This window comes from Geodermatophilus sp. DSM 45219 (assembly GCF_900104025.1).
GTDB lineage: Bacteria > Actinomycetota > Actinomycetes > Mycobacteriales > Geodermatophilaceae > Geodermatophilus.
Genome location: NZ_FNIQ01000001.1, coordinates 790824 through 904864, shown reverse-complemented (window position 1 = coordinate 904864; position 114041 = coordinate 790824). Strand labels below are relative to the sequence as shown.

Annotated in this window: 109 protein-coding genes, 1 tRNA gene and 1 pseudogene (2 of these 111 cut by a window edge); 76 read left to right on the top strand and 35 right to left on the bottom strand. The window is 75.0% G+C overall.

Features of this window, described 5'->3' with window-relative positions; all coding sequences use genetic code 11:
* Positions 1–262: the 3' portion of an aldo/keto reductase gene (locus BLR12_RS04400; RefSeq protein ID WP_091373864.1), read on the top strand. Its footprint begins 662 nt before the window's first position; only the last 262 of its 924 coding nucleotides appear in the window; its start codon lies off the left edge, out of view; it ends in the stop codon at positions 260–262.
* On the top strand, positions 259–1077 hold the full coding sequence (locus BLR12_RS04395; protein ID WP_255363302.1) for an erythromycin esterase family protein: 819 nt from the start codon (positions 259–261) through the stop codon (positions 1075–1077). The genes BLR12_RS04400 and BLR12_RS04395 overlap by 4 nt, the downstream gene beginning before the upstream one ends.
* 47 nt (positions 1078–1124) lie before the next feature.
* On the opposite strand, the gene BLR12_RS04390 is transcribed toward BLR12_RS04395, so the two are convergent.
* The gene (locus BLR12_RS04390; RefSeq protein ID WP_091373858.1) at positions 1125–1298 is read right to left on the bottom strand and encodes a DUF1059 domain-containing protein; all 174 of its coding nucleotides are present in this window, start codon (positions 1296–1298) and stop codon (positions 1125–1127) included.
* Between the two features lie 54 nt (positions 1299–1352).
* The gene (locus tag BLR12_RS04385) at positions 1353–2447 is read right to left on the bottom strand and encodes an EAL domain-containing protein (RefSeq protein ID WP_091373856.1); all 1095 of its coding nucleotides are present in this window, start codon (positions 2445–2447) and stop codon (positions 1353–1355) included.
* Positions 2448–2632: 185 nt separating this feature from the next.
* Here BLR12_RS04385 and BLR12_RS04380 point away from each other — a divergent pair, with 185 nt between their 5' ends.
* The 3 genes from BLR12_RS04380 (at position 2633) to BLR12_RS25005 (ending at position 7023) form a co-directional block, all read left to right on the top strand.
* Positions 2633–5353 (top strand): SpoIIE family protein phosphatase, encoded by a 2721-nt coding sequence (locus BLR12_RS04380; RefSeq protein ID WP_091373854.1) that lies wholly within the window; start codon positions 2633–2635, stop codon positions 5351–5353.
* 144 nt (positions 5354–5497) lie between these two features.
* The gene (locus BLR12_RS04375; protein ID WP_255363277.1) at positions 5498–6754 is read left to right on the top strand and encodes an amidase; all 1257 of its coding nucleotides are present in this window, start codon (positions 5498–5500) and stop codon (positions 6752–6754) included.
* Positions 6706–7023, top strand: a complete 318-nt coding sequence (locus tag BLR12_RS25005) for an amidase family protein (RefSeq protein WP_255363276.1) — start codon at positions 6706–6708, stop codon at positions 7021–7023. Before BLR12_RS04375 ends, BLR12_RS25005 begins: the two co-directional genes overlap by 49 nt.
* A 142-nt stretch (positions 7024–7165) precedes the next feature.
* Here BLR12_RS25005 and BLR12_RS04370 read toward each other — a convergent pair whose 3' ends face one another.
* Positions 7166–9190 carry an acyl-CoA dehydrogenase family protein gene (locus BLR12_RS04370; protein WP_091374391.1) on the bottom strand — a complete coding sequence of 675 codons (2025 nt, stop codon included), beginning with the start codon at positions 9188–9190 and terminating at the stop codon, positions 7166–7168.
* Positions 9191–9272: 82 nt separating this feature from the next.
* Positions 9273–10001, bottom strand: coding sequence for a TetR family transcriptional regulator (locus BLR12_RS04365; RefSeq protein ID WP_091373851.1), 729 nt, complete (start codon positions 9999–10001; stop codon positions 9273–9275).
* Positions 10002–10095: 94 nt separating this feature from the next.
* Between BLR12_RS04365 and BLR12_RS04360 the strand changes: the two genes are divergently transcribed.
* From BLR12_RS04360 to BLR12_RS04290, 15 genes are all read left to right on the top strand, one after another.
* Positions 10096–11379, top strand: a complete 1284-nt coding sequence (locus BLR12_RS04360) for an acetyl-CoA C-acetyltransferase (RefSeq protein ID WP_091374388.1) — start codon at positions 10096–10098, stop codon at positions 11377–11379.
* 51 nt (positions 11380–11430) lie between these two features.
* Positions 11431–12771 carry a 3-oxoacyl-ACP reductase gene (locus BLR12_RS04355; protein ID WP_091373848.1) on the top strand — a complete coding sequence of 447 codons (1341 nt, stop codon included), beginning with the start codon at positions 11431–11433 and terminating at the stop codon, positions 12769–12771.
* Entirely contained in the window at positions 12771–13625 is an 855-nt protein-coding gene (locus BLR12_RS04350; RefSeq protein ID WP_091374385.1) for a MaoC family dehydratase, read from the top strand. The genes BLR12_RS04355 and BLR12_RS04350 overlap by 1 nt, the downstream gene beginning before the upstream one ends.
* A 102-nt stretch (positions 13626–13727) precedes the next feature.
* Positions 13728–15476: a glycoside hydrolase family 2 protein gene (locus tag BLR12_RS04345; RefSeq protein ID WP_091373846.1), complete on the top strand. Its 1749-nt coding sequence runs from the start codon at positions 13728–13730 to the stop codon at positions 15474–15476.
* Positions 15477–15603: 127 nt separating this feature from the next.
* Positions 15604–17139 carry an ABC transporter substrate-binding protein gene (locus BLR12_RS04340; RefSeq protein WP_091373843.1) on the top strand — a complete coding sequence of 512 codons (1536 nt, stop codon included), beginning with the start codon at positions 15604–15606 and terminating at the stop codon, positions 17137–17139.
* Positions 17136–18077: an ABC transporter permease gene (locus BLR12_RS04335; RefSeq protein ID WP_091374384.1), complete on the top strand. Its 942-nt coding sequence runs from the start codon at positions 17136–17138 to the stop codon at positions 18075–18077. The genes BLR12_RS04340 and BLR12_RS04335 overlap by 4 nt, the downstream gene beginning before the upstream one ends.
* Before the next feature lie 22 nt (positions 18078–18099).
* Entirely contained in the window at positions 18100–19041 is a 942-nt protein-coding gene (locus BLR12_RS04330; protein ID WP_091373841.1) for an ABC transporter permease, read from the top strand.
* Positions 19038–20051, top strand: coding sequence for an ABC transporter ATP-binding protein (locus BLR12_RS04325; RefSeq protein ID WP_091373838.1), 1014 nt, complete (start codon positions 19038–19040; stop codon positions 20049–20051). Before BLR12_RS04330 ends, BLR12_RS04325 begins: the two co-directional genes overlap by 4 nt.
* On the top strand, positions 20044–21084 hold the full coding sequence (locus BLR12_RS04320) for an ABC transporter ATP-binding protein (RefSeq protein ID WP_091373835.1): 1041 nt from the start codon (positions 20044–20046) through the stop codon (positions 21082–21084). Before BLR12_RS04325 ends, BLR12_RS04320 begins: the two co-directional genes overlap by 8 nt.
* Positions 21085–21184: 100 nt before the next feature.
* Positions 21185–21598 (top strand): TIGR03668 family PPOX class F420-dependent oxidoreductase, encoded by a 414-nt coding sequence (locus BLR12_RS04315; RefSeq protein WP_091373833.1) that lies wholly within the window; start codon positions 21185–21187, stop codon positions 21596–21598.
* A gap of 12 nt (positions 21599–21610) precedes the next feature.
* Positions 21611–22483 carry an LLM class flavin-dependent oxidoreductase gene (locus BLR12_RS04310; protein WP_091373830.1) on the top strand — a complete coding sequence of 291 codons (873 nt, stop codon included), beginning with the start codon at positions 21611–21613 and terminating at the stop codon, positions 22481–22483.
* 46 nt (positions 22484–22529) lie between these two features.
* Entirely contained in the window at positions 22530–23237 is a 708-nt protein-coding gene (locus tag BLR12_RS04305) for a class I SAM-dependent methyltransferase (protein WP_091373826.1), read from the top strand.
* 283 nt (positions 23238–23520) lie between these two features.
* Positions 23521–24156 carry a hypothetical protein gene (locus BLR12_RS04300; protein WP_091373823.1) on the top strand — a complete coding sequence of 212 codons (636 nt, stop codon included), beginning with the start codon at positions 23521–23523 and terminating at the stop codon, positions 24154–24156.
* Positions 24157–24328: 172 nt separating this feature from the next.
* Positions 24329–24568, top strand: a complete 240-nt coding sequence (locus BLR12_RS04295; RefSeq protein WP_091373818.1) for a hypothetical protein — start codon at positions 24329–24331, stop codon at positions 24566–24568.
* 41 nt (positions 24569–24609) lie between these two features.
* A tRNA-Ser gene (locus BLR12_RS04290) sits at positions 24610–24696 on the top strand.
* Between the two features lie 20 nt (positions 24697–24716).
* Here the strand turns inward: BLR12_RS04290 and BLR12_RS04285 are convergent.
* Together BLR12_RS04285 and BLR12_RS04280 are read right to left on the bottom strand one after the other, a co-directional pair.
* Complete coding sequence (locus BLR12_RS04285; protein ID WP_143018696.1) at positions 24717–24995, bottom strand: hypothetical protein; 279 nt, start codon at positions 24993–24995, stop codon at positions 24717–24719.
* A gap of 99 nt (positions 24996–25094) precedes the next feature.
* On the bottom strand, positions 25095–26495 hold the full coding sequence (locus tag BLR12_RS04280; protein WP_176832338.1) for an FAD-binding oxidoreductase: 1401 nt from the start codon (positions 26493–26495) through the stop codon (positions 25095–25097).
* Between the two features lie 51 nt (positions 26496–26546).
* On the opposite strand from BLR12_RS04280, the gene macS reads away from it, so the two are divergent.
* Together macS and BLR12_RS04270 are read left to right on the top strand one after the other, a co-directional pair.
* Positions 26547–27845: a MacS family sensor histidine kinase gene (macS, locus tag BLR12_RS04275; protein ID WP_369803432.1), complete on the top strand. Its 1299-nt coding sequence runs from the start codon at positions 26547–26549 to the stop codon at positions 27843–27845.
* Entirely contained in the window at positions 27791–28492 is a 702-nt protein-coding gene (locus BLR12_RS04270) for a response regulator (protein WP_369803431.1), read from the top strand. Before macS ends, BLR12_RS04270 begins: the two co-directional genes overlap by 55 nt.
* Positions 28493–28523: 31 nt before the next feature.
* On the opposite strand, the gene BLR12_RS04265 is transcribed toward BLR12_RS04270, so the two are convergent.
* From BLR12_RS04265 to BLR12_RS04255, 4 genes are all read right to left on the bottom strand, one after another.
* On the bottom strand, positions 28524–29804 hold the full coding sequence (locus BLR12_RS04265) for an Nramp family divalent metal transporter (protein WP_091373805.1): 1281 nt from the start codon (positions 29802–29804) through the stop codon (positions 28524–28526).
* Positions 29805–29882: 78 nt separating this feature from the next.
* Complete coding sequence (locus BLR12_RS04260) at positions 29883–30107, bottom strand: STAS domain-containing protein (protein ID WP_091373801.1); 225 nt, start codon at positions 30105–30107, stop codon at positions 29883–29885.
* Between the two features lie 11 nt (positions 30108–30118).
* The gene (locus BLR12_RS24285; RefSeq protein WP_176832336.1) at positions 30119–30283 is read right to left on the bottom strand and encodes a hypothetical protein; all 165 of its coding nucleotides are present in this window, start codon (positions 30281–30283) and stop codon (positions 30119–30121) included.
* A 30-nt stretch (positions 30284–30313) separates the two neighbouring features.
* A complete protein-coding gene (locus tag BLR12_RS04255; RefSeq protein ID WP_091373798.1) occupies positions 30314–30637 on the bottom strand; it encodes an STAS domain-containing protein in 324 nt (107 codons plus the stop codon).
* Between the two features lie 135 nt (positions 30638–30772).
* Here BLR12_RS04255 and BLR12_RS04250 point away from each other — a divergent pair, with 135 nt between their 5' ends.
* From BLR12_RS04250 to BLR12_RS04240, 3 genes are read left to right on the top strand one after another with little or no spacing between them, the layout of a single operon-like run.
* Positions 30773–31486 carry a response regulator transcription factor gene (locus BLR12_RS04250; RefSeq protein ID WP_091374380.1) on the top strand — a complete coding sequence of 238 codons (714 nt, stop codon included), beginning with the start codon at positions 30773–30775 and terminating at the stop codon, positions 31484–31486.
* Complete coding sequence (locus BLR12_RS04245; RefSeq protein WP_091373794.1) at positions 31483–32853, top strand: sensor histidine kinase; 1371 nt, start codon at positions 31483–31485, stop codon at positions 32851–32853. The genes BLR12_RS04250 and BLR12_RS04245 overlap by 4 nt, the downstream gene beginning before the upstream one ends.
* Positions 32850–33449 (top strand): GerMN domain-containing protein, encoded by a 600-nt coding sequence (locus BLR12_RS04240; RefSeq protein WP_176832335.1) that lies wholly within the window; start codon positions 32850–32852, stop codon positions 33447–33449. Before BLR12_RS04245 ends, BLR12_RS04240 begins: the two co-directional genes overlap by 4 nt.
* 37 nt (positions 33450–33486) lie before the next feature.
* Here BLR12_RS04240 and BLR12_RS04235 read toward each other — a convergent pair whose 3' ends face one another.
* Entirely contained in the window at positions 33487–34248 is a 762-nt protein-coding gene (locus BLR12_RS04235) for an enoyl-CoA hydratase/isomerase family protein (protein ID WP_091373788.1), read from the bottom strand.
* Positions 34249–34309: 61 nt separating this feature from the next.
* Between BLR12_RS04235 and BLR12_RS04230 the strand changes: the two genes are divergently transcribed.
* From BLR12_RS04230 to BLR12_RS04195, 9 genes are all read left to right on the top strand, one after another.
* Positions 34310–36382 carry an acetate--CoA ligase family protein gene (locus BLR12_RS04230; RefSeq protein ID WP_176832334.1) on the top strand — a complete coding sequence of 691 codons (2073 nt, stop codon included), beginning with the start codon at positions 34310–34312 and terminating at the stop codon, positions 36380–36382.
* Positions 36379–37779 carry an MmgE/PrpD family protein gene (locus BLR12_RS04225; RefSeq protein WP_091373782.1) on the top strand — a complete coding sequence of 467 codons (1401 nt, stop codon included), beginning with the start codon at positions 36379–36381 and terminating at the stop codon, positions 37777–37779. The genes BLR12_RS04230 and BLR12_RS04225 overlap by 4 nt, the downstream gene beginning before the upstream one ends.
* The gene (locus tag BLR12_RS24280) at positions 37776–38753 is read left to right on the top strand and encodes an NAD(P)-dependent oxidoreductase (protein WP_176832333.1); all 978 of its coding nucleotides are present in this window, start codon (positions 37776–37778) and stop codon (positions 38751–38753) included. Before BLR12_RS04225 ends, BLR12_RS24280 begins: the two co-directional genes overlap by 4 nt.
* A gap of 25 nt (positions 38754–38778) precedes the next feature.
* A complete protein-coding gene (locus BLR12_RS04215) occupies positions 38779–39690 on the top strand; it encodes a DUF6282 family protein (protein ID WP_091373778.1) in 912 nt (303 codons plus the stop codon).
* On the top strand, positions 39687–40466 hold the full coding sequence (locus BLR12_RS04210) for an enoyl-CoA hydratase/isomerase family protein (protein WP_091373775.1): 780 nt from the start codon (positions 39687–39689) through the stop codon (positions 40464–40466). The genes BLR12_RS04215 and BLR12_RS04210 overlap by 4 nt, the downstream gene beginning before the upstream one ends.
* Entirely contained in the window at positions 40463–40681 is a 219-nt protein-coding gene (locus tag BLR12_RS23900) for a hypothetical protein (protein WP_143018693.1), read from the top strand. The genes BLR12_RS04210 and BLR12_RS23900 overlap by 4 nt, the downstream gene beginning before the upstream one ends.
* 88 nt (positions 40682–40769) lie before the next feature.
* Positions 40770–41198 (top strand): universal stress protein, encoded by a 429-nt coding sequence (locus BLR12_RS04205; protein ID WP_091373771.1) that lies wholly within the window; start codon positions 40770–40772, stop codon positions 41196–41198.
* A gap of 128 nt (positions 41199–41326) precedes the next feature.
* Complete coding sequence (locus BLR12_RS04200) at positions 41327–42091, top strand: SDR family NAD(P)-dependent oxidoreductase (protein ID WP_176832332.1); 765 nt, start codon at positions 41327–41329, stop codon at positions 42089–42091.
* Positions 42092–42175: 84 nt separating this feature from the next.
* A complete protein-coding gene (locus BLR12_RS04195; protein ID WP_218120533.1) occupies positions 42176–43378 on the top strand; it encodes an MFS transporter in 1203 nt (400 codons plus the stop codon).
* Between the two features lie 12 nt (positions 43379–43390).
* Here BLR12_RS04195 and BLR12_RS04190 read toward each other — a convergent pair whose 3' ends face one another.
* Positions 43391–43630 carry a hypothetical protein gene (locus tag BLR12_RS04190; protein ID WP_091373764.1) on the bottom strand — a complete coding sequence of 80 codons (240 nt, stop codon included), beginning with the start codon at positions 43628–43630 and terminating at the stop codon, positions 43391–43393.
* Between the two features lie 32 nt (positions 43631–43662).
* On the bottom strand, positions 43663–44334 hold the full coding sequence (locus BLR12_RS04185; RefSeq protein WP_091373761.1) for a GntR family transcriptional regulator: 672 nt from the start codon (positions 44332–44334) through the stop codon (positions 43663–43665).
* A 449-nt stretch (positions 44335–44783) separates the two neighbouring features.
* Here BLR12_RS04185 and BLR12_RS04180 point away from each other — a divergent pair, with 449 nt between their 5' ends.
* The 7 genes from BLR12_RS04180 to BLR12_RS04150 all read left to right on the top strand — a co-directional run bounded on the left by BLR12_RS04180 (position 44784) and on the right by BLR12_RS04150 (position 52285).
* The gene (locus BLR12_RS04180; RefSeq protein WP_091373758.1) at positions 44784–45068 is read left to right on the top strand and encodes a UGSC family (seleno)protein; all 285 of its coding nucleotides are present in this window, start codon (positions 44784–44786) and stop codon (positions 45066–45068) included.
* A gap of 66 nt (positions 45069–45134) precedes the next feature.
* Entirely contained in the window at positions 45135–46397 is a 1263-nt protein-coding gene (locus tag BLR12_RS04175; RefSeq protein ID WP_255363274.1) for a UGSC family (seleno)protein, read from the top strand.
* A gap of 70 nt (positions 46398–46467) precedes the next feature.
* Positions 46468–47472 (top strand): Bug family tripartite tricarboxylate transporter substrate binding protein, encoded by a 1005-nt coding sequence (locus BLR12_RS04170; protein ID WP_176832331.1) that lies wholly within the window; start codon positions 46468–46470, stop codon positions 47470–47472.
* A 75-nt stretch (positions 47473–47547) separates the two neighbouring features.
* A complete protein-coding gene (locus BLR12_RS04165; RefSeq protein ID WP_091373754.1) occupies positions 47548–48090 on the top strand; it encodes a tripartite tricarboxylate transporter TctB family protein in 543 nt (180 codons plus the stop codon).
* A complete protein-coding gene (locus tag BLR12_RS04160) occupies positions 48087–49616 on the top strand; it encodes a tripartite tricarboxylate transporter permease (protein WP_091373752.1) in 1530 nt (509 codons plus the stop codon). The genes BLR12_RS04165 and BLR12_RS04160 overlap by 4 nt, the downstream gene beginning before the upstream one ends.
* Positions 49617–49689: 73 nt before the next feature.
* Positions 49690–50835 carry an acyl-CoA dehydrogenase family protein gene (locus tag BLR12_RS04155; protein ID WP_091373749.1) on the top strand — a complete coding sequence of 382 codons (1146 nt, stop codon included), beginning with the start codon at positions 49690–49692 and terminating at the stop codon, positions 50833–50835.
* A 103-nt stretch (positions 50836–50938) separates the two neighbouring features.
* Positions 50939–52285, top strand: a complete 1347-nt coding sequence (locus tag BLR12_RS04150) for a class-II fumarase/aspartase family protein (RefSeq protein ID WP_091373746.1) — start codon at positions 50939–50941, stop codon at positions 52283–52285.
* 20 nt (positions 52286–52305) lie between these two features.
* Here the strand turns inward: BLR12_RS04150 and BLR12_RS04145 are convergent, their stop codons facing one another.
* Positions 52306–52818, bottom strand: a complete 513-nt coding sequence (locus tag BLR12_RS04145; protein WP_091373742.1) for a carboxymuconolactone decarboxylase family protein — start codon at positions 52816–52818, stop codon at positions 52306–52308.
* 38 nt (positions 52819–52856) lie between these two features.
* On the opposite strand from BLR12_RS04145, the gene BLR12_RS04140 reads away from it, so the two are divergent.
* From BLR12_RS04140 to BLR12_RS04100, 9 genes are all read left to right on the top strand, one after another.
* On the top strand, positions 52857–54116 hold the full coding sequence (locus BLR12_RS04140) for a CaiB/BaiF CoA transferase family protein (RefSeq protein WP_218120532.1): 1260 nt from the start codon (positions 52857–52859) through the stop codon (positions 54114–54116).
* Positions 54113–54898, top strand: a complete 786-nt coding sequence (locus tag BLR12_RS04135; RefSeq protein WP_091373736.1) for an enoyl-CoA hydratase/isomerase family protein — start codon at positions 54113–54115, stop codon at positions 54896–54898. Before BLR12_RS04140 ends, BLR12_RS04135 begins: the two co-directional genes overlap by 4 nt.
* A gap of 5 nt (positions 54899–54903) precedes the next feature.
* Positions 54904–55641, top strand: coding sequence for an SDR family NAD(P)-dependent oxidoreductase (locus BLR12_RS04130; protein ID WP_091373734.1), 738 nt, complete (start codon positions 54904–54906; stop codon positions 55639–55641).
* 35 nt (positions 55642–55676) lie between these two features.
* Positions 55677–56690 carry an LLM class flavin-dependent oxidoreductase gene (locus tag BLR12_RS04125; protein ID WP_091373731.1) on the top strand — a complete coding sequence of 338 codons (1014 nt, stop codon included), beginning with the start codon at positions 55677–55679 and terminating at the stop codon, positions 56688–56690.
* Positions 56687–57646, top strand: coding sequence for an acyl-CoA thioesterase domain-containing protein (locus BLR12_RS04120; RefSeq protein WP_091373728.1), 960 nt, complete (start codon positions 56687–56689; stop codon positions 57644–57646). The genes BLR12_RS04125 and BLR12_RS04120 overlap by 4 nt, the downstream gene beginning before the upstream one ends.
* A 5-nt stretch (positions 57647–57651) precedes the next feature.
* Positions 57652–58848 carry a CaiB/BaiF CoA transferase family protein gene (locus BLR12_RS04115; RefSeq protein WP_091373726.1) on the top strand — a complete coding sequence of 399 codons (1197 nt, stop codon included), beginning with the start codon at positions 57652–57654 and terminating at the stop codon, positions 58846–58848.
* A 104-nt stretch (positions 58849–58952) separates the two neighbouring features.
* Positions 58953–59831, top strand: a complete 879-nt coding sequence (locus tag BLR12_RS04110; protein WP_091373723.1) for a citryl-CoA lyase — start codon at positions 58953–58955, stop codon at positions 59829–59831.
* A complete protein-coding gene (locus tag BLR12_RS04105; RefSeq protein ID WP_091373720.1) occupies positions 59828–60913 on the top strand; it encodes an isocitrate/isopropylmalate dehydrogenase family protein in 1086 nt (361 codons plus the stop codon). The genes BLR12_RS04110 and BLR12_RS04105 overlap by 4 nt, the downstream gene beginning before the upstream one ends.
* Positions 60910–62121, top strand: coding sequence for a CaiB/BaiF CoA transferase family protein (locus tag BLR12_RS04100; RefSeq protein WP_091373718.1), 1212 nt, complete (start codon positions 60910–60912; stop codon positions 62119–62121). Before BLR12_RS04105 ends, BLR12_RS04100 begins: the two co-directional genes overlap by 4 nt.
* A gap of 16 nt (positions 62122–62137) precedes the next feature.
* Here BLR12_RS04100 and BLR12_RS04095 read toward each other — a convergent pair whose 3' ends face one another.
* Positions 62138–63193, bottom strand: coding sequence for an AbrB family transcriptional regulator (locus BLR12_RS04095; RefSeq protein ID WP_091373715.1), 1056 nt, complete (start codon positions 63191–63193; stop codon positions 62138–62140).
* Between the two features lie 56 nt (positions 63194–63249).
* Between BLR12_RS04095 and BLR12_RS04090 the strand changes: the two genes are divergently transcribed.
* Positions 63250–64068: an SDR family NAD(P)-dependent oxidoreductase gene (locus tag BLR12_RS04090; RefSeq protein WP_091374368.1), complete on the top strand. Its 819-nt coding sequence runs from the start codon at positions 63250–63252 to the stop codon at positions 64066–64068.
* Between the two features lies 1 nt (position 64069).
* Here the strand turns inward: BLR12_RS04090 and BLR12_RS04085 are convergent, their stop codons facing one another.
* The 3 genes from BLR12_RS04085 to BLR12_RS04075 form a co-directional block, all read right to left on the bottom strand.
* A complete protein-coding gene (locus BLR12_RS04085; RefSeq protein ID WP_091373712.1) occupies positions 64070–65041 on the bottom strand; it encodes a D-2-hydroxyacid dehydrogenase family protein in 972 nt (323 codons plus the stop codon).
* 116 nt (positions 65042–65157) lie between these two features.
* Positions 65158–66276, bottom strand: coding sequence for an NAD(P)/FAD-dependent oxidoreductase (locus tag BLR12_RS04080; protein WP_091373710.1), 1119 nt, complete (start codon positions 66274–66276; stop codon positions 65158–65160).
* 72 nt (positions 66277–66348) lie between these two features.
* Positions 66349–66918, bottom strand: coding sequence for an LOG family protein (locus tag BLR12_RS04075; RefSeq protein WP_091373707.1), 570 nt, complete (start codon positions 66916–66918; stop codon positions 66349–66351).
* Positions 66919–66973: 55 nt separating this feature from the next.
* Here BLR12_RS04075 and BLR12_RS04070 point away from each other — a divergent pair, with 55 nt between their 5' ends.
* Entirely contained in the window at positions 66974–67441 is a 468-nt protein-coding gene (locus tag BLR12_RS04070) for an NUDIX domain-containing protein (protein ID WP_091373704.1), read from the top strand.
* Position 67442: 1 nt separating this feature from the next.
* Here the strand turns inward: BLR12_RS04070 and BLR12_RS04065 are convergent, their stop codons facing one another.
* Positions 67443–68249 carry an endonuclease/exonuclease/phosphatase family protein gene (locus tag BLR12_RS04065; protein WP_255363273.1) on the bottom strand — a complete coding sequence of 269 codons (807 nt, stop codon included), beginning with the start codon at positions 68247–68249 and terminating at the stop codon, positions 67443–67445.
* 73 nt (positions 68250–68322) lie between these two features.
* On the opposite strand from BLR12_RS04065, the gene BLR12_RS24275 reads away from it, so the two are divergent.
* From BLR12_RS24275 to BLR12_RS04050, 4 genes are all read left to right on the top strand, one after another.
* Complete coding sequence (locus BLR12_RS24275) at positions 68323–69210, top strand: hypothetical protein (RefSeq protein WP_176832329.1); 888 nt, start codon at positions 68323–68325, stop codon at positions 69208–69210.
* A gap of 29 nt (positions 69211–69239) precedes the next feature.
* On the top strand, positions 69240–70130 hold the full coding sequence (locus BLR12_RS04060) for a 1,4-dihydroxy-2-naphthoyl-CoA synthase (protein ID WP_091373702.1): 891 nt from the start codon (positions 69240–69242) through the stop codon (positions 70128–70130).
* A 199-nt stretch (positions 70131–70329) separates the two neighbouring features.
* A complete protein-coding gene (locus tag BLR12_RS04055) occupies positions 70330–70662 on the top strand; it encodes a hypothetical protein (protein ID WP_091373699.1) in 333 nt (110 codons plus the stop codon).
* A gap of 144 nt (positions 70663–70806) precedes the next feature.
* Positions 70807–71400, top strand: coding sequence for a TetR-like C-terminal domain-containing protein (locus BLR12_RS04050; protein ID WP_091373696.1), 594 nt, complete (start codon positions 70807–70809; stop codon positions 71398–71400).
* 3 nt (positions 71401–71403) lie between these two features.
* Here BLR12_RS04050 and BLR12_RS04045 read toward each other — a convergent pair whose 3' ends face one another.
* The gene (locus BLR12_RS04045; RefSeq protein WP_091373693.1) at positions 71404–72093 is read right to left on the bottom strand and encodes a TetR/AcrR family transcriptional regulator; all 690 of its coding nucleotides are present in this window, start codon (positions 72091–72093) and stop codon (positions 71404–71406) included.
* 275 nt (positions 72094–72368) lie between these two features.
* Between BLR12_RS04045 and BLR12_RS04040 the strand changes: the two genes are divergently transcribed.
* Positions 72369–73343, top strand: a complete 975-nt coding sequence (locus tag BLR12_RS04040) for a Gfo/Idh/MocA family protein (protein ID WP_091373690.1) — start codon at positions 72369–72371, stop codon at positions 73341–73343.
* Between the two features lie 7 nt (positions 73344–73350).
* Here the strand turns inward: BLR12_RS04040 and BLR12_RS04035 are convergent, their stop codons facing one another.
* From BLR12_RS04035 to BLR12_RS04010, 6 genes are all read right to left on the bottom strand, one after another.
* Positions 73351–74547 (bottom strand): glycosyltransferase, encoded by a 1197-nt coding sequence (locus BLR12_RS04035; RefSeq protein WP_091373687.1) that lies wholly within the window; start codon positions 74545–74547, stop codon positions 73351–73353.
* Positions 74544–75506: a glucosyl-3-phosphoglycerate synthase gene (locus BLR12_RS04030; protein ID WP_091373685.1), complete on the bottom strand. Its 963-nt coding sequence runs from the start codon at positions 75504–75506 to the stop codon at positions 74544–74546. The genes BLR12_RS04035 and BLR12_RS04030 overlap by 4 nt, the downstream gene beginning before the upstream one ends.
* A 283-nt stretch (positions 75507–75789) precedes the next feature.
* Positions 75790–76764 carry a glucosyl-3-phosphoglycerate synthase gene (locus BLR12_RS04025; protein WP_091373682.1) on the bottom strand — a complete coding sequence of 325 codons (975 nt, stop codon included), beginning with the start codon at positions 76762–76764 and terminating at the stop codon, positions 75790–75792.
* An 85-nt stretch (positions 76765–76849) separates the two neighbouring features.
* On the bottom strand, positions 76850–78997 hold the full coding sequence (locus tag BLR12_RS04020) for a phage holin family protein (protein WP_091373679.1): 2148 nt from the start codon (positions 78995–78997) through the stop codon (positions 76850–76852).
* The gene (locus tag BLR12_RS04015) at positions 78994–79629 is read right to left on the bottom strand and encodes a DedA family protein (protein ID WP_091373676.1); all 636 of its coding nucleotides are present in this window, start codon (positions 79627–79629) and stop codon (positions 78994–78996) included. The genes BLR12_RS04020 and BLR12_RS04015 overlap by 4 nt, the downstream gene beginning before the upstream one ends.
* Positions 79626–80426 carry an MBL fold metallo-hydrolase gene (locus tag BLR12_RS04010; protein ID WP_091373673.1) on the bottom strand — a complete coding sequence of 267 codons (801 nt, stop codon included), beginning with the start codon at positions 80424–80426 and terminating at the stop codon, positions 79626–79628. The genes BLR12_RS04015 and BLR12_RS04010 overlap by 4 nt, the downstream gene beginning before the upstream one ends.
* A 300-nt stretch (positions 80427–80726) precedes the next feature.
* Between BLR12_RS04010 and BLR12_RS04005 the strand changes: the two genes are divergently transcribed.
* The 5 genes and pseudogenes from BLR12_RS04005 (at position 80727) to BLR12_RS03980 (ending at position 87513) form a co-directional block, all read left to right on the top strand.
* Positions 80727–81596 carry a hypothetical protein gene (locus BLR12_RS04005; protein ID WP_091374363.1) on the top strand — a complete coding sequence of 290 codons (870 nt, stop codon included), beginning with the start codon at positions 80727–80729 and terminating at the stop codon, positions 81594–81596.
* A gap of 228 nt (positions 81597–81824) precedes the next feature.
* Positions 81825–85115 (top strand): annotated as a pseudogene (gene fdh / locus BLR12_RS03995) (formate dehydrogenase).
* A 25-nt stretch (positions 85116–85140) separates the two neighbouring features.
* Positions 85141–86211, top strand: coding sequence for a 4Fe-4S dicluster domain-containing protein (locus BLR12_RS03990; RefSeq protein WP_091373666.1), 1071 nt, complete (start codon positions 85141–85143; stop codon positions 86209–86211).
* On the top strand, positions 86208–87269 hold the full coding sequence (gene nrfD / locus BLR12_RS03985) for an NrfD/PsrC family molybdoenzyme membrane anchor subunit (RefSeq protein WP_091373665.1): 1062 nt from the start codon (positions 86208–86210) through the stop codon (positions 87267–87269). The genes BLR12_RS03990 and nrfD overlap by 4 nt, the downstream gene beginning before the upstream one ends.
* 46 nt (positions 87270–87315) lie before the next feature.
* Positions 87316–87513 (top strand): hypothetical protein, encoded by a 198-nt coding sequence (locus BLR12_RS03980; protein WP_091373662.1) that lies wholly within the window; start codon positions 87316–87318, stop codon positions 87511–87513.
* 38 nt (positions 87514–87551) lie between these two features.
* Here BLR12_RS03980 and BLR12_RS03975 read toward each other — a convergent pair whose 3' ends face one another.
* Positions 87552–88064, bottom strand: coding sequence for a nucleotidyl cyclase domain-containing protein (locus BLR12_RS03975; protein WP_143018692.1), 513 nt, complete (start codon positions 88062–88064; stop codon positions 87552–87554).
* Positions 88065–88285: 221 nt separating this feature from the next.
* Here BLR12_RS03975 and BLR12_RS03970 point away from each other — a divergent pair, with 221 nt between their 5' ends.
* Positions 88286–89323, top strand: coding sequence for an NAD-dependent epimerase/dehydratase family protein (locus BLR12_RS03970; protein WP_091373655.1), 1038 nt, complete (start codon positions 88286–88288; stop codon positions 89321–89323).
* Positions 89324–89329: 6 nt separating this feature from the next.
* Here the strand turns inward: BLR12_RS03970 and BLR12_RS03965 are convergent, their stop codons facing one another.
* Positions 89330–89548 (bottom strand): hypothetical protein, encoded by a 219-nt coding sequence (locus tag BLR12_RS03965; RefSeq protein WP_143018691.1) that lies wholly within the window; start codon positions 89546–89548, stop codon positions 89330–89332.
* Between the two features lie 196 nt (positions 89549–89744).
* Between BLR12_RS03965 and BLR12_RS03960 the strand changes: the two genes are divergently transcribed.
* Complete coding sequence (locus BLR12_RS03960; protein ID WP_091373648.1) at positions 89745–90485, top strand: PP2C family protein-serine/threonine phosphatase; 741 nt, start codon at positions 89745–89747, stop codon at positions 90483–90485.
* The gene (locus BLR12_RS03955) at positions 90482–91585 is read left to right on the top strand and encodes a glycosyltransferase family 4 protein (protein ID WP_255363272.1); all 1104 of its coding nucleotides are present in this window, start codon (positions 90482–90484) and stop codon (positions 91583–91585) included. The genes BLR12_RS03960 and BLR12_RS03955 overlap by 4 nt, the downstream gene beginning before the upstream one ends.
* Here BLR12_RS03955 and BLR12_RS03950 read toward each other — a convergent pair.
* A complete protein-coding gene (locus BLR12_RS03950; protein WP_255363271.1) occupies positions 91572–92696 on the bottom strand; it encodes a glycosyltransferase in 1125 nt (374 codons plus the stop codon). The genes BLR12_RS03955 and BLR12_RS03950 overlap by 14 nt on opposite strands.
* Before the next feature lie 112 nt (positions 92697–92808).
* On the opposite strand from BLR12_RS03950, the gene BLR12_RS03945 reads away from it, so the two are divergent.
* Positions 92809–93714: a glycosyltransferase family 2 protein gene (locus BLR12_RS03945; RefSeq protein WP_091373645.1), complete on the top strand. Its 906-nt coding sequence runs from the start codon at positions 92809–92811 to the stop codon at positions 93712–93714.
* 15 nt (positions 93715–93729) lie between these two features.
* On the opposite strand, the gene BLR12_RS03940 is transcribed toward BLR12_RS03945, so the two are convergent.
* The gene (locus BLR12_RS03940) at positions 93730–94740 is read right to left on the bottom strand and encodes a glycosyltransferase family 2 protein (protein ID WP_091373641.1); all 1011 of its coding nucleotides are present in this window, start codon (positions 94738–94740) and stop codon (positions 93730–93732) included.
* Positions 94737–96113 (bottom strand): oligosaccharide flippase family protein, encoded by a 1377-nt coding sequence (locus tag BLR12_RS03935; protein WP_091373638.1) that lies wholly within the window; start codon positions 96111–96113, stop codon positions 94737–94739. Before BLR12_RS03935 ends, BLR12_RS03940 begins: the two co-directional genes overlap by 4 nt.
* Before the next feature lie 300 nt (positions 96114–96413).
* On the opposite strand from BLR12_RS03935, the gene BLR12_RS03930 reads away from it, so the two are divergent.
* The 8 genes from BLR12_RS03930 to BLR12_RS03895 all read left to right on the top strand — a co-directional run bounded on the left by BLR12_RS03930 (position 96414) and on the right by BLR12_RS03895 (position 105784).
* A complete protein-coding gene (locus BLR12_RS03930) occupies positions 96414–97787 on the top strand; it encodes an FAD-dependent oxidoreductase (protein WP_091373635.1) in 1374 nt (457 codons plus the stop codon).
* Between the two features lie 84 nt (positions 97788–97871).
* Positions 97872–98942 (top strand): glycosyltransferase, encoded by a 1071-nt coding sequence (locus BLR12_RS03925; protein ID WP_255363270.1) that lies wholly within the window; start codon positions 97872–97874, stop codon positions 98940–98942.
* A gap of 59 nt (positions 98943–99001) precedes the next feature.
* Positions 99002–99736, top strand: coding sequence for an HAD family hydrolase (locus tag BLR12_RS03920; protein WP_091373632.1), 735 nt, complete (start codon positions 99002–99004; stop codon positions 99734–99736).
* A complete protein-coding gene (locus tag BLR12_RS03915; RefSeq protein ID WP_091373630.1) occupies positions 99733–100965 on the top strand; it encodes a hypothetical protein in 1233 nt (410 codons plus the stop codon). Before BLR12_RS03920 ends, BLR12_RS03915 begins: the two co-directional genes overlap by 4 nt.
* Before the next feature lie 136 nt (positions 100966–101101).
* On the top strand, positions 101102–102166 hold the full coding sequence (locus tag BLR12_RS03910) for a glycosyltransferase family 4 protein (protein WP_255363301.1): 1065 nt from the start codon (positions 101102–101104) through the stop codon (positions 102164–102166).
* Complete coding sequence (locus BLR12_RS03905) at positions 102163–103347, top strand: glycosyltransferase (protein WP_091373625.1); 1185 nt, start codon at positions 102163–102165, stop codon at positions 103345–103347. Before BLR12_RS03910 ends, BLR12_RS03905 begins: the two co-directional genes overlap by 4 nt.
* Complete coding sequence (locus tag BLR12_RS03900) at positions 103344–104705, top strand: hypothetical protein (protein ID WP_091373622.1); 1362 nt, start codon at positions 103344–103346, stop codon at positions 104703–104705. The genes BLR12_RS03905 and BLR12_RS03900 overlap by 4 nt, the downstream gene beginning before the upstream one ends.
* Positions 104702–105784, top strand: coding sequence for a glycosyltransferase (locus BLR12_RS03895; protein ID WP_091373619.1), 1083 nt, complete (start codon positions 104702–104704; stop codon positions 105782–105784). The genes BLR12_RS03900 and BLR12_RS03895 overlap by 4 nt, the downstream gene beginning before the upstream one ends.
* Here the strand turns inward: BLR12_RS03895 and BLR12_RS03890 are convergent.
* Together BLR12_RS03890 and BLR12_RS03885 are read right to left on the bottom strand one after the other, a co-directional pair.
* Positions 105775–107919 carry a DUF7402 domain-containing protein gene (locus BLR12_RS03890; RefSeq protein ID WP_091373616.1) on the bottom strand — a complete coding sequence of 715 codons (2145 nt, stop codon included), beginning with the start codon at positions 107917–107919 and terminating at the stop codon, positions 105775–105777. The two genes, BLR12_RS03895 and BLR12_RS03890, sit on opposite strands and share 10 nt — an antisense overlap.
* Positions 107920–107962: 43 nt before the next feature.
* On the bottom strand, positions 107963–109312 hold the full coding sequence (locus tag BLR12_RS03885) for a tyrosine-protein kinase domain-containing protein (RefSeq protein WP_091373612.1): 1350 nt from the start codon (positions 109310–109312) through the stop codon (positions 107963–107965).
* A 416-nt stretch (positions 109313–109728) separates the two neighbouring features.
* On the opposite strand from BLR12_RS03885, the gene BLR12_RS03880 reads away from it, so the two are divergent.
* Positions 109729–111228: a sugar transferase gene (locus BLR12_RS03880; protein ID WP_255363269.1), complete on the top strand. Its 1500-nt coding sequence runs from the start codon at positions 109729–109731 to the stop codon at positions 111226–111228.
* 9 nt (positions 111229–111237) lie between these two features.
* Here BLR12_RS03880 and BLR12_RS03875 read toward each other — a convergent pair whose 3' ends face one another.
* Both BLR12_RS03875 and BLR12_RS24270 read right to left on the bottom strand, forming a co-directional pair.
* Positions 111238–112278 carry an LCP family protein gene (locus BLR12_RS03875; RefSeq protein WP_091373606.1) on the bottom strand — a complete coding sequence of 347 codons (1041 nt, stop codon included), beginning with the start codon at positions 112276–112278 and terminating at the stop codon, positions 111238–111240.
* A gap of 86 nt (positions 112279–112364) precedes the next feature.
* On the bottom strand, positions 112365–112529 hold the full coding sequence (locus BLR12_RS24270) for a hypothetical protein (RefSeq protein WP_176832327.1): 165 nt from the start codon (positions 112527–112529) through the stop codon (positions 112365–112367).
* Positions 112530–112978: 449 nt separating this feature from the next.
* Here BLR12_RS24270 and BLR12_RS03870 point away from each other — a divergent pair, with 449 nt between their 5' ends.
* Positions 112979–114041, top strand: partial view of a UDP-glucose dehydrogenase family protein gene (locus tag BLR12_RS03870; protein ID WP_091374353.1) — the 5' portion only. The gene runs 257 nt beyond the window's last position; the window shows 1063 of its 1320 coding nt (coding positions 1–1063); the start codon lies at positions 112979–112981; the stop codon falls past the right edge of the window.

Genomic DNA, 114041 nt, shown 5'->3' with positions numbered 1-114041 from the left:
GGTCGACTCGCCGCGGGCCGAGGGCGCCTCGGCGTACGTGGGCGAGCGCGGGGACCGGGTGCTGACCGCGCTCCGGCGGGTCGCCGACGCCCACGGCGTGACGGTCGCCGCGGTGGCGCTGCGCTGGCTGGCCGACCGGCCGACCGTCGTCTCGCCCATCGCCAGCGGTCGCTCGGTGGAGCAGCTGGCCGACCTGCTGCCGATGCAGGACCTCGTGCTCACCGACGAGCAGACCCAGGCACTGGACGCCGCCTCCTCCTGAGCCGCGCCTCGACGTCGTGCCGTGCCCGGGACGACGGTCGAGGGCCGACGGGAACGCCGGCCTGCGCCGCGGAGACGCTCGACCGACTGCTCGGCGCCGACGACCGGTGGACCGACCCCGCCGCGATGACGGACCCGTCCCGGTCCATCGGGCAGACGCCCGAGGCTCGGGAGCTGCGGCTGCTCGCCGACGACCTGGTGGCGCTGCCCGACGCGCAGACGCCACAGCTGGTCGCGGCGTCCTCACCGGACGACTGGGACCGGGCGCTCCTGTACGCGCGCACCGCCACCGGCCTGCTGCGCTACCACTCCTGGATGGCCGACACGTCACCGAGCCGCACGGCGCGGCTGCTCGGTGTGCGGGATTCCATGATGGCCGCCGACCTGCTCGCCACGGCGGAGCGCGGCCCGGCGCTGGTGCACGCCCACAACGCGCGCCTGCAGCGGGCCGAGAGCTCGATGCGGACGGGCGACCTGCCCGTGGAGTGGTGGAGCGCCGGTGCGATCGTCAGCGCCGAGCTGGGGGAGGGGTACGCCTTCCTGGCCACGGCCCTCGGCGCGATCCGCCACCGGGGGGTGCACACCCCGCCTCCGGACACCATAGAGGGACTGCTGTACGCGCTCCCGGAGGACCGGTACGTCGTCGACGTCCGCCGGCTGGCCAGTGCCCTCGCCGACGTGACGCCCGCTGCCCGGGTGTCCCCCTGGTTCGGTCACGCCCCGCTCGATCCGGCCCACGTGGCCAGCACCGACGGGATCGTGTTCGTCAGGGACGTCGGGCGGAGCCGGGTCCCCCCGGCGCCCAGCAGCGGCTGACCGGGCGCCACCCACGTCGAGACACGGCCCGGCGGCCGCGTCCTCCCTCACACGTCGTGGATGTGCGGGCGGACCCGCGGGTCGGAGTCCGTACCGGGCTCGGCCGCGCCGTGCGCCTCGACGGCGTGCCGGCGGGTCTGCACCAGGATGCCGTCGTCGTCCGCGGCGCCGAACGTGGCGCCGCAGCCGGGGATGATGTCGCCGCAGGCGAAGCTCTTCACGGTGGTCTCCAGGGATCGGGGTGGTCAGCCGGCGGGCTGTCGCCGGGGCACGGGTCAGCGGCCGGCGGCCGCGTTGGCGAGGTCCTCGACCCGCAGCAGGCCGACGACGGCCCCGGTCGGGTCGGTGCACACCACCGGGTCGAACCGGTGCGCCGGGGAACGGAGGAGTGCCCGCTGCAGCACGTCGGTGACGTCGTCGGTGGCCTGCACGCGCAGCGAGACCGGCGCGGTGTAGGGCTCCGCCGTCCGCGGGCAGGACAGCCACAGGCCGACCGGCTCACCCTGGTCGGCCACCAGCACCGCCGGCGGGACGCCGGGCAGCGGCTCGCCGAAGTCGCTCTGGCGCACCGGACGCACCAGGGCGGCGACCGTCCCGGTCAGCTCCGCCCGGGCGACGTGCGTGCGGACCAGGGCGGTGACCTCCGGCGTCAGGGCCGCGAAGCCGGGCGCCGGCCGGCCGAGCAGCCAGCCCTGCGCCAGCGGCACCCCCAGCCGGGTCAGCGCGGCCAGCTCCGCGGCGGTCTCGACGCCCTCGGCCAGCAGCCAGGCGTCGATCCGCCCGGCGAACTCGCCCACCATCTCGGTCAGCGCGGCGCGGACCGGGTCGCTGTCGACGTCGGTCACCAGGGCCCGGTCGAGCTTGACGACCTGCGGGCGGACGACGGCCATCTGCTGCAGGCCCGAGTAGCCCGAGCCGGCGTCGTCGAGCGCGACCAGGGCGCCGCGGGCGCGCAGCGCGTCGGTCTGCCGGCGCAGCGTGTCGAGGTCGTCGACCGGCGCGTGCTCGGTGAGCTCGACGGCGACGCGGTGCAGGTCGGGGCGGGTGGCGAGGGCGTCCTGCAGCGGGGCGCTGCCCAGCAGGTGCGGGCTGACGTTGACCGCGAGGAACGTGTCGTCGGGCAGCAGCGGGACGGCGGCCAGCGCCTTGGTGACCGCCAGCGCCTCGAGCTCGGCGGCCAGCCCGCAGTCGGCGGCCGCGGCGAACCAGACGTCGGGGCCGGCCGTCCCCGGGAAGCGGGACAGCGCCTCGTAGCCGACGATCCGGGCCGCCGCGAGGTCGACGATCGGCTGGAAGACCAGCGTCAGGTCGTCGGGGTCGGCGAGCAGCGGACGGCAGTCGGGGAGGCTGCGCGCCCGGGTCGCCGACATGGACTGCTCATCGGCCCGGGAGCGGCCGGGCTGGAGCGGATCCGGTTCCGGCTCCCCCCAAGGGGTCAGCAGCAGGGGTGACACGAGCGAGGGACGATCCCGTTCCGGGGCGGGGCGGCGTGTCAGGATGAGCAGTCGACGCGGCTGGCGCATCCGCCGCCCACGGTGGACGAGGGAGTGCGGGCATGGTGTCGGCACCCCCGTCCCCGCAGCCCGGCGTGCTGACCGACCCGGGGCGCGTCGCCGCTGCCCGGCGGCTGCTCGCCGAGGCGTCCCCGGGCGTGCACGACCGGCTCGCCCGGCTCGCCGCGCGGCTGACCTCGGCCTCCGTGGCGCTGGTGTGCCTCGTCACCGACGTCGAGGTGCCCGTCGGGTCCTGTGGTCTGCCGGCGACGCTGGTCAGCGGCCCGCTGCCCCTGGACGGCTCCCCGTGCGCGGTGACCGTCGAGCTCGGTGTTCCCGTCGCCGTGGGGGACGCGGCGCGCGACGAGCGGCTGGCCGCCCTGCCCGCGGCCGTCGACGGGTCCCTCGCCGCCTACCTCGGCGTCCCCCTGCGCGCACGGTCCGGCCAGGTGGTCGGGGTGCTCGCGGTGTTCGACGGCCCCCGGCCCGGCTGGTCGGCCGACCAGGTCGCCTCGCTGGAGCAACTGGCCGCATCGGTCGTCGCCGAGCTCGAGCTGTCCGCGGCCCGGTCGGCCGCGGACGCCTCGCTGATGCGCCTGGAGCTGGCGCTGGAGGCCAGTGCCGTGGGGACCTGGGAGGTCGACCTGCGGCGGGACACCATCGACTGGGACGAGCGCTGCGCGGCGATCTTCGGGTACGACTCCACCGTCCGGATGGGCCTGGACCGGTTGTTCGGCGGGCACGTGCACCCGGAGGACCGGGCGCGGGCACAGCAGGAGATGCAGGCCGCCGTCGACGCCCTGGCCCGGTACACCATCGAGCTGCGGGTCCTCCGCACCGACGGCGCGGTGCGCTGGACGGTCAGCCGCGGCCGGGTGCTGGCCGGCCCGGACGGCCGGCCCGAGCGGATCGTGGGCACGGTCGTGGACGTCACCGAGGCCCACGAGCAGGCCGACCGCGAGCTGGATGCCGTCCGACGCGCCGCCGCCATCGCCGAGGTGGCCGCCGAGCTGGCCGGCGCCACGCGGATCACCCAGCTGGCCGAGATCGCGCTGCGCGCCGCCGCCGTGCTGGGCGCGGAGTCGATCGGGCTGGCGGTGTTCGACCCGCGCGACGACCAGCTGTACCTGCACCTGACCCGCCGCATCGTCGACACCGTGGCGAGCGCCGCCGACGTCCAGCTGCCGGCCGGCGGTGTCGAGACGCCGCTGGACGACGAGCTGCCCACCCAGTGGGTCGCCCGGCACGGGGAACCGCTGCTGTTCGCCGATGCGGCCGAGGCCGAGGCCCGCTTCCCGCGGATGACCGAGGTCAACGCCGTGCTCGGCACGAGGGCGCTCGCCGTGCTGCCGCTGCGCGTGGAGGGCCGGCTGCTCGGCGCCTTCGTCGTCGTGTGGACGACCGAGCACGCTTTCACCGGCCCCGACGTCGAGCTGCTCGAGGGGCTCACCGCGCAGATCGCGCTCACCGCCTCGCGGCTGCGTGCCGACGTCGTGCGGGCCGACGCGGTGGCCGCGATGACCGAGGCGACCGCCCGGCTGCAGCTGCTCGCCGACGCCGGCCGGGTGCTGTCCGGCAGCCTGGAGGTCACCCGGCAGGTCGAGCAGCTCGTCGACCTCGTCGTCCCCACGCTGGCCGACTGGTGCTGGCTGGTCGTCACCGACGAGCAGGGCCGGCTGCACGACCTCGCCTCCGCGCACCGCGACCCCGCGCTGCGCGCCCAGCTGGAGCTGTACGTGCACTCGATGGTCACGGTGATGACCGACGAGGCCGCCGCGCCGGTCGTGACGCGCACCGGCCGGCCGCTGGTGCTGCCCCGGATCGACACCGCGCGCATCGAGCGCGCCATCCCGGAGCCGGCGACCCGCGAGCTGCTGGGCCGCCTGGGGCTGGACTCCGGGGTGGTCGTCCCGCTGACCGCCCGTGGGCAGTCCCTCGGCGCGCTCGGCCTGTTCAACGGCGCCGACCGCGGGCCGCACACCCCCGCCGAGGTCGAGACCGCGGTCGAGGTGGGCCGCCGCGCCGGCCTCGCCCTGCACCACGCCCGGCTCTACGGCCAGCAGCGGGCGCTGGCCGACGCGCTGCAGCACAGCATGCTCACCGACCCGCCGGAGCCCGAGGACTGCCAGATCGTCGTCCGCTACGTCCCCGCCGCGGCCGGCGCGGAGATCGGCGGCGACTGGTACGACGCGTTCCTCGAGCCCGGCGGCGCGACCGTGCTCGCCATCGGCGACGTCGTCGGCCACGACACCACGGCCGCCGCGGCGATGGGCCAGCTGCGCGGCCTGCTGCGCGGGATCAGCTTCTCCGGCGGCGCGCCGCCCGCCCAGGTGCTTAGCCAGCTCGACCTCGCCGTCCGCGGGCTGGGGCTGGACACCATGGCCACCGCGCTGGTCGCCCGGCTCGAGCGGGAGGACGACGGCCGGACGCTGCTGCGCTGGTCGAGTGCGGGGCACCCCGCGCCGGTGCTGCTGCGGCCCGACGGGCAGGTGCAGGTGCTCGACGGCGACCTGCCCGACCTGCTGCTCGGGGTCGACCCGACGGTGAGCCGGAGCGACCGGGTCGCCGTCCTGCCGGCCGGCAGCACGGTCCTGCTGTACACCGACGGGCTGGTCGAGCGGCGCGACCGCGACCTGGACGCCGGCACCGCGGCGCTGGTCGCGGTGCTCGCCGAGTCCGTCGCGCTGCCGCTGGCCGACCTGTGCGACCGGGTCCTCGAGCGGCTGTTCCTGCCCGACGCGGAGGACGACGTCGCGCTGCTGGCCGTGCGGCTGCGCGGCTGAGGCCGCCGAGGTCCGGTCGCGGCGGGGCATCGTCCTCGCGTCGTCCGCCGTCCGTGATCGGCAGGGAGGCGGTCCGAGTCGGTGACAGGACGGCCGTGAGGTTGTTGGCTGGCCTTCCCAGCCCGCCGTCCCCCGGAGGTCCCCGTGCCCGTACGCCCGCCCGACGAGAACGAGGTGGCCACGCTGGCGGCCGGCTACGGCATGAAGCCGACCGCGGACGAGGTGGCCGCCTACACGCCGATCGTCGCGGCCTTCCTCAGCTCCTACGACGCGGTCGAGGAGCTCTACGCCGGGCTCGCCCCGCAGGCGCCGGCGGACCGGCCGAGCAGCCGCCCGGCCGAGGCCGACAACCCGCTCGGCGCCTGGTACGTCACCACGGACATCCGCGGTGCCGCGGACGGGCCGCTGGCCGGGCGGACCGTGGCGGTCAAGGACAACGTCGCGGTGGCCGGCGTCCCGATGATGAACGGCTCGCACACCCTCGAGGGCTTCGTGCCGCGGGAGGACGCCACCGTCGTCACCCGGCTGCTCGAGGCCGGCGCGACGATCACCGGCAAGGCCGTCTGCGAGGACCTCTGCTTCTCCGGTGGCAGCCACACCTCGGTCACCGGCCCGGTCCGCAACCCCTGGGACCCGACCCGGACGACGGGCGGCAGCTCCAGCGGCAGCGCCGCCCTGGTCGCGGCCGGGGAGGTCGACCTCGCGCTCGGCGGGGACCAGGGCGGCTCGGTCCGCATGCCCGCGGCGTTCTCCGGCATCGTCGGGCACAAGCCGACGCACGGCCTGGTGCCCTACACCGGCGCGTTCCCCATCGAGCTGACCCTCGACCACCTGGGCCCGATGACCCGCACGGTCGCCGACGCGGCAGCGCTGCTCGACGTCCTCGCCGGCCGGGACGGCGGTGACCCGCGCCAGCCCGCCGACCTGGTGCCCGAGCAGTACGCCGCCGCGCTCGGCGGGGACGTGTCCGGCCTTCGGGTCGGCGTCGTCGTGGAGGGCTTCGGGTGGGCGGAGCTCTCCGAGCCCGGCGTCGACGACACGGTGCGGGCCGCGGCCGGCCGGCTGCGCGAGCTGGGCATCGAGGTCGTGGACGTCGACCTGCCCTGGCACCGGCACGCCCTGCACGTCTGGAACGTCATCGCCACCGACGGCGCGACGGTGCAGATGATCGAGGGCAACGGCTACGGCTGGAACTACGAGGGCCGCTACGACCCGGACCTGATCGCCCACTACGGCCGTCAGCGGCGCGAGGTGGTGGACCGGTGGTCGCCGACGGTGACGGCGGTCGCGCTGGCCGGCCGCTGGTCGTACGAGCGGGAGCAGACGCGGCACTACGCGATCTGGCGACCGAGGTGCGCCGGCAGTACGACGCCGCGCTGGCCGACGTCGACCTGCTGGTGATGCCGACCGTGCCGATGGTGGCCAAGGAGATCCCGGCGCCGGACGACCCGATCGAGACCCGGGTGGCCCGCGCGCTGGAGATGATCGTGAACTGCGCGTTGTTCGACGTCAGCGGGCACCCGGCCACCAGCGTCCCCGCCGGGCTCTCCGACGGGCTGCCGGTCGGGATGATGCTGGTCGGCCGCCGGTTCGAGGACACCACCCCGCTGAAGGTCGCGCACGCCTTCGAGCAGCTGGTCGGCGGCTTCCCGAGCCCCCCGGCCCGCTGACGCGGCGACCCGAGCTCACCCCCCTCTCCTCGTCGATCATGGGGTTGTTGCTCGCCCCAGCGGCGTGTCCGGCCGTGTCGGCGGCAACGACCCCATGATCAACGCAGGGAGAGGCGGAAGGGAGCAGGCAGAGACGGGCCTGCTACTGGCCGGGCGGGACCTCCAGCGAGGTCGCCGTCCCGCGGCGCAGCCGGGCGTCGGTGCCGGCCATCGCCTCCTGGCGGTCGGCCTCCTCGCGGAGGATCGCCGCGCCCTTCCAGTCCTCCGGGATGGCGAAGGCGTCGACCAGCGTGACCATGTGCGGGCGCAGGTCCTTGAGCAGGGCGTTCACCGCGGCGGTGAGCGCCTTGGACCGGGCCGCGGTGAGCCGGCCGTGCTCCAGGAACCAGGCGCGGTCGGCCTCGATGGTGGTGAGCGCGTACAGGTCGCAGACCCGCTCGAGCAGGGCGCGGACGTCAGGGTCGGACGCCCGCTCGATGCCGGCGACGAAGGCCTCCAGGACGACGCGGTCGATGTGCACCTGCGCGGTCTTCAGCACGTGGTCCTGGACGTCGTTGACGACGTCGAACGGCTGGGTGCCGGGGGTCTCCGTGCCGCGCCGCAGCCGCCGGATCGCACCCTCGAGCACGTGCTTCTCGCGGTCCTCGAGCATCCTCAGCTGCCAGCCGCGGTCGAGCAGCGGCACGTCGTCGTCCCGGCGGGGGACGGCGTCGACGAGGCGGGCGATCAGACCGCGGGCCGCCGTCCGCTCCAGCACGGTCTCGCGGACCATGTCGGCGATGAACCCGACCTTGCCCCAGCCGTCGAGCGAGCCGAAGGCGTCGCGGTAGCCGGTGAGCAGGCCCCTGGCGACCAGCTGCAGCAGGACGGTGTTGTCGCCCTCGAACGTGGTGAACACGTCGGTGTCGGCCTTGAGGTGCGGCAGCCGGTTCTCCTGCAGGTAGCCCGCGCCGCCGCAGGCCTCGCGGCACATCTGGATCGTCCGTGTGGCGTGCCAGGTCTGGGCGGCCTTGAGCCCGGCGGCGCGGGACTCGAGCTCCCGCTGCGCGGCCTCGTCGAGGTCTCCGTCCTGCGCCTCGCCCGCCCCCGCCTGGACGTCGTGCATCGTCCCGACCAGCTCCTCCTGCGCGAAGGAGTACGCGTAGGTGGTGGCCAGCGCCGGCAGCAGCTTGCGCTGGTGCACGAGGTAGTCGTTGAGCAGGATCTCGCGGTCCGCGCCCGGCGCGGTGAACTGCCGGCGGGTCTCGCCGTAGCGGACGGCGATGTCCAGGGCCAGCCTGGTCGCCGCGGACGCCGAGCCGCCGACGCTCACCCGGCCGCGCACCAGCGTGCCCAGCATGGTGAAGAAGCGGCGGGTCTCGTTCTCGATCGAGCTGGTGTAGGTGCCGTCCTCGGCGACCTGGCCGTACCGGTCGAGCAGCATGTCGCGCGGCACGGTCACGTGGTCGAAGGTCAGCCGGCCGTTGTCGACGCCGAGCAGGCCGGCCTTGGGGCCGTCGTCGCCGATGGTGACGCCGGGCATCGGCGCACCCTGGTCGTCGCGGATCGGCACCAGCCAGGCGTGCACCCCGTGCCGCTCGCCCCTGGTCACCAGCTGGGCGAAGACGACCGCCATCCGGCCGTCCTGCGCGGCGTTGCCGATGTAGTCCTTGCGCGCGGCCTCGTGCGGGTTGTGCAGGTCGAAGGTCTGCGTCTCGGGGTCGTAGGTGCACGTCGTCCGCAGCTGCTGGACGTCGGAGCCGTGCCCGGTCTCGGTCATGGCGAAGCAGCCGGGCAGCTCGAAGGACATGATCGCGGGCAGGTACGCCTCGTGGTGCCGCTCGGTTCCCAGCGCCTGGACGGCGCCGCCGAACAGGCCCCACTGGACGCCGGCCTTGACCATCAGCGACAGGTCGGTGGAGGCGAGCATCTCGATCGCGGTGACCGAGCCGCCGGCGTCCTCCTCGCCGCCGTACTCCTTCGGGAAGCCGAGGGTGACGCGGCCGGACCCGGCGAGCTTCCGCACCATCCGGGTGACCCGCGCGCGGGCCTCCCGCACGTCCTCGCCGTAGACCGGCAGCAGGTCCGGGTCGTGCAGGTGCTCGCGCGCGTCGCGGCGCACGTGGCCCCACCGGCCGTCGAGCACCTCGGTCAGCCCCTTCGGGTCCACCGCGTGCGGCAGGCTCATCGTCACTCGTCCTCCTCGCTGGCGCTCGTCGACCGAGCGCCGACAGTCGTGCTGTGTCGTCTGCGTGCCCTCGCGGGCTCGGTCACGTGTCCTCCTCGCTGGCGCTCGTCGCCCGAGCACCGACAGTCGTGCTGTTCCCCCTGCGTGACCTCGCGGGCTCGGTCGCGGAGTCCTCCTCGCCCCGGGTCACCACGCCGGACAGCCCGGCCCAGGCGAGGTCGGTCAGGTGTGCGGCGAGCTCCGCGCGGGGCATCGGCCGGTCGGCCTGCAGCCACCAGTCGCCGGCCGAGCGGACCAGGCCGACCAGGCCGTGGCCCCACGGCGGGGCGGCCGACGGGTCGCGGCCGGCCTCCTGCAGGGCCACCGCGACGATGGCCGCCGCCTCGTCGCCGACCAGGTGGGACAGGTTGGCGATCGGATCGGCGGCCCCTGGGCGGTCAGCGGGGGACTGCTGGACGACGAACCGGTAGAGCTCGGGGTCGGCCTCCAGGAAGGCCAGGTAGGTCTCGACGGCGATGGCGAGCATCTGCCGCGGGCCCGACGTGCTGGTCATCGCCGCGCGCAGCCGGGACGTCAGGTGGCCGGCCACCCGCGCGCAGACGGCGACGTGCAGCTCGGTGCGGTCGGCGAAGTGCCGGTAGACGACGGTCTTGCTCGTGCCGGCCGCCGCGGCGATCTCGTCCATGCCGACGCCCGCCCCGTGCGCCCCGACGGCGGCGATGGTGGCGTCGACCAGCTGCTCGCGGCGGGTGCGGCGGTGCTCGTCCCACCGGGAGTCGCGGCGGTCCCGCCTCGACGTCTCCGACTTCACGGCACCAACGGTACCTGATACCGTGGGTGTCGCACACGCGTTCGGACGGTCCCGCGCCGTCGTCCACCCCCATCCAGTGATCCGGGAGGTCCTGATGGCCCCGCAGACCCGGAAGGCCGCGATCGTCGGCGGCAACCGCATCCCCTTCGCCCGCTCCAACTCCGCGTACGCGCAGGCGTCCAACCAGGACATGCTCACCGCGACGCTGGACGGGCTGGTCGCCCGGTTCGGGCTGCAGGGGGAGCGGGTCGGCGAGGTCGTCGCCGGCGCCGTCCTCAAGCACGCCCGCGACTTCAACCTGACCCGCGAGGCGGTGCTCGGCTCGCGCCTGTCGGCCGCCACCCCCGCGTACGACGTGCAGCAGGCCTGCGGCACCGGCCTGGAGGCCGCCATCCTGGTCGCCAACAAGATCGCCCTCGGGCAGGTCGAGTCCGGCATCGCCGGCGGCGTCGACACCACCTCCGACGCCCCGCTGGCCATCCACGACGAGATGCGTCGCGTCCTGATCGCGCTCAACGGCGCCAGGACGCTCCAGGACCGGCTCAAGGTCCTGGCGCGGATCCGCCCGGGCATGGTCGTCCCGGAGGCGCCGCGCAACGCCGAGCCGCGCACGGGCCTCTCGATGGGCGAGCACCAGGCGATCACCGCCAGGGAGTGGCAGGTCGGCCGCGAGGCGCAGGACGAGCTGACCGTCCGCTCGCACCGGAACCTCGCCGCCGCCTACGACCGCGGCTTCTTCGACGACCTGGTCACGCCGTTCCTCGGTCTCACCCGCGACGAGAACCTGCGGCCGGACACCTCGGTGGAGAAGCTCGCGCGGCTCGCGCCCGTGTTCGGCACGGGTGAGGGCGCCACCATGACCGCGGGCAACTCCACGCCGCTGTCCGACGGCGCCTCCGCCGTCCTGCTGGCCTCCGATGAGTGGGCCGCGGCGAAGGGCCTGCCGGTGCTGGCCCACCTCGTCGACGCGCAGACCGCCGCCGTGGACTACGTGCACGGCGGTGAGGGGTTGCTGATGGCCCCGGCGTACGCGGTGCCCGTGCTCCTGGCCCGCAACGGCCTCACGCTGCAGGACTTCGACTTCTACGAGGTCCACGAGGCGTTCGCCTCGACCGTGCTCGCGACGCTGAAGGCCTGGGAGGACCCGGGGTTCTGCAAGGAGCGGCTGGGCCTGGACGCCCCGCTGGGCGCCATCGACCGGGCCCGGCTCAACGTCAACGGCTCGTCGCTGGCGGCCGGGCACCCGTTCGCCGCGACCGGCGGCCGGATCGTCGCCTCGCTGGCCAAGCAGCTGCACGAGGCGGGCCCGGGCAAGCGCGGCCTCATCTCCATCTGCGCGGCCGGCGGCCAGGGCGTCGTCGCGATCCTCGAGTCCTGACCCCGACAGCCTTTATCGCGATAAAGGCACCCCTCGAACAGGAGTGCTCCCGTGAGTGACTGGTACCGCGACCTCGCCAACTCCGGCGTGGGCGCCACCCTCGTCCGGCAGCTCGGACTGCCCCGCCCGGCCGTGCTGCGCCGGTACGAGCCCGGCGCGCCGCTGCTGACCGGCCCGGCCGTCGTCGGCACCGCCGGCGAGGGCCGGCTGCAGAAGACCCTGACCCGCGTGCTCGAGGACGCCGGCGTCGCCGTGCTCCCGGCGGTCGACGCCGACGGCGAGCGCCTCGGCGCCGTGCTGCTCGACGCCACCGGCGTGACCGGTCCGGCCGACCTCGCCGCGGCGCGCGACCTGCTCGCGCCGGCGATCGGTCGGCTCGGCCCTTCCGGCCGGGTGCTGGTGCTGGCCGATCCGCCGGCCGACGCGGACTCCCCGGCGCAGGCCGCCGCCCGGCAGGCGCTGGAGGGGCTGGTCCGCTCGATCGCCAAGGAGCTGCGCGACGGCGGGACGGCGAACCTGCTCCTCGTACCCGGGGGTGCGGACGCCTCCGTCCCCGGCCCGGTGCGCTTCTTCCTCTCCGGGCGCTCGGCCTACGTCGACGGCCAGGTCGTCACGCTGACCGCCGCCGACGTGCCGGAGGATCAGGACGAGCTGCGCCCGCTGGCAGGGAAGGTCGCCGTCGTCACCGGTGCCGCGCGCGGCATCGGCGCGGCGATCGCGCGGGTGATGGCCCGCGACGGCGCGCACGTGGTCGCCGTCGACGTCCCGCCCGCCGGGCAGTCGCTGGCCGAGGTGGCCAACGAGGTCGGCGGGACGGCGTTCCAGCTCGACGTCACCGCGCCGGACGCCGCGGAGCGGCTGACCGCCCACCTGCGGGAGCGGCACGGTGGGGCCGACGTCGTCGTGCACAACGCCGGGATCACCCGCGACAAGCTGCTGGTCAACATGGACGCCGCCCGCTGGAACCCGGTGCTGGCGGTGAACCTGCAGGCGCAGCTCGACACCACCCAGGCACTGCTGGACAGCGACGTCCTCGGGTCCGGGGCCCGTGTCGTCTGCGTCAGCTCGCAGTCGGGCATCGCCGGCAACCGCGGGCAGACGAACTACGCGGCGTCCAAGGCGGGCGTGATCGGCATGGTCCGCGCGTGGGCGCCGGCGTTCGCCGAGCGCGGGGCGACGATCAACGCGGTGGCGCCGGGCTTCATCGTCACCGAGATGACTGCGAAGATGCCCTTCGGCACCCGCGAGATCGGCTCCCGGATCAACTCGCTCCAGCAGGGCGGCCTGCCGGTCGACGTCGCCGAGACGATCGCCTGGCTGTCGCAGCCCACCGCCGCCGGCGTGAACGGCCAGGTCGTGCGGGTGTGCGGCCAGTCGTTCCTGGGGGCGTGATGACCCGGGTGGAGCTGACGGAGACACCGTCGATGCGGGCACTGTTCGCCCGGGCCGCGGTCACCGCGCGCGGCCGGGGTGGCGACCTGCCGGACACGCGGCTGACCCGGACCGGCGTGCCGGTGGACCCGGCGCAGCTGGCCGCCTACGACCGGGTCTGCAGCTTCCCGCTCGCCGACACGCTGCCGCCGACGTACCCGCACGTCCTCGCGTTCCCGCTGCAGCTGGCCCTGATGAGCGACCGCTCCTTCCCGCTGGCGCTGCCCGGGCTGGTGCACGTGCGCAACCGCGTCGACGTGCTGCGCGCCGTCCGCGCCGACGAGGCCCTGGACCTGGAGGTGTGGGCCGAGCGGTTCGCCCGGCACCCACGCGGGGCGACGGTCGACCTGTGCGCGTCGGTGTCGGCCGGTGGCGCCGAGGTGTGGCGGTCGCGGTCGACGTACCTGGCGCGCGGGGCGACCGCGCCCGAGGGCGCGCCGGGGTCCGACCTCTCGGTGTCCGTCGGGGAGCTGGCCCGCCCGGTCGCCACCTGGCGGGTCCCGGACGACGCCGGACGCCGCTACGCGAGGGTCTCCGGCGACGTCAACCCGATCCACCTCTCCGGGCTGACCGCCAAGGCGTTCGGCTTCAAGCGGGCGATCGCGCACGGCATGTGGGTGAAGGCCCGGGCGCTCGCGGCGCTGACGGGCCGGCTGCCCGACGCGATGGTCGTGGACGTGGTGTTCAGGAAGCCGCTGTTCCTGCCCTCGACGGTCACCCTGTCCACGGCCCCGGCGGACGGCGGCTGGGACCTCGCCGTCCGCAACGCCACCACCGGCGCGGACCACCTGCTGGGGACGGTCCGCCCGCTGTAGCCGGGTGCTCGTCGGCGGGTGGCTGCCCGACACGCCGTCCGGGGCAGCCACCCGCCGACGTTCGACTGGAGGTCCGGCCCCGCTGTCCGGTGAGGTGGGTCCGTGGAGCACACGGACCCGACCGAGCACCCGCGGCCGCTGCTGCGCCGTCCCTGGACCTCGCTCGACGGCGAGTGGGAGTTCGCCGCCGACCCCGACCTCGCCGGCACCGTCGGCGGCATCGCGTTCGACCGCACCATCCGGGTGCCCTACGCCCCGGAGACCCCGGCCAGCGGCGTGCACTGGACCGGCCCGCTGAACCGCGCCTGGTACCGCCGCCGGCTGCCCGGCCGCGCCGGCGACCGTCGCACGGTCCTGCACCTCGGCGCCGTCGACCGGGTCTGCGACGTCTGGGTCGGCGGCGCGCACGTCGCCTCCCACGAGGGCGGCTACACCCCGTTCGGCATCGACGTCACCGACCACCTCGCCGACGACGGAGCGGACCTCGTGGTGCGGGCGGACGACGACCCGCTGGACCTCGAGGCGCCGCGCGGCAAGCAGGACTGGCGCGACGAGCCGCACGAGATCTGGTACCCGCGCACCACCGGCATCTGGCGCACGGCGTGGCTGGAGCAGGTGGCCGCACGGCACATCGCCGACGTCCAGTGGCGCGGGGACCCGCGCACGCTGCGGGTCGACGTCCGCGTGGAGCTCGCCGTCCCGGTGTCCGGCGCGCGGCTGCACCTGCGGCTGCGCACCGGCGAGCGGCTGCTGGCCGACGACGTGGTGCGCGTGGACGGCGCCGTGGTCGAGCGGACCCTGCAGGTGGGGGACGGCGGGTTCGACGACCGCCACCGCCTGCTCTGGCGGCCCGGCCCCGACCCGGCGCTGCTGGACGCCGAGCTGGCCCTGGTCGCCGAGGACGGCGAGGTGCTCGACGAGGTCGAGAGCTACACCGCACTGCGCTCGGTGGAGGTCGGCGACGGGCGGCTGCTGGTCGACGGCCGACCGGTGCCGCTGCGGCTGGTGCTCGACCAGGGCTACTGGCCCGGCACCGGCGCCACCCCGCCCGACGTGGCGGCGCTGCGCCGGGACCTCGAGCTCACCCGTGCGCTGGGCTTCACCGGCGCCCGCAAGCACCAGAAGACCGAGGACCCGCGCTACCTAGCGCTCGCCGACCGGATGGGGCTCGTCGTGTGGGCGGAGATGCCCTCGGCGTACCGGCCCGGGCCGACCGCGTCCGCGCGCCTGCTGCGGGAGTGGCCCGAGGTCGTCGCCGCCCACCGGGGTCACCCCAGCGTGGTCGCGTGGGTGCCGCTCAACGAGTCGTGGGGTGTCCAGGAGGCCGAGGTCGACCACCGGCAGCGCGGGTTGATCCGGGCCCTCGCGGCGGCGGCCGATGCGCTCGACGGCACCCGCCCGGTCTCGGCCAACGACGGCTGGGAGACCCTCGGCGGCGGCGTGCTGGGCATCCACGACTACGAGCAGGACCCCGCGGTGCTCGGCGAGCGCTACGCCACGGCCGCGGACCTCGAGCGGGTGGCCACGGGACGGCGTCCCGACGGGTACCTGGCCGACCTCGACCGCGCCGGCGTCGCAGGCCGGGCCGTCGTCCTGTCCGAGTTCGGCGGCGTGGCGCTGCGTGACCCGGCCGACGAGGGGTGGGGGTACGCCGACGCGACCTCACCGGAGGACCTGCTGGCGCGGTACCGCGAGCAGTGGGCCGCGGTGCACGGCAGCAGCGCGCTCGCCGGCGCCTGCTGGACGCAGCTGACCGACACGTACCAGGAGGTCAACGGGCTGCTCACCATGGGCCGCGTACCCAAGGCCGACCTCGAGGAGCTCCGCCGCGCCACCCTCGGCGAGGCCTGAGCACGAGGAGCCGATCTCGTCCCCGCCCTGGTCACGGCTGGGCAACGATCACCGTCCCGAACTGCGAGCCGGGACGGTCCGGGCCAGGGTCGGGGACGGACGCAGCCGCCCAGCACCGGAGGTCCCCGTGCGCAGCACCCGTTCCCTGCCCGTCGTCGTCGCCGGTGTCCTGCTGGTGAGTGCCTGTGGCGGAGGCGGGGAGAGCGTCGACACCGGAGCCGGCGGAGGCGGTGGCGGGGGTGGTGGCGACACGCTCGTCGCGGCGGTGTCCGCCCAGCCCGACCAGTTCGACCCGCACGTGACGACGGCCTACCCGAGCTTCCAGGTGCTGGAGAACGTCTACGACACCCTCGTCGTCCCGAACGCCGAGGACCTCACGATGGAGCCGAGCCTCGCCGAGAGCTGGGAGACCAGCGGGGACGGGCTGACCTGGACGTTCACGCTGCGCGACGGCGTCACCTTCCACGACGGCAGCGAGTTCGACGCAGCCGACGTCGTCTACTCCTACAACCGGATCATCGACGAGGAGCTGAGCAACTCGTTCCGGTTCCAGAACGTGGCCGACGTCACCGCACCCGACCCGCGGACCGTCGTCATCACGCTCTCCCAGCCGACGCCGAACCTGCTGGAGCGGATCGGTTCCTTCAAGGGGATGGCGATCCTGCCGGAGAACGCGGCCGACGAGCTCGACCTCACCACCGAGGCCAACGGCACCGGCCCCTTCCGGCTCGAGAGCTCCGACGCCAGCAGGACCGTGCTGACCGCCTACGAGGACCACTGGGGCGGGGCGGCCGGCGTCGGCGGGGTCGAGTTCCGCTACATCACCGAGCCGGCGGCGGCGCTGACCGCGCTGCAGAGCGGCGAGGTGCAGTGGACCGACAACGTGCCGCCGCAGCAGATCGAGTCGCTGACCGGCGACGACACCGTCGAGCTGCAGACGACGCCCAGCGTCGACTACTGGTACCTGTCCATGAACTACGCGCGGCCGCCCTTCGACGACCGCGACGTGCGGCGCGCGATCTCCTTCGCCATCGACCGCGAGGCGGTGGCCGAGGCCGCGTGGTTCGGGGCGGCCCAGCCGAACCAGACGGCGATCCCCGAGGACAGCTTCTTCCACACCGACTACGCGCCGTTCCAGCCCGACCCCGACCAGGCCCGTCAGCTGCTCGAACAGGCCGGCGTCCAGACGCCGCTGACGATGGGCCTGATGGTCACCGACGAGTTCCCGGAGACGGTGACCGCCGCACAGGTGATCGCCAGCCAGCTCGAGCCGATCGGGATCAACGTCGAGATCGAGACGCTGGACTTCGCCACCTGGCTGGACCGGCAGGGGCAGGGTGACTTCGACGCCTTCTACCTGGGCTGGCTGGGCAACCTCGACCCGGCGGCCTACTACCAGGAGCAGCACCAGACCGACGGCCCGAACAACTACCAGGGCTACAGCAACCCGCAGGTCGACCAGCTGCTCCAGCAGGGGGCCACGGAGACCGACGAGACCGCCCGCAAGCAGGTCTACGACCAGGCGGCCCAGCTCATCGTCGACGACGTCTCCTACCTGTACCTCTACAACCCCGACGTGGTGCAGGCGTGGGCGCCCGGGCTGTCCGGCTACCAGATCCGGGCGGACAAGGCGATCAACTTCGAGACCGTGGAGCTGCCCTGACCGGCTACCTCCTCCGCCGGGTCGGCCAGTCGCTCGTCGTCCTGGCGGGGGTGAGCGTCATCGTCTTCGGCCTGGTCCAGCTGGTGCCGGGCGACCCGATCCGGCTGGCCCTCGGCACGCGCTTCGACCAGGAGACCTACGACGCGCTCCTCGCGCGGTCCGGCCTGGGCCAGCCGCTGGTCACGCAGTACTTCGGCTGGGCGGGCCGGGCGCTCACCGGGGACCTCGGGGTCAGCTTCCGCAGTGGGGAGACGGTCACCTCGCTGATCGCCGAGCGGCTCCCCGCGACGCTCACCCTGGCGTTCGCCTCGATCCTGGTGGCGCTGCTCATCGCCGTCCCGCTGGGCACCCTGTCGGCGCTGCGGCCCCGATCGGTCGTCGACCGGGTCGCCACGGTGCTCAGCCAGATCGGCATCTCCGTGCCGGAGTTCTGGATGGCGATCGTGCTCATCCTGGTCTTCGCCGGGACGCTGGGTTGGCTGCCCTCGGGCGGCTACGTCCCGCTCACCGAGGACCCGGGCGGCTGGGCGCAGCGGCTCCTGCTGCCGGCGGTGGTCACCGGCGTGGTGTCCGGCTCGGTCATCACCCGGTTCGTGCGGTCCAGCGTGCTGGAGGCCCTCGGCGCCGACCACGTCCGGACGGCGCAGGCCAAGGGGCTGCCCACGCGGCAGATCTTCGCCTGGCACGTGCTGCGCAACGCGCTGCTGCCCCTGGTCACCGTCACCGGCGTGCAGCTGGCCTACCTGCTGTCCGGGGTGGTGGTGGTGGAGATCGTCTTCGCCTGGCCGGGGCTCGGCCAGCTCGCCCTGCAAGCGGTCCAGTCACGGGACTACCCGGTCCTCCAGGGGGCGATCCTGCTGTTCGCCGTGGTCTTCCTGCTGATCAACCTGGTGGTGGACCTGCTCTACACCGCCATCGACCCCCGGATCCGCCGGTGACACACAGCCGAGGCCTGCTGCGATGACCGGCGCACCGCTGCCCGAGCCGGCCGTCTCCCCGACGGCGACCGAGGCAGGCGTCCCCTCGACGGCGCGGACGTCACGGCCGCGGTGGCGGGAGACCCTCGTCCTGCTCGCCCGCAACCCGACCGCGGCGGTCGCGGCGACGGTCCTGCTGCTCATCGCCCTCATGGCCGTCTTCGACGAGACCCTGGCTCCCAGCGGCCCGAACGAGATCGCGGTCGAGGACCGGCTGCAGCCGCCGAGCCTCGAACACCCGTTCGGTACCGACGACCTGGGCCGGGACATCCTCAGCCGGGTCGTGCTGGGGGCGGCCGTCTCGCTGCGGGTGGGTTTCCTGGCGGTCGCCTTCGCGCTGGTCGTCGGCGCCCTCATCGGCCTGCTGGCCGGCTTCTACGGCTGCTGGGTGGACGACGTCCTGATGCGGTTCATGGACATCCTCTTCGCCTTCCCGGCGGTGCTGCTCGCGATCGCGGTGCTCGCCGTCCGCGGTCCCGGGTCGGGGAACACCGCCCTGGCGATCGGGATCGTCTACGTCCCCGTCTTCGCCCGGGTCACCCGCGCCAGCGTGCTCGGCGTCCGGGAGGAGGTGTACGTCCGCGCCTCGCGGTCGGTCGGCGCCTCGGACTGGCGGCTGCTCACGCGGCACGTGCTGCCCAACGCCGCGCCGCCGATCATCGTGCAGACCTCGGTCAGCCTGGCCTTCGCCGTCCTGGCCGAGGCGGCGCTGTCCTTCCTGGGGCTGGGCACCCAGCCGCCGAACCCGTCGTGGGGGCTGATGCTCGCCGAGGGCCGCGGCTTCATCGACCTGGCCTGGTGGCTGGCCTTCTTCCCGGGGATGGCGATCTTCCTGACCGTGCTGTGCTTCAACCTCCTCGGCGACGGGCTGCGCGACGTCCTCGACCCGCGGCAGCGGACCCTCATGGCCGGGAGCGGGCGGTGAGCGCTCCCCTGCTGGAGGTCGAGGACCTGCGGGTACGGCTGCGCACGCCGCGCGGGACGGCGCACGTGGTCAACGGGCTCGGCTACACCGTCGGGCGCGGTGAGACGGTCGCGGTCGTCGGGGAGTCCGGCAGCGGCAAGAGCGTCTCGGTCCTGGCCCTGCTCGGGCTGCTCCCCGCCCGGGTGGCGACGGTGACCGGAGCCGCGCGGCTGGACGGCGAGGACCTGCTCACCATGTCGCCCGAGCGGCTGCGCGAGGTGCGCGGCCCCGGCGTCGGGATGGTGTTCCAGGACCCGATGACCTCGCTGAACCCGGTCCTGACGATCGGCCGGCAACTGGTCGAGGGGATCCGCGCGCACGGCGAGGTGTCCAAGGCCGAGGCGCGGGAACGGGCGGCCGGGCTGCTGGCCGAGGTGGGCCTGCCCGACCCGCAGCGCGCGCTGGACCGCTACCCGCACGAGCTCTCCGGCGGCATGCGCCAGCGGGTGGTCATCGCGATCGCGCTGAGCAACAACCCCTCGCTGCTCATCGCCGACGAGGCCACCACGGCCCTCGACGTCACCGTGCAGGCGCAGATCCTCGACCTGGTCGCGGAGCTGCAGGCCGAGCACGGCACCGGCGTCATCTGGATCACCCACGACCTCGGCGTCGTCGCCGGCATCGCCGACCGGGTGCTGGTCATGTACGGCGGCCGCTGCGTGGAGGACGGCACGGTGGACGACGTCCTGGAGCGGCCGGCGCACCCCTACACCCGCGGTCTGCTCGGCGCGCTCCCCGATCTCGCCACCTCGGACGACGGCGACCTCGCCACGGTGCCCGGGGTGCCGCCGGCGCCGACCGACCTGCCTCCGGGCTGCGTGTTCTGGCCGCGCTGCCCGGTGCGCTCGGACCCGCGGTGCGCGACCGAGCAGCCGCCGCTCGCCATCGTCCCGACCAGCCATCGCGATATTGGCGGTGGTGGGCTGGTGCACCGGGCGGCGACGTGGTGCGAGGAGGGGTCTCGTGGCTGACGACGACGTGCTGGTCTCCGCGCGCGGGCTGGAGGTGCACTTCCCGATCCGCTCGGGCGGGATGCTGCGGCGGACGACCGGTGCGGTCCGCGCGGTCGACGGCGTGGACCTCGACATCCGCCGCGGGGAGACCCTCGGGCTGGTCGGGGAGTCCGGCTGCGGCAAGTCGACGCTGGGCAACGCGCTGCTGCGGCTGGTTGTGCCGACCGGCGGCTCGGTCACCTTCGACGGCACCGACGTCACCGGGCTGGACCGCCGTGCCCTGCGGGCGCTGCGCCGGCGGGCCGGGATGGTGTTCCAGGACCCGTTCGCCTCGCTGGACCCGCGCCGGACCGTGCGGCAGACGGTGTCCGAGCCGCTGGAGGTGCACGGCCTGCGGTCGGGACGACGGGAGCGCGGCGAGCGGATCGCCGAGCTGCTGGAGCTGGTCGGGCTCGACCCGGCGGTGGCCGACCGCTACCCGCACGAGTTCTCCGGCGGGCAGCGGCAGCGGGTCGGGATCGCCCGGGCGCTGGCCGGCGAGCCGGACTTCCTGGTCTGCGACGAGGCGATCGCCTCGCTCGACGTCAGCGTGCAGGCGCAGGTGCTCAACCTGCTGCGCCGCCTGCAGCGCCGGCTCGGCCTCACGCTGCTGTTCATCTCCCACGACCTGTCCGCCGTCCGGCACGTCTCGGACCGGATCGCGGTGATGTACCTCGGGCGGGTCGTCGAGGTGGGCCCGGCCGCCGCGGTCGGCGCGGACCCGCAGATGCCCTACACGCAGGCGCTGCTGTCGGCGGTGCCCGTGCCGCACCCGTCGCTGGAGCGGACGCGGCAGCGGATCGTGCTGCGTGGCGACGTCCCCTCGCCGGCCGCCGTCCCCAGCGGCTGCCGGTTCCGGACCCGGTGCCCGTACGCGTTCGAGCCCTGCCCGGACGTCGACCCCGCGCTGCAGCCGGTCGGCGCGCCGGGGCAGCTCGCCGCCTGCCACCTGCACGGCGTCGTCGGCCGCCCCGTGCGGCGGGCCGAGGAGGCCGTGCCCGCCGCCGAGTGAGCAGTCGTCGCCGGCCGCACCGGCGTGTCCGCGCGTGTCGGCGACCGCAACTGCACTGTCGCGCTTCCTCGACGGCCGCCGTCCCTGGTAGGACTGCCGGGTGCAGACGGCCGAACTGCGCAGGCGCTTCGCCTCCAGCGCAGTCGCCCGTCTGGCGACCGTCCGGCCGGACGGCGCGCCGCACCTGGTCCCCGTGGTCTTCGCGCTCGCCGAGAGCACCGTCTACTCGGCGGTCGACGCCAAGCCCAAGCGCTCGACGCGCCTGCAGCGGCTGACGAACGTCCGGGCCGAACCCCGCTGCGCGCTGCTCGTCGACCACTACGAGGACGACTGGTCGCGCCTGTGGTGGGTGCGGGCGGACGGCACGGCCGCAGTGGTCGACGAGCCCCCGGCCACGCACCCGGGCCTGGCCGCGCTCGCGCAGCGGTACCCCCGGTACCGGGAGGAGCCCCCGACCGGGCCGCTGCTCGTCGTCACGGTCCGGCAGTGGAGTGGTTGGTCGAGCACGTCCTAGGAGGAGACCGGCATGGAGATCGGCATCGGCGTCCCGAACAGCGTCCGCGGCACCACGGGTGCCCAGCTGCTGGAGTGGGCGAGACGAGCGGACGCGGCGGGCTTCTCCAGCCTGGCCTCGATCGGCGCGGTCTCCTACCCGGCCTACGAGGAGCTGACCGTCTTCGCCGCCGCCGGAGCGGTGACCGAGCGCATCAGGTTCCTGCCCAACGTGCTGATCGCGCCCGCGCGCAGCACCGCCGAGCTGGCCAAGCAGGCGGCCACCGTGCAGGAGCTGACCGGCGGGCGGCTGACGCTCGGTCTGGGTGTCGGCTGGCGGGAGGCCGATTACACGCTGACCGGCCGCGACTTCGCCGGCCGCGGCGAGGCGTTCGACCGGCAGCTCGCCGACCTGCGACGGGCCTGGGCGGGCGAGGCCCTCGCCGACGGCACCCGGCCGGTGGCGCCGGAGACCGGCCACCCCGGGGTGCCGATCCTCGTGGGCGGCAACACCGAGGCGGCCGTCCGCCGGACGGTCGAGCACGGCATCGGCTGGACGGCGGGGGGCCTCCCGCCGGAGATGGTCGCGCCCTTCCTCGAGCGGGTCCGCGCCGCGTGGGCGGCGGCCGGGCGGGAGGGCTCGCCCCGGTTCGTCGCGCTCAACTACTTCTCCCTCGGGGACACCGAGGAGCAGTCCCGCGCCTACCTGCTCGACTACTACGCACCCATGGGGCGGGAGACCGCCGAGATGATCGCCGGCAGTGCGCACCGGTCGCCGGAAGCCGTGCGGGACGCCGCGGCGGCGTTCGCCGAGATCGGCGTCGACGAGCTCGTCCTCGACCCGACCGTCCCCGACCCCGGCCAGGTCGACCTGCTGGCCGAGGCCGTCCTCCCGGCTCCGTCCTGAGGTGCTGACCTGCGGGACGACGGGCGGGGTGTGCCAGGCTGGCCCGATGGCGGAGGTCGAGCAGAAGAGTGGCCGGCGGACGGCGGCGCACGGGTTCTACGAGGGGCACAGCGTGCACGCCGCACCGGGCGTGCACGAGTACGCCGTCGAGCTGGTGCGCGCGGCGCTGCCCGGCGGCGGCCGGGTGCTCGAGGTCGGTGCCGGCTGCGGCGCGCTGGCCCTGCGGCTGCGGCACGCCGGCTTCGACGTCGTCCCCACCGACCTGGACCCGCCGCACGACTGGATCCACCGGCTCGACCTGGACGACCCGGAGTGGACCGACGAGACCCGCGGGCCGTTCGACATGGTGGTGTGCGTCGAGACGCTGGAGCACGTGGAGAACCCACGGCAGGTGCTGCGCTCGATCCGCTCGCTGCTGCGCCCCGGGGACAAGCTGCTGGTCAGCACGCCGAACGTGACCCACCCGCACTCGCGGCTGAAGATGTTCCTCCGCGGCGCGCCGTTCATCTTCGGCCCCCGGCACTACCACGAGCCCGGGCACATCACGATCCTCCCGGACTGGATGCTCACCGAGCACGTGCGGCTGGCCGGCTTCGACCGCATCGAGGTCACCCGCGGCGGGGACACCTTCTACACCGGCGCGACCCGGCTGGCCTACCGGGTGGAGATGGCGCTGCTCGGGCTCATCGGCCTGCGGAAGCGGGCGCAGCACGGCGAGGGGATCTGCACGTTCGTCACCGCCGTCGCGGTCTGACACGCCGGCCGCGCGGCGTGTCCATCGGGGGTGACCGGCCGGTCCGCGGGCGCGTCCACGCTCGGGACGGTCGACATGTGGCCGCTCGCCGGGGCGGGTCACCGTGGCCGTTGGGACGGTTGGCAACGATTCGGCGTCGCGGGTGCAAGGGCCCGTCGCGCGCCCCCCGGCGCAGCGACGTCCGGCACCTATCGTTCTCGTACCGCCGCCGGTCCTCCGGCGGTGCACGGGAACCGTCGCCCTTCCCCGGTGGCGGCCCGTTGTCGGGGGAGGTAGGTGACCGGTGAGCATCGTGGGCACCCGGTTCAGCGAGGTGGTCCTGGGCGGTGTCGTCCGCCAGGGCTGGTGGCTGGTCGTCGAGGAGGACGACGGGCCCGGGCTGGTGCTGGCCGGTCCCTTCGGTGACCGGGACGAGGCCGTGTGGGCCGCCGAGGACCTCGAGGACGGTCCGGCCGGCGTCCACCCGGTGTACGGCGTCCGCCGTGCCGACGGCGCGCTGCGCCGCCGCTCGTCGCCGCAGGAGCGCTCCTGGTGGTCCTTCCTCGGCGAGCAGGTCGACCGGCTGCCCGAGGGCTGGGACGCCGACATGGACGACGAGCACCCGCTGCCCGGCCTGGTGATCGAGGTCGTCGGGGTGCTGGCCGAGGCCGGGCTGTTCCTCTACGACCCCACCGGCGCGGACGGGGAGCTCGGCGGGGTCTGCCTGACCCCCGAGGTGGCGCTGGACGGCGTCGTCGTGAGCTGGCGGCAGCACGACCGGATGAGCCTGGACCAGCTGCACGGGGCCGCCGCAGACGCGCTGGTGCAGCAGGTGATGAACCGGGCCCTGGCCGAGGTGCTGGCCGCGCGCGGCTTCACGGTCGACCCGCTGGGCGGCGCCTGCGTCGTCCGCGAGGGGGAGCCGGCCGAGCAGGCCTGACCCTGGTGCCGGTGGACGAGTCCCGGGCCTCCTGACCAGCTGCCGATCATGGGGTTCTCACCCGCAGACGCGCGGCGACCTGGCGTGGGCGCGCACCGGCCCCATGATCAACACGGCGGGCGTGGCGCCCCGGACGCCGGGGAGTCGCGCCGCAGCGGGCTAGCGTGGTGCCGTGGCCGCCACCCCGTTCCGTCCGCCGTGGTTCGGCAACCGAGGGGTCCAGGTGCTCGCCGGTGGCGCCCTCGTCTACAGCCTCGTGCAGCTGGTGGCGCAGCTCGCCGGCGCCGACTGGGGTGCGGCCTTCCTCAGCTTCGCCTGGAGCGTGCTGTTCGGCTACGTGCTGGTCGAGTCGCTGCGCTTCCGACGGGAGCAGGAGGCCGAGCGCGACGAGCCGGCGGAGCCCGGCGACTGAGCCGTCACGCTCCTGCGCTGCGGGATAGCCTCGACCCGCCAGGAGGGCTCGCCTAGTGGCCGATGGCGGCGGTCTTGAAAACCGCTATGGGGTCAAACCCATCGTGGGTTCGAATCCCACGCCCTCCGCTCTGAGCAGGGGTTCTGCGCTACCCGAGCAGCTCTGGCGAGGGGTGTCCGGCGCTGCAGGTCGCTCGCGTGCCCGCGGCGAGGCGTCCCAGGCGGGCCGCGACCTCGGCGTCGCGCCGCTCGGCCGCGTGCTGGTGGGTCATCGCCGCGCGGGACGACGAGTGGCCGGCACGTCGCACGACCTCGGCCAGGTCCGCCCCGCTCTGGGATCCCCACCCTCGAGAGCTCGCACCCTCTTCGGCGATCCCGGCCATGACCAGCAGCGATGCCCAGCAGGCCACCGGAGCCGGTGAGAGCACCTCATCAGGTCCTCAGCTCGCCGAGGAGCTTCGTGCGGACGCGAGTCGGTGGCGCTGAGTGGTGGGCGGTGCACCATCGAGGGGCGTCTGCCCCGGCCGTCAGGCCGCGGGGGACATGTTCCGAGCCAGGTCCCGGTGGTGGGCGTACCAGTCGCTGTGGAACAGCTCACCCGGGTCGTATCGACGCTTGAGCGCGAGGAACTGCGGGAACTGCGGGTAGCAGGCCAGCAACTGTTCGCGTCCTGCCCACCGGTGGTACGTCAGGTAGTAGCTGCCGTCGCGTTCGACGGCGAGGTCGATCAGACGCCGGAACGCCGTTGCCGAACGCTCGATGCCCGCGGGTGTGTGCGGTGTGTGCAGGTTGAACACCACGCAGGCGTACGCCTGCCGCGCCCAGGGCAGGTAGGTGTCCGGGTCTGCCTCGGTGAAGCGCACGGTGCCGTAGACGAGGTCTGCGTCGACCTGCCGGAGCTCCTCCGCGGCAGCCCCCATGAAATCCGCCAGCCGGTGCCGGGGTACGTACACCTCGGTGATCATCTCCGTGCCGGGTCGGACCGCGCCCAGTCGGCGGTCCAGCGCCTGGTGGTAGTCGTCCAGGTACACCGCGAGTTGGTGGGTGTCCGACCAGTAGAGCTGACCCGACGTGGCGAGGTAGTGCCGCGCGTAGCGGTCGAATGCGCGGCTCTTGTCCTCGTGGGCCAGCACCAGCAGGTCCTGCCAGTCGTCCGGACGGAGCGCCAGCTGCCCTTCCGGGATCGGCCGGTCGGCCTCGACCGGGCGATGGCAGGAGAACACCCCCCGGCGGAGGAAGTCCGGCGAGTCCGGGTCGATGGCGAACTGGAAGTCGCCGTAGCGGAACCCGGCCCTCACCCGCCCGTGGACGGCATCGACCAGGTCGTCCACGGTGGTGATCTCGACGATCCGTTGCAGCACCTGCCTGCGTGCCAGCCGGAGCGTGACCGAGTAGACCGCGCCGAAGAGCCCGTAGCCGCCGACCACGAGGGAGAACAACTCGCGGTTGCACGTCCGGCTGCAGGTGAGGACCGAGCCGTCCACCGTCACGACGCGCAGCTCCTCCACGTCGGACGCGATCGGGCCCATCGTCAGTCCGCGCCCGTGACAGTTGGCCGACACCGACCCGCCGACCGTGAACCGGTTGGCCCCGGTCTGCTTCTGCGCGATGGTCCACTGCCCGCTTCCACCCGCCTGCTGCGCGGTCTGGAGCTGGTCGACGAGCTCGGGCCACTGGATCCCCGCCTCCACCTCCACCAGGCCACGTTGCCGGTCCACGTGCAGCACCCGGGACATGCCACGGGTGTCCACCACGGTGCCGCCGGTCGCGAACTGCTGGCCGCCCATCGCGTGCCGCCCGCCGGCCACGCTGATCCGCCCGCCGCGCGCCCCGGACACCGCGGCGCGCAGGGCGTGCAGCGAACCCACCGGGAGCAGCGCCGCAGGGCGGGTGGGGTTGAGCCGGGAGTGGACGTCGTTGATGATCACTGCTGCTGTCCCCCGGACAGCTCCGCCGCGGCGGGAGAGGGGTTCGGAGCGATGCGCTGGTCGGTCATGCGCACGAACCTGGCGGACGGCGCAGCTCGTTCCATCCGTGTGGCGACCCGATTCGACCCAGGTACGACTACTCGGTCGCGTGCGTCGGGGTGCGGAGATGACGGTCGCGCGAGCGCGTCTCCCCGGCCCGAGGACACCGGCATCCTGTGGCCGGCCCTGGGTGTGGCCCGGTCGGTGCTGCTCGGCTACGCGGTGGTCGTCAACGCGCTGCACGTGCAGGACTACCGGCATCCCCTCGCGGCGGGGGCGGTGCTGGGGGTCCTCGCGACGTGGACACTGGTCGCGCCCCGGCTGTACCGGGTTGCCGCCCGCCGCCCCAGGCTGGTCGTGACGGAGCTGGCGCTCGCTGTCGCTGCGCTGCTGCTGACACCGTGGGTGCAGGGCGCCACGGCCGCCGATCCCGACGCCCCGACGCTGGCCAGCTTCTGGATCGCGGCCCCGGTGCTGGCCTGTGCGGTGCAGTGGGCGTGGCGGGGCGGCCTCGCCTCGGCCCTGGTCGTGGGTGGGGTCGATCTCTCCGTCCACGCGGTGCCCAGCGGATCCGGCACCGGGTACGTGTTCCTCCTGGTGCTCACCGGGCTGGTCGCGGGCTACGCCGCCGCCCTGGTGCGTGCCGGTACCCGCGAGCGGACCGAGGCTGCCGCCGTGCAGGCCGCTGCTGCCGAGCGGGAACGGCTCGCCCGTGCCGTCCACGACGGCGTGCTGCAGTCCCTGGCCTACGTGCAGCGGCGGGGAGCAGAGATCGGCGGCCCGGCCGCTGAGCTCGCCGAGCTGGCCCGCGACCAGGAAGAGGCGCTGCGCGGGCTCGTGCAGGACCACGTCGACGGCTCCGTCTCCCGGGCCGCACCGGGAGCACCGCCGACGGCCGGCACCCGCGACGTCGCGGCCATGCTGCACCGCCACACCGGTCGCGCGGTGTCGGTGGCCACCCCGGCGAGCCCGGTGCCGCTGCCGGGTGCGGACGCGGAGGAGTTGGTCGCTGCCGTGGCCGCCGCGTTGGACAACACCGCCCGGCACGCCGGCGGCGCGTCCGCGTACGTCCTGCTGGAGGACACCGGTGACGGCGTCGTGGTCAGCGTCGGCGACGACGGGCCGGGTATCCCGGCCGGTCGGCTGGACGAGGCGGCCGCCGCCGGCCGGATGGGCGTCACCGGCTCCATCGTGGGCAGGCTGGCCGCGCTCGGTGGCACGGCGGAGCTGACCACCTCCACGAGCACGGGGACGGAATGGGAGCTGCGGGTGCCGCGCCGCACGGTCGCCGGTCGCGGGCGCGCGCCATGACCCGGGTGATGGTGGTCGACGACCATCCCATGTGGCGCGACGCAGTCGCCCGGGACCTCGCAGAGGCGGGTCTCGACGTGGTCGCCACCGCGAGCACCGGGGAGGAGGCGCTGCGTCGAGCTGCGGCGACCCGTCCCGACGTGGCGGTGGTGGACCTGCGCCTGCCGACCATGACGGGCGTCGAGGTGACCCGGGAACTGGTCCGCGCCGACCCGTCGGTGCGGGTCCTGGTGCTCTCCGCCAGCGGGGAGCGCGACGACGTGCTCGCCGCGGTGAAGGCCGGGGCCACCGGCTACCTCGTCAAGTCCGCCTCACGGGGGGAGTTCCTGGCCGCGGTCCTGTCGGTGTCCGGTGGCGACGCCGTGTTCACCCCCGGCCTGGCCGGCCTCGTGCTCGGTGAGTTCCGCCGCCTGGCCGAGCATCCCGTGGGTGAGGTCGACACCGACGTGCCGCACCTGACGCCACGGGAGCACGAGATCCTCCGCATGGTCGCCAAGTGCCGCAGTTACCGGCAGATCGCCGAGGAGCTGACCCTGTCCCACCGCACCGTGCAGAACCACGTGCAGAACACCCTGCGCAAGTTGCAGCTGCACAATCGCGTCGAGCTGGTCCGGTATGCCATCGAGCAGGGACTCGACGAGGGGTGATCGCTGATGGCCGTACCCCACGGCCCTCCGCTCAGCCGGCCAGGCCGGCCAGCTCGTCGATGCACAGGACGAGGAACAGCACCGCCGCGCCGGCCAGCAGCGTGTTCGACAGCCAGCCGTTGCGCCACTCCCGCGGCGTCCGGCTGCCGTTGAGCAGCCACAGCAGGGTGCCGGCCAGGAACGGCATGAAGAACGCCCCGAGCGCGCCGTAGGCGATGACCAGCGCGAACGGCCGGTCGAGGAAGAGCAGGGCCATCGGCGGGAAGGTCAGCCACAGCAGGTAGCCGCGGTAGGGCCAGCTGCGCTCGGCGGCGCCCTCGGCCAGCTGCCCGCCCCGCGCCCGCGCCGTCCGCACGAAGTCGGTGAACAGCAGGCTGACGCCCTGCCACACGCCGATCAGCGAGGAGAACGAGGTGGCGAAGAAGCCGACGAGGAACAGCGTGCCGACGACGTCGCCGTACCGGTCGCGCAGGATCTCGTCGAGGTCGAGCAGGCCCCGGTCGCCTTCGGTCAGCGAGACGCCGGTGGCGTACAGCAGCTCGGCGCCGACGATGAGCATCGCGACGACGAAGACGCCGGTGGTGGTGTAGGCGACCCGGTTGTCCAGGCGCATCACCTTCATCCACGAGGCGTCGCGCCAGCCCTTGGCGTTGATCCAGTAGCCGTACGCGGCCATCGTGATGGTGCCGCCGACGCCGCCGACCAGGCCCAGCGTGTACACCGCCGAGCCCTCCGGCAGCCGGGGGAGCAGGCCGCCGACGGTCGCGCCGACGTCCGGGACGACGAGGATCGCCAGCCCGACGACCACGACGAACATGACCCCGATGAGCACGGTCATGGCCTTCTCGAGCAGCCGGTAGTTGCCGAACCACACGAAGGCCAGCCCGACGAGGCCGCAGATGATGCCCCAGGCCGGGATGGACAGCGCAGGGAACAGCGCGGCCAGCGGCAGGGCCGACGACGTCATCGCGGTCGCGCCGTAGACGAAGCCCCAGATGACGACGTAGACGGCGAAGTAGACCGACGTCCACGCGCCCAGGGACCGCCAGCCGGTGAAGATCGTCGACCCGGTCGCCAGGTGCCAGCGCCCGGTCGCCTCCGCCAGACCGATCTTGACGACGACGCCGAGGACGACGGCCCACATCAGCGCGTAGCCGAACCGCGAGCCGGCGATCAGCGTCGCCACCAGGTCACCGGCGCCGACCGCGGTGGCGGCGGCCACGATGCCGGGCCCGACGAGGCTCCACCGGCGGGTCTGCGCGGGTGCGGCGTCCGCGGGGACGCTGTCGGTCAGGCGGTCGTTGTCGGGCACTGTCGCCTCCTGCGGTCCGGACGGCCGTCCCTCAGTGCAGCCGAGCCGGCCCGCACCGGCAAACCGAGACCGGCCCGGTCAGCCTCGGACCAGCAGCTCCCCGCCGTCCACCCGGAAGTCGCGGTGCAGCTGGCGGAGGGCGGCCAGGGCGTCGTCGTCGGCGGTGCGCAGGCCGCGGAGGTCGACCACCACGCGGGAGTGGCCGTTCCCCCGGAGCTGGTCGGCGGCGCCGCGCAGCAGGTCGGCCCCCTGGGAGGTGAGGTCACCGCTGGCGGTGATGTGACCGCCGGGACGGACGACCACCTCCGTCCGCCTCACGTGCGGGGCTGGCGTCCGGAGTGCATCGCCAGGCCGAGCGCGCCCGTCGTCAGGGTCAGGGCGAGGCCGACGAGCGTCAGCCAGAACCAGCCGGTCACGACGGCGCCGACCACGGCGACCACCAGCCACGCGACGAGCAGCACCAGGATCGGTCCGGGCACCGTGCACCTCCAGGGGGGAGCGGGGACGGTTCACGCCACGGCCCGCGCGGGCTCGAGGACCATGACCCGCCACAGGCCGGTGCGGTGCAGCAGGTCCTCGGTGCGGCGGTTGGCGCCGCGCAGCACGACCGCACCGCCGCGGGCCCGGCAGGTGCGGTGCGCGGACAGGAAGCTGGCGACGGCCGAGCTGGACAGGTGCTGCACACCGGAGAGGTCGACGACCAGCTGCCGCGCACCGGCCAGCAGGGCGTCGTGCAGCAGCCAGCGCACGTCGGCCAGCCCGTCGGCGAGCACGGCGTCGTCCAGGTGGATCGTCACCACGTCCGTGCGGCTGGGTGCGGGTGCGCTCGTCATCGCCGTCCTCCTCGGTCAGTGGTCGCGATCCTGCTGCCTGCTCCTGACAGGTTCGTCGGCGTTGATTGAGATCCGGCCGGGAGCCGGTTTGCGATCGTGTGACGGCAGGCGGACCGCCGGGTGACCGGTGGCAGCATGGCGGGAGTGGCTCCGCGTCTGCTGGTCGTCGAGGACGACGACCCGATCCGCACCGCCCTGCGCTGGGCGCTGGAGGACGAGGGCTACGACGTCGCCGAGGCGGTGAGCGGCGAGGAGGCCGTGGCCGCGGTCGCGGCGGCGACCCCCGACGTGATGGTCGTCGACCTGATGCTCGGCTCGATGGACGGGTTCGCCGTCATCCGCGAGGTCCGCCGCGACCACGACCTGCCGATCATCGTGGTCAGCGCCCGCGCCGACACCCACGACATCGTCGCGGCGCTGGAGGCCGGGGCCGACGACTACGTGACCAAGCCGTTCGAGGTCAAGGAGATCACCGCCCGGCTGCGCGCCCTGCGGCGGCGGGCCGGCGCGGGCGCCCCGGCCGCCGGGCCCGAGCAGGTCGTGCTGGACCGCGCGCCGGCCGCGCCGCTGGTGCTGCGCGAGGCGGCCGGCACGGTGCACCGCGGCGAGGAGCAGCTGCCGCTGACGCTGACGGAGTTCCGGCTGCTGTGCGAGCTGGCCGCAGCACCCGGCCGGGTGCTCAGCCGCCAGGCGCTGCTCGAGCGGGTGTGGGAGCACGGCTTCTTCGGCGACGAGCGGATCGTCGACGTCCACATCCGGCGGCTGCGCACCAAGGTCGAGCAGGACCCGGCCGCCCCGCGGATCGTCGTCACCGTCCGCGGCCTGGGCTACCGGCTGGACCTGCAGTGAGGCGGGCCCTCGCGCCGCGGGGGCTGCGGGCGCGGATCGTGCTGGGCTTCGCCGCCGGCGCGCTGCTGGTGTCGGTCGTCCTGGTGAGCACCACCTGGTTCCTGGCCCGCGGCTACCTGCTCGACCAGCGGGAGGACCTGCTCACCCGGCAGGCGTTCGCCGACGCCAACGTGCTGGCCGGCCGGCTGTCGACCGCCGGCACCGACGTCGGCGAGGTCGTCGCCGAGCTGGTGCCCTCCGGCGGTGCGGACGTGGTCGTGCGCAGCGGCGGCTCCTGGTACTCCTCGAGCCTGGACGCCGGCGCCCGGGACGTCCCCGCGGAGCTGCGCGACGTCGTCGCCGGGGGCGCGGCCGGCACGCTGCGCGTCGACACCCCCGACGGCCCGGCGCTGCTGGTCGGCGTCCCGGTGGACAGCGCGGACGCGGAGTTCTACGAGCTCGCCCCGCTCACCGAGCTCCGGCAGGTGCTGCGCACGCTGGCCGCCGTCCTCACCGCCGGCGCGCTGGCCGCCACCGCCGCCGGCGCCGCGTTCGGGGTGTGGGCCAGCCGGCGGTCGGTGCAGCCGCTGGAGCAGGTCGCCGCCGCGGCCACCCGGATCGCCGGCGGCGAGCTGACCACCCGGCTCCCGGCCACCGAGGACCCCGACCTGCTGGCCATCGTGGCCGGGTTCAACAGCATGGTCGACGCGCTGGCCGCCCGGATCGACCGCGACGCCCGCTTCGTCGGTGACGTCAGCCACGAGCTGCGCAGCCCGCTGACCGGGGTGGTGACCAGCGTCGAGGTGCTCGCCGCCCGCCGCGCCGAGCTCTCCCCGCGGGCCGACCAGGCGCTGACCCTCGTGCAGGGCGAGCTGCGCCGGTTCCGGCAGATGCTCGACGACCTGCTGGAGCTGGCCCGCATCGACGGCGCGCCGCGGGGCGCGGCGGTGCCCGTGCCGGTGGCCGCCCTGGTGCGCGAGGTGCTCGCCGCCTCCGGCCGCGACCCCGGGCTGCTGGTGGCCGACCCCGACGAGGAGACGACGGTGCCGGGCGACAAGCGGGGCCTGGAGCGCGCGGTGCGCAACCTGCTGGACAACGCCGACCGGCACGCGGGCGGGGCCTCGGCCGTGCACGTGCAGCGGCGGGACGGGACGGTGGTGGTCAGCGTGGACGACGACGGCCCGGGGGTGCCGATCGCGGACCGGGAGCGGGTCTTCGAGCGGTTCGCCCGGGGTCCGCACGCGGCCCGCCGGTCGCTGCCCGGGGCGGGGCTCGGGCTGGCGATCGTGGCCGAGACCGCCGGGCAGCACGGCGGGGCGGCCTGGGTCGGCGAGGTGCCCGGCGGGGGCGCCCGGTTCAGCCTCTCGCTGCCCGCGGGGGACCGGTGAGCCGCGCGCGGTGGGCGGCCGCGGGCCTGCTGACCCTGGTCGCCGGGTGCGGGGTGCCGACCGGCGGCGCCGCGGAGACGATCCCGGCCTCCGACGTCCCCTACGGGCTGGCCTCCCCGGCGCCGACCTCGCCGGCCCCGGCCGACCCCGACCCGGTCGTCGAGCCCGGCCGCGTCTACCTGGTGGACGCCGCCGACCTCCTCGTGCCCCGGCCGCGCGAGGTCGAGGGCGCCACGCCCGAGGAGCGGCTCGGCGCGCTGCTGGACGCCCTGGCGGCCGGGCCGACGGCGGAGGAGCGGGACCGGCAGCTGTCGACGGCGCTGCCGCCCGAGGTGCGGCTGTCGGTCGTCGAGCTCGCCGGTGGGACGGCGACCGTCGACATCACCGGCGCGCCCGAGGCACCCGCCGGCCAGGCGAGCCGGCGCGCGGTGGCCCAGGTCGTGCTCTCGGCGACCAGCGTCCCGGGGATCGAGGCCGTCGTCCTCACCTGGGACGGCGAGCGGGTGGAGGCGCCGCTGCCCTCCGGCGAGCTGACCGCCGAGCCGCTCACCCGCGCGGACTACGCGGGGGAGGGACGGCCCGCCCCGCCGTCCTGACCACCCGGTGAGGTGCCTCTCGCGCGCGGAAGGCACCTCACCGGCGGTCGAGCAGGGCCTGCAGCCGCTGCTGGGCGTCCTCCGTGCCGAGGCAGAGGGCCTGGGCCGCGGCGTCGACGAGGCGGTGCCGGTCCCCGTCCACCCGCATCGCCTCCTTGGCCAGCCGCTGGGCCAGGGGCGCCGCGGCGGTCAGGTCGGCGAGGAGGGAGTCGAGCGCGGCGTCCAGGCCGTCGGGGGCCGCGACGCGCGAGGCCAGCCCCAGTGCGGCCGCCTCGCGGCCGCGGACCCGCCGGCCGGTGAGCACCAGGTCGGTCGCCGTCCCGGTGCCGACGAGCGCGGCCAGCCGGGTCAGCGCGCCGGCGCTGGGGATGATGCCGAGGCGGACCTCCGGCAGCCCCCACAGCGCGTCCCCGGTCGTGATGCGGAAGTCGCAGGCCAGCGCCAGCTCGCAGCCACCGCCCAGCGCCGCGCCGTCCACCACCGCGACGGTGGGCCACGGGTGGTCGTACAGCCGTTGGAACAGCGAGCTGTTGATCCGGCCGAGGCTGTCCTCGAGGGTGCGGGCGCGGAGCGAGGCCACGTCGGTGCCGGCCACGAACATCCCGGGGACGGCGCTGCGCAGCACCAGGGGCCGCGGCGTGCCCGCGTGCTCGTCGAGCACCGCGCCGAGCGCCCGGCTCATCCCCACGTCGAGCGCGTTGCGCCGCTCGGGCCGGTCGAACAGCACGGTGACCGAGCGCTCGTCCTGCGCCACGCGCACCGGTGCGGACCCGTCCTCCGCAGGAGTCGCCCCAGCCATTGCCACACTGTATAGGATGTTGACTGCGCCGCCGCGCTCCCGAGCTCGAAGGAGAACCGACGTGCCCCTCGCCGCTCTGCCGCCCGCCGAGGTCGCCGCTCTCCTGAGCGGCGCCGGCGTGCCACTGACCCGCAGCGCCTCGGTCGAGGACGTGTCGGAGGTGGCGGCGGCGTTCACCGGGCTGGGCGTCACCCCCGTCGTCCTCAAGGCCGGGGGGCTGCTGCACAAGACCGATGCCGGCGGTGTCGTGCTGGGGCTGCGCTCGGTGACGGCGGCCGTGGAGACGGCGGAGGACATGGTCGGCCGGCTCGGTCCCGACGCCTACCCCCTGGTGCTGCAGCAGCAGGTGCGCGGGCTGGAGATCCTCGTCGGCGCCCGGCGGGACCCGCAGCTGGGCGCGGCGGTCGTCGTGGGTCTCGGCGGGGTCGCCACCGAGGTGCACGACGACGTGGTGACGACGATGGCCCCGCTGGACCGCGACCAGGCCCGCGCCGCCCTGCGCCAGCTGCGCGCCTGGCCGCTGCTCGACGGGTTCCGCGGCGAGCCGGGGCGGGACGTCGAGGCCCTGGTGGACACCGTGGTGGCGGTCTCCCGGCTGGTCGAGCAGGACGACGGCATCGTCGAGCTGGACCTCAACCCGGTGATGGTCGGCCACGACGGCGAGGGCGTCGCCGTGGTGGACGCCCGGGTCATCCGCACCGACGACCCGCCGCTGGTCGAGCGGGCGCGGCACGACCTGGACCGCATGCTGCGCCCGCGGCACGTCGTGGTCGTCGGCGTCTCCGACGACCCGCACAAGGTGGGCGCCCGGCTGTTCCGGTATCTCGACGAGCACGGCTTCCCGGGCCGCCTCGACGCCGTCCACCCCTCGGGCGGGGAGGTCGACGGACGGCGGCGCTACACCTCGCTGGCCGAGGTCGAGGGCTCGCCGGACCTGGTCTGCGTCACCGTGCCGGGCCGGTTCGTGCTGGACGTCGCCCGGCAGGCGGTGGAGAAGAAGGCCGGCGGCGTGATCGTGCACAGCTCCGACTTCGCCGAGGTCGGCGAGGAGGGGCGGGCCGCGCAGGAGGAGCTGGCCCGGGTGCTGCGGGAGGGCGGGGTGCCGCTCGCCGGGCCCAACGACATGGGCGTGGTGGCGCCGTTCCGCAAGCTGACCGCCTCGATCTCCGGGGGCCTGGAGGAGGGGCTGGTCGAGGGCGGGGTCGCGCTGCTCAGCAGCTCCGGCGCGCTCGGCAGCTGCCTGGGCACCCGGCTCATGGGCGAGCGGGTCGGCCTGTCCTACTGGATCCACGCGGGCAACGAGGCCGACCTCGTCATCGCCGACTACCTCGAGTGGCTGGCCGGCGACGAGGACACCCGGTCGGTCGCGCTGCTGCTGGAGGACGTGAAGGACGGGCCGCGCTTCATCGCCGCCGGCCGGCGGATGGCCGAGGCCGGCAAGCCGATGTTCGCCTACAACATGGTGCGCTCGGACCGCGGCCGCGCCGCGGCGCTCAGCCACACCGGCGCGATGGTGGGCTCCTTCGCCGTCCGCGAGGCGGTGGTGCGCGCGGCCGGCATGGTGAGCGTGCCCTCGCTGCGGGTCCTCGAGGACGCCGTGGCCCTGGCCGCGCTGGAGCCGCTGCCGGCCGGTGACCGGCTGGTGGCGGTGACCTTCTCGGGTGGCGCGTGCTCGATCATCGCCGACGAGGGCGAGGTCGCCGGGATCGAGCTGCCCGACCTCTCGGAGGCCACCTGCGAGGCGGTCCGCCCGCACGTGCCCTCGTACGCCGCGGTGCGCAACCCGCTGGACTGCAGCTACCAGATGATCACCCAGCCCGACGCCTTCGAGAAGCTGATCACCGCGCTCACCGAGCGCGGCGAGTACGACGCGCTGCTGCTGCAGTTCACCACCAACGCCGACCCCTACGCGGAGAAGATCGCGGAGAAGGTGGTGGCCATGCGGGACCGGCTCGACATCCCGCTCTACGTCTCCCGCTACGGCGGCGCGCAGCTGGCCCCGAAGGCGCTCGAGGTCTACCGGCGCAACTCCGTGCACGTCCTCGACGCGCCCGACCGCGCGACCCTCGCCGTCGCGGCGGTCATGGCCGGTGCCCGGGCGCTGCGCGCCCACGGCGCGGGCGGCGCCCGGTGACCGCGCCGCACCCCGCCGTACCGGCGGCCGGCGGGCGCCCGGCGCTCACCGCGCAGCTGGTCGACTGGGCGGCCGGACTGCGCCCCGCCGACCTGCCCGACCCCGTCGTCCACCAGGCCAAGCGGGTGCTGCTGGACTACGTGGCGGCCACCCTGGTCGGCTCCACCTCCGGGCCGGCCCGGATCCTGCAGCGCTGGGTGAGCGAGACCGAGGGCCCGGGGCCCGCCACGGTGGTGGGCACCCCGCTGCGCGCGACGGCGGCGAGCGCCGCCCTGGTCAACGGGACGGCGACGCACGGGCTGGAGGTCGACGACGGCTACACCCCGGGCAGCACCCATCCGGGCGGGCCGATCGGCTCGGCGGTGCTGGCGCTCGCGGAGGCCCGGGACGCCGGACCCGAGGAGCTCCTGCTGGCCATGGCGGTCGGGCTGGAGGTGCACTGCCGCATCGGCGGCGCCGGGCACCCGGCCACGTGGCGCCGGGGCTTCCACAACACCGCGGTCAACGGGGTCTTCGGTGCCGCGGCCGCGGCCGGCCGGCTGCTCGGCGCCGACCGGGACGTGCTCGGCGACGCGTTCGGCATCGCCGGCTCGCACGCCGGCGGCCTGTTCGAGTTCCTGCACGGGGGCGGCGAGGTCAAGCGGCTGCACCCGGGGAAGGCGGCGCGCGACGGCATCGTCAGCGCCGAGCTGGCCGTTCGCGGGCTCACCGGCCCGGCGACCGTGCTCGAGGGTCCCAACGGCTACCTGCACGCGTTCGCCGACGACGACTACGACGCCGACCACCTCGTCGGGGGCCTGGGCGCGCAGTGGCGGATGCTCGGGATGTACGTCAAGCCCTATCCCTGCTGCCGGCACCTGCACGGCCCGATCGACGCGATCCTGGCCATGGCCGCCGAGGAGCCGCTGGACGTCGACGCCGTGGAGTCGGTGCGGGTGGAGACCTTCCCCGCGGCCGCCCGGCACGGCGGGAAGCGGATCGACGACTTCATCGCCGCGCAGATGAGCATCCCGTACGCGGTCGCGGTGACGATGCTGCACGGCGTCCCGGCGCTCGAGCACTTCGACACCGAGGTCCGCCGCGACCCGCGGATCGCCCGCGTCGTCGACCTGGTCGAGGTCGAGGAGGCCGAGGACTGCGTCCGGGACTACCCCGCCATGCGCCCGGCGCGGGTCACCGTGCGGGCCGGCGGCCGGGAGCGGGTGCTGCGTATCGACCAGCCGTACGGCGAGCCGGGCAACCCGATGAGCGACGACGACCTGGAGCGCAAGCTGCACCGGCTGGCGGGCCCGGTCGTGGGGGAGCGGCGCTGCGCGGACATCGCCGCGGCGGTCTGGGCCCTCGACGACCCCGCGCGGCTGTTCGCCCTCCTCGGCGCGCCGGACGGCACCCGGTGAGCGAGGGGCCGCACGTCCTCTTCTGGGGACCGGAGGGGCCGGTCAGCGGCCTGTACCGCGAGCGGCTGCCCGACGGCTGGCGGCTGAGCACGCTGCGCGACCGGGACGACGAGGAGGGCAAGCTGCGGCTGCTCCCCGACGTCGACGTCGTCGTCCACACCGACAACACCCCGCTCACGCGGGCGCACCTCGACGCCGCGCGGCGGCTGCGGCTGGTGCACCGCCAGGGCGTCGGGCTCGACGCGGTCGACCAGGACGAGCTCCGCGCGCGCGGCGTGGCGCTGGCCGTGTGCACCGCCGGCACCGCCGAGTCGGTCGCCGAGCACACCGTGCTGCTCGCCCTGGCGGCCGGGCGGCACCTGGTCCGGTTGCACGACGACGTCGCCCGGCAGGGCCGCTGGCCGAAGTGGGACTACCGCAGCACCTCGGTCGGGCTGGCCGGCTCCACCGTCGGGCTGGTCGGCTTCGGCCGGATCGGCCAGGCCGTCGCCCGCGCCGTCCTGGCCCTGGGCAGCGACGTGCTGGTGCACCGGCGGCGCGGGGGGCCGCTCGGCGCGGAGTGGGCGGGCCGGCCGGTCCGCGCCGCCGCGAGCCTGGACGAGCTGTTCGCCGCCGCCGACGTGGTCAGCCTGCACTGCCCGCTGCTGCCGGAGAACCGGGGGATGGTCGACGCCCGCCGGCTCGGGCTCATGCGGGAGCACGCGGTGTTCGTCAACACCGCCCGGGGCGGGCTGGTGGTCCAGGACGACCTGGTCGCCGCGCTGCGGGCCGGCCGGCCCGCCGCCGCGGGGCTGGACGTGTTCGCGCAGGAGCCCGTGGCGGCGGACGACCCGCTGCTCTGTCTGCCCAACGTCGTGGTGACGCCGCACTGCGCGGCCGGCACGCGCACCACGTCGGTGCAGAAGGCCCAGGCCGTGCTCGACAACATCGGGCGGTTCTGGGCCGGGGAGCCGGTCGAGGACCGGGTCGTCTGATGCGCCACCCGAGGAGAGGACGCCGATGAACCGGAGGCTGCCGACCGGGCTCGTGGACACCCACGTGCACACGGCGCCCGACGTGATCCCGCGGTTGATGACCGACTCGCAGCTGGCCGCCGCGGTCGACGCGGCCGGCTACCGCGCGGTGGTGCTCAAGAGCCACCACACGGTCACCGCGGCGCGGGCCACGATGGCCCAGGAGCACGCCGTGGACGCGCAGATCCTCGGCGGGGCGGTGCTCAACGTGCAGGCCACCGGCGGCATCAACCCGCACGCGGTGGACACCGCGCTCCGGCTCGGCGGCCGGGTCATCTGGATGCCGACGATCACCGCGGCCAACCAGGTCCGGCACGCGGCGGAGAAGGGCATCACCAGCGGCAACCTGCAGCGGCTGGGCAGGATCGAGGGGCCGGGCCTGAGCGTGCTCGACGACGAGGGGCGCCCCACCGCCGACGTCTGCCGCGTGCTCGACCTCGTCGCCGCGGCCGGCGCCACGCTGGCGACCGGGCACATCGGGCCGGCCGAGATCATGCAGGTGGTGCCCGAGGCCCGCCGGCGCGGCGTGCCGAACGTGCTGGTCACCCACCCGGAGCACTCCTGCGTCGGCCTGGGCCTCGACGACCAGCTGGAGCTGGCCGGGCTCGGGGGCGTCTGGTTCGAGCGGGTCTTCGCGGTCACCCTGCCCACCAGCGACGAGGTGCCGCTGCAGAGCATCGCCGAGGCGATCCGCACGGTCGGCGTCGACAGCACCGTCATGGCCACCGACTTCGGCCAGGCGCACAACGTCTCGCCGGTGGTCGGCCTGCAGCAGTACGTCGACGCGATGCGGGACCGCGGGTTCAGCCAGGCCGACATCGAGGCGATGACCGTCCACAACCCCAGCGAGGCCCTGGCCCTGGACGCGCCGGCCCGGGCGGCGGAGGCGGGCACGTGACCGAGGGGCTGCGGGTCGAGGTCCGCGACCGCGTGGGCTACGTGACGATCGACCGGCCGGAGCGGCGCAACGCGCTCGGCGCGGAGGTCATGGCCGGCCTGGTCGAGACCTTCGTCCGGTTCGACGCCGACGACGACGTGTGGGCGGTGCTGGTCACCGGCGCCGGCGACCAGGCCTTCTCCGCCGGGCGGGACCTCAAGGAGCTGGCCGGCCGCGACGCCGCCGGCGCGGCTCCGCCGTCCCCCATGCGGCAGCTGCAGCGCAACCCGTTCGAGGTCGTCCACGAGTGCCGCAAGCCCACCGTCGCCGCGCTCAACGGCTGGGCCATGGGGGGCGGGCTGGAGCTGGCGATGGCCTGCGACGTCCGGCTGGCCGCCGAGCACGCACAGCTGGCCCTCCCCGAGGCGCTGCGCGGGATGGGCGCGAACTTCGGCTCGGTCATGCTGCCGCGGCTGGTCCCGCTGGGGATCGCCTACGACATGCTCTACAGCGGCCGCACGGTCTCCGCCCACGAGGCCGAACGGTGGGGCCTGGTCAACCGGGTGGTGCCCGCAGCCGAGCTCGCGGCCACCGCCGAGGAGTACGTGCGCATGCTCCTGGCCAACGCCCCGTTGACCATCCGCCGGTACAAGGCGGTCATCCAGGCGGGCCTGCACCAGGCACCGGCCGCCGCCCTCCGGCTCGACGTCCGGCCCGACCCGTACTCCAGCGAGGACCGGGTCGAGGGCGTGCGGGCCTTCGCCGAGAAGCGGGCGCCGCAGTGGCGGGCCCGGTGAGCGCCCCGGGAGCGGGCACCGGCTCGCCACGGCGCTCCCGCATGGCGGTCCTCTCCGGGATCCTCGTGGCGCTGCTGCTGATCAGCGGTGTCCTGCTCGTCGCCGGGCAGGCCGTCCACGGGCTGCTCGTCCTGGGCATCGCCACGCTCCTCAACGCCCGGCTGCTCGCCGTCCGCCGCCGGCTCGACCGCCGGGCGGCCGAGCCGGACCGCTGACCCCCCGCCCGCCCGCCGGCGCCTGAGCCGGCCGGTGGGTCCCCTCGTCCACCCGGCCCGCGCCGGGCCGCCTCACCAGGAGCCGCAGATGACCGAGCCAGCGTCCACCCCGCCCGGAACCACCGGTCCCGTCGTGGTGGGCTTCGTGCCCACCGCGCAGGGCCGCGCGGCCCTCGAGCACGCCGTCGCCGAGGCGCGCCTGCGCGGCACCCGGCTGGTGGTGGTGAACTCGGCCGGCTCCGACGGGTTCGCCGACCCCAAGCGGGCCGGCGAGGAGGACGTCGAGGCGCTGCGGGAGGTCGCGGCGGCCGGGGGCGTCGAGTACGAGCTGCGGCAGCTCGGGTCCCAGCGCAGCCCCAGCGAGCACCTGGTGACGGTGGCGGAGGAGGTCGCCGCCTCCGTGCTGGTCATCGGCATCCGGCAGCGCAGCGCCGTCGGCAAGCTGATCATGGGCAGCAACGCGCAGCGGGTGCTGCTCGACGCCACGGTCCCCGTGCTGGCGGTCAAGGCGCGCTGAACGGCGGGGTGCCCGGCCGCCCGGCCGGACCACCCCGGACCGACGTCCGACCGGTGTCCACGGGTCGGGGAACCGGCCGTGCCCGCGCCATGCCGCAGGCCACGGCCACCAACGTGCGAGGAGGATCGATGGCAGACACCAGCAGGCCGCTCGAGGGCCGGACGGCGCTGATCACCGGAGCCGGGCGCAACATCGGCCGGGCCATGGCCCGGCAGCTCGCCACCGCGGGGGCGGACGTGATCGTCAACGTGCGGCAGAACCTGGCCGAGGGCGAGGAGACCGCCGACGAGGTGCGGGCGCTCGGCGCCAAGGCGACGGTCGTGGCCGGGGACGTCTCGCAGGTCGAGGACGTCCGGCGCGTCTTCGAGCAGGGCACCGCCGAGCTCGGCCCGGTGCAGATCCTGGTCAACAACGCCGCGGTCCGGCCGCACCAGCCCTTCCTGGAGATCACGCCGGAGGACTGGAACTGGGTGCTCGGCATCGGCCTCACCGGCGCGTTCCACTGCGCGCAGGCGGCCATCCCCGGCATGGTCGAGGCCGGCTGGGGCCGGATCATCAACATCTCCGGCCGCGACGGCTTCTCCGGCATCCTCAACCGGGCCCACGGGGTGACCGTCAAGGCCGGCATCCACGGCTTCACCAAGGCCCTCGCGCTGGAGTTCGGGCCCTCCGGGATCACCGTGAACACCGTCGTCCCGGGCCTGATCCACACCACCCGGCCCAAGGAGTGGTACCCGACGCTCTCCTACGAGGAGCGCGCCAAGGGCATCCCCGTCCGCCACGCGGGCTCGGTGGAGGACATCGCCACGACCGTCCGCTTCCTGGTCGCCGAGGGCGAGTACATCACCGGCCAGGCCGTGCACGTGAACGGCGGCGAGTTCCTCGTCACCTGACGCCGCTCCCGGACCGGTACGCGGGCAGGGCAGCGGAGGAGGCGACGCGGTGGGAACCCGGCAGTGGCGACCGGGGACGGGCAGGTGAGCCGGAGCCGCTTCCCGCGCTGGCTGCCACCCCTGCTGGTGGTCACCGTGCTCGCCCAGACCGCCCTGAACCTGAGCCGGCCGCTGGTCACCTACCGGGTCATCGGGCTCGGCGGCGACGCGCTCGCCGTCGGCCTGGTGACGGCCGGCTTCGCCGTGCTGCCGCTCGTGGTGGCCCTGCCGCTGGGCCGGCTCACCGACCGGTTGCGCGGCCTGGCCACCCTGCTCGGCCTCGGGCTGCTGCTCTCCTCCGGCGGCGTGCTGCTGATGTCCACCACCGGGAGCCTGGTCGCGCTGGCGGCGAGCAGCGCGGTGCTCGGCCTCGGCCAGCTGGTCTTCATGTTCTCGGGCCAGGGGATCGTCGCGCGCTGGTCGGGCGACGAGCGGCTGGACCGCTTCTTCGGCCTGTTCACCGCCGCCGTGGCGGTCGGGCAGCTGGTCGGGCCGCTGCTGGTCGGGGCGCTGCTCGGCGACGCCAGCGGCGCCGAGCTGATCGCGGCGAGCCGCAGCGCCTTCTGGGTGGCCGCGGCCATCGGGCTGCTCCCGCTCCTCCTCGTCGTCCTGATCGGGCTGCGCACCCCCCGCGCACCGCGCCGCGCAGCGGGGGAGGAGCGGGAGCCGACCGAGACGACCGCGCAGCTGCTGCGGCACCGCGGGGTCGGCGCGGGCATGTACGCCAGCCTGGCGCTGCTGTCGACGGTCGACGTCCTCACCGCCTACCTGCCGCTGATCGGCGAGCGGCGGGGGATCTCGCCGGCCCTCGTCGGCCTGCTGCTGGCGTTGCGCTCGGCGGCCACCATCTCCTCGCGGCTGCTGCTGGGCGTCATGCTGCGGTGGCGCTCGCGGGAGCAGCTCATCGTGCTCAGCGCCGCCGGGTCGGCCGTGGCGCTCGCCGTCGTGCCGATCGGCGGCATCGGGGTGGGGGGCATGGCCGCGGCGCTGGCCGTCGGCGGCTTCCTGCTGGGCGTGGGCCAGCCGCTGACCATGAGCGTGCTGGCGCTCGCCGTCCCGGACAACGCGCGCAGCAGCGTGCTGGCCCTGCGGATGGTGGCCAACCGGATCGGTCAGGTGGCCGTGCCCGGCCTCGCCGGGGTGATCGCGGCGTCCGCGGGCGCGGCCGGCGCGTGGTGGCTGTCGTGCGCGGTGCTCGGCACGGCGGCGCTGGTGTCCCGGCGGGCAGCGCCGCCGTCGCCGGGCTGAGCCCGCGGGCGGTCAGGCGTGCGCGGCGGGGCGGAGCACCGACATCGAGGCGACCGGCACCCCGCGCCGCTGGAGCGCGTCGGTCGCGATCGAGACCAGCGTGGGGTCGGGCACCAGGCAGTCGGCGCACGCGCTCTCGTCCATCGCCAGCCGCAGCTCGTACACGCCCGCGTCGACGTCGACCAGCTGCGCGGTCACGCCCTCGTCGAGCATGGCGTTCAGTTCCTGCTCGGCCTCGGCCTGAGCCGACATGTGCTCCTCCTGGGTGGGGTCGGGTGGTGCGGTCACAGGTGCTCGCGCAGGTCGGCGGCGTGCAGCACGTGGTCACGCGCGCGGTTCTGCGCCAGCTTCGCGTCGCGGGCGCGCAGCGCCTCGATGATCCCGTCGTGGTCGGCCGCCAGGGCCGCCGCGGCGTCCGGCACGGCCCAGATGGTGACCCGGGGCGGGAACAGCGACCACAGGCTGGACGCGTGCGAGGCGATCAGCTCGGACCCGGCGTGGTAGATCGTGAAGTGCAGCCGGCGGTTCAGGACGGCGAGCTCCTCGCCGTCCCCTCCGCGGTGCGCACGGATCTCCTCGTGGACCGCCTCGATCCTGGCGAACTGCTCGTCGGTCATCCGCTCGCAGGCCACCGCGGTGGCCAGGCCCTCGATCTCGGCGCGCAGCAGGTAGACGTCGCGCACCCGCTCCGGCGACAGCTCGCGGACCGTGGCCCCCCGGTGCGGGGCATAGCTGATGCTCCCGCCGGCCTCGAGCAGGCGCAGCGCCTCGCGGACGGGGGTGGCGCTGACGCCGTACCGGGCGGCGATCTCGCTCTGGCGCAGTGACGTCCCGGGCACGACCACGCCGCTGGCGATGTCCTCGCGCAGCCGCTGGAGCACGTACTCGGTCTTGCTGAGCGGGGGGCCGGTGAGCCCCTGCGCCGCCCCGCCCTGGGAGCTCTGGGCCTCGGTCATGCCGGCACCGTCCTCGTCGTCGTGCGAGTTGCCACGCGGTCGCCCCCCGACGGACTCCGCAGGGACGGCGCCGCGGCCGGCGACCCGCCCGTCCTGGACCGACGTCCAGAGCAGGCGTCGGCACCGTATAGACGATACGGGCCGGACTGCCCGACCCGGGGTCCGAACCGGTGCCGGAGGGGACGACGCACCGCCACCGCGGAGCCGGCCGGGGGCCGAACGCCCAGGCCGCACGCGTGCTGAGCCGTGCAGACGTCCCTCGGCACCGCCGACCTCCCTGCCGCTCGTCCCTCCCGGACCGGTGCCGGGAGAGCGCAGATCACGACTTCGTGACGCGTGTTGTCCGCATCACATACATTATATAGTGTCCACGCCGCGCTGCCAGAGGCATGCGAGCGAGGCCGCTCCCCGGCCCGCCCGTCGACCGTCGAGCGGAGGACCCACCAGGCATGGACGTCCGGATCACCGACCCGTCGGGGACCGAGCCCCCGACCCAGCGGCTCACCACGTCGCCGCGGGTGTCCTCGCTGGCCGGGGCGCGGATCGCCGTCCTCGACAACGGCAAGCCCAACGCGGCGCACGTCGTCGGGCAGCTCGGCCGCCACCTGGCCGACCGGTTCGGCGCGCAGCCGCCGGTGGCGGCGGAGAAGCCCAACTCCTCGCGTCCGTTCGAGGCCGAGGTCCTCGACCGGTTCCGCAACTTCGACGCCGCGATCGTGGGCGTCGGTGACTAGGGCTCCTGCACGTCGTGGAGTGTCCACGACTCCGCTGAGCTGGAACGGCGAGGGATCCCGACGGTCATGATCGCCACCGACTCGTTCCTGCCCCTCGCGCGCGCCGTCGCGCGCCAGGAGGGGCTGGAGTCGCTCGCGGTGGCGACCATCCCGCACCCGATCGGCGGGGTGGAGCCCGGGCAGCTCGACGACGCCCTGGCCGCGGCGGTGGACCGGGTGGCCGAGGCGCTGCTGTCCACCCCCGCGGAGGTGACGACCGCGCCGACCGCGACGGTGCACGACGCCCCGTGCGACGTGCTGGGGTTCCTCGCCTTCGCCGAGGGACGGCGCTGGAGCGACGGGCTGCCGCTGGTGCCGCCGACCGAGGAGCTGGTGGCCCGTGCGGTCGCCGCCACCGGTCGCGACGCCGGCGAGGTGCTCGGCCTGGTGCCGCCGTCCGACCGCGGCGCGACGGTCGCCGCGGTGGCGGCGAACGCCGTCATGGCCGGGTGCCCGCCCGAGCTCCTGCCGGTCGTCGTCGCCGCGGTGCAGGCGGTGCTGGAACCCCGGTTCAACCTGCAGGCGCTCACCACGACCACGCACCCGGTGACCCCGCTGGTCGTCGTGCACGGACCGGTGGCCGCCGAGCTCGGCTTCAACGGGGGCCCCAACGTGTTCGGGCAGGGCAACCGGGCCAACGCCGGGGTCGGCCGCGCCCTGCGGCTGGTCCTGCAGAACGTCGGCGAGGCCCGGCCCGGGGAGACCGACCGCGCCACCCACGGCACGCCGGGCAAGTACGCCTACTGCATCGCGGAGAACGCCGCCGCGTCCCCCTTCGAGACCTTCCACCAGGCGCGCGGCGGCGGGCCGGCGGGCGCGGTGACCGTCCTGGGCGGCGAGGGGCCGCACAACGTCAACGACCACGGCAGCACCGACGCCGCCGGGATCCTCACCACCATCGCCGGCACCGTGGCCAGCCTCGGCAGCAACAACCTGTACCTGCGCGGGCAGGTGCTGCTGGTGCTCGGCCCGGAGCACGCCGAGGTGCTGGCCCGCGAGGGCTACGACCGGCGGCGGATCCAGGAGGCGGTGCACGCCCACCCGCAGGCGCAGGTGAGCCTCGCGGGGGTCTCGGAGGGCAACCTCGACCGCTACCGGCGCACCGCGCCGCACGTCTTCGCGGACGTCCCGGGCGACGGCGTCGTCCCGATGCTCGACGGCCCGGAGAACCTGCTGGTCGTGGTGGCCGGCGGGCCCGGCAAGCACTCGGTGCTCGTGCCGACCTTCGGCACCACCGAGGCCGTCACGGTCGACGTCCGCCCGCCGGCCCGCGGGGCCCCCGGTGGCTGACCCTCCCGGCCGAGCCGGCCGTCCCGGACCCCCCAGCACACCGTTCCACTCGACGACGAGGAGATCGATGATGAACAAGCACCACCTGCACGGCGCCTTCGCGGTTGCCAGTGCCCTGGCCCTGGTCGCCTGCGGGAGCGACGGTGGCAGCGGCGGGACGGACGCCGCCGCGGGCGAGGCCGGGGCCTGGCAGCCGAACCGGCCGATCACCTACATCATCCCCTACGGCACCGGTGGCTCGACCGACCCGATCGGTCGGCAGTTCGCCTCGCAGCTGTCGGAGGAGCTCGGCGTCGACGTGGTCGTGGAGAACCGCGAGGGTGGTGCCGCGACGATCGGCACGACCGGCATCGTCACCGCGCAGCCGGACTGCTACACGCTCGGGCTGTCCAACCACACCGCGCTGGCCAACCAGCCGGCGCTCAACCCGGACCTGCCCTTCCAGACCACCGACGACTACACGCCGCTGGTCAAGCTCGGGGACATCCCGGTCGTGCTGGCGGTCAACGCCGACACCCCGTGGCAGACGCTGGAGGAGTTCCTCGCCGCGGCGGAGGCCGACCCGAACGGGATCGGCTACGCCACCTCCGGTGCCGGGGGGACGCCGGACACCGCCGCCAAGCTGCTGGAGATCCGGTCGGGCATCGAGCTCAACCGTGTGCCGTTCAGCGGCGGCGGCGGCGAGGCGCTGACGGCCGCGGTCTCCGGGGAGATCGAGTCGATCGGCACCTTCTACCCGTCGATGCAGGGCTTCGTGGAGTCCGGCGACCTGCGGCCGCTCGGCATCTTCTACGACCAGGAGTACCCGCTGCTGCCCGACCTGCCGCTGATCGGCGAGCAGTTCGAGGGCGCCTCCATGCCCGCCGCGTACTACACGATCGCGCCGGCGAACCTCGACGAGGAGTGCCGCGACACCCTCGTCGAGGTCTCCCAGCAGATCGTGGAGTCCGAGGAGTTCCAGCAGTTCGCGGAGGAGAACGGCTACGTCACCGACCCGATCCAGCTCGACGAGCTGGCCGCGGAGATCGACGACTACCGGCCGGTCTTCGAGGAGATCGAGGGCTCCGACGCCTGATCCGGCGCACCGTCCGGTCGCGGTCCCCCCGCCGGGGACCGCGACCGGGCCCCGGCCCACCAGAGGAAGGGACACATGACCCGGCAGAGCTCGGCCGACAGCGAGCGGGACGCGCGGTCGGTCCTGGACGGCAAGCGCCGAGGACGGATCGTCGCCGGGGGCCTCGGTCTGCTGCTCGGCCTCTGGTTCAGCTGGTACACGTGGTCCACCGTGCCCTTCGGCACCCAGGACCGGCCGGGCGCCGGCGTCTTCCCGCTGGTCGTCGGCATCGGCATGGTGGTCGTGTCCGTGATGACCATCGTCGAGGCGCTGCGGACCGACCAGGTGAGCGGGGAGATCCGCTTCCCGACCGGAGAGAAGCGGCGCACGGTGCTGCTCATGGCGGTGGCGATGGTCGCGTTCGTCGCTCTCTACCAGTTCCTCGGCCAGTACATCGCCTCGTCGCTGTTCATGATCACGGCGCTCGCCGCGCTCGGCACGCGCTCGTGGGTGCGCAACGTCGTCTACGGGACCGCCATCGGTGTGGCGATCTCGGCCTTCTTCATGGAGCTGCTCGGGGTCCGGCTGCCCGAGGGGCTGCTCGGCCCGACCGGTGTCATCGGGGGGCTGTTCCTGTGAACCCGATCGAGGGGCTGCTGTACGGGCTCGAGCTGGTCTTCACCCCCGAGCTCCTGCTCGCCGCGTTCGTCGGCGCGGCCGCCGGGACGGCGATCGGCGTGCTGCCCGGCCTGGGCCCGGTGGCCGGCGCCGCGCTGATCCTGCCGCTGACCTTCACGCTGCCCCCCGCTGCCGGGCTCATCATGATCGCCGGTGTCTACGCCGGGTCGATGTACGGCGGGTCGACGACGTCGGTGCTGATGAACATGCCCGGCGAGTCGGCGTCCGTGGTGACGGCGATCGACGGGTACGAGATGACCCGCCGGGGGCGCGCGGGACCGGCGCTGTCGATCATGGCCGTGGGCTCGTTCATCGCGGGCACCGTCGCGATCGTCCTGGTGACGCTCATGTCGCCGCTGGTGGCCAACATCGCGCTGCTGTTCGGGCCCGCGGAGTACCTGGCGCTGACCGGGGGCGGCCTGCTGGTGCTCGCCCGGGTCGCGGGGGGCAGCCCGGCCAGCGGCTACTTCCCGATGGTGCTGGGCATCATGCTCGGCACCGTCGGGGTGGAGCAGGTGACCGGGATCTTCCGCTACACCTTCGGCCTGCAGGACCTGGCGCTCGGCTTCTCGCTGGTGCCCGTGGCGGTCGGGCTCTACGGCCTGGCGGAGATCTTCCTGCTCATCGAGGACCCCGACCGGGCGGCGAAGGTCCGCAGCGTCAAGCTCCGCGAGCTGCTGCCCAGCCGCGAGGAGTGGCGGCGGGCCTGGGCGCCGTGGGGACGCGGTTCGGCGCTCGGCTTCTTCTTCGGGCTGCTCCCGGGGCCGTCGGCGACGCTGTCCAGCTTCGCCTCCTACCGGCTGGAGAAGTCGGTCTCCAAGCACCGCGACGAGCTCGGGAAGGGTGCCGTCGAGGGGGTCGCGGGCCCGGAGGCGGCGAACAACGGGGCGGCCGTGGGCAGCCTCGTCCCGCTGCTGTCGCTGGGCCTGCCGTTCTCGGCCACGTTCGCGCTCATGCTGGCCGCGATGGTGGTCCAGGGCATCCAGCCCGGCCCGCTGCTCATCGAGCAGCGCCCGGACATCTTCTGGAGCCTCATCGCCTCGATGTACGTGGCGAACGTGATGCTGCTGGTCCTCAACCTGCCGCTGGTCGGGGTCTGGGTCAGCCTGCTGCGCGTCCCGAAGAGCATGCTGATGCCCGGGATCCTGGTGATCGCCGTGCTGGGCGCGTTCAGCACCCGCAACAGCATGCTCGACGTCTGGGTGCTGCTGGCCATGGGCGTGGTCGGCTACGCGCTGCGCAAACTTGACTTCGCGATGGCGTCGCTCATCGTCGGCCTGGTCCTCGGGCCGTTCATCGAGAAGCACTTCCGCGAGGGCATGTTCCTCAGTCGCGGGGACCTCTCCTACTTCCTGGACAGCCCGATCGCGATCGGGATCTGGGTCGTCGCGCTCGTCGTGATGTTCGGCGGCGGGCTCTGGCGGCTGCTCCGCCGGCGGCTCATCGGGGCCGAGGGGGAGAAGGTCAAGCTCGAGGTCGAGGACTGACCTGACGGCCCGGTCGCGCGCCGCGCCCGCCCCCGTTTCCCACACGATGTCTGATCTCCCAGAGAGGACGAGCATGGACTTCCGGCTCGATGAGGACCAGCGGGCGTTCGCCGCCGCGGTCCGGGACTTCGCCCGGTCGGAGCTGAAGGGCTCGGCCGTGGAGCTGGCCCACCAACCCGGCTACCCGTGGGACGTCGCCCGGCTGCTCGGCAAGAACCACCTGCTGGGTCTCACGCTCACGGAGGAGGACGGCGGGCAGGGCGCCTCGCTCATGGACGCCGTCATCGCGATCCAGGAGGTGGCCTACGCCTCGCCGAAGGCCGCCGACATCGTGCAGGCCGGCAGTTTCGGCGCCATCCGCACGCTCGCCGAGTACGCCACCCCGGAGCAGAAGGAACGGTTCCTGCCCGGCCTGCTGTCCGGCGAGAAGCTCATCTCGCTCGGCATGTCGGAGTCGGAGGCCGGCTCGGCGGTGACCGAGCTGCGCACCACCGCCGTCCGGGACGGCGACGAGTACGTCGTCAACGGCACGAAGATCTACGGCACGCACAGTCCCGAGGCGACGCTCTACCTGGTCTACGTCCGGTTCGGCCCCGGGACGTCGAACATCGGCTCGGTGCTCGTGGAACGGGGCACGCCGGGGTTCACCGTGGGCGCCGAGCACGAGTACATGAGCGGCGAGCGGTGGTCCGAGCTGGTCTTCGAGGACTGCCGCATCCCGGCCGAGAACGTGCTGCTGGGCCCCGGCGGCTTCAAGAAGCAGATCTCCGGCTTCAACGTCGAGCGGATCGGCAACTCCGCGCGCGCCCTCGCCCTGGGGCGGTATGCCTACGAGGAGGCCCGGGCCCACGCGCTGGTGCGCGAGCAGTTCGGCAAGCCGCTGTGCGAGTTCCAGGGCCTGCAGTGGAAGTTCGCCGACATGGCGGTGAAGCTCGACGCCGCACAGCTGCTGCTGTACCGCGCCGCGACCGACGCCGACGACGGCCTGCCCTCGGCCTACGACACCTCGGTGGCCAAGCTGGCCTGCAACACCGCGGGCTTCGAGTGCGCCAACGAGGCGCTGCAGGTGATGGGCGGGCTCGGCTACAGCACCGACTCGCTGGTCGAGTACTGCCTGCGCCGCACGCGGGGCTGGATGATCGCCGGCGGATCGCTGGAGATGCTGCGCAACCGGATCGCCGAGTCGGTCTTCGACCGGCGGTTCGACCAGCGCAGGTAGGGCGCGCGGAGCGGTCCCGGCCACGTCCCGGGGGTCCCCGTTCCGGCCCCCTCGAGGTGCGCGTCCCCGTCGTCCAGGGGTCCATCGACCGAAGGAGCGGACCATGCCAGGGCACGTCATCGACTCCGAGATGTTCGGCAACAGCTACTCCACCCCCCGGATGCGTGAGGTGTTCGCGTCGCGCAGCGTCGTGCAGTCGTGGATCGACGCCGAGAGCGCGCTCGCGCGCGCCCAGGCGGACGTCGGGCTGGTGCCGCGCGAGGCCGCCGAGGAGATCTCCAGGCGCGGTCTCGTCGACGACTTCGACCTGGTGGCGCTCGGGGAGGGGATCGCGGCGACCTCCCACACGCTGATGCCGTTCCTGCGGCGCTACCAGGAACTCTGCTCCGAGGAGCACCGCGGCTACCTGCACTGGGGCGCGACCACCCAGGACATCGTCGACACCGGCACGGCGCTGCGGATGAGGCGCGCGCTCGACATCATCGCCGAGGACCTCGCCGCCGTGCGCGAGCGGCTGCGACAGCTCGCCGAGGAGCACGCCGAGACCGTCATGCCCGGGCGCACGCACGGCCAGCAGGCGCTCCCGATCACCTTCGGCTACAAGGTCGCCACCTGGCTCGCCGAGGTCGACCGCCACCACCAGCGGCTCGCCCAGCTGCGGCCACGGGTCCTCGTGGGCAACCTCAACGGCGCCGTCGGGACGATGGCGTTCGTGGGCGAGGTGGGTCTGGAGGTCCAGGCGAGGGCGCTCGGTGACCTCGGGCTGGGGGTGCCCGAGATCTGCTGGCACTCCTCCCGGGACCGGGTGGCCGAGATGGCCGGCTGGCTCGCGATGGCCGGCACCACGCTGGGCCGCATCGGCCGGGAGGTCTACCAGCTCCAGAAGACCGAGTTCGGCGAGCTGGAGGAGGCGTTCCCCGAGGGCAGGGTCGGCTCCAGCACCATGCCCCAGAAGCGCAACCCCGCGACCAGCGAGTCGATCGTCGCCAAGGCGGTGATCCTCAAGGCGCAGGCGCAGCTCGGGTACGACGCGATGATGCAGGAGCACGAGCGCGACAAGGCCCTGTGGCAGACCGAGTGGGAGTTCCTGCCGGAGATGTTCATGCTCATGGGGGGCATCACCGCCGACTCGCGGAAGGTGCTGGACCAGCTCGTCGTCGACGGCGACCGGATGCGCCGGAACACCGGGCTCACCGGAGGGCTGATCATGGCCGAGTCGATCATGCTCAAGCTGGCCGAGGTGGTCGGGCGCCACGAGGCCCACGACCTCGTCTACGACATCTCGATGCGCTGCGCGGAGACGGGGACCCCGTTCGCCGACGCGCTCAAGGCCGACGTCACCGTCCGCTCCGTCCTCGGCGAGGACGCGATCGACCGGCACCTGGACCCGCTGCGGTACACCGGACTGGCGGCGCGGATGGCGCGGGCCGCCGCCGCGCCGCCCGGCTGAGCGGCTGCCGCACCGGCCGGTCAGTGCTCGTCGCCGCCCACCTCGAGGGCGACGAGGAAGCGGGAGACCATGTTGTACGCGCCGATCGTCGCGGTCAGCTCCACCGTCGCCCGGTCGCCGAGCAGTGCCCGGACGTCCCCGAACAGGGCCTCGGGCACGCGGACGGCGCGGGTCATCGCGTCGGTGTACGCGACCACGCAGCGGTGGGTCGCGGAGAGGACGGTGAGGTCGCCGTCGTCGCGCAGGGCGTCGAGCTGTTCCTCGGGGAAGCCGGCGCGCACGAGCAGCGGGGCGTGCGCCCGCCACTCGTAGTCCGCGTCGTTGAGGACCGCGACGCGGCAGATGGCGAGCTCGCGCAGGTCCGCGGCGAGCTCGAAGCGCGACCGCACGGCGCCGAGCAGGGTGTTCCAGCCGTCGGCGAGCGGCTCGCTGTGCAGCAGCATCCGGTCCAGCGGGGTGAGGGTGCCCCCGCGACGCGCCCGCACCCGGTCGACGACCTCTCCGGTGGGTTCGGCGTCGGGCAGGCGGGCCATGGGGTCTCCTCGAGTCGGGCGGTCGTTTCCTACAGGATGTGGACTATGGTACGGATCACGACCAGGACGACGAAGGGAGCACCGTGCCGGCGCTGGACGGGTACCGCGTCCTGGACATGACCCAGGTGCTCGCCGGGCCGTACTGCACGATGTCGCTCGCGGACATGGGCGCCGACGTCATCAAGGTCGAGGGGCCGGACCGCACGTCGCGCAGGTTCGGGTTCGCGATGACCGGCGAGGACGGGGCCGCGTTCCTCGCGCTGAACCGCAACAAGCGCAGCTTCACCGTCGACCTCAAGGACGCCGACGGCCGCCGGGCGCTGCTGGCCCTGGTGGCCACTGCCGACGTCTTCGTGGAGAACTACCGCCCTGGCGTGATGACCCGGCTGGGCATCGACTTCGCGGCGTTGCGCGCGGTGAACCCGCGGTTGGTGTACGCCAGCATCTCCGGCTTCGGGCAGACCGGGCCGTACGCGGAGCGCCCCGGCTACGACATCATCGCGCAGGGGATGTCGGGGATCATGAGCGTCACCGGCGCCCCCGGCGGACCGCCGATGAAGGCCGGGCTGCCGGTCGCCGACCTGGCCGCCGGACTGATCGGCGCGAACGCGATCCTGAGCGCGCTGCTCGCCCGCGCGCGCACCGGCGAGGGCCAGTACATCGACACCTCGCTGTTCGACGCGGCGATGTCGATGTCGGTGTGGGAGAGCGCGCAGGTGTGGGCCACCGGCGAGGTGCCCGGCCCGCTGGGGTCGGCGCACCGCGGGTCGGCGCCCTACCAGGCGCTGCGCGCCGCCGACGGCCACCTGGTCGTCGCCGCGAACAAGCCGCACTTCTGGCGGAACCTGTGCGCGGTGCTCGGCCACCCGGAGCTGGAGCACGACCCCCGGTTCGCGACCAACGCCGACCGGCTGCGCAACCTGGACCAGCTGGTGCCCGAGCTGGAGGCCGGGCTGGCCGGTCGCACGGTGGCCGACTGGGTCGACACGCTGCTCGAGGCGAACGTGCCCGCCGGCCCGATCCTCGACTACGGGCAGTCGCTGTGCGACCCGCACACCGTGGCCCGCGGGATGGTGCAGGAGCTCGAGCACCCGGTGGAGGGCCGGATCCGCACGCTCGGCATCCCGGCCAAGCTCGGCGGGACGCCGGGCAGCCTGCGCCGGCCCGCGCCGCTCCAGGGCGAGCACACGGTGGAAGTCCTCCGCGAGCTCGGCTACGACCAGGACCGCATCGACCGGCTGCTCGCGCAGGGCAGCGTCCTGTCCTGCCCCGATCCCGTGGCCCCGGAGCTGCCGTGAGCGACCGCCCCCTGGTCCGGATCGACACCCCCGCGCCCGGCGTCGCCGTGCTCACCGTCGACAGCCCGCCGCGCAACGCCTTCGGGCCGGCGCAGGGGGCGCAGTTCCTCGCCGCCTTCGACCGGCTCGACGCCGACACCGGCGTGCGCTGCGTCGTCGTCACCGGCACCGGGACGGCGTTCCTCGCCGGCGGTGACCTGCGGGTGCAGCAGACCCTGGCGACCCGTGAGGACCGCGAGGCCTACGCCGACCACCCGCACGGGTTGAGCGCGGCGATGCGCCGCGTGGAGGAGGCCCGGGTCCCGGTGGTCGCCGCGATCAACGGGGACGTCGCCGGCGGAGGGCTGGAGTTCGCGCTGTGCTGCGACGTCCGGCTGGCCGCCCGCACGGCCCGGTTCGTGGCGGCCGGGGTGAACGTCGGGCTGATCCTCAGCTGGTACCGGCTGCCCCGCACCATCGGGCTGGGCCGGGCCAAGGAGATGCTGCTGACGGGTGCCGCCTACGACGCGGGGACCGCCGAGCGCTGGGGGCTGGTCACCGCCGTCCACGAGCCGGATGCGCTGCTGCCGGCGGCGCTCGAGCTCGCCGAGCGGATCGCCTCCCGGGCCCCGCTGTCGGTCGAGGCGACCAAGGCCTGCGCCAATCACGCCTTCGACCTGACGGCGGAGGTGGCCGGCCGGCTGCAGCGCGAGCGGTTCCTCGAGATGCTGGCGACCCGCGACCACGACGAGGCGCTCACCGCGTTCTTCGCCCGCCGTCCCCCCGTGTTCGAGCGGCGCTGACGGCCGTGGACCTGGGACTGGACGGGCGGCGCGTGCTGGTCACCGGCGCCAGCGGCGGGCTCGGCGCCGCCATCGCGGCGGCCTTCGTCGCCGAGGGCGCGCGCGTGCTCGCCGCCGGCCGCGACCCGGGCCACCCGGTGCCCGACGGGGTGGCGGCGCAGGTACGGCTCGACCTGACGGCGCCGGACGCCGCGCGGACCCTCGTCGACACCGCCGTCCGGGAGCTCGGTGGCCTGGACACCGTGGTGGCCGCGGCCGGCGGGGCCGTCCGGGGCCGGTTCGACGACCTGGACGACGGCGTCTGGGACGCCGGCCTGGAGCTCAACCTGCGCAGCACCGTGCGCCTGATGCGGGCCGCCCTGCCGCTGCTGCGGGGGAGCACGGCCGGCCGGGTGGTGCTGCTCAGCGCGCTCTCGGCGTCCGAGCCGCGGGCCGGGCACGTGGTCTCCAACGTCGGCAAGGCAGGCGTCACCGCGCTGGCCAAGACGCTCAGCCGGGAGTGGGCGCCCGACGGGATCCTGGTCAACGCGGTCGCGCCCGGGCGGGTGCGCAGCCGCCAGCTCGACCGCGCCTTCCCCGACGACGAGGCCCGTGCGGCCTTCGCGTCGCAGCACATCCCGCTCGGCCGTTTCGGCGCCGCCGAGGAGGTCGCCCCGATCGCCCTGCTGCTCGGGTCGCCGCGCAACACCTACGTCACCGGTCAGACCGTCGGCGTGGACGGCGGCATGGCCGCGTCCGTCTGACCCGCCACCGACCCGCACCCACCGGAGGAGTCCGCATGCAGTTCGGCGTCAACCTGCTGGGCCTGGCCCAGCAGCCCCGGGACCAGGACATGCAGGAGCGGTTCGCCGAGCTGCTCGAGTGGGTGCACGCCGTGCGCGACGCGGGCTACGACCACCTGACCATGGGGCAGCACTACCTCACCGCGCCGTTCCAGCAGTTCCAGCCGGTGCCGCTGCTGGCCCGGCTGATCCCCGAGACCGGGTCGATGCGGATGTACAGCACGATCGTCGCGCCGCTGCAGAACCCGGTGGAGCTGGCCGAGACCTGGGCCGGCCTCGACGTGCTCTCCGGCGGCCGGGTGGGCATCTGCCTGGCGCTGGGCTACCGCGACGAGGAGTACGCCGCGTTCGGCGTCGACCCGAAGACCCGCGTGCGGCGGCAGCGCGACATCGTGGAGACCCTGCGCCGGCTGTGGACGGAGGACGACGTCACCGCGGAGGGACTGGACTTCCGCCTGGACGCGCAGACGGTGACCCTGCGGCCGGTGCAGCGGCCGCACCCGCCGATCTGGATCGCGGCCAACGCCGACGCCGCCGTGGTCCGGGCGGCGCAGTGGGGGCTGCCCTGGAACATCAACCCGCACGCCACCCACGAGACGGTGGCCCGCCAGGTCGGCCTGTACGTGGACGCCTGGCGTGAGGCGGGGCACGTGGGCGAGCCGACCTTCCCGATCAGCCGCGAGGTGTTCTGCGCCGAGACGCGGGAGGACGCCGTCCGCCTCGCGTTCCCCTACCTCGGCCAGAAGTACGCCGCGTACGGCAGCTGGGGCCAGGACAAGGCGCTGCCGGGGGACGAGAGCTTCGCGATCCCGCTCGAGGAGCTGGCCGGTGACCGGTTCGTCATCGGTGACCCCGACGACTGCGCCCGGGAGATCGCTCGCTACGCCGAGCTGGGCGTCGACAAGGTGCACCTGCGCACCAACTGGCCGGGCATGCCGCTGGAGACCGCCCTCACCGGCATGCGGCTGTTCGCCCATGAGGTCGCGCCGCGGTTCCGGGACGGCCGGTGACCGAGGGCACCGTCGTGGACCGGCCGGCCGGGCAGGCTGCGCGACACCGGGCGCTGGAGTCGGTGGCGCGCACCCGGGCCGTGGGGCCGCACTTCTTCGGCAACTTCGTCGGCATCTCGGGCCGGGGCGCGGTCGGCGGCCGCGCGTCGCTGTCGCTCGACGTCGAGCCCGGTGACCGGCCGGGCGGGCGGATCTCGGCGACCGCGCTGGCGACGGTGGCCGACCTGACGATGAGCGCGGCGATCCGCAACCGGCTGGGCCCGCAGAACCGGCTGGGCACCATCACCCTCGCCGTCCACCACCTGGAGCCCGACGTGCGCGGCCCGCTGTGCACCGACGCCGTCGCGCAGCGCGTCGAGCTCGACGAGGAACGCGGCTTCGCCCGCTGCGACGTGCGCGACCCGGCGGGCACGCTGGTCGCGGCCGTGGAGGGCTGGTTCACCGCCATGCCGCTGCCGTCCGGTCAGCGGCTCGGCCCGGTCCCGTGGGAGCTGCCCGAGGACACCCCCGTCCCGCCCGTCGACGAGGCCGGCCTGGAGCCGGCCGAGCGAGCCGCCGTCGAGGCGTGCACGGCGGCGGGGGAGCGCGCCGCCGCGGCCGGCACGTCCGTCGTCGACGAGCTCCTGGCCGCGACCTGGTCCTCGCCGGCGGACGGCGTGGTGCGCGGCGTCCTCGGCGTCGGCGGCGAGCACGCGAACCGCGGCGGGCACGTGCAGGGCGGCGTTCTCTACGGGTTCGCGGCGCTGGCCGCCGGTCGGCTGGTCGGCGCCGGCATGCACCTGGCCGAGGGGCACCTGCAGTTCCTGCGGCCGGCCGCGGGCACCGCCGTGGTGGGCGAGGCCCGGCTGCTCCGCCAGGGGCGGCGGACGGCGTTCGCCGAGGTCCGGCTGCTGGACGGCGACGAGCTGGTGGTCACCGGCAGCTTCACGTTCCAGCGCGTGCCGGGCCGGGGGTGAGGTCGGTGCCGCTGCTGGACGGCGTGCGCGTCCTCGATCTCACCAACGTGCTGGCCGGTCCGTTCGCCGGCTACCAGCTGGCCCTCATGGGCGCCGACGTGGTGAAGGTCGAGGTGCCCGGCACCGGTGACCTGGCGCGGCACCTGGGCGCCGACCCCGAGCTGTCCGCCCGCGGGCTGGGCGTGTCGTTCCTGGCGCAGAACGCGGCCAAGCGCTCGGTGACGGTGGACCTGAAGCACCCGCGGGGGCGGGAGGTGTTCGGCCGGCTGGTGGCCTCGGCCGACGTCCTGCTGGAGAACTTCCGGCCGGGCGTGCTGGCGCGCCTCGGTTTCGGCTGGGAGGAGCTGCGGGCGATCCGCCCGGGGCTGGTCTACTGCGCCGTCTCCGGGTTCGGCCAGACCGGGCCCATGCGGGACCTGCCTGCCTACGACCAGATCGTCCAGGGACTGTCCGGCGTGATGAGCACGACGGGCACGCCGGAGACCGCCCCCCTGCGCACCGGCTTCCCGGTCTGCGACACCCTCGGGGGCTTCGCGGCCGCCTTCGCCGTCGCGGCGGCGCTGGTCCGGCGCGAGCGGACCGGCGAGGGCGCGTACCTGGACGTCTCCATGCTGGAGTCGGCGCTGGTCGCGATGGGCTGGGTGGTGTCGGACTACGCGATCGCCGGGCAGGCCCCGGTGCCCATGGGCAACGAGAACCGCACCGCCGCGCCGTCGGGCACGTTCCGCACCGCGGACGGTCTGCTCAACATCGCGGCCAACAAGCAGGAGCAGTTCGAGGCGCTGGCCCGCGGGATGGACCGTGCGGACCTGCTGACCGATCCGCGCTTCGCGTCGCGCGAGGACCGCAAGCGCCACCGCGACGCCCTGAGGGTCGAGCTGGAACGGACACTGGCCGCCCGCAGTGCCGATGCCTGGGTGGCGCAGCTGTCCGGTAGCGGCGTCCCGGTCGCTGCCGTGCTCACCGTGCCCGAGGCCCTGGACCTCGAGCAGGTCCACCAGCGCGGGTTGCTGCACGCCGTGGCCGTGCCCGGGGTGGACGACGAGGTGCGGGTGCTCGGCAGCGCCGTCCACGTCGACGGCGCCGCGGTCGGCCCGGCCGCCGCGCCCCCGCTGCTCGGCGAGCACACCCGCGACGAGCTGCGCCGGCTGGGCTACGCCGACGCCGAGATCGACGAGCTGTACGCGGAGGGGGCACTGTGAGCGGACAGGGGCGTGAGCATCGCAGCGAGGCGACCGCCGACAGGGAGGGAGCATCGCAGCGAGGAACGAGCGACGAGCGGACCGACCGCGGAGGCGGCCTGGGCATGGGAGCGAGGAGCGGAGCGCCCCGCGGGAGCGGACCGACCGGCCCTGCGACCGGGACAGCCGAGGAGGCCGCGGGCTGGTGGCGGACGGCGGTCTCGGAGACCGCTCCCGACGTCATCCGGTTCCGTGGCTACCCGGTCGAGCAGCTGATCGGCCGGGTCTCGTTCGTCGAGACCGCGTGGCTGCTGCTGCGCGGCGAGTTCCCGACCGGCGCGCAGGCGCGGTTGCTGGAAGCCGCCCTGGTGGCCTCGGTGGACCACGGGCCCCAGGCGCCGTCCATCGCCGCCGCCCGGATGGCGGCGACCTGCGGGGTCGGGCTGAACTCGTCGGTGGCCACCGGCGTGGGGTTGCTCGGCGACGTGCACGGTGGAGCCGGCCAGCAGTGCATGCAGCTGCTGGTGCGGGTGCGCGCGGCAGCCGGCGACGGCGCCGGGCTGGCCGACGTCGTCGCCGGGGAGCTGGCGGGTCTCCGGGAGCGGCGTGCCCACGTCCCGGGCTTCGGGCACCGCTTCCACGCCCGCGACCCCCGCCGCGACCCCCTGGTCGGGCTGCTGCGGGCGGCGGTCGAGGACGGGGTGGTGCCGGGTCACCACCTCGCCGTCCTGCTGGAGGTGGAGCGGCAGCTCGGTGGACGGCGCGGCACGGCGGTGCCGGTGAACGTCGACGGCGTCACCGCGGCGCTGTACTGCGAGCTGGGCTTCGCCCCCGAGCTGGCCCGCGGGCTGTTCGTGCTCGCCCGCTCCGTCGGCGTCCTGGCCCACGCGTGGGAGGAGACGCAGGCCGGGACCCGCATCAAGGGGCCGCTGCCGCCGTCGTTCACCGCGCCCTACGACGGCCCGCCGCTGCGCGACCTGCCCGACCTCGGGGGAGATCGATGACCCGCACGTACCGGCTGGGCTGCCTGCTCGGTGACGGGATCGGACCGGAGATCGTGCCCGCCGCGCGGCGGGTGACCGACGCCGCGCTCGCCGCGGCCGGAGCGCTGCCGGTCGAGTGGGTGGACCTGCCGATGGGGGCGGCGGCCCTGGCCGAGCACGGGGCGGCCGTGCCCGCGTCCACCAAGGCCGCGCTGGAGGAGTGCGACGGCTGGCTGGCCGGGCCGCACGACAACGAGTCCTACCCGCCCTCCTGGCGGGCGTCGGGCGAGCGGGCGCCGGGCGGCGAGCTGCGGCACGTCTTCGACCTCTACGCCAACCTGCGCCCGAGCCGCACCCGCCGGGGCGTCGCCGGCCGGGTGCCGCAGATGGACCTGCTGATCGTGCGGGAGAACACCGAGGGCTTCTACGCCGACCGCAACATGGCCGTCGGCAGCGGCGAGTTCATGCCGACGCCCGACCTGGCGCTGGTGGTGGGCGTGTTCAGCCGCCAGGCGGTGCGGCGGGTGGTGCGGCGGGCGTTCGCGCTGGCCGGAGAGCGGCGCGGGCACGTGACCCTGGTGCACAAGGCCAACGTGCTGCACCTGGCGTTCGGCATCTGGTTGGCCGAGTGCGAGGCCGCGGTCCGCGAGCACCCCGGCGTCCGGCTGGACACCGTGCTGTTCGACGCGATGGCCGCTCGACTGGTGCGCTCTCCCGGGTCCTTCGACGTGGTCGTCACCGAGAACCTGTTCGGTGACACCCTGTCCGACCTCGCGGGTGAGCTGGCCGGGGCGCTGGGCACGTCGGGCAGCCTGAACGCCGGCGACCGGTACGCGATGGCGCAGGCGGCGCACGGCTCGGCGCCCGACATCGCCGGTCGGGGGGTGGCCAACCCGGTCGGCATGATGGTCTCGTCGGCGATGCTGCTGGCCTGGCTGGGCGAGCGGCACGACGGCGCGGCCGCCGGCCGCGCCGCGACCGCGATCGAGCGGGCGATCGACTCCGTGCTCGCCTCCGGCGTGGCCACCGGCGATCTCGGCGGCTCGGCGGGGACGGAGGGGTTCACCGACGCGGTCGTCCGCGAGCTGGGTTCCCCGAGGTGACCCCCGACCCGCCGGCCGGGCCGCTCGCCGGTCTGCGCGTGCTGGACGTCTCGACGATCCTCGCCGGACCGCTGGCCTGCCAGATCCTGGGGGACTTCGGGGCCGACGTGATCAAGGTCGAGCACCCGGGCCTCGGCGACGCCCTGCGCACCCACGGCCTGGCCAAGGACGGCGTGCCGCTGTGGTGGAAGGTGCTGTCCCGCAACAAGCGCACGGTGGGGTGCTACCTGGGGGACCCCGACGGCGCCGAGGTCTTCCTGCGCCTCGTCGAGACGGCCGACGTCGTGGTCGAGAACTTCCGCCCGGGGAAGCTGGAGTCCTGGGGACTCGGCTACGACGTGCTCAGCGGGCGCAGTCCGGGCCTGGTCCTCGCCCGGGTCACCGGCTTCGGCCAGACCGGGCCCTACCGGAACCGCCCGGGCTTCGGCACGCTGGCCGAGGCGATGAGCGGCTTCGCCGAGATCACCGGGTTGCCCGGGGGCCCGCCGACGCTGCCGCCCTTCGGCCTGGCCGACGGGATCGCGGGCATGGCCCTCGCGTCGGCGATCACGATGGCGCTGTACCACCGGGACGCGGGGGGTGGCCGGGGACAGGTCATCGACCAGAACATCCTCGAGCCCATCGTCACGGCGCTCGGGCCGCAGCCCACCTGGTACGACCAGCTCGGCCACGTCCAGCGGCGCACGGGCAACCGGTCGGGGAACAACGCCCCCCGGAACACCTACCGCACCGGGGACGGCCGCTGGGTCGCCGTCTCGACCAGCGCGACCGTCGTCGCCGAGCGGGTGCTCCGGCTGGTCGGCCACCCGGAGGTCGTCGGCGAGCCCTGGTTCGCCAGCGGTCGCGAGCGCGCGCTCCGGGCCGACCTGCTCGACGAGTACGTGGGCGGGTGGATCGCGGCCCGCACGCGCGACGAGGTGCTCGCGGCGTTCGAGGAGGCGCAGGCCGCGGTCGCCCCCGTGTACGACGTGGCCGAGCTGATGGCCGATCCCCACGTGCAGGCGACCGACATGATCACCGAGGTCCCCGACGAGGACCTCGGTCCGGTCCGGATGCAGAACGTGGTCTCCCGGCTGTCCGAGACCCCGGGCTCGATCCGGTGGACCGGCCGGCGCCTGGGCGCCGACACCGACGCCGTCCTCGGGGACGAGCTCGGCATCCCCGCCGAACGCCTGGCCGAGCTGAGGGGCCGGGGGGTGATCGCCTGACCGCGTCGGCCGGGCCTCAGCGGTTCCGCAGCAGGCGCGCCAGGGGTGGTCCGGCCAGCAGCATGACCAGCATGCGGAGCACCTGCACCGCGAGCACGACGGTGCCGTCGGCCCCCGACCCGGTCGCCACGGCGAGGACGACGAAGATCCCGCCGGGCGTGGTCGCGAGGTAGCCGTCGAGCGGGCTCAGGCCGGTCAGCTCGCTGAGCAGCACGCCCAGCCCGCCGCTTCCCACGATCAGCCCGACGATCAGGGCCAGGCCGGCCGGGAGGACCCGGCGCAGGGTCCGGAGGGTGCCGGGCGTGAACCGCAGCCCCACCTGGGCGCCGACCACGGCGAACGCCGCCGCGGTGATCGGCCCGGGCACGCCCTCGAGCAGGGGGACGTCGAAGGCGGCCAGCACGGCGGTGACGACCAGTGGGCCCAGCAGGCTCGGTGCCGGCAGGTGGGCCAGCCGCCCGAGCAGCGCGCCGACCGCGGCGACCGCGACCACGACGAGGGTCGCCAGCGGCCACGGCGCCGAGCCGCCCGCGGCCAGCGTCCCCTGCTCGCCGCTGCCGTCGAAGAGCACGACCACCGCCAGGGGCATCAGGACCACGATCAGCAGCACGCGGAGGTACTGCAGCACGGCCACCAGTCGCCCGTCGGCGCCCAGCTCGTCGCTCACGGCGACGATGCCGGCGGCCCCGCCGGCGATCATGCCGAAGGTCGCGGTGGTCCGGTCGACCGGCGCGAACCGGGCGAGCAGCAGCCCGGCCAGCACGGTGAGCAGCAGGGTGGCGAGGGTGATCAGCGTGATCGGCAGCCAGTAGCCGGCCAGGGTCGCGAGGGTGTCCGGTTGCACGAGGACGCCCATGACGACGCCGATGACCGCCTGTGCCGCCGTGCCCAGCCACGCGGGCGTGCGGAGCTCGTCCCTGGCGAGGAGGGCGTGGGCCAGCCCGACGAGGAGCCCGGCGAACAGGTGCGGCGAGGGGAGCCCGGCCCGCTCCAGTGCCACCGCCACCCCGGCGACGACCCCGGCGAGGAGGACCAGTCGAAGCGCCCGGCGACCGGCATGGGGTGCGCACATCCGGTCGGTCCTCTCGACGAGGCATTTCCTACAGGATGTTGAGTATGGTCTTGCTCATGGACGGTGGAGCGCGCGGGTCGGGACGACTGGCCGGCAAGGTGGCGATCGTGACCGGCGCGGGCAGCGTCGGACCCGGGTGGGGCAACGGCCGCGCCGCCGCGGTGCGCTTCGCCGAGGAGGGCGCCCGGGTCTTCGCGGTCAACCGCGACGAGGCCTCGCTGGCGGAGACGCTGGACGAGGTGGCGCAGCGGGGCGGGACGGCGGTCCCGCACATCTGCGACGTGACCGATGCCGAGGCGGTCGCGGCCATGGTGCGGGCCTGCACCGAGGAGCTCGGCACCCCGGACGTGCTGCTCAACAACGTCGGCGGCTCGCGGGCCGGCGGGGCGGTGGAGATGACCGAGCAGCTGTGGCACGAGCAGCTGGACGTCAACCTGACCAGCACGTTCCTCACCTGCAAGGCGGTCCTGCCGTTCATGGTGCAGGCCGGCCGCGGCGCGATCGTCAACACGTCGTCGACGTCGGGCATCCGGTGGACCGGTGCCGCGCAGGTGGCCTACTCGGCGTCCAAGGCGGGGGTCATCGCCTTCACCCGCGCGGTCGCGGTGCACCACGCCCCCGACGGCATCCGGGCGAACACCGTCGTCCCGGGCCAGCTGCACACGCCGATGGTCGAGGCCCGGCTGGCCGGTCAGCGCGCGGGCGGGGACGTCGAGGCGCTGCTGGCCCAGCGGCAGGCCCGCATCCCGCTCGGCTTCATGGGCGACGGCCGGGACACCGCCGCGGCGGCGCTGTTCCTCGCCTCCGACGAGGCCCGCTTCGTCACCGGCACCGAGCTGGTGGTGGACGGCGGCATGTCGGCCCGCTGCGACTGAGCTACCGGGGCCGCTCCGGCGCGGCGAGCACCCGCACCGGCGCACCGGTGAGGAACCCGGCGACGTCCTCGACCGCCTGGCCGTAGAAGACGTCGTAGGTCGAGTCGGTGACGTAGCCGAGGTGCGGGGTCAGGACGGTGTTGGGCGCCGAGAGGATCGCCGCCCCGGGCCGCACCGGCTCGTCGTCGTAGACGTCCAGTCCCGCGCCGGCGATGGTGCCGTCGTGGAGCGCGCGGACGAGCGCCGCCTCGTCCACGAGCGGGCCGCGGCTGGTGTTGACCAGCACCGCGGTGGGCTTCATCGCAGCCAGCTCGGCCGCGCCGACGATCCCGCGCGAGCGGTCGCTGAGCCGCAGGTGCAGCGAGACGACGTCGGACTCGGCGAGCAGCCGTTCCTTGCTCACCGCCTCCGCGCCCACCTCCGCCGCCCGCTCGGGGGTCAGGTTCTGGCTCCACGCCAGCACCCGCATGCCGAAGGCGACCCCCACCTGCCCGACCAGCCCGCCGATCCGGCCCAGGCCGACCAGGCCCAGGGTGCGGCCGCGCAGCCCGGTGCCGACCGTCTGCTGCCAGCGGCCCGCGCGCGTCGCGGCGTCCTCGGGGACGACGTGCCGGGCCAGCGCGAGGACCAGCCCCCAGGTGAGCTCGGCCGGCCCCGACGAGTCGCTCTGCGTGCCGCAGACGGTGATGCCGAGCCCGGCGGCCGCGGCCATGTCGATCGACGCGTTCTGCATGCCGGTGGTCACCAGCAGCCGCAGCTCGGGCAGCTGCTCGAGGACCGCGCGCGGGAGCGGGGTGCGCTCGCGCATCGCGACGACGACCTGGTGGCCGCGGAGCAGCTCCACCAGCCGCCCGGGGTCGGGGACGTGCTCGCGCAGCGGTGTGACCTCGGTGTCCCCGGGCAGGTCCGCCCAGCGGCCGTGGCGCAGCGCCACGCCCTGGTAGTCGTCGAGCACGGCGATGCGGACGGTCATCCGGGGTCTCCTCGCAGCCGGGTCGGGAGCCACCGTAGCGAGGTGTCCGCAGGTCAGCCCGCCGTCCCCGGGGTTGCCTTCCGCGCGCGAGAGCACCCTGAGGGACGGCGGGCGCCTCAGCGCGCGGCGGCCAGCCGGCGGGCCGCCGCGGCCAGGGTGCGCCCGGTGAGCCGGCCCTCGGCCAGCCCGAGCGCCACGACCTCGTCGAAGACCCGCTGGTCGGCCGCCGCGGCGCGGACGGTGGCGTCCATCAGCCGGGGCCAGCGGGAGAGCTCGGAGGCCGCGCGGGTGCCCCGCAGGTGCGCGCCCAGCCGCTGCCGCAGCGCGTCGCGGTACCCGGCGCCCGCTCCGGCGCCGGCGGACCACGCCCCGCCGGCCAGCGCGCCGGAGAGGACGGCGTAGAAGATGCCCTCGCCGGTCAGCGGGTTGACCAGCGACGCGGCGTCCCCCGCGAGCAGCACCCGGCCGTCGGGCAGCCGCGGGCGGCCGGTCGACAGCGGCAGCCGGTGCGCGCGCAGCTCCTCCGGTGCCACCCCGGGCAGCAGCCGCTGCAGCCCCTCGACCAGCGCGGCGCGGGTCGCCCCGCCCGAGACCAGCTCGCCGTAACCGACGTTGGCCCGCCCGTCGCCCAGCGGGAAGGACCACGCGTAGGCCGGCCAGCGCTGCTCGGTGGTCACCAGCACCTGGGTGGCGCCCTGCCCGGGCAGCGCGGGCGCGTAGCCGCGGATGGCCACCGCCAGTCGGTCCGGGCGGTTGGACCCGAGCCCCAGGGCCCGGCGGACGACGGACTCCGCGCCGTCCGCACCGACCAGCACGCCCGCCCGCAGCTCCCCGTCGACGGTCACGCCGTCGTCGTCGGCGACCACGGTGCGCACGGTCCGCCGGCGCAGCTCGGCCCCCTGCGCGCGTGCCGCGGCCAGCAGCCGGGCGTCGAAGACCGCCCGGGGGACGACGGACGACGGCCGGTGCGTGTCGCGCTCCACGACCGCCCCACCCGGGGACCGCAGCGACAGCCGGGGGACCGGCGGGTAGCCGGCGACCAGCGCGTCCGGGTCGACCCCGAGGCCGGCCAGCACGTCGAGGGCCTCCGGGGCGATGCCGTCGCCGCAGACCTTGTCGCGGGGGAAGTCCGCGCGGTCGAGCACCAGCACGCGCGCGCCGCCGCGCCCCGCGGCCAGCGCGGCGGCGGATCCGGCCGGGCCGCCCCCGACGACGACGACGTCCCAGCGCTCCACCCGCCCGACGCTACGGCCCCCTGCAGGGTCCCGCCGCCTGCCCGTCGCTGCCTTTGTCGCGACATTGGCGGTTCAGGGCGGGGTGGGCGCCCACTTGCGGGCCGGGTGCTCGTAGCGCTCGACGAAGGCGACCAGCTCGTCGGCGTCGGTCACCACGCCCAGCGCGTCCAGCCGGCGGCCGTCGAGGTAGCCGTCGTCCACCATGCGGCGCAGCTGGTCCAGCAGCGGCTGCCAGAACCCGTCGACGTCGGCCAGCACGACCGGCTTGGCGTGCAGGCCGAGCATCCCCCAGGTCCATGCCTCGAACAGTTCCTCGAGGGTGCCGGCGGCCCCCGGCAGGGCGACGAAGGCGTCGGCGAGCTCGGCCATCCGCGCCTTGCGCTCGTGCATCGACTGGACCACCTCGAGCTGCGGCAGCCCGGTGTGCGCCAGCTCGTCGTCCACCAGGTGCTGCGGGATGACGCCGACGACGGAACCGCCGGCGGCCAGGGCGGCGTCGGCGACCACGCCCATCATCCCGGCGCGCCCGCCGCCGTAGACGATGCCCACCCCGGCACGGGCGAGCCCGGCGGCGAGCCGGATGGCAGCGGTCCGGTGGGACGGCGGTCCGCTCTGGGACCCGGTGAAGACGGCGACGCGCACGACACCGAGCCTGGCACGGCGGCGCCGGCACCCCGGACGGGGTTCACTGGAGCGCGTGCTCTCTCCGACCGACGGCTGGGTGACCTGCGCGCTCGGCCACCGGCACTGGGGACGGGTCGGCGCGGCCGGGCTGCTCGTGCACCGCGCCGGCCTAGACGGCCCGGAGCTGCTGCTGCAGCAGCGGGCGACCTGGTCGCACCACGGCGGCACCTGGGGGACGCCGGGTGGCGCCCTGCACGCGGGGGAGAGTCCCGAGCACGGTGCGCTGCGCGAGGTGCAGGAGGAGCTGGGGCTGTTGCCGCGGGACCTCGAGCTCGGCGCGACCTCCGTCGACGACCACGGCGGCTGGTCGTACACCACGGTGCTGGCCCGCCCGCTGCGCGGCATCGAGCCCGGGGACCTGCGGCTGGACGGCGAGAGCGAGGGCGTGGCCTGGGTGGCGCTCGACGACCTCGTGTCGCTGCCGCTGCACCCGGGCTTCGAGGCGTCGCTGTACCGCCTGTCCGACCTGCTCTCCGCCTGACCTACGCCGGGGTCACCGTCACGGTGAGCGCCCGGTGGTCACCGACCGGGAGCACGGTGGCCGCCGCGTCGCGCCCGCGCAGCCCGTCGCCGACCGCCAGTAGGTGGTCCAGCTGCACCCGCGGGCCGGACGCCGGGAAGCTCGGCTCGCGCACCAGCGGGGTCGCCCCCAGCAGCCGGGCGGGTACGCCGCCGGGCAGGTTCAGGTCGCCGGCCAGCAGGACCGGCCCGGCCATCCCGGCGATCCACCGGCGCAGCCGCAGCAGCTGGCGGACGGCGGTGTGCGGGGCGAACGACAGGTGGGTGGCGACGACGGTCAGCGGCCCCAGCCGGGCGGCGACGGCGGCCCGCGGCTCGTCGGGGAACCACCACCAGCGCAGCCGGCCGGTGCGCGGGTCGGGGCCCTGGACCGGCAGCCTCGCCCGGCCGGTGCCCAGGTCGAGCACCGACCACTCCAGCACCGGCAGCCGGCTGAGCAGCGCGATCCCGTAGAGCGGGCCGTCGCCCGGGGTCCGGGGGCCGCGCAGCAGCGGCCCGGCCGGCGACCAGTTGCGGAACGGGTCGGGCGTGCCGGCGACGGTCGCGGCGCCGCGCCAGTCGACGGCGCCGAGCCCCGCGGCCAGGACGGCGGCCTGGTCGGTCCCGTGCGAGCGCGGCTGCCCGGCGTCGACCTCCTGGACGGCGAGCACGTCGACGTCCAGGCCGGCCACGGCCTCCGCCAGCCCCGCGGCGCCGAGGACGGGCCCTGCCGCGCTGCGGCCCGAGGCGACGTTCACGGTGCCGACTCGCACGGCGGGCGCCCCGGACACCCCGGCGACGGTACCCGGGCGGCCGGGACGGCGTCCGGCGCTCGACGTGCCGCAGCGTGCGGGGACGCCTACCTTGTGTACCGCCCCGTTCCCACCGCTCGAGGAGTCGGCCCTGTCCGCCCGCCCCCGCCACCTCGCCGCCGGCCCCGACTCCCCGCGGCGGACCCGGGCCACTGTGCTCCCGGAGGCGCTGCGCGCCCGGGCGCCCCTGGCACTGTTCCTCCTGGCGGGCCTCCTCGGCGCCGCGGCGCTGCTGATGATCGCCGTCGCGCCCGCTCCCACCGGCAGCGGCGCGCGCGTCCCGGACGCGGCCACGGACATCCCCGCCGACACCGGCGACGAGGGCATCGGCCCGGCCGCCCGGCAGCCGCCGCAGGTCCCCGCGGCCGCCGCGACGCAGACCCGGGTCGGGGTGCCGGCCGGCGGACCCGGTGGCGCGCCGGCGGTCCCGGGCACCCCGGTCACCGGCGACCCGGCGGCCCCGGGCGCCGGTGTGGTCCCCGCGGGCGACCAGCCGGCCGCCGTCGCGCCGGGCGGCTCCGCGGGTGCCGGCCCCGGCGGCGGGGGCGGCACCACCTCCGGGGGCGGCGCGGCACCGGCCGGGCAGGGGAGTGGCGGCACCGCGGCCGGCCGGCCGGCGGGCGGCCAGGGTGCCGCGACCGGCGGCTCGACGAGCGGTACCGGCGGCTCGACGACGGGCGGTACCGGCGGCTCGCCGGGGGGCGGCGGCTCGACCGGCGGGGGCGGCAGCGCCCCGGCCCCCGGCGGCAGTGCTCCCGCGCCGGGCGGCGGTGGCGCCCCTGCGCCGGGCGGCGGTGCCGGCAGCCCTCCCGCGCCGGACGGCGGCGGTGCCCCGGCACCCGAGGACGACTGTGCGTGCGAACCGGTCGGCGAGGTCACCGACGGTGTCGAGGACGTCGTCGGCGGCGTCGGCGGGGTGGTCGGCGGCCTCCTGCCGTGACCGGCGGGGAGCGGCGCTAGGTTCGGTCCATGACCGCCCGCGACGACGTCTCCGAGATCTTCGACAGCGCGGCGTGGCAGCCGGTCGAGGGCTTCGACTTCGCCGACATCACCTACCACCGTGCCGTCGACGCCGGGATCGTCCGCATCGCGTTCGACCGGCCCGAGGTCCGCAACGCCTTCCGGCCGCAGACCGTCGACGAGCTGATCACCGCCCTGGAGCACGCGCGGCTCTCGACCGACGTCGGGTGCGTCCTCCTCACGGGCAACGGCCCCAGCCCGAAGGACGGCGGCTGGGCCTTCTGCTCCGGCGGCGACCAGCGGGTGCGGGGGAGGTACGGCTACGAGCACGACCAGGGGCGCAGCAGCGGCCGGCTGCACGTGCTGGAGGCGCAGCGGCTCATCCGCTTCATGCCCAAGGTCGTCGTCTGCGTCGTCCCCGGGTGGGCCGCCGGCGGCGGGCACAGCCTGCACGTCGTCGCCGACCTCACGCTGGCCTCCGCGGAGCACGCGCGCTTCAAGCAGACCGACGCGGACGTCGGCAGCTTCGACGGTGGCTTCGGGTCGGCCTACCTCGCCCGCCAGGTGGGCCAGAAGCACGCCCGGGAGATCTTCTTCCTCGGGGACGAGTACTCCGCCGAGGACGCCCACCGCATGGGCATGGTCAACCGGGTGGTGCCGCACGCCGAGCTGGAGCGCACGGCCCTGGACTGGGGACGGCGGATCGTGGCCAAGAGCCCGACCGCCCAGCGGATGCTCAAGTACTCGTTCAACCTGATCGACGACGGGCTGGTCGGCCAGCAGCTCTTCGCCGGGGAGACGACCCGGCTGGCGTACATGGCCGAGGAGGCCGTCGAGGGCCGGGACGCGTTCCTGGAGAAGCGCGACCCGGACTTCTCGCGTTTTCCCTGGCACGTGTGACGCCGCGGTGGGCACCGCAGTGGGCGAGGAGCAGGGCCGGGGCGCAAGACGTGTGTGGGCACGGCACGTCTGAGGTACCGCAGGTCCGGCGACGCGGCCCCCTCCAGGGCCGGCCCCGTCCAAAGGCTCGCCACGAGCCGGCGAGCGGTGAGGAGGACGGGGTCCTCCTACGGGTGTTGGGGAGAAGGAGGTCCTCCTGGTGATCGTCGAGGTGGTGGGTGGCGCCGACGAGGTGCCCGAGGTGCGGGTGGTCGACGTCGACGACCTGACCCGGCTGCACCTGGCACTGGGGGCGGTGACCGACGAGGAGGCCGACGAGGCGCTGCGGGAGGCGGGCCTGGGCCGGCTGGAGGACGACCAGACCGGTGTCCTGGACGTGGCCGCGCTCCGGGCGGCGGCCGAGCCGCAGGCCGGGACCGGCGACTGGGCGCAGCGCTGGGACAGCGTGGTCGCCGAGGCGGCGGGTGCGGGGCGGCTGGTCGACGACGGCGCCGGCCTCCAGGTGCAGGTGGAGAGCGCGGCCGGGGCCTGACCCGGGAGCCGGCGGCCGCGCGGACCAGCTTGTTTCCGGAACATCACATCGCTGAAAATCGCGAGACGTTCCGGTGTCATCGTTGTGGTGGTTCCAGTTGCGCGTCACCATGTGCACCGTGACCCACATTCCACAGGTCCCGGCGTGAGCGGCACGCCGGGGCGCCCGCTGAGCGCCGAACTGTCCGAGCAGCTCCTCTCCGTCGCCGTCGACATCCTCGCCGACGAGGGCTGGGGCAAGCTCAACAGCGACCGCGTCGCCGCCCGCGCCCGGGCCGGCAAGGCCGGCATCTACCGTCGCTGGCCCACGATGGCGGCGATGGCCCGCTCGGCCGTGGGCGGCTTCACGCTCGTCCGCGTCCCGCCGGACCAGGGCTCGCTGCGCGACGACCTCGCCGCGCTCCTGGACCGGTGGCGCCGGCCCCTGGACCGCGAGGAACGCGCCGCCGCCAGCCTGGTCGGCGCCGCGCGGCACGACGAGGACCTCCGCGCCGGGCTGGACGCCGCCCTCGTCCGTCCCCTCGCCGAGGCCATCGCGACGATCGGCGCCCGGGCGGCCGACCGGGGCCAGGAGGTCCCGGCGGTGCGGCTGGCGCTGCTCGGCTCGGTCATCGAGGCCTTCTGGTGGCAGCGCTACACATCCGACCGGGGCGCCATGTCCCGCGAGGAGGTGGTGCGGGTGCTCGACGAGGTGCTGCTCCCGCTCGTCGCGCCGGACCAGGAGAACGCCTCGGTCTGACCGTCAGCCGGTGGGGCGCAACCCGCCGGGCGTCGACGACGTCAGTGCCGAGCCGAGGCCGGTGAACACCTGGTCGGCCACCGAGCAGGCCAGGGCGACGCCTTCCTCGGTGTCGGCCGGCAGGCCGGTCGACCCGCTCAGGACGCCCCGGTGCTGGACGATCAGCGTCCGGACGGCGGCCAGCCAGATCGCGGCGGTGACCGACGCGGCGGTGTGCGGGTCGGCCGGGACGGTCGGCGCGCCGCCCCCACCGGTCCAGGCCTCCATGAGCGCGTCGGCCAGCCGGGTCACGGCCTGGTGGTGCAACTCCCGCTCGCGTGCGCGCAGGGCGGGCGAGGCCTCCAGCGTCGCGGCGAAGGCCCGGCCCTCCGGCGTCGACAGCTGCCGGACGTGCGCGGCGACCCGCTCGACGAGATAGGCGTGCAGGGCCTCGAGCGGAGGCGTCCCCGGGGCGCGGGTGCGCACCGCGTCCGCGGGGGCCTCGACCCACGGGGTGTGCCCGTCGAAGAAGAGGTCCTCCTTCGTCGGGAAGTGGTTGAAGACCGTCTGGACGGCGACGTCCGCGGCCGCCGCGATGTCGGCGATGGTGACCGCCTCGAACCCGCGCTCGGCGAACAGGGCCTGCGCGGTCTCCCGGATGAGTGTCCGGGTCTGCGCCTTCTTCCGGGCGCGCCGGTCGATTACCTCACTCACGGTGTTAGGCTAACTCCGCTCCGTACGCAGGGTCGGGATGCCCCGCGTCACCGGCCCATTGTGCGCCCGTGTCGGTCGTCCAGCACGGCGCGTCCCCACGTCTCGACGGGAACGGGCAGGTCGGTGACGTCGAGGTGGGACACCGCGGGCCGCCGGCGCGCCGGCGTGGCGCCGTCCGGCCGCACCGCCGGCGCGGACGCTGCGGGAGGGGTTCCTGCGGCCGCCCCTGCTCCCACCTGCGGTTGCGCCGTCGGCGGGCGGGGCAGGACGTCCGCATGGGTGAACCCGGCAGCACCGCTCCCCGTGTCCGCGTCGGCCTCGTCGGCGCGGGCGGCGTCGGGGCCCGGCACGCCCGGACGCTGGCCGGTTTCCCCGACGTGGAGCTCGCCGGGGTCGCCGACGTCGTCCCCGGCGCGGCCGACGCGCTCGCCGCGGAGCTGGGGGTGCCCGCCCTCGACGACGTCGACCGGCTGCTCGCCCAGCGGCTGGACGCCGTGTGGCTGTGCGTCCCGCCCTTCGCCCACGGCGAGCTGGAGCTGGCCGCCGTCCGGGCCGGTCTGCCGTTCTTCGTGGAGAAGCCGCTGGCCAACGGGGTGGAGGTGGCCGAGGAGGTGTCGCGCGCCGTCGCGGCGGCCGGGCTGCCCACGGCGACCGGGTACCACTGGCGGCACCTGGACACCGTGGCCGCCGCCCGGGAGGTCGTCGCCGCGCACCGGCCCCGGCTGGTCGGCGCCACCTGGCTGGACAAGGTCCCGCCGCCGGCCTGGTGGTCGCGCCGGGAGCGGTCGGGCGGGCAGGTCGTCGAGCAGCTCACCCACGTCCTGGACCTGGCGCGGCTGCTGGCCGGCGAGGTCGTCGAGGTGCGCGCGACCGCCGCACCGTCCACCGCCGAGGGGCGCGACGTCGACGACGCGACCGCCGCGCTGCTCACCTTCGACTCCGGTGCGGTCGGCACGGTGAGCGCCGCGTGCTCGCTGCCCGGCAAGCTGCGGGCCGGTCTGGACGTGGTGTGCGACGGGGCGGCGGTCGAGCTCACCGAGACCTGGCTGACCGTCACGACCGCGGCCGGCGCCGACCGCCGCGAGCCGCAGGTCGACGCGCGCACCGCGGTCGACCGCGCGTTCGTCGACCTGCTCGCCGGTGGCGCGCCCGCCGAGGGGCTGGTCGACCACGCCGAGGCGCTGCGCACCCACCGGGTGGCGGTGGCGATCGCCGAGTCGGCCCGGACGGGCGCGGCCGTGCGGCCCTGAGGTCCGGTCAGCGCAGCGCGCGCTGGCCGCGGGGGAACGGCAGCCGTCCGCGCGTGCGGGCGCGGTCCAGCGTCGTGGCGTAGAGCCGTTCGTAGCCGTCGGCCATCACCGCGGGGGCGAACCGGCGGCGGGCCTCGGCGGCGCAGTCCTCCGGGTCGATCTCGCCGATCCGGCCCAGCGCCGCGGTGAACCCCTCCTCGTCGGTGGCCAGCAGGCCGGTCCGGCCGTCGTCCACCAGGGAGGGCAGGCAGCCGCGGGCCATGGCGACCACCGGCGTCCCGGCGGCCAGGGCCTCGCACACCGCCGTGCCGCCCGGCTCCTCCCAGCGGATGGGGAACAGGACGGCGCGGGAGGTGCGCAGCAGCTCCTCCTTCGCCGCGCCGCCGACGCTGCCGATCCAGCGCGCGTGCACGCCGTCGAGGTGCGGGTCGACGTGTTCCAGGAACCAGGAGACGTCGGGGTGCGACCGGGCGGGGTGGCCGGGGGTGCCGAGCGCCTGCTCCAGCGACTCCCGGTCGGGCAGGCCGCCGACCGGCCCGGCGAGCACCAGCGGCACCCCCGCGGCGCGGCAGGCGCGCAGCGCGGTGTCGATGCCCTTGGGCTCGCACAGCCGGGCCAGGACCAGCACCGAGCCGGACCGGTCCGTCCGCGGCACCGGCGGCGGGCCGTCGACCGGGACCGACAGCGGGACGACGCCGGCCACCTGCTCGCGCAGTCGCGGCGGCGCCTGCGCCACCTGGGTGTCGGAGACGCCGGCGAACCAGACCCGGCCCCGGCCGTCGAAGGAGGACCAGAAGTCGGCGTTGCGGCCGGTGTCCCAGTGCAGCGTGGCCAGGGTCGGCGGCGCCGCGTCCCCCAGGCCGGCGAGCAGTGCCGGGCCGACCACCTCGACGTGGCTGTGCACGAGGTCGAAGGGCTCGCCGGCCAGGGCGTGCTCGGCGAGGGTCGACAACACGACCTGCTCGTGGGCGTGCGCGGTGCCGACCACCTGCGGGTAGGGCCCGCCGAGCTGCTCGAACCGGCCGCTGGGGAAGGCGCTGACCAGGCCGTCGACCGGCAGCGTCGAGTCGCCGACGGAGGCCAGGACGACGGCGTGCCCGCGGGCGCGCAGCTCGGCGGTCAGCGTCGCCACGACGTTCTCCAGGCCGCCGTAGCCCGGCGGGGGGACCGGCAGCCACGGCCCGGCGTCCATCAGGATCTTCACGACCGGATCCCCCGGCGGCGCCCGGCGGCCCGGACCGTCCGCATCGGCGGGCGTTCCACCACCCCGACGTCCCAGCTGACCCCCTCGAGGCCGTCGGCGGTGCGCAGGAACTGCAGCAGCTCGCTGTCCGGCTTCGCCCCGCCGGGCCGGCGGGCCAGCGCCGTCTGCAGGATCTGCCCGGCCATGCGGCCCAGCGCGGCGTCGGCCTGGTGGGTGTGCTGCCGGGTGCCGAGGTCGACCTGGGCCAGCGCGTCCAGGCCGGCCAGGGCCACGAGGTCGACCAGCAGGCCCAGCTCCACGCCGTAGCCGGAGACGAACGGCACCTGCTCGAGCAGCTCGCGGCGGCCGGCGTACTCGCCGGACAGCGGCTGGACGAAGCCGGCCAGTTCGGGCCAGAAGGCGTTGAGCAGCGGGCGGGCGAGCAGCTCGGTGACCCGGCCGCCGCCCGAAGGCACGATGCCGTCGGTGGTGGTCAGCGGCCGGTCGTAGAGGGCCTTGACGTAGCCGACGGTGGGGTCGGTGAGCAGCGGTCCGAGCAGGCCGACGACGAACTGCGGGTCGAAGCCGATGAGGTCGGAGTCGACGAACACCAGCAGGTCGCCGCTGGTGGCGTGCAGTGACTTCCACAGCGCCTCGCCCTTGCCCGGCCGGCTGCCGTGGCGGGGGAGCACCGCGTCGGCGGAGACCACCCGGGCGCCGGCGGCGGCCGCGACCTCCGCGGTCCGGTCGCCGGAGCCGCTGTCGACGACGACGACCTCGTCGACCAGCGGGCAGCCCTCGACCAGGGCCTCGCGGATCGTGGCGACGATCGTGCCGACGGTGCGCTCCTCGTCGAGTGCCGGGAGCACCACGCTGACGGTGGAGCCATGGGTGTGTTTGACGCTGGCCAGGTCGGGTGCCGCCCACGTCTCGGCGGTGAAGGTGCGGTGCTGGAGCCAGCGTCGGACGTCAGGGCGCACGTGTCTCCCACAGGTCGGGTGCCGACCGCGATGCCGGCACGTGGTCCCCGTCGGGCGTCAGGATGCACGACAACGGGGGGTTTCGGCTCCCCTGCGTTTCTCAGCGTCCGCGACCCGTGACCGCCCGCAACCGAGGGCGCACGTGCGCGAACTCGCTGCGATGCTCCCGGCGGCGTCACCCGACGATGTCCCCGGGCCGGGTTCCGCCCCCGGTCCGCTCCTCGCTCGCTGCGATGCTCACTCGCTGTCGGCTCGGTCGCTCGCTGCGATGCTCCCGGCGGCGTCACCCGACGACGGCGTCCCCCAGCCGGGCGCGGTACTCCGGCACCGTCGCCATCGGCGGCCGCTCGTCGACCGCCACCGCGGTGCTGTGCGGGACGAAGCCGGCGCCGTCGTGGCGGAACTGGGTGAGCAGACCGCCGGCCTGGCCGCGGCCCGCGCGGGCCAGCACCGTGGAGACCACCTGCCCCGCCATCCGGCCCAGCGCCTCCTGGTCCTGGGAGGTGTGCCGGCGGACGCCGAGGTCCACCTGGGCCAGCCCGGCCAGGCCCGAGTGCTCCAGCAGGTCGACCAGCAGCCCGACCTCCACGCCGTAGCCGGAGACGAACGGCACCCGCTCCAGCGCCGACCGCCGCCCCGCGTACTCCCCGCCCAGCGGCTGCACGAACCCGGCGAGCTCCGGCCACAGGGCGTTGAGCAGCGGCCGCGCGGTCAGCTCGGTGACCCGCCCGCCGCCCGCCGGGACGGCCCCGCCCGCGTACTCGAGCGGGCGGGTGTAGCAGCCCTTGACGTAGTCGACCTGGGGATCGGCGAGCAGCGGGGCGAGCAGGCCGGGCACGAAGTGCGTGACGTCCCCGAGCAGGTCGGCGTCGAGGAAGACGACGAGGTCGCCGGTGGTCGCGGCCAGCGACTTCCAGAGCGCCTCGCCCTTGCCGGGGCGGCTGCCGTGGCAGGGGAGCACGTCGGCAGCGGCGACGACGTCGGCCCCCGCGGCGCGGGCCACCGCGGCCGTCGCGTCGGTGGAGTCGGAGTCGACCACCAGCAGCTCGTCGACCAGCGGGGTCCGCCGCACCCAGCGCTCGTGCAGCTCGCCGACGAGCCGGCCGACCGTCGCCTCCTCGTCGCGGGCGGGCAGGACGACGCTGACCCGGTGCTGCCCGCGGAGCTTGGCGCGCAGCAGCGCATCGAGGTCCAGCGCGTCGAGCGAGGGAGCCGAGGTGGTGCGGTGCTCGAACCAGGCGCGCGCGTCGGGTCGCATCCGCCCACTGTCGGGGAGGTGATCACCGGCGCGCCACGGCGCGCGACTCAGTTCACTCGGTCGTCATCCGCCGTGCTGCCCCTGGTCACGCCGGGACGTCGGAGCGGCGTCGTGCTGTCACGCTGAGTGCACCCACGGTCGCGTCGTCCGCCGCCGGCTCGGGGTGACCGAGATCGGTCAGCCACCCGCGCAGGACCCGGTGCAGGTGCTCGGCACCCACGATCTCGCCCGGCGGCCGGAACGAGCGCGGGTGCAGCAGGAAGGCGTGCTGCTGCGGCCCACCCAGGCCGCCGTGCGAGCCGACGTGCGGCTCGAACGCCGAGGCCTCGTCGGTGACCGGGTCGTAGCGGCTGTTGACGACGACGTCCGCGCAGTGCGGGAACGTCGAACCCCGGGCCACCAGGCCGGCGGCGTGCGGGCCGTAGGGGAGCAGCGGGTCCTCGCCGATCACCGCGCCCGACGCCAGGCGGTGCAGCCCGTCGCGACCGAGCGCCACCGGACCGTGCTCCTCGGAGTGCACGAGCAGGAAGCCGACGCCGTCGTGGTCGACCAGCCCGGGCAGCAGGGCCGGCCAGTGCCGCTCGATCTCCTCCAGCGACACCCGGCCGGGGAGGTCGGCGAAGGAGACCATCGCGGTGTGGCCGGAGACGGCGACCACCACGCCGGGGGCCACCCGCGGCACCCGGCCCTCCCGGTCGGTGGGCAGCTCGTGCGCGTGCGGCACCCCCTCGGCGCGTTCCCCCCGCTCCCGCAGCCGGCGGGCGATCGGCCCGCCGCCCTCGGCCAGCGCCGCCCCGACCTGCCAGCCCTCGGTGAGCCGCCGGCTGTCCCTGGGGCCGGTCAGGTGCCGCTCCGGCAGCTCGCCCGTCGCACCGCACAACCGGCCGACGAGCTGCTCGACGGTCTCCCCGAAGCGGGTGGCGAACGACTCGCCCTGGGTCTGCCCGTGGTCGGAGAGGCAGACCAGGTGGTACTCGCGCGGCGCCAGCTGGGCGGCGCGGTGCAGCCGGCCGATCTGCTGGTCGATGCTGTGCAGCACGGCGAGGCTGTCGGCCCGCTCCAGCCCGCCGTGGTGGGCGGCCTCGTCGTAGCCGAGGAAGTCCGCGTAGGCCACCGGCCGGCCGGCCAGCATGTCCTCGAGCAGCGCGAAGACGACGACGTCGCGGGAGATCACCGTCGTCCCCGGACGGGCCAGCGGGTAGATGCCGCCGCGTGACACCCGCGGCCGGACGTCGTCGCGGCGCTCCCGGGCCGCCGCGACCAGCTCGCGCTGGACGTCGACGAGGGAGACCGCGATGGTGCGCAGCGCGTTCACCGGGTTGGCGAAGTAGGCGTAGTAGCCGGCGCCGGCCCGGTCCCGGCGCTGCCGGGCCCGGCGGCTGGCGGCCGGGACGACGTGTGCCAGCGAGCTCATCGTGAGGCTGACGTGCGTCGCGTCGCCGGTGAACAGGTTGCCGCGGCTGGCCCCGCCGCCGGACAGCAGCCCGCGGCCGTCGGAGTGCGCCCGCTCGATCCCGGCGGCGTCGGTGGGCGAGGAGACCCGGACGATCCGGTCGCGCTCCTTGTCGTACCAGCGGAAACCGGGGATGTCGGCGTTGGACCCGTGCAGGATGCCGCAGACCGAGGCGCCGGTCTGCGAGCTCCAGTCGGTGTGCCAGGAGGTCAGCACGTGGCTGCCCGAGCGCAGCCAGGCGGCGAGGTTGGGCATCGACCCGTCGCGGACGGCGCGCCGCGCGGTGTCGTGGGAGAGCGCGTCGATCTGCAGGAACAGCACGCCGGGCGGGCGCGGCTCGCCGTCCGCCGTCCCCCGGGCCCGCCGGCGGACGCGGCGGAAGAACAGCTCGTCCTCGTCGAGGGCCAGCACGCTGCTGACCAGCCCGGAGACGCCGGCCATGGTGACCCCGACGACGACGGCGGTGCGCAGGTCGGCGATGACGACGCCGGGGACGAGGAAGGACAGGCCGAGCACCGCCGCGCCCAGCAGCAGGAAGCTGCCCAGGCCCAGGGTGAAGAAGGCCAGCGGCAGCGCGACCCGCATGACCAGCGGCCACACCACCCCGGTGAGCAGGCCGAGCAGCAGCGCGATGAGCGGTGGCTGCCACCACGAGGGCATCGCGAAGGCGCCGAGCCAGCGGTCGAGGACGACGAGCGCCGCGGTGCTGGCCGCCCAGGTGAGCAGGACGCGCGCCGGCGTCCGGCCCCGCTGGAGCACCCGCCCGGGAGGAGCGGTCATGCCGGGCCGCAGGCCGAGGCGTCGCGCTCGGGCTCCGGGTCAGGGGTGCGCCGGCGGTGCGCGCCGACCAGGTTCAGCACCGCGCCCACGAGCAGCACCAGCACGGTCGCCAGCAGGACGGCGACCAGCGGGGAGTCGAAGATGCCGCCGCTGAGCACGCCCAACGCGGCGTAGGCGACCGCCCAGAGGAACGCGGCGAGCAGGGACGCCGGCAGCAGCCGCCGCCAGGGGTAGGCCAGCGCGCCGGCGGCCAGCAGCACCGGGATGCGGCCGGCGGGCAGCAACCGGCCGACGACGACGATCTGCCAGCCGTGCCGGTGGAACTGGTCGCGGACCTCCTCGATCCGGTCGGCGTGCTGACCGCGGGCGACCCAGCGGACCGCCGAGGGCCCGCCGAACCGGCAGATCGCGAAGGTGACCAGGTCGCCGAGCCAGGCGCCGAGGGTGGCCACCGCGATGACCAGCGCGAGGTCGAGCTCGTGGGCGGTGACGGCGAACGCCGCACCGGCGCCCACGACGGCGCCGGTCGGGACGACGGGCACGACCGAGCCGAGCAGCACGCCGCCGAACAGCACCGGGTAGCCGATCGACGAGCCGTCGGTCCACCCGGCCGCGAGCGCGCCGGCGCTCACGACGTCGTCCCCACGTCGGCGGGGAGCATGACCGGCTGCCCGGGCTCGGCGACCGGCACCGCCGTGGGCAGGCCGCGGCCGGCGACCGCGGCCGCGAACTCGTGGGGTGGCTCGGTGAGCAGCCGGCGCATCAGCGGGCGCCTCGCGACACCCGGCAGCGCGAGCGTGCCCCAGTGCACCGGGACGGCGACCCGCGCCCGCAGCCGCGCCGCCGCCTCGGCCGCGCCCGCCGGGTCGAGGTGGCCGGGGCCGAGCGTGAGCCCCCAGCCCCACACCGGCAGCAGCGCGACGTCGACCCCGCGCCCGCCGAGCAGGGACATGGCGTCGGTCAGTCCGGTGTCGCCGGCGGCGTACACGGTGCACCCGCCGCCCTGGACCAGGTGACCGACGGCAGGGGTGTCCGGGCCGTGCGTCAGGCGCGGACCCCAGCGGTGCCCGGAGTGCGCGGCCGGGACGGCGGTGACCCGCAGCGCGCCGTGGGTCACCGCCTCCCCGGGCAGCACCTCGGTCACGTTGCCGAACCCGCGCGAGCGCAGCCACGCCCCGGCCCCGCGGGGGACGACGACGCGCGTGCCGGGACGGAGCAGCCGCAGCGAGGGCAGGTGCAGGTGGTCTCCGTGCAGGTGGCTGATCAGCACGAGGTCGACGCCGGCGTACGCCTCGGACGCGGGGACGGGGACCACGCGCTGCAGCGGCCCGACGCGGGGGGTGAGCACCGGGTCGGTCAGCACCGTGTGCCCGGCCAGCTCGACGCGCACCGTCGAGTGGCCGAGGAACTCCAGGTGCGGTCCGCCCACCCGGCCAGTATCGACCGAGGGTCCGACCATCCGGCACCGGTTTGACCCCTACGGGCACCCCCGGAGGTGGGTGCCACCCCGCCGATCCGCCGCCCGGCGCCGTCCCCCACCCCTCCCGACCTTCCCCTCCCTCTCGGCCGTGATCATGGGGTTGTTGCACGAGACACGCGACGACACGCCGTCCGGGTGGGCACGAACCCCATGATCACGGCGGAGGGGGTGGCGTCCACAGCGGTGCGGCCCGTCCACACGTCCCTGCCGCCGGCGCCACCGCGGCCGACCGACCCCGACGGTGTCGGTGTGACGGACATCGAGCTGGGCACCGCCTACACCTGGACCGGGGCGCGCGATCTCGGCGCGACCCGCCGGCAGATCGCTCAGGACGGCGTCCGCATGGGGCGCGGCCTGTACCTCTCCTCCGCCGTCGAGCCCGAGCTGACCACCCGCTGCCGCGCCTGGCGGCTGGTCCTCCCCGGTGACGTCGCCTTCGGGCTGGGGACGGCGGCGCGGCTGTACGGCGCGCCGATCGACGAGCCGCCGACCGTCCACGTCGTCGTCCCCTCCCGGCGGCAGCTGCCCCGGCGGGCCGGGGTCACTGTCCACGAGCGGCTGTTGGCGGAAGAGGACGTCGTGGTGACCGGCGGGCTGCCGCTGACGTCCGGCCCTCAGACGTTCCTCGACCTCGCCGCCCGGCTGCCGCCCGCGGAACTCGTCGCGGTCGGCGACGCACTGCTGCGCGCGGGGGAGATGGACGCCGGATCACTCGCCCGGCGGCTGGAGCGCGCCGACCGTGTGCGGGGCGTCGTCCGGGCCCGTGAGTGCGCCCCGCGGCTCGACGGGCGGGCGGCCTCCCGGCCGGAGAGCCTCGTCCGCCACTGGCTGGTGACCAGCGACCTGCCCGACCCGCAGGTGCAGGTGCCGGTGTGCGACCGGTGGGGGCGCGCGGTCGTGCACGCCGACCTCGGCTACCCGGAGTGGGAGGTGGCGCTGGAGTACGACGGGCGCCAGCACGCAGGCCCCGGCCAGTTCGGCCGCGACGTCGACCGCTACTCGCTGATGGCCGCCGACGGGTGGCTGGTCCTCCGCTTCGCCGCGCGGCACCTGGGCGGCCCGGTCGTCGTGGTCGAGCGCACGAGGCGGGCGCTGATCAGCCGCGGCTGGCGTCCCTGACGCGTCGCCGGCGACCCCGCGACCACCCGCCCGCCCGCGACTCCGAGGTGATCATGGGCTCGTTGCGGGCGACACGGGACGACGCGCCGGGAACGCCGGCAACGAGCCCGTGATCACGGCGCGACGACGGCCGTCAGGTCACGGAACGGAAACGGGAACGGCCGGTTGCCCCTGGTTGCGGCGGGTCCCACGGAGCCGGAGCGGCAGGAGAGTGGCAGAGTTGCCGGTGTGAAGACCTGGCTCGACGCGTGGCCGGTGTTCCGGCAGCTGACCGGCCCCGACCCCCTCGGACGCGGCGCGGCCGCGCGCAGCAAGGCGACGGAGAACGTGGTGAGCCGCACGGCCACCGCCGACCGCGTCGTGCAGAGCGTGTGCCCGTACTGCGCGGTGGGGTGTGGGCAGCGGATCTACGTCAAGGACGAGCAGATCGTCCAGATCGAGGGCGACCCGGACTCGCCGATCAGCCGCGGCCGGCTGTGCCCCAAGGGCAGCGCCAGCAAGCAGCTGGTCACCAGCCCCACCCGGGTGACGACGGTGAAGTACCGCCGCCCCTTCGGGACCGAGTGGGAGGACCTCGAGCTGGACACGGCGATGGAGATGATCGCCGACCGCGTGCTCGAGGCCCGCCGCAAGGGCTGGCAGGACGAGAACGACGGCAAGCGCGTCAACCGCACCATGGGGATTGCGAGCCTCGGAGGGGCGACCCTCGACAACGAGGAGAACTACCTCATGAAGAAGCTCTACAGCGCCCTGGGCGCGATCCAGATCGAGAACCAGGCCCGCATATAGCACTCCGCCACGGTGCCCGGTCTGGGTGCCTCGTTCGGTCGTGGCGGCGCCACGAACTTCCAGGAAGACCTCGCGAACTCCGACTGCATCGTCATCGAGGGTTCGAACATGGCCGAGTGCCACCCGGTGGGTTTCCAGTGGGTGAGTGAGGCCAAGGCGCGCGGCGCCAAGGTGATCCACATCGACCCGCGGTTCACCCGCACCAGCGCGATCGCCGACCTGCACGTCCCGCTGCGGATCGGCACGGACATCGCCTTCCTCGGCGGCCTCATCCGGTACGTGCTCGACAACGACCTGTACTTCAAGGAGTACGTCGTCGCCTACACCAACGCCGCGGCGCTGGTGAGCGAGCAGTTCGTCGACTCCGAGGACCTCGACGGCCTGTTCTCCGGCTTCGACCCGGAGAGCAACACCTACGACGAGGCCAGCTGGCAGTACGAGCCCGAGGAGCCGCCGCACTCGGGCTCCGACGACCCGGCCGGGGCCGCGGAGCAGGACCGCAAGGAGCAGGACCCGGAGATCAAGAAGACCGACAAGGCCCAGGCGGCCGGCAGCGGCGGCCCGCCGATCGCGGCCAAGCCGAAGCGCGACGAGACGCTGCAGCACCCGCGGTCGGTGTTCCAGGTCCTCAAGCGGCACTTCGACCGCTACACCCCGGAGATGGTGGCCGAGGTCTGCGGCATCGAGCCGGAGGTGTTCCTGCAGGTCGCCCGCTGGGTGACCGAGAACAGCGGCCGCGAGCGGACGACGGCGTGGGTGTACTCGGTGGGCTGGACGCAGCACAGCGTCGGTGCGCAGTACATCCGCACCTGCTCGATCCTGCAGACGCTGCTGGGCAACATCGGCCGTCCCGGCGGCGGGATCCTCGCGCTGCGCGGGCACGCGAGCATCCAGGGCTCGACCGACGTCCCGACGCTGTACAACCTGCTGCCGGGCTACCTGCCCATGCCGCACGCGCTGCAGCACGGGTCGCTGGACGAGTACTGCGCCGACGCGGCCGGCAAGGGCGGCTTCTGGGGCAACAAGCGCGCCTACATGACCAGCCTGCTCAAGGCCTGGTGGGGGGACGCCGCGACGCCGGAGAACGACTTCGCGTTCGACTACCTCCCGAAGATCGACGGCGACCACAGCTCGTACCGCACGATCGCCGACATGATCAAGGGCAAGGTCTCCGGCTACTTCCTGGTCGGTGAGAACCCGACGGTCGGCCACCCCAACGGGCGGATGAACCGGTTCGGGCTGGCCAACCTGGACTGGCTGGTCGTCCGCGACCTGCAGATGATCGAGTCGGCGACCTTCTGGAAGGAGTCCCCGGAGATCGAGACCGGGGAGCTGGCGCCCGAGACGATCGGCACCGAGGTCTTCTTCGTGCCGGCGGCCTCGCACGCGGAGAAGGAGGGGACCTTCACCCAGACGCAGCGGCTGCTGCAGTGGCGGCACAAGGCGGTCGAGCCGCCGGGTGACGCCACGAGCGACCTGTGGTTCTACTTCCACCTCGGTCGCATCCTGCGCGAGCGGCTGGCCGGCTCCACCGACCCGCGGGACCGCCCGCTGCTCGACCTGACCTGGGACTACCCGACCCACGGGCCCGACCAGGAGCCGAGCGCGGACGCGATCCTGCGGGAGATCAACGGCACCGGCCCGGACGGGCGCGCGGTGTCCGGCTACCTGGAGCTGAAGGACAACGGCTCGACGTCGTGCGGCTGCTGGATCTACTCCGGCGTCTACGCCGACGAGGTGAACCAGGCCGCCCGGCGCAAGCCCGGCCGCGAGCAGGGCCCGGTGGCCGCCGAGTGGGGATGGGCCTGGCCGTACAACCGGCGCATCCTCTACAACCGCGCCTCGGCCGACCCGGACGGCAAGCCGTGGAGCGAGCGCAAGAAGTACGTCTGGTGGGACGAGGAGGCCGGTCGCTGGACCGGCCTGGACAACCCCGACTTCGAGGCGACCAAGCGTCCTGACTACGTGCCGCCGGAGGGCGCCCGGGCGCAGGACGCGATCGGAGGCGCGGACCCGTTCGTCATGCAGGGCGACGGCAAGGCGTGGCTGTTCGCGCCCGCCGGGGTGGTCGACGGCCCGCTGCCGACGCACTACGAGCCGGCGGAGTCCGTCGTCGAGAACGCGCTGTACAAGCAGCAGGCGAACCCGACGCTCGAGCGCATCGAGGGCCCGTGGAACCGGGAGAACCCGCCGATGTCCGACGTCTTCCCGTTCCAGGTGACCACCTACCGGCTCACCGAGCACCACACGGCCGGCGGGATGAGCCGCACGCTGCCCTACCTGTCCGAGCTCCAGCCGGAGTTCTTCGTCGAGGTCAGCCCGGAGCTCGCCGAGCTGCGCGGCCTGACCAACGGTGAGTACGCCACGCTGGTCAGCTCGCGGACGGCGATCGAGGCGAAGGTGCTCGTCACCGAGCGGATCCGGCCGATCAGGCTGCGCGACGGCCAGGTCGTGCACCAGATCGGGATGCCCTACCACTGGTCCTACAGCGGTCTCTCGACCGGTGACGGGGCCAACGACCTGCTCGGGATCGTGCTCGACCCGAACACCCACATCCAGGAGGACAAGGTCAGCACCGCCGACATCCGGCCGGGACGGCGCCCGCGCGGCCCCGAGCTCATCGACTTCGTGGAGGCCTACCGGCAGCGCGCCGGTGTGCCCTCGGGGCGGGTCGGGGTGAACGGCCGCGACCCGGTCGCCGCCGACGCCGGCGAGGGATCGACCCTGTGACCGGATCGGACGAGAGGAGGCCGGCGTGACCTCGATCAGCTCGGCGAGCCCGGCCTTCACCGGGCGGGACCCCGACAACCGGTTGTTCGGGCCGCTGCCCGACGTGCAGGGGGAGGCCGGCTACGAGGAGGACCACCCGGCGCGGGTGGGCTTCTTCACCGACACCTCGGTGTGCATCGGCTGCAAGGCCTGCGAGGTGGCGTGCAAGGAGTGGAACACCCTGCCGATGGACGACGCGCACGGCGTGCGCGACGCCATGGGGCTGTCCGGGATGTCCTACGACAACACCGGCCAGCTGGGGGCCAACTCCTGGCGGCACGTGGCGTTCATCGAGCAGACCCGCACCGTCGACCTGCCGATGCCGACGTTCGGCCGGCCCGGTGACGACCGCCAGGACAGCGGCCGCTCGGTCACCGACGGTCCGAACGACGACAGCCTGGCGACGGCGCAGCAGTCCAGCGTGCTCAACGCCGAAGCGCTGAGCGAGTTCGACCCGCAGACCGGGCAGTCGGGGTCGGACAAGCAGATCCGCTGGCTGATGAGCTCCGACGTGTGCAAGCACTGCACGCACGCCGGCTGCCTCGACGTCTGCCCGACCGGCGCGCTGTTCCGCACCGAGTTCGGCACGGTCGTCGTCCAGGGCGACATCTGCAACGGCTGCGGCTACTGCGTGCCGGCCTGCCCGTACGGCGTCATCGAGCAGCGCAAGGACGACGGCCGGGTCTTCAAGTGCACGATGTGCTACGACCGGCTGACCGACGGTCTGCAGCCGGCGTGCGCGACCGCCTGCCCGACGCAGTCGATCCAGTTCGGCAACCTCGACGAGCTGCAGGCCCGCGCCGACGCGCGGCTGGCCACGCTGAAGGCGCAGGGCGTGGAGACCGCCCGGCTCTACGGGCGGGACGAGGACGACGGCGTCGGCGGCGCCGGGGCGTTCTTCCTGCTGCTCGACGAGCCGGAGGTCTACGGCCTGCCGCCGGACCCGGTCGTCACCACCCGCGACCTGCCCGCGATGTGGAAGTCCGCCGGTGCGGCCGCGGTGATGATCCTCGGGGTCGCGCTGTCGGCCGTCCTCGGGTCGAGGAGGCCTCGGTGACGGAGGGCATCACCACGCCGGGCGCGGGGTGGCGGCGGGCGGACGGGCCGCCGGCGCAGAAGCGCGAGAAGCGGCGTCGTCGCCGGGGCGGCGGGGGCCGTCGCGGCGAGGTGCTGATGGTCGAGGAGGCCGAGTTCACCTCGTACTACGGCCGGCCGATCATCAAGCCGCCGGTGTGGAAGACGCCGGACGTGCCGCTGTACCTGTTCCTCGGCGGCGCGGCGGGCTCGTCGTCGATCATGGCGGCGCTGGCCGACCTCACCGACCGGCCGGCGCTCACCCGCAACTCGCGGTACGTCTCCGGTGGCGCGGCCATCGCCTCGGTCGTGTTCCTCATCCACGACCTCGGCCGGCCGCAGCGCTTCCTGCACATGCTGCGGGTGTTCAAGCCGACGTCCCCGCTGTCGATCGGCTCGTACATCCTGGCGCCGTTCAGCGCGGCGGCCGGGGCGACGGCGGCGGTGGAGCTGCTCGGCTGGTTCCCCCGGCTCAAGCGCTTCGGCGGGGTGGTCGCCGCGCTGTTCGGCGCTCCGCTGGCGACCTACACCGGGGTGCTGTTCTCCAACACCGCCGTCCCGTCGTGGCACGCCGCCCACAAGGAGCTGCCCTTCGTCTTCGGCGCCTCGGGGATGGCCGCCGGCGGGGGGATCACGATGGCGATCAGCCCGATCGAGGAGGCCGGGCCCTCGCGGAAGATGGCCGTGACCGGCGCGGTGGTCGAGCTGGCCGCCATGCACCGGGTCGAGACCGAGTTCGGCATCGTCAGCGAGCCGTACCACGAGGGCAAGGCCGGGACGCTGCTGCGCGCGGCGAAGTCCTGCACCGCGGCCGGCGCGGCGCTCACCGTCGTCGCCGGACGGCGGCGCGCGGGGGCGGTCCTCGCCGGTGCGCTGCTCGCGGCCGGGTCGCTGCTCACCCGCTTCGGCGTCTACGAGGCGGGCATGGCCAGCGCACGGGACCCGAAGTACACCGTCATCCCGCAGCGCGAGCGGCTGGCCGCGCGGGAGGCCGGGCAGGCGGCCGCGCAGAACGGGCACGCACCCTCCGTCACCCGCTGAGTGCCCGGTCGCGTCCGGGAGGGGCGCCGGCGACGAAGGAGGACACGTGGGGGTCCTCGTCCTCGCCGTGCCGGTGCTGCTGGTCGTCGTCCTCGGGTACGCGATCGGCTACACGGCGTGGGAGGCCACCGGCCTCGGTGGCGATCCGGAGCTGGTCGGCTGGCTGACCGGGCTCGCGCTGCTGGCGATCGTGACGTGGCTGCTGCTCCGGACCTGGCGACGCCGGAGGAGGAGACGGGGCTGAGCCGACGGTCGTCCGCCGTGGTGCGGACGACCGTCGGCTCAGCGGGTGCCGCGGTAGCGGATGACCTCGCCCGCGCCGCGCGAGCGCGCGGTCTGCAGGCACAGGACGGCGCGCCGCATCGTCTCGGCGGCGGTGGCGCCCGGCTCGAGCGCGGCGACACCGGCGCAGGCCGCGAGCCCGGAGATCCCCAGGCCGGTGATGGTGGCGGCCACCCGAGTGGCGGCGACCTCGGCGTCCTCGGCGCTGCCGCTCAGCAGCACGGCGAACTCGTGGGGGCCGGAGCGGCCCAGCCAGTCGTCGCCGCGCAGCGAGCGGGCCACCACCGAGGTGGCGGCGGCCAGCGTGCTGACCGCGATCGGCCAGGTGTCGTCGCGCCGGAGCAGGCCCACGACCATGAGAGCCGCGGGGACGGCCTCCACGGCGGCCAGGCGCTCGGCGAGATGGGCCGAGACCGAGTTGGGCCCGGGCAGCAGGCTGGTGACGTCGTCCTCCGGCGGCAACAGCAGCGAGACCGGCAGTGACACGGAGAGCGGGTTGTGCGCGATGGGCATGCGCACCCCATCGGCGCCCACGCCGTTCCGCTGGAGGGGTGCGCGCGCCGGCGCCACCCGGACGGGTGGCTGCGACACGCCGGGGCGCGGGACGGGCACGGGCGGTCAGCGCACGCGGGTCGACCCTCGCGGATGCGGACCGGACCGTTCCGTCGCAGCCCCCGCCGCCCTAACGTCCCGCAGCCACGGGCGTGCGCCGGGCGCGCCGTGGGAGGTGGCAGGTGCGGGGACCCGACCCGGACGGCGCACGGCTGCGCGGCATGCCGGTGCTGGTGACCGGCGGCACCGGCTTCCTCGGCGCCGCCCTGGTGCCCCGGCTGCTGACCGCCGGCTGCCGCGTCACCGTGGTCGGCCCGGACCCGGGGTGGCGCGAGCCGCTGCGGCGGGCGATCCGCGAGGGCGTCGTCGAGCTGGTCCAGGAGCCGGAGTGGTGGCGCCCGGAGGCGGCCCGCCGGGTGGCGCGCCGGGCCGCGGGGACCGAGCAGCTCGTGCACCTGGCGTCGGCGCCCGATGGGCCGGGGGAGCCCACCGCGACCGGTACCGCGCGGGACGCCGTCGCCGTCGACGTGGCCGGGGCGCTGGAACTGCTGGCCGCGCTCGGCGACGGGCTGGGCCACGTGGTCCTCGGCAGCTCGGTGGCCGTGTACGGGCGGGCCGCTGCCACGCCGGTGGACGAGTCGGTGCGGCCGACCCCCGACGACCCCGCGGCGGCGGCCCGGCTGGCGCTGGAGGACCAGCTCCGGATCGCCGCCGCGGCCGGTGGCCCGGAGGCCACGGTGCTCCGGTTCACCACCCTCTACGGGCCGGGGGAGACCGCGCCGTGGGCGGTGCCGACGTTCATCCGGGCCGGCCTGGCCGGGATCCCGGCGACGATCGCCGGCGACGGCACCGAGCTGCGCGACTACCTGCACGTGGAGGACGCGGCGCGGCTGGTGCTGCGTGCCGTGGCGAGCCCGCCCGCGGTCTCGCCGGCGGGGGAGCGGTTCCGGCTGCTCAACGCCGGCAGCGGGACGGCGGAGCGCACGGTGGCGCTGGCCGACCGGGTGCGGCGGGCCGTGGCCGCGCAGCGGGGGGTGCTGCCCCCGCCGCCGCGGCACCTCCCGGGGAGACGGGCCGGCGACGTGCTCTGCCGGGTCGAGCGGGTGCGCGTGGAGCTCGGCTTCCGGCCCACCGTCGACCTGGACCGGGGGCTGGCCGAGGAGGTCGCGTGGTTCGCCCGGCTGGCGGAGGCGTGGCCGGACCCGGGCGCGCAGGCCTGACCGGGCTCAGCCGTCGCCGTGCCGCCCGGCCGCCAGCAGCCGGGCCACGGCCAGCAGGGCCAGCGCCCACCCGGTGAGGACGAAGACGTCGCCGAGGTGGACGCCACGGTCCTCGCCCAGGGCCAGCAGCACCGGGCCGTCGCTGGCGTACTCGCCGGTCAACAGCAGCACGGCGAACCCAGAGACGACCACGGCGACGACGAGCGCGGACAACCTGCGGGGCACCACCCGACGGTAGTGGTGGAAGGGGAGGGGTGACGGCCTCGTTCGGGGGAATTCCCCCCTCCCGGCCGGGTCCGGACACGGCGCGACCGGACCGTCGGAGGTGCGTGTCCTGCCGGTGTGTCGCCGACCTCCTAAGCTCGCCCCACCTGCCTTCCCCGCGGGTCGTCCTGTCGTCGATGCGTGTTGTGGAGTGTGGATGCCGCAGGTCGAGCTGACGTGGGGTGCGGCGACGGCGGTCGGCCAGCGGGAGGACAACCAGGACAGGTTCCTGGCCGGCCCGCCGGTGTTCGCCGTCGCCGACGGCATGGGGGGTCACGTCGGGGGCGCGGCCGCCGCGGAGGCGGTCGTCGAGGCGCTGCGCTCGCTGACGGGCGGGAGCGCGACGACCGTGCAGGGGATCCGGCTGGCGCTGCAGCGGGCGGACGGTGAGATCCGCGCCTTCCGCGGCGCGGACAAGGCCGGCGCGGGGACGACGGTCGCCGGCGTGGCGCTGGTGGACGAGGGCGAGGGGCCGCAGTGGGCGGTGTTCCACGTCGGTGACTCCCGCGTCTACCGCTGGACCGGGGACCGCCTGGAGCAGTGCACGAGGGACCACTCGGTCGTCCAGGAGCTGATCGACGCCGGCTACCTCACCGACGAGGGCGCGGCCACGCACCCGCAGCGGCACATCATCACCCGGGCCCTCGGGGTCGGCCCCCGTCCCGAGGCCGACGTCGTCCTGCTGCCGGTGGTGCCCGGTGACCGCTTCCTGGCCTGCTCCGACGGCCTCACCGGGGAACTGGGCGACGACCGGCTCGCCGAGCTCCTCGGCGGCGGCCGGCCGGTGGAGGAGACCGCCACGACGCTCACCGCCGCGGCCGAGAGCGTGGGGGCGCGCGACAACGTGACCGTGGTCGTCGTCGAGGGCCGGCCCGCCGCCGCGGACGTCTCGGGGTGAACCGCCCGGTCCGCTGGCTGCTCATGGCGGGGCACGTCCCGCCGGAGGGCCGCGGGGGCGGGATCGTCCGCTACACCGTCGAGCTCGCCCGGGCCCTGCACCGCCGGGACGACGTCGAGCTGCACCTGGTGACCTCCCCGCAGGCCGCCGGGCCGCTGGGGGAGCTGACCGGGGCCGGGGACCGCGTCGTGGCGGTCCCGGCGGTGCCCGACCCCCTGCTGCCCCTGTACGAGCGGTACCTGCTGGGCCGGACCCTCGGCCGGCGCTACGACGTCGTCCACGGGGTCAAGCACCTGCTGCCCCGCGGGGTCGCGGCGCGGACCGCGCTGACCGTCCACGACATGCTGCTCTACGACCGGCCGGCGGACTTCCCGCCGGCCAAGCGGCACCTGCTGCGCCGGCCCTACGCGGCATCCATCCGGCAGGCCGACGCGCTGGTCTGCGTGAGCGCAGCGACCCTGGCCCGGCTGGCCCACCGGGAGCCCGGCAGCGCGGCCCGCGGCACCGTCGTCCCCCTGGCGACCGGCACCCGGCTGCTGGAGGCGGCGCCGGTGTCGGTCGAGGCCGTGGCCGGCCGGCCCTTCGCGCTGGTCGTGGGCGACCCCTCGCCGCGCAAGAACCTGGGCGTCGTGGTGTCGGCGTGGGAGCGGGTCGTCCGGCAGCGCCCCGACGCCGTCCTCGTGCTGGTCGGCCCGCCCGCGTGGGGGGCCACCTCGTACGGCCCGCACTTCCCGGCGCTGGTGGCCGCCGGCAGCGTCGTCCCGCTGGTCGGGGTGGACGACGGGACCCTGCGGTGGTGCTACGAGCACGCCGCCGTGGTGCTCGCGCCGAGCCTCGCCGAGGGGTTCGGGCTGCCGGCGGTGGAGGCCCTCGACCTCGGCGCCCCGCTGGTGACGTCCCTGGACCCGGCGCTGGTGGAGGTCAGCGGCGACGCGGCACGGCACCTCCCGGCCGGCGACGTGGCGGCCTGGGCGGAGGCGGCGGTCACGCACCTGGACGACCGCGGCGCCCACCCGTCGTCCCGGCGGGCGCCGCGCACCTGGGACGACGTGGCGGCCGAGACCGTCGCGGCGGTCACCGGAGGCGTCAGCCGGCGCTGAGCGTCTTCGCCACGACGTCGGCCATCGCGCTGCGGAAGCGCGCGCGGGAGAACGACTCCGCGTGGGTCCGGGTGCGGCGGGCGTCGTAGGCGGCGTCGTCGAAGGACCCCAGCGCCCGCGCCCAGGCCGCCACCTCCTCGTCCGGGCCGACCGCCGGGACCAGCTCGCCGGTCACGCCGGGGAGCACCGAGTCGCGCGCACCGCCGGCGTCGACCGCGACCACCGGCGCGCCGCAGGCCTGCGCCTCGACCGGCACGATGCCGAAGTCCTCCACCCCGGGCATGAGCAGCGCGCGGCAGCGCCGGAACAGGTCGCGCAGCCCCGCGTCGTCGACCCGGCCGACGAAGCGGGTGCCCGGACCGGCCAGCTGCGCGACCTCGGCCCGCGAGCGACCCTCCCCGGCGACGACCAGCGGGACGCCGGCCCGCTCGGCCGCGCGGACGGCGAGGTCGGGCCGCTTGTAGGGGACCAGCCGGCCGGCGAGCAGGAAGAAGTCCTCGCGCTCCACCGTGTCGTCCGGCGTGTAGAAGCCGGTGTCCACCGGCGGGTGCACGACGACCGCCTCGCGGTCCCACCAGTCGGCGATGCGCCCCGCGACGGCGTGGGAGTTCGCGACCAGGGTGCGCACCCGGGCGGCGGCGCGGCGGTCGAGTGGCCGGTAGCCGGTCGAGAACGCGGCCAGCGCCGTCTCCCCGAGGCGCCCGCCCACCTCGCCGGCGCGCATGGCGGGGTCCCACACCCAGCGCGCAGGGGAGTGCACGTAGGCCACGACCGGCGCGGACGTGGCGTGCACGACCTGTGTCGCGAACGCGTGGTGCGAGGCGATGACGACGTCGGACGGCGGGACCGGCAGCCGGCGCATCGCCACCGGCAGGGCGGGGAGCAGGTGGGCGTAGGTGGAGCCCCGCAGCAGCCGGCTCAGCGCGGTGGTGCGCAGCCGTCCCTCCAGCGCGGGCGGCAGCACGCCCGGCAGCCCGATCGGCGCCAGGATCGGTGCCTGCGGCCACTCGAGCGCCAGCTGCTCGACCACCGCCTCCGAACCCGCGAACTCGGTGAAGCGCTCGTGGACGAGGGTCACTCGGACGCCGTCGGCGCTGGTCGGGTTCGGCACGCCGACATGATGCCCGGCCGACCTGGGACCGGCCGGCGAACGCTCGGCCGTCGCCCCTGCCCGGGCACGGCACAATGCCCCGGGACGCCCCCGCCCGGAGAGGAGAGGCCCGGTGTCAGCTGCCAGCCGCCGCGTCGTCGTCCTGCTGGCCTCGGCCGGACGCCCCCAGCTCCTCGGCGAGGTCGTCGCCGACCTCGCCCGTCAGACCCGGCAGGACTTCACCCTGGTGGTCTCGGTCCCCGACGCGGCGAGCCTGCCGGCCACCCCGCTGCCGGAGAGGGCCGTCGTCGTCCACGACCGGGGGCTGGCCGCGCAGCGCAACGCCGGGCTGGACGCCGTCCCCGACGCCACGCACGTCTTCTGCTTCGACGACGACGCCGTCGTCCGCGAGGACTACCTCGAGCAGGGCCTGGCCTTCCTCGACGGCCACCCGGGTGTCGTCGCGCTCACCGGTCGCGTGCTCGTGGACGGCGCCACCGGAGACGCCGTCCCCCGGGACGCGGCCGACGCCGCGCTCGCCGCCTCCTGGGCCCAGCCGGCGAGCGGCCGGTGGACGACGAGTCGGGAGCTGTACGGGTGCAACTTCGCCTTCCGGGCCGACGCGCTCGCGGGGCAGCGGTTCGACGCCCGCCTGCCGCTGTACTCGTGGCTGGAGGACCACGACTTCGCGCGGCGGGCCATGCGCCACGGCGTCCTGGCACGGGTGGAGGACTGCGTGGTCGTCCACCGCGGGGTGAAGTCCGGGGGCCGGGTGGCGCACGAGCGGCTGGGCTACTCGCAGGTGATGAACCCGGCGTACCTGCACCACGTCGGCAGCTTCCCGCTGTGGCTGACGGTGCACGAGACGGTGTTCCGGGTGGCCAAGAACGCCGTCCGCTCGGTGCGGGGGCCCGAGGCCGCCTGGCGGCGCGAGCGGCTCCGCGGCAACCTCCGCGCCGCCGGTGACGTCGCCCGCCGGCGCTTCACCCCCGAGCGGGTCCTCGACATCCCGGTCCCCGCGGCCGACCCGGCCGGCTGACCGCCGGCACCGGGCTCAGCCCCGCCGGCCGTAGCGCAGGGCGACGAGCCGGCGGGCCACCGCGCGGGGGGTCAGCAGGGTGGCCAGGCACCAGGCGGTGACCGCCAGGCGGGTGCCCGGGCCCTCGGGCCCGGTGTGCAGGGGAGCGCGCAGGGCGTCCCAGAGGAGCCGGGCGAAGCCGTCGCCGGGGAGGGGTCGCGCCGCGGGGGCCATCCGGCGGGCGGCCACCCGCAGTTGCAGGAGCTCGCGGCTGCGGAACAGCGGCCGGTCGTCGACCTCGCCGCCGCTTACTCGTTGCGCGAAGTGCCACCGCTGCCGGGCCCGCACCACCTCCCGCGGGAAGCGCTCGGCGTCGCGCAGCAGGTCGCTGTCGTTCGCCCCGTGCTGCCGGTAGCCGACGACCACCTCCGGCACCGTCACGACGTCGCCGAGGAAGGGGGCCGCGGCGAGGAAGGCCGAGTCCGCGGCGCGGCCCAGCTCCGGTCCCACGGGGAGGACGCGGTCGAGGAACCACCGCGCGTAGGCGTTCCCCGACCCGGGCGGGGTGGGGTAGGCGGTGGTCGCCCCGGCCCACGAGCGGATCTGCTCCGGTGTGGGCACGCGGCGGTAGGCCGGGAAGGGCGTCCCCACCGGAGCACCGTCGGCGGTCGTCCGCTGCATGCGGAACTGCGCCTTGCTCACCGTCGGGCCCCAGACCTGGGCCAGCCGGACGGCGAGGTCCGGGGGGAGCACGTCGTCGGAGTCCAGGAAGACGACGACGTCCCCGGTGGTCCGCGTGTAGCCGCGGTGGACGGCGACCCGCTGGCCGGCGTTCTCGGTCTCCAGGACCTGGACCCGGTCGGCGTAGCGCCGGATGACCTCCACCGAGCCGTCGGTCGAGCCGTCGTCGACGACCACCACCTCGACGTCGTCCCACTCGACGGCCAACGCGCTCTCGATGGCCGCACCGACGTAGCGCTCGTAGTCGTGGTTGGCGATCACCACGCTGAGGCGCCGGAACGCGCGCGTGGCCGGCGGCGCGGTCACCGCTGCTCCTGGCGGCCGGGAGGCGCTGCCACCACCCCGGCGCGTCGCCGGCCGGGGCGCAGTCGGCGGACCAGCCGGGCGCCCTCCGCCACTGCCAGCCGCGCATCCGCGACCCGCGGGACGAGGAAGTCGGTGGCCCGGACACCCAGTACGCGGGAGGCCGCGGTGACCATGAACCCGGTCAGGACGACGTTGGTGGCGATGCTGGACCAGCAGGCGCCGTACACGCCGAGGACCGGCACCAGCAGCAGGAACGTCGAGGCGCTCGCGACGAGCGCGACCGCCAGACCGGCGCTCCGCAGTCCCGGCCGCCCCCAGGCCGCGACGCCGGCGGCCGCCATCAGGCCTGGGATGCAGATGAGCGCGGATCCCAGCAGCATGATCGTCGGCACGGTCGCAGCGGTGAACTCCTCGCCGAACAGCGGACCGATCCACAGCGGCAGCGTGGCGCCCAGCACGACGCACCCCAGGAGCCCCACCAGCAGCGTGACGCGGCTCGTCGCGGTCAGCCGGCCGGCGTCCCGGGACCTGCTGTCGACGCCGTAGAGGGTGCCCTGGATGGCGAGCGCGACCACCAGCGGGAGGTCGGAGACCGTCGAGGCGACCGTGTAGAGACCCAGGTCCTCGACGCTGGACAACGGCGCCATGAAGAGGAAGCCGAACCTGGCCAGCAGCATGCTCGCCACCGACCCGAGCCACACCCGACCGCCGAAGGACAGCAGCGTCCGCGCCGTCCGGCGTCCTGAGGGCGGCGCGGGGTCCTCCGTCGGCGGGCGGGTGAGCAGCCGCCAGTACGACAGACCGGCGACGACGGGTGTCAGCGTGCTCACCAGCACGGCGACGAACACGGTCAGTTCCCCGGCCAGCCACAGCCCCCCGAGGAGCACCACCCGCAGCGAGGAGTTGACCAACCGCTCCACGGCCACGGCGCCCCACATCTGCCGCCCCGTCGCGGCTCCGCGGAACACCCCCACCACGAGCGCCGGGAGCGTGAGCACCGTGGCGAGCAGGATCAGCTCACCCAGACGGGGGTCCCCGGCGGAGAGGAACGGCAGCGCTGCCCACACGCTGAGCGTGCAGAGCATGCCGAGCACGCCGGTCGCCAGACCGGCCCACAGCACGGCCGGCCGCGCGATCCCGGGGTGCTTGGCGACGTGGTAGGTCAACGCGTCGGGCAGGCCCAGGGTGGCGACGGCCAGCATCAGGGTGGCGGGGGCGAGGGCCGCGGAGAGCTCACCCCGCCCGGCCACGTCCAGCGCTCGGGCCAGGACCGGCGCCGTGACGACCCCGGCGGCCGGCACCAGGAAGCTCGTGGCGGTCATCAGGACGACCGCCCGCCGGAACGACGGCGCGGGCTCGGTCTCGGTCGACATACCCCGCCCTCACCCCCGTCGCCCGATCGAGATGCCCGTGGCACCTCCACCGGTGGTGCCGCGTCCGGTCACTGCGCGCACCGCAGCACCCCTACCGACGCTGGTGTGGTGGTCCGACGGTACCGGCGCCGCTGCGGTGGGCGGACCATCGCGGTCGATCGGGGCACCGGGCGTCGACCCGCCGCGAGAGGACGACCTGGGCCGGCTCTCGATCAGCCGACAGACGTTAGCATCGGATCAGCGCAGGTCACCCGCTCGGCTGCGGTCGCCGACCGCCCGCGCGATCGCTGAGGGGGCGGCATGACGGCGCAGGCCACGCCCGGCCCCGACTCCGGAGGGGACGGCGGCACGCGGTTCGACGCGATCGTGCTCGGGGCCGGGATCAGCGGACTGGTCTGCGCGTCGGTCCTGCTCGACCAGGGCAGCAGGAGAGTCCTCGTCGTCGACGAGTACCCCCGTGTCGGTGGCAACCACCTGGACTTCCACCTCGGGGACTACACCTTCGACGTGGGCAGCCTCGTCTTCCAGGACGATTCGCCCCTGCTCCGCCACTTCCCCGAGATCACCGACCGGTACCTGCCCATCGACCCGACCTGGGGTCGACTGAACCCGCAGGGCGTGGTGACCGAGTACCCGTTCTCGGTCCGGGACGACTTCCTGGCCGCCGGTCCTCGTGAGTGCGCCCTGCTGCTGCTGTCCGCCGCGGCTGCGCGGGTGCGCCACCGGCGACCGCGCAACGCGCAGGAGTTCGCCCGCCGCTGGATCGGGCCCCGGCTGCTGGACCGCTCGGGTCTGGGCACCTACATGGCGCGTTTCTGCGGGGTCGCGCCGGAACACGTCGAACTGGAGTTCGCCGAGCAGCGGATGATGTGGATCGCCGAGCACGCGTCGGTCGGCAACCTCTCGCGACGGGTCCTGCGGGCCCTGCGGGACCGCCGGCCCGGGCGGCGGCCGGCACCCGCGCAACCCGTCGTGCAGACCAACCGGCAGCTGGTCCGGCCCCGCGAGGGCTTCACGCACCTCTACGCCCCGGCGAGGGACCGTCTGGAGTCACGGGGGACCACGTTCCAGCTCGGGATGCGGGCCGACCGGCTCCACAGGGAGGACGGCGCCTTCCGCCTCGACGTGGCGGGGCAGACCTTCGTGGCTCCCCGCGTCATCTCGACCATCCCGGTCGACCAGGCGCTGGACCTCATCGGTGCGCCCGGCGACCAGCCGTTGCCCTCGGTGACCCTCGTCACCCTCTTCCTCAGCTTCGCGGGACGCCGGGGCTTCGACGACCCGATCCTCTACAACTTCTCGCACGACGGGGCCTGGAAGCGGCTGACGGTGCACTCGGACTTCTACGGACCGGTCGGGGGCCGCGAGTACCTCGCCGTCGAGGTGCTGGGGGACATGGTCGGCGCATCCGTGGACCGGGCGGCCGCGGACTTCCGCGCGCACACGGCCGCCAACGGTCTCTTCACCGGGGACCTGCGCCTGGAGGGCGGGCACGTCCTCGAGCACGCCTATCCGATCTACACGGCCGGGTCCGGCGCCCGGTCACGTCGCTTGATCGCCACGCTGCGTGACTTCGGCCTGGAGTCCTTCGGCCGGCAGGGCGGCTTCCAGTACCAGCCGACGGCTCGGGTCTCTACGGTCGAGGCGGAGCGGACGCTGGGCGTGTCCTCGTAACCGGGGGCCCGTCTGTCCCTGCCCGGACCGGGCGGCACCTCGCCGGGGGACGGGCGTCGCCGTACACGTGCGGAGGGAGTCGCTGTGACACCGTTGCCTGCCGACGCTCCCCGTCTGGGGCGGATCAGCGTGGTCATCGCCAACCACGACTACGGGCGCTACGTCGGGCAGGCCATCGAGAGCGCCCTGGCCCTGGACTGGGACGACGTGGAGGTCGTCGTCGTCGACGACGGGTCGACCGACGACTCGCGGGAGGTCATCGACCGGTACGCCGACCGGGTCAGGGCGCTCTACCAGGAGAACGCCACGCAGCGGGTCGCGCGCAATCGGGGCTTCGAGCTGACCACCGGTGACGTCGTGATCCACCTGGACTCCGACGACGTCCTCTTCCCGTCCCTGGGGCGGGAGGTGGCGAAGGTCTGGCGCCCGGGCATCAGCAAGGTCCAGGTCCAGATGCTCCGCATCGACGCGGACGGGCATTCGCTCGGCACCGTCTTCCCGGAGTACCCGTTCGAGCCCACCCCCGAGCAGGTCCGCCGGTGGGCGGCCCGCACGAGCGCCTACCCGACGCCGCCCGGGTCGGGCAACGTCTACGCCCGTTGGTTCCTCGAGCGGATCTTCCCGCTCGACGACAGTTGCGGTCCGGCGACCGACTCGGCCTGTCTCGCTGTGGCACCGTTCCTCGGTGACGTCGTCACCATCGTCGAGCCACTGGTCGGCTACCGCGTCCACGAGGCGAACGTGAGTGACCTGGTGACCGACGACGCCCGCTTCCCTCGGACCGTCGAGCGGGCCCGCCAGCGGCTGCTCTACACCCACCGCGTCCTCGGGACCCCGGCCGACGAGCGAACCCTGTCCCGCAGCCGACCCCTCCTCCAGTTGCGGGTGGCCTCCCAGCGATTGGTCCCCGGGGTCCCCGCCCTCCCTGGCGAGTCCCGCGCCCGCCTGCTCCGCGACACCGTGCTGTCCCCGGTGCACCCGGGCCCAGAGCCCGCAGGGACGCGGCTGGCGATCCTCGTCTGGTGCCTCGGGGTGCTGACCGCACCGCGACGTCTCGCGCGCCGGCTGGTGCGGGCCAGGTATCGAAGAGACCGGCCTCCGACGGTCGTGGCCCTGGCCACGCGCTCGCTCCGCGGAGTGCTGCAGCACCGCTGAGCGCCGGGTCCGTGTGCCAGGATCTGGCCGACGGTCGCCGGCGAGCCCAGGGGGAGTGCATGTCCCTCGCTGCGCTCTCGGTGCTGATCGCCTCGGCGCCCGGGACCGTGATCTCGACCGACCTGTTCAACACGGTGCTGCTGCGTGACCACACGACCGAGACCCGGCGGCTGGCCGCTGCCGGACGGCGGGCCGCACGGCGACTCGGCCTGGACCCGGCCGTCGTGGTCGAGCTGCGCTGGACCTGCCACGACAGCGCCTATCGCGCCGTCGGGATCGAGCGCCCGCACGGCGACGCCAGCCTCCGGGGCATCTGCTCGACCATGGCGACAGCGCTCGGCCTCGACGGGGCCGCCGCCGGGGTGCTCGCCGATGCCGAGGTCGAGGTCGACGTCGAACACCTCCGCCCCAACCGCCGCCTCGTCGACCTGCTGGACGGGGCGCGGGCCAGGGGAGTGCGGGTGATCGCGGTGTCGGACACCTACTACTCGACCGACGACCTCACCCGGATCCTCGACGCGGTCGTCGGCCACCTGCCCGTGGACGCGGTCTACTCCAGCGCCGACCTCGGGTCCACCAAGCACGCCGGTGGGATCTTCGACCTGGTCGCTGCTGCCGAGGGCGTCGACCCGTCGGCGATCGTGCACATCGGGGACGACCTGCTCGCCGACGTCACGCGGGCGCGTGCCGCCTTGTGGACACCGACCCACCTCCCGCGTGGCACGGCGTACCGGGCGACAGCTCTGGTCGGCCGGCTGGTGTCGGTGCCCGCACGCCTGCGGAGGGACCGGTGAGACGGGCCCCGGAGGAGACCCCCGAGGGGTTCGGGCGCGAGGTGCTCGGTCCGATCGTCGCCGAGTTCTGCCTCCGGCTGTGGGCCCTGACGTCCCTGCTGGAGCGACCCGACGACGCAGCGCTGCTCTTCTGCGCCCGGGGCGGCCTGCGCATGCAGCTGGCGTACGAGCGGTTCCTGGCCGCCACCGGCCTGCCGTCCAGCGTCCACCTGACCCCGCTCATGGTCTCCCGGGTCGCGGCGATCCGTCCGGCGATCCAGCGCGGCCTCGACGACGGTCTGGACACGCTCGTCCCCGCCGCCGCCTCGGCGCTGTCGTACGAGTTCGGTCAGGCCTCGGTGGCCGACGTCTTCGCGGCCGTGACCGGCGTCCGGCCGGTGTCCCCGGACCCCCGGTGGCAGCGCCGCTTCACACCGGAGGAGCTGACCGCGCTGCTCCGCCACCCGGACGAGGTCACCGGCGCGGCCACCCTCGCCGGCCAGGCGCGGCTGTTCACCCGCCACCTGCACGAGGTGCTCGGTGCGCGCCGCACCGCGGTGCTGGTCGACACCGGGCTGTTCGGCACGACGCAGGACCTCCTCGCCGCCGCCCTGCCCGAGCTCGACGTCGGCTCCGTGCTGATCGCCCGCTCGTTCCGCCCGGGGGGAACCGCCCCGCAGGCGCGCACCGTCGGGTTGTCCGTCGAGGCCGTCGACTACTCGCCACTGCGCCCCCGCACGGCGCTCCTCCGGTACTGGCACTACGTCGAGTGGCTCTTCGAGCCCGACCTGCCGAGCGTCCGCACCTTCACCCTCGACGGTGGCCGGGTGCGCTCGGACCTCGAGGTGGACGGGTGGGCCGACCGGGTACCGCCCACGCCGGGGACCGTCTTCGCCGGTGTCGTCGACCACCTCGACGCCCTGCCCCGCGGCCCGGCCGAGCGCATCGTCACCGAAGCCGCCCAGGCCTGGCGGCGGTACCACCGGGCCGTCGTGTGGCCGCGCCGGGAGGACGCCGAGGTGCTGAGCGTCGGCACGCGGTCGCACGACTTCGGCCGCGACGTGACCTGGGAGCAGCCTGCCGGGACCTCGGTGGTGGCGGCGCTGAACGGCGACCCGATGTGGCGCGAGGGCCAGCTCGCGCGCACCGGGTCGCCGCTGCGCCTGCCCCTGCTCGCCGCGCTGCAGGGCGCCTACAGCGCCCGGCACGTCACGCGGGGCCTGGCGCGACGGCGGCGCCGGGGGGCGTGAACGTCCTGCGCGGACGGGCACCGAGCGCTCCGCGGGACGCCGAGGGCGGGCCGATCCGTGGCAGGATGCCCCGGGTCGCGCCCTCCGGGCCGACGTGCTGGACGGCGGGGAGACCGAGGGCGGGTCCGTGGAGATCATGCACGTGCTCAAGCACGGGGTCCGGGGCAACGGCCACGTGCACGTCGCGGTAGACCTGGCCTGCGCCCAGGCGGACGCCGGGCACGGCGTGGTCTTCGCCAGCTCGGGCGGGTCCTACGACGAGCTGCTGGCCCGGCACGGGGTCGAGGTCGTCACCCTGCCACCAGCCGAGGGGGTGCGGGGTGCGGCCCGGACCGGGCTGGGGCTGCTGGCCGCGGCCCGGCGCACCCGCCCCGACGTCATCCACGCGCACATGATGAGCTCGGCGGTCCTCGGCTACGGCGTCGCCAAGCTGCTGCGGGTCCCCCTGGTGACGACGGTGCACAACTCCTTCGACCGGCACTCCGACCTGATGCGCCTGGGCACGGTGGTCATCGCGGTCAGCGAGGCCGAGCGCCGGCTGCTGCTGTCCCGCGGGTACCCCGCGGCCAAGGTCGTCACCGTGCTCAACGGCGCCGACGGCTCCCCGCGGGAGGAGGTCGAGGCCGACCCCCTCCCCCCGCCGGCCCGCCCCTGCGTGATGACGCTGTCCGGGCTGCACCCGCGCAAGGCCGTCGGCGACGTGATCGCCGCCTTCGCCGAGCTGGCGCCGGAGTTCCCCGAGTGGCACCTCAACGTGGTCGGCTGGGGTCCCGAGCGCGAGCGGCTCGAGTCGGTCGTGGCCGACCTCGGCCTGGAGCGGTCGGTGCACTTCCTGGGGTCCACGCCACGTCCCCGCCCGCTCCTGGAGCGGGCCGACGTGTTCGCGACCGCGTCCCTGGCCGACCCGTGCCCGCTCACGGTCGCCGAGGCCCGCGCCGCCGGCTGCGCGGTCGTCGGGACGTCGGTGGGCGGGATCCCCGAGCTGCTCGAGCACGGCCGGGCCGGCCAGCTGGTGCCGTCCGCCGACCCACCGGCGATGGCCGCCGCGCTCCGTGGGCTCATGGCCGACCCCGACGAGCTGGCGACCTGGCGGGCACGGGCGCGGGAGGGTGTCGAGCACTTCCGGGTCGAGCGCATGGCCGCCGACCACGAGCGCGTGTACGCCTCGGTGCTGCCGAAGCGGACGGGCACCCCGCGGTGAGCCGCGGTGCCGGGGACGCCGGCACGCGGCGGGTCCGCGTCGCCTACTTCGTGTCCCCGTCGGCGCACTTCGCCGGCATCGAGCGGGTGGTGCACGAGATCGCCACCGGCCTGGCCGAGGCGCACGGCGACGTGCTGGACGTCCACGTCCTGTACTCCACGCGGTACGACGAGCCGCTGCTCGCCGACACCCGGTACACCCGCCACGTCCTCGGGGTCGACCGGCTGCGTCGCCTCGCCGCGACCCTGCGCCGGTGCGTCGCGGCGCTCGACGTCGACGTCCTGGTCGTGCCGCAGGTCGAGGCCTCGGTCGTCGCGTGGCTGGCAACCCGCGGGCTGGGTCTCCCCGTCCTCGTCTCGCACCTGCACGGCAACCCGCGGATCGAGGAGGCCGACGGCACCCGTCGCACCCGGCTGGCGTTCGCGCTCTTCCGGCACGTGGTCTCCCGCGACGTCGCCGGGGTCCTGGCCGTCTCCCCGTCCCTGCGCGACCACGCCGCGCGCACGGTGGCCCGCCGGGCCCCGGTCCTGTTCGTGCGCAACCCGGTACGGGACCTGCCCGAGACGGTCGAGCGGGATGAGCCGGGGGAGGTGTTCCGCTTCCTCACCGTGGGTCGCCTCTCGCGGCAGAAGGGTCAGGACCTCCTGCTGCGCGCACTCGCGGAGGCCAGGGCGGAGCTCCCGCCCGTCCGGCTCACCCTGGTCGGCTCGGGTCCGGACGAGGCCGACCTGCGCCGGCTGGCCGGCGAGTTGGGCGTGGCGGACCAGGTGGAGTTCGCCGGCTACGCCACCGACCCCTCGGTCCACTTCCGCGCGGCCGACTGCTTCGTGCTGCCCTCACGGTGGGAGGGCTTCGGTGTCGTGCTCGTCGAGGCGCTGGCCTTCGGGCTGCCCCTGCTGGCCGCCGACTGCGAGTTCGGTCCGGCCGACGTGGTCACCGACCCACGGATCGGCGATCTGGTCCGCGCCGACGACGTCGGGGCGCTGGCCGAGGGGTTGCGCCGGGCCGCGCGTCGTCCCCGGGACCCGGCTGACGAGGCGCACCGCCGCCGGGTCGCACAGGCGTACACCCGCGCAGCGGCGACCGAGGAGCACTTCGCCGCCCTCCGCACGGTCGCCGCGCGCCGCCCCGGGGACGGCCGGCTGGCGGGGCTGACGGCGGCCGGAGGACCCGCCGGATGACCTCCCTCACCCTGATCACCGTCGCGGTCGTCGTCTTCGGCGTGGTGAACCCCCGGGGGTACGGCCGAGCCCTCGCCCTGGGCGGGGCCACCCCGGTCGGTGCCGCCGTCGTCGTCGGCGGCATCGCCGTCCCCACCTTCTACGCGGTCGCGATCGGTGCGGCGGTGGGCCTCGTCGTCCGGCTGCTGCTGCGCACCCGCAGTCAGGAGCGGCTGCCGGACCCGCCGGCCCCGGGCGTGCGGCTGCTCGTCGCCTTCGCCGCCTGGGCCGTGCTGGTCACCCTCCTGGCGCCCTACCTGTTCCCCGGTCTGGAGGGGCTGACCCCGAACGGGGGGCGACGCCTCGACCCCGGCCTGCTGTCGCAGTCGAACATCGCCCAGTCGGTGTACCTGGTGCTCGGCGTCTGCGTCGTCGTGTTCCTGTCGCGGTCGCGCTGGGCGGGGCCGGAGGTCATCGGCACGGCTGTCGGGGTGCCGGTCGTCCTGTCGCTGTGGGCCTACCTCGGGACCTTCGGCGTCCCGTTCCCCGCCGGGTTCTTCGACAACTCGCCGAACTTCGCCTTCATCCAGACCGCGCCGGGAGGGGTGGAGCGGTTCCGGGGCATCCTGTCCGAGCCCTCCGGCCTGGGCGGCACGTGCCTGGTCGCCATCGCGTACATGTCCGCCCGGGCCCGGCAGGTCCAGGGAGCCCGGCGGGTCGGTGTCCTCGCGGTCGTCGCGGTGGCGGCCTACCTCGGGTTCATCTCCACGTCGGCCACGTTCGTCGTCGCCGGCGTCGTGCTCGTCGTGATCGCGGGCCTGGTGTCGGTGGCCCGGCTCGTGCTGCGACGGGGCCCGCTCAGCCTCGCCTCCTTCTCGCTGGCCTGGGTCGCGGCCATCGCCGCGCTGTGGTTCCTGCCCCTCCTGGTCAACCTGTTCGAGCAGGTCGTCGACGACAAGGTCGCCTCCGACTCCTACACGCAGCGGTCGGGTGCCGACAGCTACTCCTTCGGGCTCGTCTGGGACACCTTCGGGCTGGGGATGGGACTGGGCAGCAACCGGCCGTCGTCCTTCGTGGCCACCCTGCTCAGCACCGTGGGCGTGGTCGGCGCGGCGCTGTTCGTCGCGGTCGTCTGGGTCCTCCTGCGCGAGGGCTACGCCCTCGGCCGCGCCCGTCCCGTCGTCTGGGCACTGGTGGGGGTGCTCATCACGAAGGTCATCGCCGGGCCCGACCTCAACGACACGAACGGGCTGACCTGGATGTCCCTCGGCGTGCTGGCGCACGCGGCGCTGTCCGCCCGCAGGGCCCGGGCGTCGACATCAGGAGCAACCGCCGTTCGGCCGGTGAGCACCAGGGCGCGGGCCGGTGTCCGCGGGTGACGGACCGGGACCGACCGCCGGGCACCGTGTCGGTGGTCATGGCGACCTACAACGGTGCTCGCTGGCTCCCCGAGCAGCTGCTCAGCCTCGCGGCGCAGACGGTGCTGCCCGCGGAGCTGATCGTCTCCGACGACGGGTCGGACGACGGGACGCCGGACGTGGTGGCACGGTTCGCCCGGGACGCCCCCTTCCCGGTCGTCGTCCGGCGCAACGACCGGCCACGGGGGTACGGCGACAACTTCCTCGGCGCCCTGGAGCTGGCCACGGGGGAGTTCGTCGCGTTCTGCGACCAGGACGACGTGTGGCACCCGACCAAGCTGGAGGCGGCGCTCGAGACGCTCACCCGCACCGGTGCCTGCCTCTACGTCCACCAGGCGGTCGTCATCGACGGCGAGGGCCGCCGGGTCGGCCGCTTCCGGCAGCGGATCCGGCGCCGCGGCGTCCATCCGCCGCTGCACCTGCCTCCATGGGGGGTCTACTACGGCTTCTCGATGGTGTTCCCCCGCGCCCTCGTGCACGTCGTGGACGCCACCGAGCGGGGCAGGCACGTCTTCGAGCACCACGGGCAGCTCTCCCACGACCTGTGGGTCTACTTCCTCGCCACGAGCCTCGGCCGCACCGCGGTCGACGACCGGCCGCTGGTCGCCTACCGGCGGCACGGAGCGAACGTGACCCCGTCGGGCCTCTCGGGCCTCCGGTCGTGGATCCGCACCATCGGTCCCGCGGCCCACCCCGCGCTGCGGCGCGACGAGATCGCCGCGCACCGGGCGCGGCTCCTGGACCGGCTCAGCGCCCGCGCGGAGGACGACGTGCTGTGCCGGGCGGCCGGCCGGGCAGCGCGCCACTGGGACCGCATCGCCGCCTGCGAGCGGGCCCGGCTCGCGCTGTACGCGGAGCGGGGCCGCGGTGCGGCCGCCCTGTGCTGGGCCGGACTGGTCGCCCGCGGCGGGTACCGCTCGTACCGGCATGCCGGGTTGGGCTCCGCCCTCGCGGGCAAGGACCTGCTGCTCGGTGTCATCGGCCTCCGGGGCAGGCCGGGCGGGGACGGCGACGGGCGGGCGTCCGCGCGTCAGGTGTAGACCCGCACCCAGTCGACGTAGAGGTCGGAGATGCCCCCGGTGGCGGACAGGTCCACCGGCCACCCGCTGCCCAGCGCCAGGTTGACGAGGAAGAAGAACGGCTGCTCGGTGTGGGTCAGTCCCACCTCGGTCGCCACCTCCACGCCGTCGATGGAGAAGACGGCTCCCCCCGGGACGACCCGTACGCCGTAGGTGTGCCAGGTCATCGTCCAGTCGCTGAAGCCGTTGACCTTCTCGCAGTCGGTGAGGTCGTCCCCCCCGGCGTCCGCGACGCCCCAGCTGTGCACCCGGTGGCAGCTGCCGTGCGGATTGTGGCCGTACAGCTCGACGGCGTCGACCTCGGCGGCCGTTCCCGTGTCCCGGGCGGCGGCCTCGGTGTTGAGCATCCAGAAGGCCGGCCAGGTCCCCGGTCCGGGAGCGCCGGTCATCCGGATCTCGAAGTAGCCGTACTGTGCGGCGAAGCCGGAGGCACCCACGCGCAGCGAGGACAACAGGCCCGACAGGTGCTGCTGGCCCCAGGGGGCGTTGACTGCCCGGTCACCGATCGGCTCCGCACGGATGCGGAGGTAGTCGCCACCCACGGTGGTCAGGGTGCCGGCGCCGTCGGCCGGGTCGGCGAAGACGGCGTCGCCGAACAACGAGGCGCCACCGGGCTCGGGCTTCACGGCGGCGTAGCGCGCCCCGGCCCCGTCGACGCTCACCGACAGCGGGTCGGTGAACTCGTCGGACCACTGCAGGGTCATCCCGGGGGGTGCGTGGCCTGGAGACTCCAGTCGCGTCCCGCCCAGGTGGAACAGCTGTACCGAAACGGGAGCCGTGCTGTCGCGCGCCGAGCCGAGCGCCCCCACCTCGACGGTCACCGGCCCATGGGGCAGCACGCTCACGTCGAGGTCCAACACGCCGCGACCCGTGGCGTCGGCGGTGGCGAGGGCGAGGGGGGCGAGGACCAGTCCCGACCCTGGCCCCTGCGTGCGCCACGCCCGTGCCTGCAGGTCCGCGCCGGCCGGTGCTGCGACGACGACGCGGGCCCGTCCCTCGACCGCTCCACCGGGCCGCGGGCACACCAGGGACAGCCGGCCCTCGCCGGGGGTGCCGACGGGAGGCGTGGCTGTGTCGCACCCGGTGGCTGGGGTCAGGGGGGTCGCATAGCGTTGCCCGCCGACGTCCGGGCCGGCCCATGCGGGTGGCGTGGTCCCCGCGGCGTGGGCCGTGATCTCCCGGAGCGCCGGCGACGTGCCGGGTGTGGCGGCCTGCAGTTCCAGCCGGACCCAGCTGGCCATCCGTGGCGCGAACGCGACCGTGGACGGTCCGACGTCCCCGCCGGCCACCCCGGAGACGACCACGCTGCTCCCGTCGGAGAACCGCAGGGTGCCGTGCAGCGGTGCGGTCCCCGGGTCCTCCTGCGGCGCCGAGGGGCCGACGACCTGGACGCTGGCCAGCTCCCGCGGGGCGGGCCAGGTCAGCTGGACCCAGGGGTCGGCGTCGTCCGCGGCGGCACGCCACTCACGACCGGTCGACGCCACCGCGAGGTCCCCGTCCACGAGGGAGGAGGGCGGCGTCTGCTGCGTGCTGGACGCGGTGGGCGCCGGCGCATCGAGGGGCGCCCCCCGCCCGTGCGGGCTGGTGCCCGACTCCTCCACGGTCAGCGCGGCGAGCGCCACTGCGTCGGACTGCCCGCCCGCCTCGGCCACGGTGAGGCGGGCCCAGGAGACCGAGCGCGGCGGGAAGGAGACGACGGCGTCTCCCTCGGGGTCGGGGGTCAGCAGCAGCGCGCTGCCGTCGTCGAAGGTCAGCACGGCGGAGGTGGGACGCCACTCCGCCTCGGCGACGCCGCCGAGGCGGACGCGGTCGACGGTGCGCGACTCCGCCCAGGTCAGCTGCACCCATGCGCCGACCGTCTCCCCATCGCTGCGCCAGGTCGCCGTGCCGTCCGCGAGCGCCGCCCCACGCGTGCGGTCGCCGTCCCCGGCGGCGACGAGGGCTGTCGCGTCAGACCCGGCGGCGGTGGAGGACGCGGTCACCCGCACCGGGGTCGACCCGTCGCGGTGGAGCACCACGGCCACGCATCCCAACGCCACGACCAGCACGCCGGCGAGCAGTGCCCCCAGCGCGGCCGGACTCAGCCTCAGTCGCATCCGATCCCCCCGATCGGTGTCGGGACCCGGCGGTGGTCCCCGCTCAGGCGGAGGCCGCGGCGTCGCCCGGCGGCGTGCTCCGCCCCCCCAGGTCGGCGACGTGCACCCCGTCGATCGCCACGCTCACCGAGGTCACCCGGACACCCTCCAGTCGCTCCAGCGCGTGGAGGAACTCGCTGCGTCTCGTCTTCCCCGCTTCGACGACCACGAGAGTGCTGTCCGCCAGAGCCGCCACGACCGCCGACTCCGAGCGTTCCACCACTGGGGGGCTGAGCACCAACACGAGGTCGAACCGGGATGTCAGGTCGGCCAGGAACTGCGTCATGGCCGGGGTGCCGAGCAGTTGGGCGGAGGACGGCCTCGTGGTCCCCGCCGGGACCTCCCACAGCTCCGGTGGCCCGCCCTCCACCGGACGGAGGACGGCATCGAGCGAACCTGCGCCGTCCAGCACGTCGGCCACGCCCGGTGCGGCCGGTGTCTCGGCTGTCCGTGCCTGGCCGCTGCGCTGACCGGGCTGCCGGAAGTCGACGTGTACCAGGACGATCCGTGAGCCGATCTCCGCGAACACCACGCCGAGCTCGTGGGCCACCGTCGACACGTCGGACGTCGCGCTGACCGGGGCCAGCGCGAGCGTGCCGTGGGTCTGCCCGCCGAACTGCAGGTTGGCTCGCAGGTTGCGGAAGGACTCCAGCCTCTGGTCCGACCGCGGGCCGCGGCGGAAGCGCTGGAGGGCGCCGGGGATGGAGGTCACCGTGGCGACGGCCGGGGACCGGGGCAGGTCGCGGGCACTGCGGACCCGGGTGTTGAGTGCGTCGGCCACGACCAGGATGCCGACGCCCGCGAGCAGCCCCACGAGGGTCCCGACCAGGACGTTGTTCCCCGGACGCGGGGTGAGCGCGTTCTCCGGGACCTCTGCCGGCTGGACGACCGTGAGCTGCACGGGCGACGCGCTGCCCGGCGCGTCGAGGAGCGGGGCCTCGGCGGCGAGGGCGGTCGCCACCGCATTCGCCTGCTCGGCGAGGAGGACGGGATCGCTGCCGGTCGCCGTGATGTCGATGAGCGCGGTCTGGTCGCGCGCCGCGGCGCTGATGGTGGCGCGCAGGTCCTCCACCTCGGTCCCGTCCCCCAGCGAGGCCGCCGCTCGGCTGAGCACGGTCTGCGTGGTGGCCAGCCCGGCGTAGGTGGTGACCCGCTGGGTGGTGAAAGCATTGCCCTGCTGGAGGTCGCCGGGCGACACGCTGCCCCCGATGGCGGCGTAGACGGTGGCCTGGGTGTAGTAGGTGGGAGTGGCAGTGAGGGTCAGCGCGACGGCGCTGCCGGCTCCCAGGAACACGCACCCGGCGACGACCCACCAGCGGTGCAGGAGCAGCCGCACGTAGTCGTGCAGGATCACCGGCGGCTTCCTCCAGACGGGGAGAGGGATGCGGACGCCCACTCAGGCGCACGTCGGCGCCGCCACCGTAGCAACACGCTCGCGTCCTCCTGGGCGTCCTCGGACCTCCCCGAGGGTCTCGACAGCAACCGGCCAGTCGTGAGTTGCGTCACGGATGCATCACGGTGTGCCGCCGGCGTGCGGCCCGACACGAGGACGGTTGCACGGAGTGAGAGGAGTCACACGGCAAGTGAGCGACTCCATCATGCCGGCGAGGAGGGACCTGCCGAGGGGTTCCGCGCCCGGTCGGGCCACACTATGGTCGCCCTGCCGATTGAACGTTTGAGTTCCCGGCAGACCCGAGTTTCACCCGATCGTGGGAGTCCTCCGGTCTCGGTCACAGCTCTCACGGGGGTCAGAGCTCGGTGTCGTCCAGCGTGCGCGAGGATTCCGCGGGCCGTGTCCAGGCGATGGGCCGCCGGTGGTCCTGGGCGGCACCCTGGCTGCGGGGTGAGGGGACGCAGGCGCGGCGGGCCTGGCGGCACTCCTACGTCCGCCGTCTCGTCCTGCTCGACGCGGTGGTCGCCGCACTGAGCGCGCTCACGGCCCACCTGTCCCGGTTCGGCGCCGAGGTCGCGGGCACGGCCGTCCCGGTGAGCGCCACGACGCTCTCGCTGCTGTTCCCGCTGGTGTGGGTCGGCGCGATGCTCGTCTCGCGCACCTACGAGGAGCGCTTCCTGTGGACCGGGGTCGAGGAGTTCCGCCGGGTCTCCGCGGCGGCGGTGCTGCTGCTCGCGGCGGTCGGCACCGTCTCGTGGGCCTTCAAGCTCGAGGTCGCCCGCGGTCTGGTGATCACCGCCCTGCCCCTGGTCGCCGTCCTCACCGTGGGCCACCGGCTCCTGCTGCGGTACCGGCTGCACCACCAGCGCGCGCAGGGCCGCTTCCAGCAGACCGCCGTGCTGGTCGGGCACCAGTCCGGCGTCACCGCGCTGAGCGAACAGCTGGAGCGCGCGCGGTTCCACGGCTACCGGGTCATCGGCTGCTGCCTGCCCGCCGGCTCGACCGCGGGGCGGGACACCTTCGACGGGCTGCCGGTGCTGGGCACCCTGACCGAGGTCGCCGACGTCGTGCGGCGCTACGAGGTCGACACCGTGGCCGTCCTGCCCTCACCCGAACTGGACGGAGCCGCCCTGCGCCGGTTGGGCTGGGACCTCGAGACCACCCAGGCCGAGCTGCTCCTCGCCCCCGCGGTCACCGAGGTCGCCGGTCCGCGGGTCAACATCCGGCCGATCGCCGGGCTGCCGCTCGTGCACGTCGAGCGCCCCGAGTTCACCGGCGTCCGCCGGGTCGCCAAGGAGGTCTTCGACCGCGGCGCGGCGGCCCTCGGCGTCCTGGTGCTGCTGCCGGTGCTGCTCGGGCTCGCCCTGGCCGTGAAGTGCACCAGTCGCGGGCCGGTGTTCTTCCGGCACGAGCGCATCGGCCGCGATGGCCGGCCGTTCCACATGCTGAAGTTCCGCAGCATGGTCCTCGACGCCGACAAGGTCGAGACGACGCTGTTCGACCACAACGAGGGCAACGCCGTCCAGTTCAAGATGCGGCGCGACCCGCGCGTGACCCGGGTCGGCGCGGTCATGCGGCGCTACTCGATCGACGAGCTGCCCCAGCTGTTCAACGTGCTCAGCGGCAGCATGTCGCTGGTCGGCCCGCGTCCCCACGTGACCCGCGAGGTGGAGCAGTACGGGTTCGACATGCGACGGCGGCTGCTGGTGAAGCCGGGGCTGACCGGGCTGTGGCAGGTCAGCGGCCGCTCGGACCTGTCCTGGGACGACTCGGTGCGCATCGACGTGCGCTACGTCGAGAACTGGACGCTGAGCTTCGACCTGATGATCCTGTGGAAGACGGTCGGCGCGGTGCTGCGGGGCTCGGGGGCCTACTGACGCCCCGGGTCAGCGGGGGACGTCGGGCAGCGCCTGGGCGGCGAACTGCTCGGCGTTCTGCGACAGCGAGTCGCTGCGCAGCAGGGCCCACATCCGCTCGCCGGCCACGTCGTCGAGGTACACGACGCTCGCGGTGCCCTCGGTGCCCGTGCCCAGCGTGGGCGCGGTGAAGGAGTCGACGTCCTCCGGCCTCAGGCCGCGCAGCGAGTACGCCAGCGACAGCATCGCGGCCTGGTCCAGCTGCTCGTCGACCGCGACGGCGCTGGTGACGGCCAGCAGCGCGGCGTCCAGCCGGGCGGGGTCGGTGAAGGTGTCGGAGCTGAACAGCGTGCCGAACAGGGCCTGCAGGTACTGCTGCTGGCGGCGGACCCGGTCGAAGTCGCCGCCGGGCAGGTCGTAGCGCTGCCCCAGGTACCAGCGGGCCCGGTCGCCGTCGAGGTGGTTGACCCCGGCCCGGAACGTGTACGGGCCCCACGACGTGGTCTCGGCCACGACCACGTCCACGCCGCCCAGGTCGTCGGTGACCTGGATGATGCCGTCGAAGTCGATCGCCACGTAGTGGTCGATGCGGACGTCGGTCAGCTGCTCGACGGTCCGGACGAGCAGCGCCGGCCCGCCGTAGGCGTAGGCCGCGTTCACCTTGTCCATGCCGTGCCCGGGGACCTGGACCCAGGAGTCCCGGGGGATGGAGATGAGCTGGGCGTGCTCCCGGTCGGCGGAGAAGCGGGCGATCATGATCGCGTCGGACCGGCCGCCGCCGGCCACGCCCTCGGCGGCCACCGCGCGGGTGTCCGAGCCGACCAGCAGGAAGGTCACCGGCTGCGAGGCGGACTCCGGTGCCGGGGTCGCCGGCGCCGGCCGGGCCTCGGCGTCCAGTTCGGTGAAGACACCGGGGACACGGTCGACGTTGCCGCCGTATCGGTCGGCGAGGAACCACACGCCGCCTGCGGCGAGCAGGGCGAGGACCGCGCCGAGAGCCGCGAGGGCGACCAGCGCGCGCCGCAGCGCTCGCCGGCGCGGCGGCTCCGGCCCGTCGATCGTGCTGGTCATGCGGCCCCCGTCCACCCGGTCGGGTCCCGACGGTAGGAACGGCGACGGCCGGGGTCACCCGGTCCTCACCCGTACGGGTGAGCTCCTCAGGCGGTGCCGGCGTCGTCCCGCGGGCTCGGGACGTCGACCGGCGCGGCGGCTCGGTCGACATCCCGGTCGGCTCGGTCGGCCAGCCGGATCGAGCGGCCGATCACGACGGCCACCGGGACCCCCACGAGCCAGACCGCCAGGAGGGCCCAGACCCAGGTCACCGACGCCTCCTCCGGTCCCGGCGCACCCCCCGTCCGCTCCGGTGCGGACGTCACGCCTCCCGAGCCCAGTCCAGGCGAACCGGCGGTCCGACGCCATCCCCAGATCCGGGGTCCACCGTCCGGTGTCGTCCGTCGTGCCATGAGGGACGGCGCTGGCGCGACGGGTGTCGGACCAGGCAGACTCCGCGGCGTGGTACCGCCGGACGACCGTCCCGGGACGAGCGGTCCACGTCCGGTCCGCCGCTGGTGGCACCGGCACTGCTTCCGGTACGCCGGTGACGACGCGTTCAGTGGCGCCAGCCACTACGCCTGCCGTTGTGGAGTGGTCCGCCTCTCCCTCTGAGCGACGGTGGTGACGTCGGAGCGCACTCATCCGGTGTCGATGCCCGTCCCGTGGTGGACTCCGACCCTGGGGGACCGCGGCACACACAGTGGGAGGGCAGCAGGTCATGCGCATCTCGGTCGTCGGCTGTGGCTATCTGGGCGCGGTGCACGCCGCATCGATGGCGGAACTCGGTCACGAGGTCGTCGGCGTCGACGTCGACGAGCGCAAGGTCGCTGCGCTCGGCGAAGCGCGGGCGCCGTTCTACGAGCCGGGGTTCGAGGACCTGCTGGCCCGCACGCTGGCCACCGGACGCCTGCGCTTCAGCACGGAGATCGCGGCCGCTGCAGGCTCGCAGGTGCACTTCGTGTGCGTGGGGACGCCGCAGAAGCGGGGGGAGTACGCCGCCGACCTGCGGTACGTCGAGGCAGCGGCCGAATCGCTGCTCGGGGTCATCGAGTCCGGTGAGCTGGTGGTCGGCAAGTCCACCGTGCCGGTGGGTACCGCGGCCCGGCTCGCCGACCTGGTGGGGGAGAAGGTCCCCGGGGCGATGCTGGTCTGGAACCCGGAGTTCCTGAGGGAGGGGTTCGCCGTCCAGGACACCCTGCACCCCGACCGGCTGGTCTACGGACTGCCGGACGGTCCGGACCGGGCGACGGCCGAACGGGTGCTGGACGAGGTGTATGCGCCGATCGTCGCGCGGCAGACGCCCAAGGTCGTGACCGACTACGCGACCGCGGAGATGGTGAAGACCGCGGCCAACAGCTTCCTGGCCACGAAGATCAGCTTCATCAACGCCATGGCGGAGCTGTGCGAGGCCACCGGCGCCGACGTCAAGCAGCTCGCCGACGCGATCGGCTACGACGACCGGATCGGGCGCAAGTTCCTCAACGCCGGCCTGGGCTTCGGCGGCGGCTGCCTGCCCAAGGACATCCGGGCCTTCATGGCCCGGGCCGGGGAGCTGGGGGCAGACCAGGCGCTCACCTTCCTGCGCGAGGTGGACAACATCAACATGCGCCGGCGGATCCGGATGGTGGAGCTGGCCCGCGAGGTGTGCGACGGGTCGCTGCTCGGCAAGCACATCGCCGTGCTGGGGGCCGCGTTCAAGCCCGACAGCGACGACATCCGCGACAGCCCGGCGCTGAACGTCGCCGCCCAGCTGCAGCTGCAGGGCGCGGTCGTGACCGTGA

Coding starts and splice junctions, on each gene's coding strand:
- BLR12_RS04385 (WP_091373856.1), bottom strand. CDS start 2,447: ATGTCGGCGACCCGGGCGCGCAGCCTCCCCGACTGCCGTCCGCTGCTC.
- BLR12_RS04380 (WP_091373854.1), top strand. CDS start 2,633: ATGGTGTCGGCACCCCCGTCCCCGCAGCCCGGCGTGCTGACCGACCCG.
- BLR12_RS04370 (WP_091374391.1), bottom strand. CDS start 9,190: ATGAGCCTGCCGCACGCGGTGGACCCGAAGGGGCTGACCGAGGTGCTC.
- BLR12_RS04360 (WP_091374388.1), top strand. CDS start 10,096: ATGGCCCCGCAGACCCGGAAGGCCGCGATCGTCGGCGGCAACCGCATC.
- BLR12_RS04350 (WP_091374385.1), top strand. CDS start 12,771: ATGACCCGGGTGGAGCTGACGGAGACACCGTCGATGCGGGCACTGTTC.
- BLR12_RS04330 (WP_091373841.1), top strand. CDS start 18,100: ATGACCGGCGCACCGCTGCCCGAGCCGGCCGTCTCCCCGACGGCGACC.
- BLR12_RS04310 (WP_091373830.1), top strand. CDS start 21,611: ATGGAGATCGGCATCGGCGTCCCGAACAGCGTCCGCGGCACCACGGGT.
- BLR12_RS04305 (WP_091373826.1), top strand. CDS start 22,530: ATGGCGGAGGTCGAGCAGAAGAGTGGCCGGCGGACGGCGGCGCACGGG.
- macS (WP_369803432.1), top strand. CDS start 26,547: ATGCGCTGGTCGGTCATGCGCACGAACCTGGCGGACGGCGCAGCTCGT.
- BLR12_RS04270 (WP_369803431.1), top strand. CDS start 27,791: ATGGGAGCTGCGGGTGCCGCGCCGCACGGTCGCCGGTCGCGGGCGCGC.
- BLR12_RS04255 (WP_091373798.1), bottom strand. CDS start 30,637: ATGACGAGCGCACCCGCACCCAGCCGCACGGACGTGGTGACGATCCAC.
- BLR12_RS04250 (WP_091374380.1), top strand. CDS start 30,773: ATGGCGGGAGTGGCTCCGCGTCTGCTGGTCGTCGAGGACGACGACCCG.
- BLR12_RS04235 (WP_091373788.1), bottom strand. CDS start 34,248: ATGGCTGGGGCGACTCCTGCGGAGGACGGGTCCGCACCGGTGCGCGTG.
- BLR12_RS04215 (WP_091373778.1), top strand. CDS start 38,779: ATGAACCGGAGGCTGCCGACCGGGCTCGTGGACACCCACGTGCACACG.
- BLR12_RS04205 (WP_091373771.1), top strand. CDS start 40,770: ATGACCGAGCCAGCGTCCACCCCGCCCGGAACCACCGGTCCCGTCGTG.
- BLR12_RS04200 (WP_176832332.1), top strand. CDS start 41,327: ATGGCAGACACCAGCAGGCCGCTCGAGGGCCGGACGGCGCTGATCACC.
- BLR12_RS04190 (WP_091373764.1), bottom strand. CDS start 43,630: ATGTCGGCTCAGGCCGAGGCCGAGCAGGAACTGAACGCCATGCTCGAC.
- BLR12_RS04185 (WP_091373761.1), bottom strand. CDS start 44,334: ATGACCGAGGCCCAGAGCTCCCAGGGCGGGGCGGCGCAGGGGCTCACC.
- BLR12_RS04180 (WP_091373758.1), top strand. CDS start 44,784: ATGGACGTCCGGATCACCGACCCGTCGGGGACCGAGCCCCCGACCCAG.
- BLR12_RS04175 (WP_255363274.1), top strand. CDS start 45,135: ATGATCGCCACCGACTCGTTCCTGCCCCTCGCGCGCGCCGTCGCGCGC.
- BLR12_RS04170 (WP_176832331.1), top strand. CDS start 46,468: ATGAACAAGCACCACCTGCACGGCGCCTTCGCGGTTGCCAGTGCCCTG.
- BLR12_RS04165 (WP_091373754.1), top strand. CDS start 47,548: ATGACCCGGCAGAGCTCGGCCGACAGCGAGCGGGACGCGCGGTCGGTC.
- BLR12_RS04155 (WP_091373749.1), top strand. CDS start 49,690: ATGGACTTCCGGCTCGATGAGGACCAGCGGGCGTTCGCCGCCGCGGTC.
- BLR12_RS04150 (WP_091373746.1), top strand. CDS start 50,939: ATGCCAGGGCACGTCATCGACTCCGAGATGTTCGGCAACAGCTACTCC.
- BLR12_RS04145 (WP_091373742.1), bottom strand. CDS start 52,818: ATGGCCCGCCTGCCCGACGCCGAACCCACCGGAGAGGTCGTCGACCGG.
- BLR12_RS04125 (WP_091373731.1), top strand. CDS start 55,677: ATGCAGTTCGGCGTCAACCTGCTGGGCCTGGCCCAGCAGCCCCGGGAC.
- BLR12_RS04110 (WP_091373723.1), top strand. CDS start 58,953: ATGGGAGCGAGGAGCGGAGCGCCCCGCGGGAGCGGACCGACCGGCCCT.
- BLR12_RS04105 (WP_091373720.1), top strand. CDS start 59,828: ATGACCCGCACGTACCGGCTGGGCTGCCTGCTCGGTGACGGGATCGGA.
- BLR12_RS04095 (WP_091373715.1), bottom strand. CDS start 63,193: ATGTGCGCACCCCATGCCGGTCGCCGGGCGCTTCGACTGGTCCTCCTC.
- BLR12_RS04090 (WP_091374368.1), top strand. CDS start 63,250: ATGGACGGTGGAGCGCGCGGGTCGGGACGACTGGCCGGCAAGGTGGCG.
- BLR12_RS04085 (WP_091373712.1), bottom strand. CDS start 65,041: ATGACCGTCCGCATCGCCGTGCTCGACGACTACCAGGGCGTGGCGCTG.
- BLR12_RS04060 (WP_091373702.1), top strand. CDS start 69,240: ATGACCGCCCGCGACGACGTCTCCGAGATCTTCGACAGCGCGGCGTGG.
- BLR12_RS04040 (WP_091373690.1), top strand. CDS start 72,369: ATGGGTGAACCCGGCAGCACCGCTCCCCGTGTCCGCGTCGGCCTCGTC.
- BLR12_RS04025 (WP_091373682.1), bottom strand. CDS start 76,764: ATGCGACCCGACGCGCGCGCCTGGTTCGAGCACCGCACCACCTCGGCT.
- BLR12_RS04020 (WP_091373679.1), bottom strand. CDS start 78,997: ATGACCGCTCCTCCCGGGCGGGTGCTCCAGCGGGGCCGGACGCCGGCG.
- BLR12_RS03975 (WP_143018692.1), bottom strand. CDS start 88,064: ATGCCCATCGCGCACAACCCGCTCTCCGTGTCACTGCCGGTCTCGCTG.
- BLR12_RS03960 (WP_091373648.1), top strand. CDS start 89,745: ATGCCGCAGGTCGAGCTGACGTGGGGTGCGGCGACGGCGGTCGGCCAG.
- BLR12_RS03935 (WP_091373638.1), bottom strand. CDS start 96,113: ATGTCGACCGAGACCGAGCCCGCGCCGTCGTTCCGGCGGGCGGTCGTC.
- BLR12_RS03930 (WP_091373635.1), top strand. CDS start 96,414: ATGACGGCGCAGGCCACGCCCGGCCCCGACTCCGGAGGGGACGGCGGC.
- BLR12_RS03920 (WP_091373632.1), top strand. CDS start 99,002: ATGTCCCTCGCTGCGCTCTCGGTGCTGATCGCCTCGGCGCCCGGGACC.
- BLR12_RS03910 (WP_255363301.1), top strand. CDS start 101,102: ATGCACGTGCTCAAGCACGGGGTCCGGGGCAACGGCCACGTGCACGTC.
- BLR12_RS03900 (WP_091373622.1), top strand. CDS start 103,344: ATGACCTCCCTCACCCTGATCACCGTCGCGGTCGTCGTCTTCGGCGTG.
- BLR12_RS03890 (WP_091373616.1), bottom strand. CDS start 107,919: ATGCGACTGAGGCTGAGTCCGGCCGCGCTGGGGGCACTGCTCGCCGGC.
- BLR12_RS03875 (WP_091373606.1), bottom strand. CDS start 112,278: ATGACCAGCACGATCGACGGGCCGGAGCCGCCGCGCCGGCGAGCGCTG.